Source organism: Gracilimonas qinghaiensis (assembly GCF_046602855.1).
Classification (GTDB): Bacteria; Bacteroidota; Rhodothermia; order Balneolales; family Balneolaceae; genus Gracilimonas.
This window is the reverse complement of record NZ_JBKINJ010000001.1, coordinates 1,667,689-1,783,031: the sequence shown is the minus strand read 5'-3', so window position 1 is coordinate 1,783,031 and position 115,343 is coordinate 1,667,689. Positions and strand designations below refer to the sequence as shown.

The window sequence follows — 115,343 nt, the reverse complement described above, 5'->3', positions numbered from 1 at the left end:
GCAGCGTTACGGCAAGTGCAAATTGAACAGCTACGGCTGCATCAACAGCGTTTCCCCCTTGTTTCAATATCTCATTACCGATCTCAGAGGCATACTTATCGGCGGAAACGACCATGCCATTTTCGAATGTCTTAGATTCAAAGACCTGAGCGGGAAGTGATGAGGTAAATATAAACAGGGTTACAAAAAGGGATAAACAGCGGCTGATGTTCATAGGTAGATGATTTTTTATTCGTGGCTAAAATAGCAGATGTTTAGACCTTTTGCAGAACGAAAGTAGAAAGCTTTTATTTAGTCAGGGTTAAGCCCGGGGGTGAAATTCTTTGTGAACCTGATGTAAAAAAGATCGGTCAATGTGCGTGTAGATCTCAGTTGTCAGGATGGATGAATGTCCAAGCATTTCCTGAACGGCCCTAAGGTCAGCGCCACCTTCAAGTAAATGAGTGGCAAAGGAGTGCCGAAAAATATGGGGATAAACATTCTTTTCAATTTTGGCTTTTTTAGCGGCTTTCTGAACGATGTTCCAAATGCTCATTCGGGAGAGGGCACTTCCCCTTACACTTAAAAAGACCTTATTTTTGGCTTTATGAGCTTTTTCAGGATTGAAGAACTGAGGACGAACATGTTCGGTATAAAGTGAAATGGCATCCTGAGCAATTTCACCAACCGGCACTAATCGTTCTTTATTGCCTTTACCGATCACCCTGATGAAGCCGATCTCAAAAATTAGCCGGTCTTGTTCGAGACCAGTAAGTTCACTGACCCGCATTCCGGTTCCATAAAGTGTTTCCAGAATGGCCTTGTCGCGAATACCGGCAGGAGTGGAAAGATCAGGTGTTTCAAGGATGGCTTCGATTTCATCACGATCCAGTATCTCGGGTAGTTTTGAAGCTTTTTTTGGCAATTCCACCAATTCAGCAGGATTAGCCTTGGTAATACCTTCAACAACCGCAAATTCGTGGAAGCTTCTTATGCTTGAAATATTCCGGGCTAAAGAACTTGCGGATAGTAATTCCTCATCCACCAAAAAATTGAGAAAGTCCTCAATATGGCTAAGTGTTACGCCAGATAGATCCTGCATCTTTTTTTCACTGGCAAGGAATATGAAATATCTTTCAAGATCATTTTTGTAGGAAACCACGGAATTCTCGCTCAAACCCTTCTCAAGTTTAATGAACTGCAAGTACAGATCAAGTTCCTGTTTAAACGCCAAAACTACTCTTCTTTGGGTTCGTTCTGCTGAACCGGTTCAGTTGATGTATCCAGTGAAGCTTTGCTCTTGATGTCATCTTGTTGTTTATCGCTATCTTCAGGATACTCAACTCTGCTGTGGTAAACTCCTACCAATATATTCAGAAAGGTTTCCTTGATAACCTGCAAGTGCCTGAAAGTTAACGGACAGTGGCTCAACTGACCTTCAGAAACCCGGTCATCGACCATTCGGTTTACAAGATTCTCCAGTTTGCTGTAAGTTGGGTTTTTCATGGCTCGGGAGGCGGCTTCAATACCGTCAGCCAGGAGAAGGATTCCCGTTTCTTTGGTCGAAGGCAATGGGCCTTCATACCGGAACTGATCTTCCTGAAGCATACTCTTCATGTTTTCATCTTCCTTTGCTTTTTCATAGAAATACCGAATAACAGAGGTGCCGTGATGGGTTTTAATAAAGTCAATGATATTGCCGGGCAGATCGTGTTCCTCAGCCATCTTGACACCTTCACTAACGTGAGCCTTGATCACCATGGCACTCATTTGAGGCTTTAGTTTATCATGGTCGTTCGTGCCTTTGGTCTGATTTTCAATAAAATAATCAGGCTTGATCATTTTACCGATATCGTGATACAGGGACCCAACACGACAAAGCAGTGAATTTGCCCCAATTGCTGAGGCTGCAGATTCAGACAGATTGGCAACCTGAAGACTATGATGGAAGGTGCCCGGCGCTTTATTCATAAGGTCTTTCAGAAGAGGCTGATTTGTGTCGCCTAACTCAATTAGTGTAAAGTCTGTGGTTATACCAAAGATCTTTTCAAAGATAAGAATAACGGGATAGGTGAATAATATGAAAACAGCACTGATGGCGATATACATCAGGTCTGACAGAAACATATCCCAGCCACTTAGTGCAGCTACATTAAATGAACCGACCACGATAACATAGGTTATGAAAACAATACCCGGTGTAGTAAAGAAAAACTGTGAACGGTCTTTGATATCGCGCACGGAAAATACGCCAAGGCTACAAGCGGTAAATGTGGCTACAATGTATTCAAAGCTGTTGCCGTGTATAAGGCCAAGCAAACTCGCCAGCATAATAGAAGAAACCAATCCTACTCTGGAATCAAAAATAATAGTAAGAACAATAGGAGCGATGGCCACCGGTATTATGTATGGATCGGCAATGTCAAGATAGTTTATTAAACCGGCTGCAAATGAAACGAGCCCGAGGGTGAGAAAAACAAGAAAGAATAAGCTATTGTCTGATGTGATTTTTCTTCTATACAAATAGATGTACATGAAGAATACCAGTGTCACTGCAATAATGATGACGAGCTGACCGGCAAAGCGGACCCATTTTTCAATATTGGTGGCATTTTCTGACCGGGCTTCAGCAAGGCTTCTTAAAATATTGGCACGTTCTGAGTTTACAAGATCACCACGACGAATGATCACCTGCCCCTGAGTAACAGCCCCTTTGGTCTCAGAGATCTCAGATAGTGCCTCTTGAAGTCGGGCCTCTGTATCTTCCTCACTAAATTTTAGGTTCGGTCTGATTACCTTATTATAGATCTCCATTGCAAGGCGTGCCTGATCTTCGGTAAACATTCGGTTTAGCCTGAATTGTACAAATTCATTTGCCTCCCTCAGATCTCTGATGCGTGCAAGATCAATTGATTGTTCTGTACTTTCACGCGGGTTTCTGATCGTTATCTTATCAGTGTTAAGAGTGTTTTTATTTCGGTCAATAATACCTTGATCGATTAATTGATCGATCAGCAATTCAAGCTGTTGCTTTACAGAAATACCGACAAACTGAGATGGTACAAGATTATTTGCCTGCACATTATGGTAACTTTCCAATAAGATCTGCCAGGAATTTCCAGTCAGACCTAGATCAGCCTCTTCAAGGAGTTCTGCAAAAATTGTACTGTCCACATCTGCTGTTGCAGGGGTTGTTTCTTTTGAGATCTGCCAGCTATGATAAGCATCCAATACAGGCTGCATTTGACGGTAAATAGAATCAAGTTGGGTTTGTATTGAAATTGGTGTGCTAGAATCGAGTCGAAAAATTGGTGCTGTATTTTCTCTGATCTCTGCACGTTCCTCTTCAAGTTCAGCAGCCGTTTTCTGAATGGAAAAAGTGAATGGGGCAGTCAGATCTGCATTACGCCAGGGTTGATTTACTGTGTAGTTTAACCCGGAGTTTACCGGGTTTTTGGGCAGAGAGAATGCAGTTATAGCGATAAAAAACAGAATAATAAGAGCCCTTAAATAGGGATTTCTCTTTAGGGAGTACTTTTCCTGTTCTTTCTTCTTTTTTTCACCTATAAGAGGAGCCATTTCTTTTCTCTTCTGACCCAATCCAAGTTTTTCAAGTAAGCTCATTAAACGGCTTGTTTTAAAATTCAATCAAAGGTTAATAACCAAACCCTAATTTACAAATCTTTTTGCAGTAAACAGTTATCAGTGTTCAGTTAAAAGAACCGTGATCATAAATAAATAGTGTTTGATAGTTGAAAGAAATACCACCATGTTTGCTAACTGCTAACTGCTAACTGCTAACTGCTAACTGCTAACTGCTAACTGCTAACTGCTAACAATTCAAAAAGTATGTCATTCAAGACAAAGAAAAGTTTAGGCCAACACTTCCTCACTGACAATAATGTCATATTTAAAATTCTGAAATCCGTTGATGCGGAAGAGGGAGACAGGGTCATTGAGATCGGTCCCGGTACTGGAGCACTCACTAAATGGATAGCAAAAAGTATATCTGATCTTCACGTGATCGAGTTGGATAAAAGAGCGGTCGAGGTTTTAAAGAATGAGATCGAAAACATTACCATCCATCAAAAGGATGTGCTTAAGGTGGATTGGAATGAGATCGTTGATCCCAATAAGAGAAACGTAATAATTGGTAACCTGCCATATTATATAACCTCACCAATATTATTCGATCTGCTTGAAAACAGGAAACAATTTACAGAAGCTGTTTTAATGATGCAGAAGGAGGTTGCTGAACGCTTAGTAGCAGATCCGTCATCAAAAGAGTATGGGATTATGAGTGTTCAAACTCAGTTGTTTTGCACTCCGGAGATTCTGTTTGATGTTGCTCCGGGTTCTTTTTCTCCACCGCCTAAGGTCAATAGCTCGGTCATCAAATTAAGATTTGACAAACCGGATCTTCCTTTTACCGACAGTACTTTAAAAGCTGTGGTTAGGACTGCTTTTAATCAGCGCAGAAAAAAACTTAGTAATTCACTGAAGCCGATTTTAGGTGATGAACTACCGGATGGTTTCAACTATGACGATAGGGCAGATCATTGGTCTCCGGAAACCTATGCAAAGTTGTCAGAGCATTTGGAACAGACTGACAGGCTTTCCTGACTCTCTTCGCTCAAAAGAGAGAAAGAAGTCATTTCTACTTTATTAGGCATTTATTCAGAACATTATTTTGGTTTGGTACGGAAGTTGCAATACCTATTGCGAAACAAATAAGGGCATAGCCCAAAAAAATTAAACCAAAAATCAAAACTAACAGGAGTCATAAAAATGGCTAAGATTCAACCTTTAGGCGACCGTGTGTTGGTCCAGGCAGAACCTGCTGAAGAAAAAACCAGCTCCGGAATTATCATTCCAGATACGGCTAAAGAAAAACCGCAACAAGGTACTGTGATAGCGGTTGGTGCCGGTAAAGTAGAAAATGGCAATAAAATTGAGATGAGCGTAAATAAAGGAGATAAAGTTCTCTACGGAAAATATGCAGGTACTGAAGTTACTCTTGACGGAGAAGAATACCTGATCATGCGCGAATCTGATATCATGGGTATTGTTTCGTAAACCCACCTTTTCAAGAAATTAAATCACAAACTTTAAAATTATAGATAATTATGTCTGCTAAGTTAGTTCATTATGACGTTGAAGCACGCGACGCCCTAAAGAAAGGTGTCGATAAGTTGGCCAATGCGGTTAAAGTAACCCTGGGCCCTCGTGGACGCAATGTTGTTATAGAAAAATCATTCGGCTCACCTACAGTAACCAAAGACGGTGTGACCGTAGCAAAAGAAATTGAATTATCTGATAAAGTCCAGAATATGGGCGCTCAGATGGTAAAGGAAGTTGCTTCCAGAACCAGCGATAATGCCGGTGACGGAACAACAACTGCTACCGTTTTGGCTCAAGCTATTCTAAGTGAAGGCCTCAAGAATGTTACAGCCGGTGCCAATCCAATGGATCTGAAGTCCGGTATCGAGAAAGCAGTAAATGTTATTATTGATGAACTGAAATCAATGAGCCGTGATATTGATGATCGCAAAGAGATCGCACAGATCGGTACGATTTCAGCAAATAATGACGAAACCATTGGTAACCTGATCGCTGATGCGATGGAAAAAGTAGGTAAAGATGGTGTAATTACTGTTGAAGAAGCCAAGGGAACTGAAACTTACCTCGAGACAGTAGAAGGTATGCAGTTTGATCGTGGTTACCTCTCTCCATATTTCGTGACCGATTCTGAGAAGATGATCACCGAAATGGAAGATCCTTACATTCTGATCTTTGACAAGAAGATCTCGAACATGAAGGACCTTCTGCCAATTCTAGAGAAAGTAGTTCAAAGTGGAAACCCACTGCTGATCATTGCTGAAGACATTGAAGGCGAAGCATTAGCCACATTGGTTGTTAACAAACTACGTGGTTCACTTAAGATTGCTGCTGTTAAAGCACCCGGTTTTGGTGACAGAAGAAAAGCAATGCTTGAAGATATAGGCATTCTGACTGGCGGGACTGTGATCTCTGAAGAGCGCGGTTACAAGCTCGAGAATGCTACACTCGATTTCCTAGGACGTGCATCACGCGTAACTATCGACAAAGACAACACTACTGTTGTTGATGGTAACGGCGAAGATAAAGATATTCAGGCACGGGTAAATCAGATCAAATCTCAGATAGAGAATACAACTTCTGATTATGATCGTGAAAAACTTCAGGAACGTCTCGCTAAATTAAGCGGCGGCGTTGCAGTTCTGTATATTGGTGCTGCTTCTGAAATTGAAATGAAAGAGAAGAAAGCCCGTGTTGAAGATGCATTGCACGCAACCCGAGCTGCCGTAGAAGAAGGAATTGTACCCGGCGGTGGCGTTGCCCTGCTTCGTACCATTAAATCTCTTGATAAGATAAAGGGTGATAATGATGACGAAAATGTTGGTGTACAAATCATCCGCAGAGCATTAGAAGCTCCTCTTCGTACTATTGCAAACAATGCCGGTGCCGAAGGTGCTATCGTTGTTCAGAAAGTACTGGAAGGTAAAGATGCTTACGGTTACAACGCACGTACCGAAGTGTATGAAGACCTGATCAAAGCCGGTGTGATCGATCCTACTAAAGTTACAAGAACAGCCTTGCAAAACGCTGCTTCTGTATCCGGATTGATGCTTACCACTGAAGCTGTTATCTCTGAGAAGCCTTCTAAAGGTGACGATGATGACAATGGCGGAGGCGGCATGCCAGGTGGCATGGGCGGAGGAATGCCAGGAATGGGAGGTATGGGCGGAATGATGTAATTCATCCCTCATAAATCTCTGATAAGATTTAAACCCCGCACAATAAGTTGTGTGGGGTTTTTTTATGGCTTTAGATTTTTGTGCTCATAGTCCATTGCTGATTAACTCATTGAAATATTTTTTATGTGATGGTGCTGAATCTATTGGAGTTGCCGGTTATATTCGGATTCATTAGTATGGGAAAAGACATTTATAAGTTATTCTCAAGTCAAGCAATCTGTAAAATGGTATCTATCTTGATAGATAGGTTTACTTTATGCGATATAAAAAACTAAGTATCTGTTCATACATATTCATCAGTTCATTTGTCGCGATTGAAAGTTATGGGCAAGTAGAGGTTATAAATAATCCAGAGAAAGAACGCTTGCAAGATCAGCTAGAATCTCCTCTATCTTTTGAATTAGTACAGATATTTGGTTCTGATTTTCCTGATGACAGTGCGGTGTTGTCAGGGGTAAATAGTATAAATGGAGTGAAAACGGATTCTTCCGGTAACTTGTATATATTGGACTATGGGGCAAAGATGTTAGTGAAACTTAGTCCTAATGGGGAGGTTCTTTGGAAGATGGACAAGCGGGGCAGGGGACCTGGGGATATAGAAACTCCATTAGGGATCGCGGTTAATGATGAAATGATTGTAATTGCTAATATCTATGGTACCAGGTTGGATGTAATAAGTACTGAAGGGGATTATTTAGAAAGCATTTCTACAGAAGAAATACATGGTTATGGAATGGTGTTAAAAGGCTTTTTGGATAACAGATATCTTGTTATGGTAGATGGGATAAGAGGGAAGGCTGGTTACAGAATAGTTGTATTAGATGCCCTGAAATCATTTAAGTTGGTTTCAGATTTTCATAGTGAAGTAGATAATGATATTTCCATTCCTGAGGATGAAACACTTGTTTCATCTGCGACTATAACTGGAGATAAAATAGTGGTAGGAGGAGTTTGGTCCTATAGCTACTTATATTTTGATATGTTTGGAAACCTGGAAAAAAAAATTAATCGTGAATTTTCCAGATACATGAAGCCAGGTATTTATGAATCCGGTTCAGGGAATCATATAACATTTTATGGCGAAGCTCAGGGGCTTTATTCTGTTGGTGGAACGTATTTATTAGGATACATAAATTGGTCTACCACAATTGATGATACTGATAAGCTAGCAAAACAGCATTATAACAGAAATTTTCAAAAATTGGGGTTGAATACTGTTCTCGACTTATTTTCTGAAAATGGAGAGTTACTGTATACATTAGAAAACGAAAGTATCATTCCGGAGATTGGCATGTTAATGCATTCTGATCAAGAAGGTTATCTCTACACAGCAGTTAACAGACCTTATACTATGATTAAAAAGTATAAAATTCATTTTGTTGAATAGTGACAAATACCCTTATTTCAACGCTATGCGTAGGAGCGAATGTTACGACGCTAAGCGTCATAACAAGAATTTAAAACCCTGTACATTAAGTTATGCAGGGTTTTTTGTTTTGACGAGACAGGTGTGAGACTGTTCTGATAGGGATAACATCATTGTAAAAGAAAACTATGAGCCGAGGCCTGCGCTCCTATGGAGCCGATCTGGTTCATACGCTTTATGATGAAATATTAGCGTTTAAACTGCACTTGAATTTCACTATAATCCACAGACCCTCAAACAATTTCACTTTATCTCTATGAGACCTTTAACAAGAAATATAATCGCTCTCATTACCGGGCTTGTTGTTGGTGGATTTGTGAACATGGGCATTATCTTGATATCTGGTTCAGTAATACCTCCACCTGAGGGAGCAGATATAACAACCATGGAAGGATTGCAAGAGTCAATGCATCTGTTTCAGCCCAAACATTTCTTGATGCCTTTTTTAGCACATGCAATGGGTACGTTAGTTGGTGGCTTTCTGACTGCTCTGATCGCTGCAAAAAATTATTTTAAATGGGGGTTGATTGTCGGAATATTCTTTCTTTTGGGAGGTATTGCTAACGTTGTTGCACTGCCGTCGCCAATCTGGTTCAATGTTCTGGATCTATTGGTCGCCTACATGCCTATGGCATATATAGGTATTAAACTAACGGAATACATCAGAAGTAAACAATCATGAGGTTATCAGGAAAATTCGATGTCGAGCTCATTTAAAGTTTAAGCAGAGATAATTTTTAACCCTGGAATGAAGGGCATTGAATAAAATATTCAACGGTAAAACTTTATATTATTTTAGGTTGATCTGATCAGGACTTTCAACTTCAATTTGTGGAGTTCCTTCATGAGATTTTATGCTCCCGAGCACACAAACTTCATTCCCGGAATAGATATTTTCAGGAGGCTGGTTCCATTTCGATCGGTTTATACCCCAAATGACAGCAGTGAAATCCTGATTGGGGTCCGGAAGACCAAAATTAATGAAAGTAGGCTGACCTTCAATATTTGAAATGAATCGCGCATTGGCCACATCACCACAAACTTCTGCAGCTTTGCCAATATGATCCTTTGCTTCGTTTGCACTGATCCTCATCTCAGGTTCAGGAATGCCGGTTTCAGGTTGGTATACTCTTGAAAATACCAATCCTATAACTATGATCAGGATCATGATAGGTAATATAAATTTAAAATATTTACGGAAGGAGGAGATCATTCAGTTTAAGGTCATTATTTCAAATACTTTTTATTTAATCCAACTTCATTTTTATCCTTGGGTTGTTCCTTTTTGACCTGAGTGGTTTGGTGGCCACCTATTTAACAGTAGCGATACGATCTGATTCTTGTTTCAGGCTTATCTTATCTTCTTTTGGGTCTAAATGATTTCTGACCATCTGAAAAATAAAATCTTCAACAGCTTTGATATCGTTTTTCTGATGAAGTAAACATAGTCTGCCTAAAGCTTTTGTCTTACCATCATGAGTATTGATCAGGTGATTATTAAATTCACCTTGTAATGCGCATATGAAAAACCATAGACCAAAGTGGTCATGCTTTAGTTATGCACCGCTATTAAAATTATTAGGATTGTTTAGACAGTCGCTGAGCATTTATCAAAATCGCTTCGGGATACGTGGAACCCCAACCTCTGACTGTTTCATTGCCGGTAATGACGATATCAGTTCTGATATTTACTGTATTAGTGTTGTCAGGAAATAGGTAAGAATGATCAGACTTGTCACCTGGTATGCCATAAATAGTATCACCGGATTCAAGCAGAAGACCGGTACCGTCAACTGCAGGACTGCCTCCCCAGCTTAAGATTCCTGTATGATCTTCAAGGACCTCTAAATCATCACTTCCTGAATTGGAGCAGCTCCCTATAAAACCAAGTACTAAGAATACTAAAATTAAGGCCGGTTTTGAGGCTGACATAGCTTGGATGTTAATGGTTACACTTTCATAGCTTCTTCAACCAGTCTGTTTTGCTCCGCTTCGTGAATTTTTTTCTGCCCGGCAGCCGGTGAAGCCGAAGCCTGGCGACCCACGTAACGTAGTTTTTGACCATTTTGAAGCTGATCCATAAATCGGGGAGCTACAAACGTCCATGCCCCCATATTTTTAGGTTCTTCCTGACACCAGACTATATCCTTAATGGAAGTGAAATCCTTGAGTTGTTCTTCGATCTCTTCATCTGCAAAAGGATAGAACTGCTCAAGACGAGCAATGGCTACGTCATTGATCTCGTTTTCTTGCCTGTACTTCAGAAGATCGTAGTAAACCTTACCTGAACAGATGACCAATCGTTTTAGATCTTTTGGATCACTGAAGTCTTTGTCAATTATGAAAGGTTGAAATTTTCCTTCAGCCAACTCATCGCGGCTAGAGGTTGCCATTGGGTGCCGTAACAGACTTTTTGGTGTCATCAAGATAGCTGGCCGTTTTACATCAGAAAGGGCCTGACGACGCAACATGTGATAGTACTGAGCCGGAGTAGTAACATTCAATACTTGCATGTTATCTTCTGCACAAAGTTGAAGGTATCTTTCAAGCCTGGCAGATGAGTGCTCAGGTCCCTGACCTTCATAACCGTGCGGCAGATTCATGACTAAGTTCGAACGCTGTCCCCACTTGGCCTCGCTTGAACTTATAAACTGATCGATGATAACTTGTGCTCCATTGGCAAAGTCACCGAACTGAGCCTCCCAGATAACCAACGCATCCAACTTTTCGGCGCTGTATCCAAACTCAAAACCGAGTGCTGCAAATTCACTGAGTAAACTATTATATACATGGAATTTTGCTTGGTCTTCGGAAAGATTATTAAGAGGTATGAACTTTTGATTGGTTTCTGTACCGTGAAGTACGGAATGTCGGTGAGAAAAAGTACCTCTTTCTACATCTTGGCCTGTGAGTCGTATGGATGTTCCGGTTTTGAGGAGTGATCCGAAAGCAAGAAGCTCTGCAAAGCCCCAGTCGATCTTTTTCTCATTATTATTAACGATTTCAGCACGTTTAGCAAGCTGCTTAAGCAGTTTTGGGTTCGCATCAAAATCTTTTGGAACGGTATTCAATTTGACTGCAATTTCCTTGAGGTCCTCTGCAGAATGGGTGGTATCAGGGTAGTCTTTCCATTCATCTTGAGGTGTCTCTGTCCGATCGATAAGATTATCAGTAACCTCAATATTTGGAGCCTGTTTCGCATCTTCAAATGCTTCCTGCAACAGCTGATCAAATTCATCAAATATCTGTTGTGTTTCTTCTTTTGTGAGCTCACCATTTTTGACCAAATGCTCAGTATATACATCACGAACAGGGGAATGGTCATTGATCTCTTTGTACATGCCCGGCTGGGTAAAGGCAGGTTCATCACCTTCGTTATGACCGTGTTTGCGGTAACCGATGAGGTCAATAACTACATCTTTCCCGAATTTCTGACGATAATCCAGAGCCATTTGAATAGAATGGACCGCTGCTTCAGGGGTATCTCCGTTTACGTGGAAGATAGGAGCAAGTATAGTCTTGGCAATATCGGATGCGTATTCAGTGGAACGTCCATCTTTAGGAAGGGTTGTAAATCCTATCTGATTATTAATAATAATATGAACGGTTCCGCCTGTACTATAACCTTCAAGCTGAGACATATTCAGCGTTTCAGTAACAACACCTTGTCCTGCAAAAGCTGCATCACCATGCATTAGTACGGGTACCACTCTTTTACGTGGCTCATCTTTTTCGTGATGGTCCTGCATAGCACGTACGGCACCTTCAACAACCGGATTAACGGCCTCAAGGTGAGATGGATTAGGCATCAACTGGAGTTCAATTTCAGAACCATTCGCTGTTTTATGAATACCTTTGGCACCCAGGTGATATTTAACATCACCGGATCCCTGAATAGAATCAGGGTCGATATTTCCTTCAAATTCAGCAAATACCTTGTGGTAAGGCTTATTCATGATATTTACCAGCATGTTCAAACGGCCACGGTGCGCCATTCCCATAAAGAATTTCTCGATTCCGTGTTCACCGGCTTTTTCAAGCATAAAGTGGATCATCGGAATAAAAGTGTCAGCTCCCTCCAATGAAAAACGTTTGTGACCAATGTATTTCTTATGCAGGAACTCCTCAAAGGCCATAGCCTGATTGAGTTTATGCAAGATCTCTCGCTTATCATCCTTGGAAAGCTGTGCATTGTTACCGGTAGATTCCATTGCTTCGCGCAGCCACTTACGCTCCTCAAGATCCAGGAGGTGCATGTATTCTACACCAATATTACCACAATAGGTATCACGAAGCAGATTCAGAATCTCACGTAAGGTAGCGCGTTCTTTGCCACCTAAACCCCCACAATAAAATTCGCGGTCAAGATCCCATAAAGACAATCCGTAGTATTCTAGATCGAGTTCCGGATTCTTGCCGGGTTCTTTTCCGAGTGGGTCGAGATCTGCAAGCACATGGCCTCGCATACGGTACATATTGATGAGTCTGTACACGCCAACCACACGTTGATCATGTTCAAGTGTATTTTGACTATTTGAAAACGGTCCGCTGTAATTATCTTGTCCGTAAGGAAGCGGCTCATAGGGTATGTCAAGATCAGCAAAGATCTGATCATAAAAATCTTCCTGCCCGCTTAACAGATCGTCAATTTTCTTAAGGAACATACCTGACTCAGCACCCTGAATAATGCGGTGGTCGTAGGTAGAGGTCACTGTCATCACTTTGCTGACACCCAGCTGATTCAAGATCTCTTTAGACATAGCCCTGTATTCAGCAGGGTAATCAATGGCACCGGTGGCAATAATAGCACCCTGAGTTTTCATAAGCCGCGGCACAGAAGATACAGTTCCGATAGTCCCCGGATTGGTAATGCTGATGGTGGTTCGCTGAAAATCTTCGATCTGAAGGTCACCGTTTCGGGCTTTCTCGATGAGTTTAGCATATGCATGCAAAAACTCCTTAAAATTCATCTTGTCGACGCCCTTGATGTTTGGTACAACAAGGTTTCTTGAGCCGTCTTTACTTTTGAGGTCAACAGCCACACCCAGGTTTACAGAATCCGGTATTACTCGATAGTGATTGTCATCCTTATATAGATAGGAGCTATTAAGATTAGGAAAGTCTTTGAGGGCCCGAATAATTGCCCATGCAATAAAGTGAGTGAAGGATGCTTTTGGCTCGTTACGTTGTAAGAGATGTCGGTTGATAATTGCACGGTCTTCAACCATCATTTTCACAGGAAGTACCCGAAGAGAGGTGGCGGTAGGTACCTCGATCGATTCGTTCATATTCTCGACGATCTTTGTGGCCACTCCTTTGATCTTCTCAAGTTCAGCATTTTTTGGAGCTTCAGGCTCTTCTTTTGCCGCTTTCTGCTTCGTTTGTTTTTTAGAACTATCTTTCTTTTTCTGGGTTGGCTCAGTGGGAACTTGAGTTTCAGTTGGCTGAAGCTCTTCAGATTCAGCTTGATCAACCGGTTTACCTTCCAGCTCATCAAAATAACGTTTCCAGTGCGCAGGAACCGAGGATGGATCCTGTTGGTATTGGTCGTATAGTTCTTCTACTAGGGCGGAATTAGGGCCGAAGACGGCTTCAAGTGATTTCAATGGTTTGATTAACCTCGTGCGGTATTTTTACAGCGATTTAAAGTACTAATGTAAATTCCTGGAATATGATTCATTCTTATCCGATAACCGGTATTAGAATTTAACCCTAAAATTAAGGATTACATATTTAAAATACGATAAAACTTAGAGCCTTTGATATCTCTTTAAGATTCTTTGTCACGACCTGTATCAATACATGCAGCTGCTGATTTGAAGCTTAAATTATCATATTGTAAAACACTATAATTCCATAAGTTTTTTAAAGTACCTGGTGTTAAATTCAAAAATATAATCGGGATTTTAATTGCTTAAATTATTTCATTAAATACCCAAAAATTATAGAGAAATGTCATGAGAAAATTTACAGCTAATTTAAGAGTGATCGCCTTGCTGCTGACTTTTATTTTGAGTGCTTTCCCGGTATTCGCTCAGCAAATCAGTTTAAAAAGCACAGACTATGAAAAGTCTCAGCATTACATTGAAATGCGGGATGGCGTAAAACTATACACCACTGTTTACGCACCAAATGATAATTCGCGGCAATTTCCCATCTTAATGACTAGAACACCGTATAGTTGTGCACCATACGGTGAAAATGAAATTCCTGAACGGGTCATAAGAAATCCGGATCTGCAAGCTGCAGGTTTTATCATCGTGTGCCAGGATGTGAGAGGGCGGTGGATGTCGGAAGGCCAATACACGACTATGACACCAAATAGATCAGATGAAAGCCAGATTGACGAAAGTTCTGATACGTATGATACGGTTGAATGGCTGATAAATAACATTCCCAATAACAACGGAAAGGTTGGACAGTGGGGTATTTCTTATCCGGGCTTTTACACCACAGCTGCACTGCCTGACGCACATCCTGCAATGGCAGCCTCTTCACCTCAGGCTCCGATCGCTGATTTTTTCTTTGATGATTTCCACCACCATGGAGCCTACACACTCGGATATTGGTATGTGACTAATTTGTTCGGCATTCAGCACGATGGACCCACAGATACGTCCTGGTACGATTTTCCCCAAGTGTTTACTAACGATATGTACCTATTATATAATGAGTTGACGCCATTGAGCAAATCAGATGAATACTATGACGATGATAATTTTTTCTGGAAGGAATTATCAGAGCATCCGAACTATGATGAATTCTGGCAGAGCCGGAACATTCTTCCCCATCTCAAAAATATTGATCATCCCGTTATGACTGTTGGCGGCTGGTTTGATGCTGAAGATCTTTATGGACCATTAAATACATACAGATCCATAGAGGAGAAGAATCCGGATACTAAGAATATTCTGATCATGGGACCCTGGAGTCACGGCCAATGGGCTAGCCCAAACCGACATCAAAGTGTAGGTGATATCTATTTTGGAGAAGGTATCTCAGAGTTTTACAGAAAGCAGATTGAATATCCATTCTTCATGAAATATCTTAAAGATACGGAGCATGAAGAATTGCCTGAAGCATACATGTACGATACCGGCTCAGGCGAGTGGAGCACCTTTGCAGAATGGCCTCCCAAAAATTCACAAAAAGCATCATGGTATTTTAATGGTGATGGATCTCTGAGTGATATTAAACCTGAACCAGCCACAGGCGGTTATACCGAATACGTGAGTGATCCTGATAATCCCATTCCTTACACAGAGGAGGATGAATTAGTATTTATTCCCAGAGCCTACATGACTTCCGATCAGCGATTTGCTGCAAGGAGACCTGATGTGATAACGTTTGAAACTGAAGTTCTAAAAGAGGACGTAACCCTGGCAGGTGATATGTTGGCAAACCTTTATGTTTCAACAACAGGTACAGCTTCAGATTTCTTTGTAAAACTGATCGATATTTATCCGCCCAGCGTAGAGGAAGGTGAACACACACCGGATGGGGTTGAACTGGATAACTATCACCAACTCGTGCGAAGTGAAGCTATTCGTGGAAGATTCAGGAATAGTTACGAAACTCCCGAACCGTTTGAACCGAATAAAGTAACTTATGTGAATCTACCCCTACAGGATGTATACCATACATTTAAGAAAGGTCATAAGATCCAGGTTCAAATTCAAAGTACATGGTTTCCTTTATTTGATCTGAATCCTCAAAATTACGTACCTAATATCTTTGAAGCTTCTGAAGATGATTTCATTAAAGTGACACAGAGAGTATTCCATAATGAGAAATATCCGAGCAACATTGAAATAAAAATACTAGGTAAATAAACTGTCATTTGCGAAGCCTGCAGAATAGAATATATCTGCAGGTTTTGAATTGAATAGGCTATTCTTTGGCCTAAAATTAGCTTTTTTAAGCACTATATTCATTCAGTAATAGTTAAATCCGCTTTGAAAATATAATATGCCTGACGAAGATAAGCGATCATTTAAAACTGAATATATACATTCCCGCAAAGTTGAGGATGTATTAAATCAATTTGATACTGACCCTGATCGGGGGCTTTCTGAAAAAGAAGTTGAAAAAAGGCTTTCAAGGTACGGCCTTAATGTTCTGAAAGAACAGGACGAAAAGAGCTTGTTTCAGATTTTACTTGATCAGATCAATAACCCTGTAGTCTATTTATTAAGTGCGGCCACCGTGCTGGCTTTCTTTTTCGGAGATTATCCGGAGGCCATCGCAATTCTTATCGTTTTAGTACTGAATGCTATTATTGGCTTTTGGATGGAATTCCAAGCCCGGGAAAGCATGAAGACACTCAAGGAAATAGATAAAGTCAAAATACATGTACTGAGAGGCGGAGAAGAAATAGAAATAGATGCTGAACACCTTTCACCCGGCGACATCATCCATCTCAAAACGGGCAATGTAGTACCCGCTGATGGTCGGCTTCTCGAAGTTTCAGAATTTTCTGTAGATGAAGCAGCGCTAACAGGCGAATCTGTTCCCGTAACCAAGACCACAGATACACTTAAAGAAGAAACATCCTTGCCTGACCGCTCTAATATGGTATACAAGGGCACAGCGGTTACAAATGGTGATGCCAAAGCCGTAGTTGTTGGCACAGGTATGGATACTGAAATTGGGTCTATTTCAGAATTGGTGAGCTCTGCCAAGCAGGAACAGGATCCCTTAAATGTTAAACTTGAAGGCCTGACCAAAAACTTGATATGGGCTACTCTAGGACTTGCTACTGCCTTTTTTGTGTTAGGATGGATTTCGGGTAAAGATGTCTATCAACTTGTGCAAACGTCTATTGCCTGGACTATAGCAGCTATTCCTGAAGGACTACCCATTGTGGCTAGTATTGCTCTTGCCAGAGGCATGCTGCGTTTGGCCGATCGTAATGTTGTTGTAAAGCGCCTTTCTTCAGTAGAGACACTGGGAGAGACAACGGTTATTTTTACCGATAAAACGGGGACACTTACAGAAAATAACCTGACTCTGAAAGCGATGGAATTCAGTGGGGGCAAGATGAATGTAGAGTGGGAAGAAGGCAAAAAAGCAGTAAATGTTAATATAGAGGAAGGTACAGGAGAAATTTCAACTTCTGATGACCGGTTTAAGCGCTTTTTTGAAATTTCCGTTCTTTGCAATGATGCGCAAATTGAAGAAGGTGATAATAACGGAGAAGAAAACGGTAAGGGAGACCCACTTGATTTAGCTTTGATTCAATTTGGACGAGCCTTTGCAAACCAGCAGTTTGAGGAACTTCGAAGTAAAAAAAGCATAGCTAAAGAGCCTTTTGATTCGGAAGATATGGTCATGGGTACCGTATACGAGATTGATGATAAAGTGATGCTTTTGTGTAAAGGAGCTCCGGAAGCAATTATTAGCCGTACATCGAATATTCAAAGTGCTGATGGGGTTGAAAGTTTTTCAGAGGATGAAAAAAGGAGATGGAGAAAGCGAAATGAAGAACTTTCAGAGGATGGGCTGCGTGTAATTGCTTTTGCTTTCAAGGAAATGGAACGGTCAGTTTCCGATGATGAGGATGTAGAAGGCGAGTTAATGCATGACCTAACATTTTTAAGTCTTACCGGCTTTATTGACCCTCCCCGGGAAAAAGTAATCGATGCAGTGGATACCTGTCAGAAAGCCGGCATTCAAGTACAAATGGTAACCGGCGACCATCCCGGAACTGCCCGTAATATTGCCAGGCAAGTGCACATAGCCGACGAGGAGAATGACCGGGCTTTGCATGGAAGTGACCTAAAAGAAATGGTGGAAAAAGAGGATCGGCAGAAAATTCTTAACACTCGTATTTTTGCCAGAGTTGACCCCAGTCAAAAGCTTGACCTCATCAAATACTATCAGGAAAATGGGGATATTGTAGCTATGACCGGTGATGGGGTAAATGACGCGCCTGCTTTGAAGAAAGCAGATATCGGTATTGCTATGGGGAGAAAAGGCACACAGGTTGCTCAGGAAGTTTCTGATATGGTTTTGAAGAATGATGCCTTTTCCTCCATCGTTATGGCTGTGCGAGAAGGACGTATTATTTTTGAAAATATTAGAAGGTTTATAATGTATCAGCTTTCATATCACCTGTCGGAGATCGTGGTGATTGCAGCCGTTAGTTTTTCTGTATTTTCCTTACCATTGCTACCCCTTCAGCTTCTATTTCTGAATCTTTTATCAGATGTATTTCCTGCACTTGCCCTGGGTATTGGAAAGGGCAACCCAAACATCATGGAACATGATCCCAAAGATCCAAAGGAGCCTATTATTAATAACCAAAATTGGTTTATGATCGTCATGCATGGTTTGGTGCTCAGTATCTTTATAGTGGGAGCTTACTTTTTTACCTCTTTGGTTTGGGGGCTATCGGATGCTATAAGTAATAATGTGGCTTTTTTCAGCTTGGCTTTTGCTCAACTCTGGCACGTATTTGACATGCGAGAAGCTGAAGAGCCTATCTTTAACAATCAGGTTACTCGTAACAAATACGTTTGGTGGGCGCTGCTACTTTGTATCGTTGTGCTTATTATCGCTTATATGGTGCCAGTGATAAGCAATGCCTTATCTTTCCAGGACCTATCTCTTAGAATTTGGTTGCTGATCGCCATAACCAGCGTGTTACCGATGGTTACCATTCAGCTTTTAAAGCAGCTTACAAAGAACATGAAACTAAGATTTTAAAATATTTCTTGGCTCCACTTTATTAGGTATCAGGGCGCATGATTTTTCATAAAAACACAAAGGGTTTTCATTAAAATAAAGGCTTCTTTAGGCTTTAATTCGCCTTCGGCAAGCCCTATATTCAGAATTCAAAAATCAGATTAAAAGCAGAGTATATATTCAAAGAAATGACAGATAAATCAGCCAATAATAAAACCGGCGCAGAAGATATTAGTTGGGACTTATCAGACCTCTATTCATCCAATGAAGACCCTCAACTGGTCAAAGACAAAAAAAAGGTACTTGAGGAAGCAGAAGCTTTTGCTAAGAAGTACAGAGGCAAGATCAGTGAGCTTCCTGCAGCTAAGTTTAAAATAATGCTTGACGAGTATGAGGAGATCTTAGATACGTCCGGAAAAATTGGCTCATTTGCATATCTACAGTGGTCAACAGATACCGGAAATTCCGAATATGGAAAACTGGTGGCTGAGACAAATGAACTTTCCTCTGAAATTTCTCAAAAATTGGTGTTTCTCGACGTTGAATGGTTAAAGGTCTCGGAAGAAGAAGCTCAAAAACTTATTGAGAGTGATGAGCTGAAAAATTACAAACATTACCTCGAAAGTTCACGCCGTTACAAAGATCACGTTCTTGAAGAAGGGCAGGAAAAGATCATGTCTGCCAAGTCTGTTACCGGACGAAGTGCCTGGGTTCGGTTTTTTGATGAAACACTTGGCGCCGCTAAATTTGAATTGGATGGTGAGGAGCTAAGTGAACAGGAGGTGCTAAGTAAGCTGCACGAAAGTGACCGAGATCTTCGAGTCAGAGCCCACGCTTCGCTGACCAAAAAATTCAAAGACCTGAGCCGTCAACTTACTTTTATATTCAATACCATATTGGCAGATAAGTCTACCAACGATAAGCTCCGCAAATATGAAAGCTGGATAGATTCCAGGAATCTTGCCAATCAGACCGATCGTGAAACCGTTGATGCACTTGTTGAATCAGTAACCGGTCAGTATGAATTGGTGCAGCGCTATTATAAGCTTAAGAAAAAGCTTCTTGGTTTGGATGAGATGAAGGATTACGATCGGTATGCTCCAATGCTTCAGAACGAAGCCACTATCAAGTGGAATTCTGCCCGTGAAATGGTAATGGATTCGTACTCGAAATTTCATCCTAAAATGGGTGAGATAACAAATGAATTTTTTGAGAAGAATTGGATAGATGCTGCTATAAAACCGGGGAAACGAGGTGGTGCGTATTCTGCAGGAACTGTTCCCTCTGTTCACCCCTTTGTTTTTATGAATTTTGATGGCAGGATCCGTGATGTGCAAACCCTTGCCCATGAGCTTGGTCACGGCGTGCATCAGTATTTATCACGTCAGCAGGGTGTTTTGCAGTCCTCTACACCACTTACAACTGCTGAAACAGCCTCAGTTTTTGGGGAAATGCTGGTCTTCCAAAAACTGATGAAAGAATTGGATGATCCAAAAGAAAAACTTGCTCTTTTGGTTGGTAAAATTGATGATACCATTGCTACGGTATTTCGTCAGATATCAATGAACCGATTTGAATATGCCATTCATACAGCACGTCGTGAAGAAGGTGAGCTCACCACCGAGCGGTTTTCGGAACTATGGATGGAACAGCAAAAGGCTTTATATGGTGATTCAGTTACATTGACTGAAGAGTATGGGATTTGGTGGAGCTACATTCCTCACTTTCTACATACTCCGGGATATGTGTACGCTTATGCCTTTGGTGAACTATTGGTTTTGGCACTCTATGAAGAATACACTCAGCGGCCTGATGGTTTTTCGGATAAGTATCTGGAGTTATTGAGTGCTGGAGGATCCGAATGGCCGGAGGATCTAGTGGCAAAAATGGGGCTTGATATCACAGAGCCAGATTTCTGGGATAAAGGCCTGAATTCCTTCAGGAAGATGGTTGAAGAGGCCGAGAAAATGGCAAAGAAGATATAAAAACCTTCCCGGTGGTAACGAATAAGGAAGTGTGGATAGAATTTCCTAAACTAAATCAGAATAGTACATTTAGAAATAAATTTAAAAAATGTCATTAGATCGACAGGATAAAGCGCTCAGAGAGTTCAAGCAGATCATACAGGATTTGGTGCATTTGCTAAGAACCTCAACCGGAGTGGAGCTGGCTCATATGTGTTGGGTTAACCGTTCAAGAGAGCAATTTGTATGGGAAACCAATAGCACACGTCTTCCAAACGTAATGTTTAAAGACCGAGTAAATTTCGAAAATCATTTTCTAAATGAATTTCAGGATGCCGAAGATATTATTCAGTTGGTAGTTGGAGAGGATATTTCTAAAGCCAAACTGATGCATTATTTTGATTTTGTTCAAGCTAAAAGCATTCTCATTATACCATTTATAAACAAGGGGGAAACGGTTGCTCTAACGGTCCTTGAAAGTGAAAAGGATATCGATCAGGAATTGATCCATGACAGGATCCTTTCTTACAATAACGCTTTGGTGAATGTTTTGGATACCTACCTTGAAGTAGTAGATCTGCATGAAGGTCAGGAGCAATGGGAAAAATACGAGAAATCAGTAACAAAAATTGATTTCAGGCAGCATAGGGTAGAGATACTTGAAAATATGCTGAATGAGATTCAAAGTAACTTGCCGGGTGGTGGTGCTGTATTTTTAGCACCCGGGATGGAATCCTGGAATCTTATACTAAGAGCTGTTAAAGCTAAGAATCCACCAAAATTGGGTTTGCAGTTGCAGGAAAAAAGCGTTGCCTATGATGCCCTTGAAAAGGGTGAGCCTGTCTTTACGATGCATTTTAACAATAATCCACGGCGGATCTCATCTTCTGAAACAAGAACAGATGGAGCTTCGCTTGCCATACCGATCATGATCAACGACCGGAGGCAGGGTGTGGTAGTATGTTACGACAATGACCCTTTGACTTTTAAAGATTCCACTAAGCATAAACTGATCAACCTGGTGCGGATAGCTTCTCTAAGTATTCAAACATCAATCAAAAAACCAGAGGCTGCTTCTGAATTATTCACACAGAATTTTGGAGCTTATATGCCAGAATTGTGGGAGCTGAGTTTGACGTGCGAACTTGAGCGATTAAAAAAGGGAGGATCAGACAATACGTGGATAGGTTTTATTTCCCCTGATGACGTTTCGGGATTGAGAACAAAATACCGACTTGAGGATCTGCAAAAAATTCAGACAGATTTTGTTTCAGCTCTTAATCCATCTGTTCATGGGATTCCCGGTTATATGGGTTATAATTCAGATTACGTGTATATGTTCATTATTCAGAGCGATGATGAAGAGGCTGTAACTACCTGGATAGACAAGGTAAGATCAAGAATGGAATATGGTCTGGAGCTGTCTATTGGGGGATCGATACGGGCAGAATTTAAAGCTGGATACACAAAACTAACCGCTGATACAGTAAATAATTATCAAGCCGTTGATCGTGCGAAAAAGGCACTGAATAATGTAATGAATGACAGTGAAGCTGAGGTAGTGGAAGCGTAATGGGGAATGTGTATTTGATCGTAATTGATGGCCTTGGGGTAGGAGCACAGGAAGATTCTGCTGAATACGGCGATTCTGATATGAACACACTTGGTCATGTTTGTGAGGAAACAGGTGTTAAGCTGCCAAATCTGCAAAAAATGGGAATTGGAAATATTATTCCACTTGCTTCAGTTTCTGAAAATGATGATCCACTGGCCGCTTATGGAAAACTCAGAGAGGTATCTGCCGGTAAAGACTCGACCACCGGTCACTGGGAAATTTCCGGTATACATTTAGATCGAGCCTTTCCAACCTATCCTGATGGTTTTCCGGAAGAAGTTATAGAGATTTTTTGTGCTGAAATTGGGGTCCAGGGGGTTTTGTGTAACAAACCTTATTCAGGAACCGATGTAATTCGTGATTATGGTAAAGAACATCTGAAAACTGGATATCCGATCGTTTATACTTCAGCAGACAGTGTCTTTCAGGTGGCTTGCCATAAAGATATAATTCCTGTTAAAAATCTTTACGAATGGTGTGATATCGCAAGGCATAAAGTTTGTATAGATGAACATGAGGTTGGGCGAGTCATAGCCCGGCCCTTCAAGGGAAAACCAGGTAATTTTGAACGCATCTCCGATCAAAGGCATGATTATTCTTCCATTCCCCCAGAAAATAATTTGGTGAAAAAGTTACAGGATGCTGGGTTTGAAACTCATTCTGTAGGGAAAGTCGCCGATCTTTTTGCAGGTGTAGGCTTCACTGAATCTCACCCCACAAAAAGTAATGCTCAGGGAATAACTGAATTACTCAGTCTGATGTCTGATCTGGATAATAGTTTGGTATTTGTAAACCTGATCGATACGGATCAGTTATTTGGGCACCGCCTGGATCCGGAGGGATTTGCAGGAAGTCTTGAAGAATTTGATAAGGCAATACCTGCTATTGTTTCAATGATTAGCGAAGATGATCTTCTAATTATTACAGGAGATCATGGAAACGATCCTTGTTCAGAAAGCACGGATCACTCAAGAGAGTTTGTACCACTGCTGGTATTTCCAAAAGGTATGGCAATTAAGGAAAACCTGGGAACAGGTGATACCTTCTCAAATATTGCAAAAAGTATAGCGTCTTTTTTTACACTACCGAATAATTTTCCGGGAAAATCTTTTATAAAATAGGATAGTGGCCTATCCGATGATCTATAAAAAGCTGACAATGCGTATTTAAAATTGAAGCAATAATTGCTTATATTGGCTAATTGTAAATTTCATTAAGATGTAGGCGCAATATTTATGCTTAAGATACGTGACTATCTAATATAAGATTATATTAAAATTGTCTGCGCACCTGCTTACTCTAACATTCATTAAACCATATATACACAGTGGCAAAAAGTTCTGGAATCTCTACTCGTGAGTCAGAGTCATTAGATCGCTATCTGCACGAAATTGGAAAAGAGAAATTAATTACACCGGATGATGAAGTTCGTCTGGCCAAAGAAATTCAGAAAGGGAGTCAGAGAGCACTTGAAGATCTTACGAAAGCTAACCTCCGTTTCGTTGTTTCTGTAGCTAAACAGTATCAAAACCAAGGTCTTTCTCTGGGCGACTTGATCAACGAGGGAAATCTTGGTTTGATCAAAGCAGCCAAACGTTTCGATGAAACCCGTGGATTTAAGTTTATTTCATATGCGGTTTGGTGGATTCGCCAATCTATACTGCAGGCTTTGGCTGAGCAATCTCGTATTGTTCGTTTACCTCTTAACAGGGTAGGTGCTTTAAACAAGATAGGTAAGGAACTTTCGAAGCTGGAGCAGGAGTATGAACGAGTGCCTTCAGCTCATGAACTTGCTGAAAGTCTTGAAATGACTGTTGGTGAAGTTGCAGATACACTCAAGATCTCCGGCCGTCACCTATCTATGGATGCACCTTTTGCACAAGGTGAAGACAACAGGCTTCTTGACGTTTTAGAAAACGAGGAGATCCCAAATCCGGATTTTGATCTAATGGGGGAATCTTTGAAAGTTGAGATCGAAAGAGCACTTTCAAAACTGACTACCCGTGAAGCTGAAGTGATCCGGCTTTATTTTGGTATAGGTCGTGAACATTCTCTTACTTTAGAAGAAATTGGAGAACGTTTTGACCTGACACGTGAGCGTGTACGTCAGATCAAAGAAAAAGCACTTAGAAAATTAAGACATCACAATAGAAGTGCTGCACTGAGAGCCTACTTAGGTTAATTAAAATTAATTTATCGTGAGATAAGCCCTGTATCTGATATCAGATGCAGGGCTTTTTAATTTATATCATTTTAAGGCCTACTAATGCTGATTTGTTTGCGTTACATTTACTGACATGAAACAGACCATACTCATAATCACGCTATTTTTTAGCCTAATAGAATTAGCTCAGGCTCAACGTTACCCTTTCAGAGCGTTTTCTATTGAACAAGGCTTAAGTGAATCAGTAGTCTATGATATTGCCCAAGATGATAATGGCTACATTTGGCTGGCTACCGGGTTTGGGCTGAACCGATATGATGGAGTCAATTTTCGTAATTATTTTGAAGAGCAGGGATTGAACAGCAGTCGTTTGCGGTCACTATTGAAAGATGACCGGGGAATTATCTGGATTGGCTCAGAGGCTGGGGTAAATTTTATAAAGGATGACAGTATCCATACTGATCCTGACTACAGTGCTTTGAATAACAGTACAGTCATAAGTATTTATCAGGATATGCTTGGTGACATGTGGTTTGGTACTGATGGGAATGGGGTGTGGCATTATTCTGATGGAATTCAAATTGCTCAATACACTACTTCAAATGGTCTTGGTGATAATAGGGTAAGGGCAGTTGCTGAAAGCGAGAATGGCACCTTATGGTTTGCAACTAGAGATGGTCTTACAGTACTTGAAAACGGTAATTTCAGAACTTATGGTACAGATGAAGGTCTGCCGGCCAATCGGATCCGGGATGTAAAAGTAGATCAGAGTGGGACTGTATGGATTGGGACTCGGAGTGGTCTGGTAAAATATGATGGAAAGGAATTTAAAGTTTTTGATGTACAGGATGGACTCATTAATGATCTCATCAGGACCGTTTCGATCACTGAGAAAGGTGAATTATGGATCGGGACGGAAGGAGGGATAAGTCATTTTGATGGTGAGGATTTCAAGAATTTTGATGCCGGATCCGGTATTTCAAATGAGATCATTTACTCCAGCTTAATTGATAGTGAAAGAAATGTATGGTTTGGAACCTTTGGGGGCGGCGTGAATTTCTTCATTGGCGATTACTTCGCGAATTATGATACTGAACTTGGTTTGACGAATAATCTTGTGACCTCTTTCACAGAAGATCAAAACGGCAGGATATGGATAGCCACTTATGGTGGCGGTATTACCATTTATGAAGATGGAAACTTAACACCATATCAAGAAAATTCGTCTCTACCGGACAATCAGGTCTATACACTTTTCAAGGATTCAAATGGGGATATTTGGATTGGAATGAGAGAAGGACTGGCCAGGGTATCAAACGGTTATTTGAAGGTATTCCAGGATAAAGAATTTCCATTCCGAAAGGTTCGAAACGTAATGGAAGCCTCTGATGGCAGCTTTTGGATAAGTACCTATGATGATGGAATTGTTCACTATAGAGATGGTAAATTTGAGCAAATTACAACAGAAGAGGGTATCATTAGTAATCGTGTTTTGGATTCAGTAGAAGGGGATGACGGCTCAATATGGATCGCTACTTATGGTGGCATCACCAGATACCTTGACGGTGAGTTTCAAAGTTTTGCTATACAGGAAGGGTTGCCTAATAATGCAGTCATGAACCTGATGCATGATGATGACGGGACTATTTGGGCTGCTACTTTTGGTGGTTTAGCTTGGTTTGACGGACTGAAATTTCAAAGTATTACCGTGGAAGACGGTCTGCCAGATGATGTGGCTTATTTCATATATAAGAATTCAGAAGGGTTTTATTGGATCGGTTCAACTGAAGGAGTCATACGATTTGATAAAGATGCCTATTTTAGTTCAAATGATAGAAACAGAAACCTTAGCTTTAAGATCCTGAATAAAGAACTCGGTTTGATCACAAACGAGTTAAACCTTGGCGCTGTGTATGAAGATAGTAGTGGTGTTTTATGGTTTGGTACGGTGGAAGGATTGAGCCGGTTTGACCCAAATCGATACTCGGTCAGTCAGGTTCCTCCAAAGGTGCATATTACAGCTGTTAATGCCTCGGGAAGGGATTATGAACCCGACAGAGAATTTAAACTTTCTCATCGGGAGAATTATGTTGAGATCAGTTATACCGGAATTAATTTTTCGGCACCAAATCAGATCCTATATGAATACCAATTGAGCGGTATAGATCCTGAATGGCAAAGAACAAATTCGAGAAGTGTTAAATATCCTTCCTTGCCACCAGGGGAATACACATTTAAAATTCATGGACGAAATATCAACGGTGCATGGAGTCCTGAGGTTGAGGAGCTCAAGTTCGTGATCTCAGCTCCGTTTTGGATGCAATGGTGGTTTTGGATACTGATCGGATCGATAATCGTAGGTATCATCTATTTGTTCTATAACTACTACAGGGTAAGAAAAATGATCGATATAGAGCGAATGCGTGTTCGTATTGCCAGTGACCTTCATGACGATGTAGGTGCCAGTTTAACAGAGATCGCTCTTCAGTCAGATTTTTTATTGGCCGGAGATATTCAGGGAGAGATCAAGAAATCATTGGCTCAGATCGGTGATAATTGTCGGAAAATTGTATCAAGCTTGGATGATATTGTTTGGTCGATCGATGCAAGAAACGACACTCTGGGCGACCTGACAGACCGAATGCAGGATTATGTTTTAAATACACTCGAAAAGAAGAACATGGATGTTTGGTATGATTTCGAAAACCTGAATATGGATAATAAACTGCCAGTTTCAGTAAAAGAGAATGTATACCTGATATTTAAAGAAGCTGTAAACAACATAGCTAAATACTCTAACGGTGATCGAGTTGTCATTAAAATGGAAAATCAAAATGGAAGCTTCGAATTCAATATATTAGACAATGGTACCACCGGAAGAGGAACTAAGAAAACCGGGCATGGGCTCCGTAATATGGAAATGCGAGCGAAGAGAATTGGCGCAGATATTAGTATTAATACAGAAAATGGTTTTTCCATCACAGTTAAGGGAAAGCTAAAGCCTAATCAAAGGTGACATTATGGCCATTATTGGAATAGTTGAAGACAATAAAAAGATCAGAGATTTGATCCAAAGGTATCTTGATATGCAGAAAGATATGGAATGTCCGGTTGCGGTAGATTCTGTAGAAGAAATGCTTGACTATTTAGAAGAGCACAAGCATCCTGATGTGATATTAATGGATATACAACTACCCGGAATGTCCGGCATCAAAGGAATGGAAGTGATTAAGGGTAAATACCCTGAAATTGAGATCATCATGCTTACTGTATATCATGATTCACACAAGATCTTTGATTCACTTAAAGCAGGTGCCTCAGGTTATTTATTGAAGCATACTTCACTGCCGGAAATTAAAGAGTCCATCCAAAACTTATTGAAGGGTGGGGCACCAATGTCACCTCAGATCGCCAGAAAGGTGATCTCTCATTTCAACGAAGAGGCACCCAAAAAGAATGAGGACAGTATGCTCACAAATCGTGAACAGGATATAGTGAACGGTTTAGTAGATGGACTCAGTTATAAACTTATAGCTGACAGATATGATATCTCTATAGACACGGTAAGAGCACATATTCGCAATATTTACAAGAAACTACACGTTAATTCCAAGGCAGAGGTCATAGCCAAATCACTGAGAGGTGAAATTTAGACTAACATTATCATGTGACTTTTTTTTTCCGTGGGATGAGACATATTCAGTTAAGAAATTAATAATCACTTAGAAGGTGAGACCCATGAAAGCTTCAAAAATATTCAGTCGATTATCCTTACTGATCATTCCATTAATATTCTCAGGCTGTTACACACAGTTCCAGGCTTATGAAAAATCCTTTCCTGAGCACGATCGCTACTCAGATTATTATGCTTGGGATGGCTTTGAAGATGGTCGTGAAAACCCTGATGCTGTCAGGTCTAACAGATATGATGAATATAGAGAGAATCAGGGGCGACAGGCCTACAGTGCTGATTACTATGATGAAGATTATGCTGCACTAGAAGAAGCTGGAATATACTATAAAGACTATAAGACCGAGAACTGGTATAAAGAAAATTATGCCGACAATGTCTATTGGAAAGGGTATGAAGATGGATATGGAAATGGTTATGACGACGGCTTCGATGGTGGGTATGAAAGAGCAGCGCAGAAATATGCCAGAAATTCATACTTTTACGGCTACAAACCATGGGCTTACAACAGCTGGCATTTGAATAGCCACAGATTCCACCGACATTATATGTGGGGAGCAGGATTTGGTCTGCATTTTAGTGGATTTAGTGGCCTTTGGGTTTCAAACTGGCGATATGACCTTTATAGTCCAACCGGTTACTGGTATTACACTAGCTCAGGTTTTCCAATGTATATGTACCATCCTTATCAATACTATGGATATTATTCTAATTACGGATATGGTGGATTTTATGGAAATCCTTACTACAATACCCTTGTGATCTACAACAGCTATAACAAAACAAATCGCTACAGAAGAAGTGCGGAATTATACCGAAAAGGTCCAAGAAACAGTGGGTTAGTCAATAGAGATTCATACAGAAGCAGATCAAAATCTGATTACACTCCAAGAACCAGAGGATCTTCGATCAGGACTCGAGGAATAAACAGTGGTTCTCGTGTTAGAAGTACAGGCCGATCCGGTTCAGTTGGCAGAAGCTCAGGAAACGTAACGCGATCAAGAGGAACAGCCGGTAGTGGTTCAAATCGATCAAGAGGTTCAGGAAGCAATATTAACAGATCAAGCTCTAGTAATAATGGGTCAGGTGCCTCGGTTGGGAGATCAAGGTCTAACAACCGTTCAGGAAGTAGCGTAAAAAGATCACGCTCCTCATCAGGGAATAGTTCTTCACGAAGCAGGGGATCCGATAATCTGAGTTCAAGCAACAAGAGGAGTGATATTGAAAGATCGTCAATATCACGGGTTAGCCGTTCTGTATATTCTGTTCCTGTTAAAAGGGTAGAAACTAACAGAAGAGTTAATACCAGCAGAAGCTCATTCTTAGATAAAAGAAATGTTTTTAGGTCAATTCAGAATAGAAATACTTCTGACCGGAAACTTGGAAATAGAAATGTCAGAAATAACAAAAGTTCCTCAGTGTTTGGACGAACTATCCGTAAAGCGATCAATAACTCTTCAACAAGAAGCAGTAGTGTTAGCCGAAGCTCAAAAACACGAAGCGTAAGCCGAAGTACCAACACTCGCAGCAGTTCAAAAAGTACTTCCAGGAACTCCGGTTCTAGTAAACGGTCACGTGGCGGAAACTAAGCTGATCAAGTAAAAAAGACGGTATTAATAAATCAGGCTAATCAATGAAGAGATTATATCTAATCTTAATAACTTTGATATTTTTAAGTGGTTCTGTGCTAGCTCAAAACGGATTGAGTCCAGCAAGCTATCCAAACCTGGCACTGGAATTCAGCAATCAAAACATGAATGGAAATCCTTCATCCTTTATGCCTTCAGTAGCAAATGGATATGGGTTTGGCAGTTATCTCGATAATCCGGCAGCAATGGCTTTATTGGGAGGTAGTCAATTTTCATTCAGCTTATACAACCAGAATACCAAGACCGAGAATTTCTATTTAGGTAATGATATTGAAGCTGAGCAGTCTGTTACTAAACTTGGTGATCTAGGGTTCGTGTATAATTTTCCAACAAAGCAAGGTAGTTTTATTATAGGCGGGGGTTATAATCGCACTTCTTCAGCCAATAATGCTTTTCGTGTTTCCGGCAGAAACAATGATAACACTATCACGGACTCTTTTCTGGACCCTGACAGTGAATACAATGAATTGGCTTTTCAAACCTACGCCATTGATTGGGGTGATGTGGACTCGACCTATTTGGAGTCAATTTTTAGGATCGGTTTTCCACCGGGCACTTTTCCGGGTATCGATCAGGAAGCTGATATAAAATACAGTACCTATATGGGGGAGTATTCTTTCTTTGCAGCCACAGAATTCAGAAAGGATCTTTTTCTTGGATTCTCTGCCAGCTATTTTACCGGAGAGTATACCTACAGACGTGATTTCCTGGAATACGATTCACAAAATGACTATGACGGAACATTCATCGAAGGCAGCGATATTGATAATATTCTGGTACATGATGAGGTTGATGTTGATGTTCAAGGGGGTAAGTACCGCGCGGGACTTGTGTATAAGTTATTTTCAGGGTTGAATATTGGTGCAAGTTACATGCTGCCGGCTACTATCAGGATATCTGAAGACTATTATTCTTCTATAGAAACTACATTAGATGATGGATCGGAACCGTTCTTTTATGATATAGCGAGTGATGGCAGCTTCAGATACAGAATTGAACAACCGGGAAAGCTCAAGATAGGTGCTGCACTGCTGGACTTTGCAGGTTTTTCAGTTTCAGCTTCTGCTGAGTATATAGACTATCAGGATACGGAGATCGACTTTGTTACCGATAGTGATCTCAGGCTCGTTGATGAAGTGGATATCAGAGCTCAACAGGAAAGCCTGAATAATTTCATGGAAGATAATTACGAATCGGTTACAAATTTTAAGATCGGTGTAGGAAAAAAATTGGACGATAGAACCGGGATCAGGGCTGCTTATTCTTATAGACCGGCCATCAGTAAATTAACTCCCGAAGACACCAAAACCTATTCCGTAGGTTTTGACCTGAAAGTCAGTGATGGATTTCTGATCGATGTGTCAGGCCATTATCTGAAGAAAGATGACCGATCTGAATTGTACAATTACATCGATTTTAACGGTCAACCTCAGTCCACAACATTTGAATTCACTAAACAAGTCCTGAAAATACAGGTTGGGCTGAAAATTCTTTTCTAGTACTCTTTATATTAGAGCCATTTCTTTTTTCTAAAATAGATGAGCATTCCAATTGTAGTCAATATCATGATAACCCAAATTGCGGGATAAGCCCATTTTACTGAAAGTTCAGGCATATACTCAAAGTTCATTCCGTAAATACCGGCGAGAAAGGTAAGTGGGATGAAAATAGTGGCAATGATCGTTAATACCTTCATCACTTCATTCATCTTATTACTAACCTGAGACATATACATATCCAACATCCCAATTATCATGTCTCGGTAATTTTCAATCCCGTCAATGATCTGAACCAAGTGGTCGTGAACATCACGGAAGTATATTTTATTTTCTTCATTAATTAAGGGCGATTCCTCGCGAAGCAGATTATTCAAGCTATCTCTGAGTGGCCAAATTGCTTTTCGTAGGTAAAGAACTTTTCGCCTTAGAGCATGTATCTGTTCAGGAATGTCATCATCTGCACTGGAAATTATGTGATCTTCAAGTATCTCGATCTCATCGCCTAGTTTTTCCATTACTTTAAAGTAATGATCCACTATGGTATCAATTAGCGCGTAGGCAAGATAATCAGGGCCTTCTTTACGCAAACGTGGAGCTTTATTTCGCAAGCGGTGTAGTACCGGTTCAAAAATCGGGTAATCATCTTCCTGAAAGGAAAGAACACTGTCTTCATATAACACTATACTCACTTGTTCTACATTCAGTTCTCCTGTTTCCTCCATGATACTCATCATACGGAGAACGAAAAATACCTGATCCGGATATTCTTCGATCTTAGCCCTTTGATTGGTATTGAGGATATCTTCCTGTATTAGTGGGTGAAGCCCAAAATAGCTCCAGATATGTTTTAGTTTTTCAACATCGTGAAGCCCGAGTACATTGACCCATGTTTTAGAAGGTGATTCCAGATAAGGTTTACTTTCTTCAATTTCGGTGATGTCATATTCACCAAGTTGCTCAACATCATAGTCTAAAAGGTTGAGCTGTACATTCTCAATTCTCTTTTCACCAGTAAATTGTAAGGTTCCCGGAGCCTGACCAGGTTCTTTGGAATGCTTTTTATGACGAAGAAAGTGAGGTACGGGAATCCTTTTGGAAATCTTTTTTACCATAATATTTGATATCTGGTGACTTTGTTATAAAGTAAGTATAAATAAAAAAAGTCCTGCATGATATCATACAGGACTTTGAAAAGATTATAAAACTAAATTAGTTGCCTATTCGGCCTTCTTCAGCAGCTTTTTTCAGTTCATCATTGGCCCAGATAGCGATCTCAACCCGTCGATTTTGCTGTCGCCCGGCTTCGGTATCGTTTGTGGCAACAGGTTGTTCTTCTCCATAACCTACAATGGTCATTCTCTCAGCATCTACACCGGTAAAGGCGGCATATTCTGCTACGGAACGAGCACGTTTTTCTGATAGCTCCTGATTGTATTCTTCTGAACCACGGCTGTCAGTATGTCCTCCAAACATAATGTTTGTATCCTCATACTTATTTAAGATCTCAGCAAGATCGGCAATGTTTTCTTTTGACTGATCTTTTAAAGCAAAAGAGTCAAAATCAAACAGGATTCCGGAATCAAAAGTGATCTTGATACCTTCACCGACGCGTTCAACAGTAGCGTTTTCGAGGTCTTGTTCCAATTCTCTCGCCTGACGATCCATATAGTTTCCAATTGCGGCACCTGTTGCACCACCTACAGCGGCACCTACAATAGCACCAGTAGTTGTATTACCTGCCGCTTTACCTATCACAGCTCCTGCCAATGCCCCGGCACCCGCTCCAATAGTTGTTCCTTTGGCTGTTTTACTCCAGTTTTGACAAGCAGTAAATGGAAGGGCAAGTATTAAGCCGAATAAAATAAATTTTAAACTTTTAGTTTTCATGTAGATCCTCTCTTTTGTTGGTATTCATTGTTATTAAACAACATAAGATAAAAATGTTCCGTTAAATAGGGCTCTTTTTTATTCTACTTCAGCTCTAAGAACTTCTAATGGCGGTTTGTTATGAATGCCACGCGTATTCAGTAGACCTATCAGTAAGACCAATGTAGTAAGAATGATTATTTCTACCCCTATAATAAAGAAATCCGGGACAAAATTGATCTCAAAGTAAAAATAACCGATCAGATAACTTGCACCCAATGAGAGTATCAAACCGGTCATAGATGCCATGATTCCAAGTAGGGCATATTCGATGATCTGTATCTTGATGACCTGTTTTTTTGAGGCCCCAAGTGTTCTTAATAGTACAGCTTCTCGAATTCTTTGAAAGCGTGAAGTGGCTGCTGATCCGGCCAGTACGATCAAGCCGGTTATGATACTGAACAAACCGATGAACTGAATAACAAAGGTTACTTTGCCCAGAAAATTTTGAACCGTCTCGAAAACAAGTCCCACATCTATTGCTGAAACATTTGGATAAGCTTGCACCAGTTTCTGCTGAAGTTCAAGTGATGAATCACGCCCGTCAGTTTTGATTGTGGTGGCAAAGAATTGAGGGGCATTATCAAGTACCCCTGCAGGGAAGACTACAAAGAAGTTTGGTGAAGGCTGATCCCATTTAACGGTTCTGGTGCTTGCAATATAAGTCTGTATTGGAATACCCTGCACATCCCAGGTCAATGTATCACCAATGGAAGCATCCAGATCTTCCATCTGATCAACCTCAACTGATATAGGCACGACCTGATCAAATCCTTCAGCTCTGCCGATCCATTCGCCATCAACAATGGATTCGGTAGGCAATAACGAATCACGATAGGTAGAACGATATTCTCGGTTTAAAGCCCAGCCTCGAGGGTTGGCAGTGGTGTCTTCTCTTAATTCTGCAGGGGTCATTCCGTTGATGGATTGTATCCTCATCGTCACTATGGGTACATTTTGGAGAATTTCATGTCCGTTTGACCTTATAATATCATTCACTCCATCATTTTGATCATACTGGATGTCATATAAGGCAAGGTTTGGCAGGTCTTCCTGTCCACCAAAATCGATTTGATCTAGTAACATATCCTGTGTCAGATAAAGGGAACTGATCATAGTTACTCCCAGACCGAAAGTGAGTAAAAGGGTAGTTGTTTGATTATTAGGTCGGTATAGGTTAGCTAATCCTTGTCTGAGTTCATATGAAAAACCGGCACGCAAAAACTTTCGTGAGCCCTTCATGATCAACTTTGCAAAACCGGTTAATAACAGCAAACATGCTACCAATCCACCAGTGAATGCCAGGGAAGGTATTATCTCACCGATCATGATCCAGGCATAGGTGGTTACAAATAACAATAGTACAGCTGACAGAGTAATCTTTGTGTTATTCGAGAGTAATTGAGCCAGGTTGATCTGAATGCTTCTGATAGAATATAGTGGGGAGATCTTTTTAACGGCTAAAAGTGGAAATAAGGCAAAGAGAACGGATATAACCAATCCAGTTCCAATTCCAATGGCCACTGAGGTCCAGGAGATGTAAAGTTCAATATCTACCGGAAGGAAATCCTGAACAAGAACGGGTAAGAACATCTGAATGCCTGATCCTATCATAGCTCCTAATGCAGAACCCACAAACCCCATCGAGGCAGCTTGGATCAGGTAGATCAATAAAGCCTGATTCGATGATACTCCCACGCAGCGGAGTACAGCTACGGTATTGATCTTTTGCCTGATGTACACAAAAATAGAGCTTGCCACTCCTATTCCACCAAGCAGCAGAGCGATAAAACCAATAAGATTTAAAAAGTTGGATAAATATAAAATTGCTTCACCTACTTCTTCCTCTCGTTCTTCAACTGTATCATAGCCGAAACGCAGACCTTGTTCGTCACGCAGATCATCGAGTCTATCATCCACATAGTTCATATCTGTACCATCGGGAAACTTATGCCAGGATACATATTCAAGTCTGCTTCCCCTTTGGAGAAGGCCGGTTGCTTCCACATTTTCTTTTGGTATGAAGATCCTGGGTCCAAAAAAAGAAGCAGCAACGGGTTGTCCGGGTATCTCTATCAATGTTCCCTCGATCTCGTAAGTAACCTGTCCTATTTTTACAGAATCACCGGGTTGCAGGTCAAATAATCTCATGACGGGTTCATCTACCAGTGCTCCCCCATTAGTTTGAAAAGTTTCGGCTGCTGATGAGGGTTCAGTGATCAAGTCTCCATAAAATGGAAAGTTACCTTCTATAGCTGTGATCTGTGAAAGCCGCGTATTCCCGTTTTCCGGGAAAAATGCCATAGAATTAAACTCAAGGGCAGTAGAGACATCGCCACCCAGCGAATCAAGTACGGTCTGCAGTTCTTCCTGGAATGGAGCATTGCGTTCTACCTCAAGGTCTGCTCCAAGCAATTCCTTGGCTTGACTCTCAATGCTACTGTTTAGGTTTGACCTGAATGAAGTGATCGCAACCTGAGCTGCAACTCCGACAATAATAGCAGCCATAAAAAGAAACAGCTTGGATCGATGAGATCTTGAATCACGCCACGCCATTTTGACTGTCCAAAGCAAAGAGTTTTTATTACTCATATGATCTATTTAGGCGCGCTTTCTGTTTCAACTTCAGCGTGAGAGTCTTCATTTACCCGCCCGTTTTTGAGGCTTATGATCCGGTCACACTTTTTAGCCAGTTCCAGATCATGGGTAACCAATACAAGGGTCGTACCCTGCTTTTCATTCAGATCAAAGATCAGGTTTTCAATATACTCTCCGGTCTCAGTATCCAGATTACCGGTCGGTTCATCGGCAAACAGGATCTTAGGGTCGTTGATAAATGCACGCGCTATAGCCACACGTTGTTGTTCACCGCCTGAAAGTTGAGTAGGATAATGGTGTGTACGGTCACCGAGTCCAACACTCTCCAGTAGTTCTCCAGCCCTTTCGCGGACTTCCTTGGTGCCTTCTCCCCGCAGTTCCAAGGGAACCATTACATTCTCTATGGCTGTCAAAGTGGGTACAAGCTGAAAAGTTTGAAATACAAAACCCACATGTTGGTTACGAACCTTAGCTCTTTCATCCTCATTTAAAGGATTGAGTGGAATTTCATTTAGTGTAACAGTGCCGGATGAGGGGCGATCCAGGCCGGCACACAAACCTAGCAGGGTTGTTTTGCCGGACCCAGATGGTCCTACTACGGCACATGAGATGCCTTCAGGAATTGAAAAATTAATATTGTTTACAACCGTTAAGGTCTTGGTTCCACTTTGGAATTTTCGGTATAGCTGATGAACTTCGAGTATATTTGACACGTCTCTTATTTTTTGAATCATACCGACTCAAACAACGGTTTATTGGGGAAACATTCCTTTAAAGTTTCAAAAAATAAACGACCCTTAAACCTAAATTTATATCAAATCAATTACATGAGATCATTATTTATCTTTCTCATTGCATTTACATTTGTTCAGGCTCAAAGTCCAGAACAAAAGAGTATTTTATTTTTCGGTGACAGTATTACAGCAGGGCTTGGGGTGGATAAAAGCCAAGCCTTTCCGGCACTAATACAGCAAAAAGTTGATTCTGCGGGATTAAATTATGAAGTGATTAATGGAGGTCTTAGTGGAGAAACCTCAGCCGGAGGATTAAGGCGAATCGACTGGGTATTGCAAAGAAAGATCGATGTATTTGTGCTTGAATTGGGAGGCAACGATGGGTTGAGGGGTATAGAGCTTAGTTCCACAAAAGATAATCTACAGCAGATCATTGATAAAGTTAAGTCAAAATATCCGGATGTGCAGATCATACTTGCCGGAATGCAGGTCCCGCCGAATCTTGGACAAGAATACACGAGGCAATTCGAGAGCATGTATCCTGAGCTGGCTGAAGAAAACGGACTCCCACTTATCCCCATGATACTTGACAAAATTGGCGGAAATGAGGACTTAATGCAGAGTGATGGAATACATCCTACACCAAAAGGTCATAGGGTGATCGCTGAGACAATATGGGAAAAACTGGAACCTTTGCTATAAAAAATTACTGTTTTAAGCTTGTTATCTCAACCTTTTTAAAACAAATTTTCAATCGTACATTACATCAATATTGAATTGAAAAACAAGATCTTATGATGAAGAGATACTTAATTCTGATGGTTTTTCTCCTTTCCGGACCGACCATTATTGCACAAGATTCGCTGCTAAATTACCAACCCAAAGTATTGTTGGTCACGGCACATCCTGACGATGATGCCTTATTTTCCGCTACCATTTTTAAAACAACAAAGCTGTTGGGAGGTAAGGTGGACCTGGCACTTATGACCAATGGTGAAGGAGGGTATACCTATTCCACACTAGGGAATTATATCTATAATAAAGAGCTGGATAAAGAAGAGGTTGGCCGGCAATATTTGCCCGGAATCCGTAAGCAGGAACTAATGGCAGGTGGAGACATTGTTGGAATCCGGAACTATTTTTTCTTCGACCAACCTGATTTTTACTATACTGAAGACGTACACGAAACCTTAGAAAAGTGGAATACAGACTGGGTGCATGAAAGGCTGGTTCAGATCCTGAAAGATGGAGATTATGATTTTCTGTTCTTGATGTTACCCTTCGAAGAATTCCACGGGCATCATAAAGCCTCTGCTGTATTGGGTCTGCAAGCAATGAAACAATTACCTGTTGATGAACGTCCGATTGCGCTACAGGCTTTTATCAGAAGAGGGGAGAATCCGGGTGTAGGTTTTACACAAATGGAAGGATTTCCGGATACAAAAGTGAAAGAAGGCGTTCTCTTTGAATTTGACCGCAGTCAGACGTTTGGTGTCAACGACCGCCTGAACTATAACATTATTTCCAATTGGGTGATCGCTGAACACAAGTCGCAGGGAACCATGCAACTGCTTATGCAAACCGGCGCTAAAGTGGTCGAACAATACTGGTATAATGAGTTGAACGGAGATGATAAACTTCTGAAAACGACCGAATACTTTGAAGCTGTTAATGCAGCTCGGCCTTAACTGGGTATATCGTTAATGGTGTAAAGGGTGTTTTTATTCTAACTCACCATTACACCGGCTGGAAATATTATTCAATGAAATAGCTGATATTGATATTAGATCGAACTTCTACGGTTTGAGCGAAATCCATCATAGATGCATCGGCTGACAGTGACATCATTTCCATGGTATTCCCTCTACGTGGAACACTGACCTGATGATCGGAATAATTAATGGTATATATATCTCCAACTTGGGTTCCCGAAGTCTTGGCTATCAGGTCCGCTCGTTCTTTTGATGCCTCAATAGCAGAGATAAGTGCATTTTCTTTTCCTTCAGCAATTTTTGTGGAGGAAAACTGTCCGTTGAAGGTATCAAAATTATTTTTGATCAGTGTAAGCTGTATACGCTCATACATGTCGAAATCGTTGAAGGTTATACTTACAGATTGATTTGTGCTGGTTATATACTGCGGCTCTTGATTATTGTAGCGATTAGCGTTGACCTGTCGTCGGTTCATTCGTATCGGTTCGAAGTCAATATTTTTTTCTGTTATGTTTAATTCATTAAGTAACCCTGCTAACACGGATTCTTTATCTTTGTGCAATTCGTAGGCTTCCTGAGGTGTTTCGGCTTCAGCGTTTATGGTTACGTTAAATATGATGAGATCCGCAGGCAGTAATTCTGATGCGCTCATATTTATTGTGATAGTTCGTTCCGAAACAGGTTGTTGGGCTAATGTTGTGCAGCTTATTCCGAAAAAAAGCAAACTTATCGTCAATGTGATCTTGCCCAGTTTACTTCCATTCCAATCCATATTCCTGTTTGATCTTTTGTACGTCTTCATAATTTTTTCCTTCATTTAGTTTAAAAACCCGACTTCCGAGCTGGTCAAATTCATTTATGTTGAAACCTGCCTTGTACCAACTTTCAAGTACGTCATAATATTGTTGATGTTTTTGTTTGTTTTTGAGGAGCATCCCGAAATCAGATACTCTGTTTCCATTGATCACCTGAAAATGTAGTAAGGTCCTTTGCATGCCAAACTGAATCGACTTCATCAGGTAAATGTTGATCTCAGTTTCCTCATTAACATAAATAGGAGAAGATGGATATTTTTCAGGATTCTTTTTTGGCTTCAATGCAATTCTATGTGGAGAAATGATCACCTTTCCTGCATTGCGACTTAAAAACAGAGATATAAATGCAAAGCCATACCCCACTATCATTATAAATCCCAATAGGAGTTCACCCCAGGAAGGAAGGTTTAGGTCAAAGTAATCGAGGGTATAAATGCTAAGCAGTACAGCGATTGTAACGCTAATTCCAACCCTGTATTCGATAGCTTCAGGATAATAAGGTTTATGGGAAGGTTCATTTTTCCTGAAAGATGGCTTTAAAAGATCGAATTGATTCATGATCTGCTAAAATTTAGTTAAAGATGAAGTTTGATCAGGAAAAGCTGGTATGCGGTAAATTCATTTCAATATATCATTCGGTTTACTGCCATTCTATTCCGTATTCCTGTTTGATCCTTTGTATGTCTGCATAATTTCTACCTTCATTCAGTTTGAATACCCGTTGTCCCAGATGATACTCCTTGACAGGGCACTCCGATTTATACCACCTCTCCAGAACCTTCAAATATCGTTTTTCCTCTCCACGATTTTTTATGGTCAAACCAAAACTAGCTTCATCGTTCTCTTGCTTAACTATAAATTGCATGATCACATAAGAAGACCACTAACGAAAGGACTGAATGATGTTGATCTCAAGTTCTGAAAATATCAGTTAAATCGATAGGAGAGTCAGGAAAGTCGTTTTCATCCATTATGGGCTGAAGTATTATCTCATCCTCCTTAAGGATAACCTTACCAAAATTCCTACTATAGGAAAATGGAAAATACGCCAACCCGAATGTGATAAAAGCCAAGATAAAGCCCGGAACAACAAACCAACCCTGGTCAAGATCGCCAGCAAAAGTCGCCCCCATATAAAAAATAAAGTAGATGTTCATCCCGATTTTAAATTCCCTGGTCTGTGTAAAGGTCAGTGTTCCCGTCAAAGAGTCTTTTGAACCCTTAATTTTGTTAAGTGTAAACTCATTCATGATCCTGTACAATTTTGTTTACTGTTGGCAGTATTCTTTGCACCCACATTGCATACATTTGTGCTGAGGGGTGAAGACCATCGGTGGCTAATAGGCTTGGATCATTTTCAACCAATTCAGATAACTCTGTTATATTAATAAAAGGAATCCCGAAATCTGCAGCAAACTGTTTGGCTATACTATTATAGATTTCAATTTCCTGCCGAATCACCACCGGGTTTCGTGATTGTCCAAAAGGAGTGACACCATAGTTTGGTATAGAAATGACAATGATATTTGAAGTATCCCCTTTTGCAAACGTGATTGCCTTATCCAGTAATTCTTTGAATTCGTTTCTATATAATTCAATATCCAGTCCCTGATATTGGTTATTAACTCCGATCAGTAGTGTAACGAGGTCAAAGTTAGGTTCAGGTTGGGCTTCATCTATCCCATTCTTCAGGTCCGTGGTTGTCCATCCGTTGGTTGCTATAACGGCGGTAGTGTCTAAAGTGTAACCTCTTGCAGTCAGGGAATCTGAGAGCTGATGCGGGTAATTATTTTCTTCATTGATTCCTGTTCCAATTGTGTATGAATCTCCCAGTGCCAAATAGCGTATGGGCTCAGAAACGTTAGTTTCCGTGGTATCTATTTTTGAGTTACAAGCAGTTAAAAGTAACAAAAGCAGTAAGAATGGAAATATTTTGAGCGAATAATATGCGTTTTGAGACATTAGAATATGATTTAGGCGTTTTTAATAGGAATATTGAAGAATTAGGCAAGCAAAGGATTCTACCCTAAATAAAATAAGTGGAAGCGCTTGCATTTATGCTATAAACAGACTTTTATTTGGACTATGATACGTAATACGGCCAAAAATCAAAATTATGTAGCCGGAACTGCATAAAGAAACTGATTGATATTCTACATATCAAAGGCCTTTCTTAATTATAACTTTAAGGATCAATACTATGAGCAACATGATTCAGCGAGTACTAACCGTTTGTGTAGTACTAATTCTATGCCTGGGTACCATAAACGGGCAAGCAGAAAATGTAGAAGATGAAACAGTAATATCAGGTCTTGTAACAGATGTTGAAGGTGAGCCTTTAGCAGGCGTGAATATAAGGGTTGAGGGTAAGGTGATCGGAACGGCAACTAATCCTGACGGAACGTTTAGTCTAACCGTTCGGCAGGACCCGCCACTTACACTGATTGTTTCTATTGTTGGTTTTCAATCTAAAAGGGTTGATATAACTGAATCAGTTGTTGATGATCTGGAGATCGTATTAGAGGAAGAGACGATCTCAGGAGGTGATGTGGTTATTTCCGCATCAAGAGTTGAAGAAAGCATCCTGAAATCACCTGTATCCATTGAGAAGATGGATGTCTTGGATATTCAAACTGCAGCTTCACCCTCTTTTTATGATGCGATCTCAAATTTACAGGGAGTTGATTTCAGTTCACAAAGTATGACGTTTAAATCCATCAACACTCGTGGTTTTGGGGCCAACGGTAATACACGTTTTGTACAGCTGATAGATGGAATTGATAATCAGGCTCCCGGCCTTAATTTTGCTGTGGGTAACATTGTCGGTATTTCGGAACTTGATCTGGAAAGCGTTGAACTTATTCCGGGAGCAGCATCTGCCCTTTATGGGCCCAATGCCTTAAATGGTATTCTTTTAATGAACAGTAAGAGTCCATTCGAATACCAGGGACTTTCTTTCAGCGTAAAACAAGGTGTTAACCACCTTGACAGTGAAGTTGAAGATGCGTCCTTGTATCAGAGCTATGATTTTAGATATGCGAACGTGTATGATAACAAACTCGCGTTTAAAGTCACTGCTTCCTATTTAAAGGCCCAGGATTTTGTTGCTCAGGATTATCGTGACCAAAGCGGTATTGTAGAAAGAGGTGATTATCCCAGAAATGACCGTAGAGTTTTCAATGGCGTGAATATTTATGGTGATGATGTGTTGAATCTTGGTTCCATTGCTGATGGCGTTATTGCCGGAGGCGGAGCTCAAGGCGCACAGATCGCAGCTATTAGAACGTTGATACCGGATGGTCCTGATGGTAACTTTTCAGCTCCCGGTTTCCGCGAATCTGAGTTTGTGGACAACACAACAGAAAGCTTGAAACTTGGTACCGCTCTTCATTATCGTATCAATGATAGCTACGAGATACTAGGTCAGTATAATATTGGTTTTGGTAGCACAGTCTATACTGCAAACGACCGCTTTGTACTAGATGATTTCAATATCTGGACAGCCAAACTTGAACTTCGAAATCCAAACTTTTTCTTAAGAGGCTATACCACACAGGAAGATGCCGGTGATACATATGCTGCTAATACTGTGGCAACACGTGTAAACCAAATAGCCTACATCACTCCCTATTTTCAAACTTTTGCCGGTGCGAGAACCCAAGGTGCCACAATAGATCAGGCTCATGCTCAGGCAGATGCGGTAGCAAGTGCCAATCAGCAAAACTTTCTACCTGGCACACCCGGATTCAATCAGGCAGTGGATTCTTTGAGAGCTTTGTCTATTGCGGGAGGTGGAGCACTGTTTCTGGATAAATCAGATCTCTATCACGTTGAAGGGATGTATAACTTCTCAGAACAGCTTAATGTAGAGGGCTTGAGTGTGCTTGCCGGTGGTAACTACCGTATGTATGATCTTAATTCAGAAGGCACCTTGTTTGCCTATAAAGACCCTGCAGCACAGGAAGAATTCAACATCAATGAGTTTGGTGCCTACGTTCAGGCGAATAAATCATTTTTAGATGACAACCTGAATCTGCAGGCCTCACTTCGATATGATAAGAATGAATATTTTGAAGGGCAGTTTTCACCCCGTATTTCAACTACTGTAACCCTAGCCGACAGACATAATTTCAGGGCTTCCTATCAAACAGGTTTTCGGGTTCCTACCACGCAGGATCAATTCATTAACCTGGATGTTGTAAGTCGTTTGCTGATCGGTAGTAATCAGGCTCTTGTTGACCGTTACAGATTCAATAGCAATACGGTTTATTCGGCTCAAAGTGTCAGAGAAGCACAAGGTATAGTTAATTCAGGGGGCAGCTTAGCTGATGCTCGTGCTGCGCTTGAAGTTCCTGAAATTGAAGCGATCGAAACTGAGAAGATCTCAACTTTCGAAGTTGGTTATAAGGCATTCTTGACGGATAACATGTTAGTGGATGCCTATTACTACTACAGCTACTATACTGACTTCATTGCAGAGATTCAGTTTATTCAAGGTGTCCCGAATGGGATGACTAACGATCCTGCACCATTCGATCCTGACAGCGAAGCAGGACAGGACGCTATTATTAATGGTGGTGTAGCCACTCAAGAGTACGGTTTTGATGTTAATGCCGACGGTAACGTTGAATCACATGGCTGGGGGCTTAATATGGAGTATTCACTGCCGAAAGGATTTACTGCTGGCGGTAATGTTTCCTATAACAAACTTTTAAGTCAGGAAGATTTAATCAATCAGGGATTCCGTGCTAGCTATAACACTCCGGAATGGAAGTATAATGTTAAATTAGAGAACAGAGGCTTTGTTGAAAATGCCGGCTTTAACTTTACATACAGATGGCAGGATGCCTTTTTCTGGGAATCTTCCTTCGGCGCTGGTGTGGTACCGGCATTTGGCACATTGGATGCACAGCTTAACTACAAGTTTTCTGATCTGAACACGATCGTGAAGATTGGTGGAAGCAACGTACTGAACGAACGATATACTACCTCGTTCGGTAATCCAAAAATGGGCGCGATCTACTATATATCGCTGACATTCGATCAATTCCTGAACTAATTAAAAAGAGATCTTATTATGAAACGCTTTAAAAATATATCAAAATTACTGTTAGTTGCGGCCTTGCTCTTCACTGGGTGTGAAGGTCAGGAAAGCAGTCTGATCGAGGATCGTCTGAATGATAATCCACTTCCAAGTGATCCTAACGTAAATTATACAGCCGGAGATGCTGATTTTAGTAATTACATTTCTATCGGCAACTCTTTAACCGCTGGTTATATGGATGGAGCCTTGTATGATGCAGGGCAACAAAATTCACTGCCGGCATTAATAGCTTCGCAATTAGCTGTTGTTGGTAATGAATCGTTTAATCAGCCAAATATTAATTCAATAAATGGATTTAATACTACTGTTGAAAACCCACAAAATGGATTTATACTAGGTAGATATAAGCTGGATACAAGTATTCCGGGCCCCTCACCTGTAGTTGGAGGTGACCCTATTTCAAACTACACGGGAGCAACTTCTGAATTAAATAATTTTGGGGTTCCAGGTATTGTTGTTGGCCAGTTATTGACACCGGCCACTGGTGGTCCGAACTCAGAACAGAATCCTGCTTTCAATCCGTTTTATCAACGTTTTGCTAGTAACCCAAGTCAGGATGGGCAAACTGGTTCAACGATTATTAATGATGCTATTTCTGCCCAACCCACATTTTTTTCCCTTTGGATTGGGAATAACGACGTATTGGGATATGCTGCCGGAGGAGCCTCCAATGAAAATATTCTTACTGATGATGGAGATTTTCAAGCACAGTTTAATGGTGTAATTAATTCACTGATGGGTAATACTCAAGCTGATGGAGTAGTTGCTAACATACCACCTCTTTTGGGATTAGCGTACTTTCAAGCAGTGCCTTATGATGCTATACCTCTCGAAAGCCAGCAACAGGCTGAAGCTTTAAATAATGGGTATCAAGATTATAATAATGGCTTGTTACAGGCTGAAGGTGCAGGATTAATTGACGAAGATGAACGTCAAAGAAGAACTATTGAATTTGAAGTAGGGGCAAATCCATTTGTAATGGAAGATGAAACATTAACAGATTTATCTGCACTTGGGTTGCCAAATTACCGACAGTCAGAATCCACTGATCTTGTGATATTATCAGCGGCAACTGCTTTTGCCACAGGTGTTGGAACTCAATCAGCTGCAGGGGATGAGTTGGTTCTTATTCCTCAGGAACAACAGCAAATTGAAGTAAAAAGAGCAACTTTTAACAGCATGATAGCAAATGCCGTGTCAAATTACCCGGATCGCCTTGCGCTTTATGACACTAATGCTCCATCAGGTGTATTTGCAGATATCTTCGGCCTGAGTGATGGAACACCAGGTATCATAATTAACGGTGTAAATCTTCAACCTGATTTCAGTCCTAATGGAATCCTGTCTACAGATGCAGTTCATCCTAACCAAAGAGGAAATGCAATATTAGCAAATGAGTTTCTAAAAGTTATTGAGGAAAATTTCAATGCTACACTACCAGAGGTTGACGTACTCAATCTGCCAAGTGTTCAGATATGTGCGGGAGATTGCGCAAGTCAGATCGGTAGCTGATCAGATAGCATAATTACATAGTTTGGAAAAAGCCTCATATCTATAAGGTATGAGGCTTTTCTATGTCAGTCATTCGGCTGGTAAATTCAAAAGAGTAAGTTTGACATTAAGTGATTTGAATAGGGTGAATGGCATGCTATTTGCTCTCTTTTAACCAGAAAACGAAAAATTTTAATAATTGATGATCATCAATGAGTAAGAAAAAAGAAGCAGAACAACAGATAGCCGATCAAGAGGAGACTACTGATCAGGATACTGAAGACATTGAAACTCCTGAGGATATCGAGGATTCTACTGAGAATGAGTCAGACGAAGAACAAAGCAGGATCGAGGAACTTGAAGCTGAATTAGCACATACCAAAGACTCACTGCTTCGTAAAGCAGCTGAGCTCGATAATATCAGAAAGAGAGTACAACGCGAGCGTGTACAGTTGTTTGAAGAAGCCAAAGCTGGGGCATTAGAAGATTTTATGCCAATAGCTGATGATCTGTTACGTACGCTGAAAGCGGCTGAAGAATCTGAGATCGAAGACAGCTTTTTGGAAGGGGTTACCATGGTAGCTGAAAAATTCAAGAATGTACTTGAAAAGCATGGGGTAGAAAGGATCGATGAGACCGGCGTACCATTTGATGTGAATCTACATGATGCTATGATGAAGCAACCGGCTCCAGATGAAAAGACCGGGAGTGATGTCGTATTGCAGGTCCTGGAAAGTGGCTATAAGATCGGAAATAGAACCATTCGTCATGCTAAAGTAATTGTGAGCGAGTAAAATATGTCTACCAAAAGAGATTATTACGAAATACTTGGAGTTGATAAAAGTGCCTCGGATGCTGAGATAAAGAAGGCATACCGTAAAATGGCTATGAAGTTTCACCCGGATCGTAACAAGGGAGACGAAGAGGCTGAAAAAAAATTCAAGGAAGCTTCCGAAGCTTATGAGGTCCTCAAAGATAAAGAGAAGCGAGCCCAATACGATCAATTTGGTCATGCAGGAGTAAATGGTCAGGGTGGCTTTGGCGGTGGTGCCGGAGTGGATTTCGACAACATGGGCTTTGAAGATATCTTCAGCAGATTTGGTGATATCTTCGGAAGCGGATTTTTTGGTGAAGAAGCTTTTGGCGGAGGTGGGCGCAGAGGCCGCTCACGCGCCCGTAGAGAGCCCGGGCAGCCTGGGTCGGATATGAAGATCAGAATGCCATTAACCCTCGAGGAGATCGCATTTGGGGCTGAGAAAAAGCTTAAGATCAAAAAGCAGATCAAATGTGACTCCTGCGATGGAACCGGTGCTGAAACAAATTCTGATTTTGAAACGTGTTCAACCTGTAACGGAATGGGTGAAGTTAGGCAGGTAACTCGAACCATGCTGGGACAAATGGTGAATGTTCAGGCTTGCCCAACATGTAATGGAGAAGGCCGCATCATCAAGAACAAATGTAAAAAATGTTCAGGAGAGGGACGTATAAAGGGTGAAGAGACCATTAAGGTCAATATCCCATCCGGTGTGTCAAATGGCAATTATATTACCCTTCGAGGTCAAGGTAATGCCGGTAGAAGGGGTGGTTCTGCAGGTGATCTCATCGTTCTCATCGAAGAGAAAGAACATGAGCATTTTCAGAGAGAACGAAATAATATATATTACAATCTGACACTGAGTTTGCCTGATGCTATTTTAGGGACTGAAGTAGAAGTACCAACCTTGAAAGGAAAAGCTAAACTTAAGATCGATCCCGGTACTCAACCCGGTAAAATGCTCAGAATGAGAGGAAGAGGTATCAAAGGGTTGAATAATTCTGTGGAGGGAGATCAATATGTTCGCCTGAACGTATATATCCCGGAAAATATGTCAGATTCTGAAAAGAAGGCAATTGAATCACTAAGAGGATCAGAAAATTTTGATGCATCGAATGCTGATGGCAGTGGTAAAAACTTCTTTTCTAAGATGAAGGATATGTTTGGTTGATTTAGTTACAAGGTGCAAGGTGCAAGGTGCAAGGTGCAAGTTGCAAGGTGCATACTTACACCACACCTTAGCGTTTACTCTGCAAAAACAGCCGTACCACTAACGGTTACCATCAGCATGCTGCCGTTGGCACCAATAGTTTCATAGTCGATATCTATTCCTACTATGGCTGTTGCACCCACAGAGTTAGCTTTGAGTTCCATTTCCTGGAAGGCTAATTTGCGTGCAGACTGAAGTTCCTTTTCGTATGCACCGGAACGCCCACCCACAATGTCTCTGATTCCGGCAAAAAAGTCCTTGAAAATATTGGCACCAAGGATGGCTTCACCAGTTACAACTCCTAAATACTTTTTGATTTCCTTATGGTCCAGGCTATGAGTGGTTGTCATTATCATGTTCGATCTCCGGGTTATTTATGTTTATTATTTTACTTACTGAAAAAATAGCAAAATGTTACTCGAAAATTTCAGGATACAAAAAAAGCCCTTCTCATTTTAATAAATGGAAGGGCTAACGTTTAATACGAAAAGTAAGTATTAGTTACGAGGTTTTGCCTCGTTCACTTTAACAGGACGGCCGTCAATTTCTGCACCGTCCAATTGTTCTATAGCAGCTTCGGCCTCGGCTTTATTATCCATTTCCACGAAACCAAACCCTTTTGAACGGCCGGAATTTCGATCAGTAATTACTTTAGCAGAACTTACATCACCGTAAGCTTCAAATACTTCTTTGAGTTGATCACTGGAAACATCATAACTCAAGTTTCCGATATAAATATTCATAGTCTTTAAATATGTTTTAAAATTAAATTAGTAAGGATGATTCATGCTGAATCAAATTACACACTAAATAATGTACGCTATTTTAACTCTATCGCAAAGAAAACAGGGTAATTTTAAAGAATCAGTTGATAAATTATTTGAGATTCTCGGTCTTTTTTAACGATTCTTCGGCCATTTTTCGGTGATAGTCTGCCAGTTTTTTGGATAAACTCTTGTCAGTTATTCCCAGTATTCGAACAGCTAACAATCCGGCATTCTTGGCTTTGCCAATAGCTACGGTTGCAACGGGAATACCGTTAGGCATTTGAACGATCGAATAAAGACTGTCTACACCACCTAAGGCAGACGTTTTGATCGGTACTCCTATAACGGGAAGAGTAGTATGGCTGGCAAGCATACCGGGAAGGTGAGCGGCGCCACCTGCTCCGGCAATTATAACTTTCAGGTCCCGTTCACGTGCTTCCCGGCCATATTTTGCCATCAGATCAGGAGTTCTGTGGGCTGAGACCACTTGTTTTTCATATGGTATTTCAAATTGGTCAAGAATCTCTGCTGCTTCTTTCATTGTGGGCCAGTCACTATCACTGCCCATTACTACTCCAACTTTTGGTTCGCTCATGTTATTATTGCTGTGTTAATTATAGGTACTATTACAATGATATAATTCAAGCTAATGAAACCAGGATTCAGATCTCGATATTCCGGGTTACATGCATCGCTGTTTTATAGGTTTGCTCAAGGTTATCGCCCAATAAGGTATAGTGGGCCATTTTTCTGCCTACTTTACTTTGAAGTTTTCCGTAAACGTGAAGATGTCCGTCTTCTTCCTCAAAGGCTTTTAAGATCTCATCCGTTTGAGCAGGTCTTTGATGTGTTCCCAGTAAATTGATCATAGCAACAGCCGGAACTTTCATTTTTGAGGAACCGAGAGGTAACCCCAAAACAGCTCTTACGTGATTTTCAAACTGCGAGGTCACTGTTCCTTCAATGGTATAATGACCTGAGTTGTGAGGTCTGGGGGCGGATTCGTTTAACAAAATCTTACCATCTTTAGTAAGGAAGAATTCAAATGCGAAGATGCCTTTCCCATCAATAGCTTCAGTTGCTTTCACAGCTAGTTCCTGAGCCTTTTCACGATAGTGTTCATCAATTGGTGCGGGGGAAAGGACGGCCACACAAATGTGGTCCTTTTGAACGGTCTCACAACATGGATAAACCACAGTACCTGTTTCATTTCGAGCCACCTGAACGGCAATTTCATTCGTAAAGTCAACGAAGGCTTCAGCAACGATATCCCTGCCACTGTTTCCGCCAAGTTTGTCATAAGCTTGTTTCGCAGAGTCGATATTTTTTACGGTTTCATTTCCGTAGCCATCGTATCCGCCTTTGGACGACTTTAGGAGATATGGCCAGCCAAACTCTTCTCCAAAAGCCTTAAGATCGTCATTGGATTCAATAAGTTGATAGGGAGTGACCGGTATTCCGGCTGCTTCAAAGGTTTGTTTTTCTATCAGTTTGTTCTCGATCAAAGCAAAACTATCAGGAGATGGAAAGACCGGAGTTCCACTTTTCTCCTGAACTTCATTGAGTATCTCAGAGCTTATAAATTCGTTTTCAAGGGTGATCACATCACAATCTTTGGCGAATTCAATCATATCTTCTACAGAAGAAAAAGAACCGGAAGTTGAATACGGGGTCATGAATTGAACGGGTTCGTTTTCAGACCGGTCAGAAAAAACGGAGACCTGAATTCCGAACCTGAAAGCTTGTAAAGCACTCATGCGTGCAAGCTGACCGGCTCCTAAAAAACCTAATTTTAAATTTGCTGGAAGTGAGTTAGTTGCCATAAGAAGTTTTTCTTTTAAAGGTAAGGATATTTTGAGTTATGAGTTATGAGTTATGAGTTATGAGTTATGAGTTATGAGTTTATACAATCAGCATCTCAGGTGGATTCTAATTAAAGTATCAATACACTCATGAATTCCTTAATTTCGAATCCGAAAAAATCAGCCCACATATGGATATAGAAGAAAAATTAAAGCAGATAAAATCCCGGTTTGAAGAAGTTAATGCAGCTATGAGTGATCCTGCTGTGTTCGATGATCCGGATAAATACACGGCTCTCACCAAAGAAAGAAGTGATCTGGAAGAGTTGGTTGAAGATTATGATACCTGGATAGATCTCACCGGACGCCGAAAAGGCAATAAAGAACTCATAGAACAGAATGAAGATACTGAGATCACTGAAATGGCCCGCGAGGAGAATGAGGAGATCAAAGAAGAGCTAAATAAGCTTGAAGAGGAGATCAAAATGAAGTTGATCCCCAAAGATCCTGAGGATTCTAAAAATGCCATTGTCGAAGTCAGGGCAGGAACCGGAGGGGACGAGGCTGCAATTTTTGCCGGAGATCTGTTTGAAATGTATCGTCGCTATGCTGACAAAATGGGATGGAAGATGAGCATTCTTAGTATCAATCACTCTGAAAAAGGAGGTTATAAAGAGATCGTATTTTCTCTGGAGGGTGATGAGGTTTTTGGAAAGATGAAATATGAAAGTGGTGTTCACCGGGTGCAACGTGTGCCGGAAACTGAAAGTCAGGGAAGGGTTCACACTTCAGCTGCTACAGTTGCGGTTTTACCTGAGGTAGAAGAAGTAGATATAGACATTAACCCATCAGATATTCGCGTAGATACTTTTAGGGCAAGTGGGGCCGGAGGTCAGCATGTGAATAAGACTGATTCTGCCATTCGTTTGACTCACGAACCAACCGGAATCGTTGTAGAATGTCAGGAAGAGCGATCTCAGCACCAGAATAAGGAAAAAGCGATGACGATGCTTCGTGCCAAGATGTATGATATTGAGTTGGAGCAAAAACAGAAAGAGAGAGCCGCCGATCGTAAAAGCCAGATTTCAACAGGGGACAGATCGGCTAAGATACGCACCTATAACTTTCCACAAGGCCGTTTTACAGATCACAGGATAAATCTTACGCTGTATGATCTGGATAATATCATGAAAGGTGGTATTGATGATGCTATCAAAGCCCTTCGAGTGCAGGAAAATCTTGAAAAATTGAACGCTTTAGCTGAAGAATAATATCACATAAACAGAAAAAGCCCGCCTCCGAAGGAAGTGGGCTTTAAAGTTTTTAGATCCTGTAATCAGATCTTCGGTGCTGCGGCGAGCAGTTCTTCACTTGCTTCGTCTGTAAATTGTTCAAAATTATCTATGAACATTTTAGCGAGCTTTTTTGCTTTTGCGTCGTATGACCCAGCATCTTCCCAGGTACCACGAGGATTTAGAACGCTGTCAGGAACTCCTTCAACGTGCTGTGGAATTGAAAGCCCGAAGATTGGATCTTCTACATACTCAGCGTCATCAAGATTGCCTTCGAGGGCTTCTTTAAGCATTCGACGGGTGTGCGGAAGTTTCATGCGGTGACCGTCTCCATACTCACCACCGGTCCATCCGGTATTAACAAGCCAAACCGTCGCATTATGCTTACGGATCTTCTCTGCTAACAGTTCAGCATATACTGTTGGATGCAATGGCATAAACGGCGCGCCAAAACATGCAGAAAATGTTGCCTGAGGTTCAGTAACACCACGTTCAGTTCCTGCTACTTTTGCTGTATAACCACTTATAAAGTGATACATAGCTTGCTCCGGAGTCAGTTTAGAGATGGGAGGAAGCACACCAAAAGCATCAGCCGTTAAGAAGATTATATTCTCAGGATGTCCGCTCTTACCGGTATCACTTGCATTAGGAATAAAATCAAGCGGATAGGAGCAGCGTGTATTTTGTGTGAGGCTTACATCGTCAAAATCCGGTTCACGATTATCGTCCAAAACTACATTTTCCAGAATTGTGCCCGGTTTTTTAGTAGTGGCATAGATCAATGGTTCGTTCTCTTTCGACAGATTGATGGTTTTAGCATAGCAACCACCTTCAAAATTAAAAACGCCATCTTCACTCCATCCGTGTTCATCATCACCGATCAGGATCTTATCAGGGTCTGCAGATAATGTTGTTTTTCCGGTACCTGAAAGACCAAAGAATACAGCAGTCTTGCCGTGTTTGTCATGATTGGCGGAACAGTGCATGGCCATGACGCCTTTCTTTGGAAGCAGGTAATTCATTACTGAAAATATCCCTTTCTTCACTTCACCGGAGTACAAAGTACCGCCAATGATGATCAGTTTCTTCTCGAAGTTGCAAAGGATGAATGTGCTGGTTCGTGTGCCATCCTTTTCAGGGTCTGCCTTAAAATGAGGGGCCGCCATTACCGTAAATTCAGGCTCATGATTTTTGAGCTCATTTTCAGATGGCCTGATAAACATGTTGTGGGAAAATAATCCGTGGTAAGCCGCTTCACTGACAACTCGAACATTTAGCCTGTTTTTCTCATCAGCTCCACAAAAAAGATCTTTTACAAACAGGTCTTTATCTTTTAGATAGTCAACGGTCTTTTTATAAAGATTATCGAATACCTCTTCTGAAATGGGTTGATTGATCTCACCCCAGTCAATGTCATCGTGTATGGAAGGCTGATCGACAATATATTTGTCTTTTGGAGACCGGCCTGTATACTCACCAGTTAGAACTCTTAAGGCGTGATCTTTGGTAAGAATAGCTTCACCTCTGATAATGGCCTGTTCATAAAGTTCGGGGGGAGTCAGGTTCCAGTAAACATTTTCGTTTTCATTTAAACCCAGATAATCTAATCCGATGTGGCTTTTAGGATGTGATTTGTAATCTACACTCATGCTTTCGTTTTAATTGTTTTTAAGAGCTGATAAGGTAAGCATTTGAATTATGAATTTTAAGGTTAGAAAGCGGTTAAAACGAATTTTGAAGGCATTTATACAAATCTATGGAAGCGCTTTTATATCTTATGTCTGAAACATGTTTTACCTAAATATGAATGACTTTATTGGAATTGGGGTGAATACTTAAGGTGATATTGTTAGAATCTCGGAGAATATATTTCAAGATCGAAATTTTGTTTGCAGGCTTGCTTACATTTTCATTTATCAGTCAATAAAATTTTGAGATAATTCATCGATCAGAGAATCTTCAGAATTTTGATATCCCCACAGTTTAGCATCATTAAGATACTTGTCTATTGTATTTTTTACATCTGCATTGTCTTTTCCATAACTCGTGATAAATGCTATCAATGATTGTCGATATAAGGAATCAGCAGCTTCAAAACGATTTGTTTTGACCATAATATCAGCCAGGCTTCGTAAATTTTGAGCTATGTAAGGATGGTTTTCATTTTGATAAACGTTTCTTCTTATTTCCAGGGACTCTGAAAAATGTTTTTCAGCCTCAGAATATTTCTTTTGATTCTTAAGTAGTGAGCCAATACCCGTATGATCTGAGGCAACGTTAGGATGATATCTTCCAAAATATTCTATATCCATAGCTAGTACTCTTTTATAAATTTCTTCCGCTTCATGGTACTCTTTCATATCAATTTTTAGGTTTGCTCTATTATACAATGCAGAAGCTACACTTGGATGATCACTGCCTAATATATTTTCTAATACTTTGTAGGATCGCTCAAACAAAGTGTCTGCCTTTGAGTATTCCTGAGTATAGTAATATAATCCAGCAAGGTTATTTATAACGGTGGCCGTGTTCAAATGGTTTTCTCCGTGTAAACTGACAGCCATATCCACTGCTTTTACATAAAGTGATTCAGCTTCTGCAAATTCACTTAATTCTTTGTAAGAGGATGAAATTCCCATTAATCCGGATAGAATATCAGGGTGGGGGGGGTCAAAAAGATTAGTGCTGATATCCAAATGTTCATTCCAGATATCAACTGATTTACGGAATTCTCCCTTCTCTGACAGAATGGTTGCATACTCTTTTAATATGCTTAGGTAATCCCTGGTTTTTGTCTTACGAAGGCCTGTAAATATTTCACGAGCCGATTGTATGACTTGAAAAGCACTGTCAATATTACCCATATCCTTTAGTGTTTCAGCCTTGAGGCGTAAGCTGTTACCTAAGTCAATATGTGGTTTCTCAAAGATCTTACTTTGATACTCCAGAGCTGTATCAACCAAGGCAAGTGTCTTATCATAATCTCCTAATACGTGTTTTGTTTGTGCAAGAGAAAAGTATGCTTTCGCTAATTCAGGATCAGATACTGAGTACAAATCTTTTGATAACTCTACTGATTGATATTTCAGTGAGTCGGCTTTTTCAAGTTTATTCAATAGACTGTAAATAGAACCCAATACTTCCATCAATCGATTTTGGACCAAAGGTTGGCTTGATAGGTTACCAATCTTTTTTTCACCTGTATTCAGTAATTGAATAGCAGTGATTTCATTTCCCCGGCTGTTTACCGGCGCATTAGCTTCAAAAAGTTCAATCAGGAAGTCCGTTACCTCATTTGCAGTTTGTGCTTCAGTTTTTGCAATATTTCTTTCATGCCTCAATTGGTCAGTGTAATAAAGAGCGGTTGATATAAGTATTATTAAAGTAACTACAGTGTAGGCTAATGGCTGTTTGTTTCTCTTTATAAATTTTTGGGATTTGTATTTGAAGCTCCCCTCATGTGCACTTACGGGGAGTCCTGTTTCATAATGTTTTAGATCTTCCAGAAATTCACTGGCCACACGATACCGCCTGTCGTATTCTTTGCGCATAGACTTCAAAAGAATAGCATCCAGGTCGCCTTTCAGTAATTTCTTTAACTGTGGGTTGTTGATTACTTCACTAGGTTTACAAGGCTCATCCTGAATAATGGTCTGTTCCACTTCGTAGCGTGTTTTATTATCCAGTGGGTAGGGGTCTGTGCCGGTCAATAACTTATAAAATACAACCCCCAGGGAATACATATCGGTTGCTGTGGTGATACGCTGTCCTTTGATCTGTTCAGGAGCTGCGTAGCGTGGCGTAAGTATTTTTGAACCGGTTTGTGTCAGCATTAGGTTATCTATATCCTCCAGCAACTTTGAGATGCCGAAATCCAGGATCTTGACATTTCCGGAACCGTCGATCAATATATTATCGGGTTTTAGATCACGATGTACGGTCAGATTTTCATGTGCATTTTGAACAGCTTTAAGAACCTGTTCAATGAGTCGTACCTTTTCGCTTACCGTGCACTGTTGTTTATCACAATATTCAGTGATGGGAAGCCCGTCTACATATTCCATGATGATATAAGGAAATCCTTCATCCGTCACACCACCATCATAGAGCTGGGCAATTCCGGGATGATTTAGTCTGGCAAGAATCTGCTGTTCACGCTTAAAACGCTGAATATTCTCTTGTGTGGCCCTACCATTGCGGATGATTTTGATGGCTACCTGATGGTTGAAGCTGGCATCGGTGCGTTCGGCAAGGAAAATAACCCCCATGCCACCTTCCCCTATCTTTTCGATAATGGTATATGAGCCAAACTGAGTTCCTATCAGGGTATCGCTGGAAAGGGAGTTTACTGAATCAAAGTTTTCATCAAATACCTTCTGACGGTAGCCTCTAAGGCCTTCCAGCCATCCCTCAGAATCAGTGATGGATTGCAGCATTTCAAGAACTTCAGCTTTAAGGTCCTTATCTGTGCAGGTTTTTTCCAGGTAAGGGATGCGTTGGTCTTTAGGCAGATCCAAGACCTTATCAATGATTTCTTCAACTTTTTTCCACCTCGATTCACCCATGCCAATTACTTTTATGCTACTCTGTTCGGTTTAATATTTACATACGAAACTGAGTCCGGTACTAGGTCAGAAATGGTCAACTTAGTTCAAATCGCCCCTTTAATTCCTTATAAAGCCAACCGCGGGCTTTCATCCAATCTCTTTTAACGGTGCTGTTAGATACTCCGAGTGCTTCGGCAGTATCTTCTATACTCATATCACCAAAGAAACGCATTTCAACAACCTGAGAAAGTCTTTCGTTGAGTTTTTCAAGCTTATTCAAGGCTTCATCAATATTTATCAGATCTTGTGCTTCCTGTTCATGTTTTCTGAATATTTCATCAATAAATGTGAGGTCTTTATCTTTTCCGCCTCGTTTGAGAGCATATTTCTTTCTTGCATGATCAATGAGGATCTGACGCATACATTTCGAAGCAATGGCCAAAAAATGACTTTTATCCGTAAAATTGATACAAGTTTGGTCGATCATCTTGAGGTAAGCTTCATGAACCAAGTCAGTTTTTGAAAGTGTATGGTCATCTTCCTGACGATTCATATGACCATATGCCATTTGACGTAGCTCGCCATATATAACGGGATATAGTTTATCGAATGCTCCTTGTTCTCCTGACTTCAATTGCTTTAGCAATTGAGTTACTTCTTTTTTTTCCATCTGCACATTAATTAAACTGTGTCCTCAATATTTTTAACCCGTTTGTACTTAGATTACAGCAAACACTTGCTTTAAGGACAGTACGTATATAAACATTCTTTTCAATATTATCAAAGGTCTGGAAAAGTGGCAGTAAATCGAAATAAGATCCATAACTTCGGTAAATTAATGTCAGGATACTGAAATTAAAAAAAGGTTATAGATGCACTCCGGTAAAAAAATATATATGCCGGCTGAGTGGGAGCAACATTCAGCAACTCAGTTACAATGGCCCTCAAATTTAAAACTATGGCCCGGTGAGATATTAAAAAAGCTTGAAGAAATGTATTGCAAGATAATTGAGGAGCTTCATTTCTTCGAGGTTATACATTTGTTCGTGGAGGATCTGAGTGTCCGCAACAGGGTCATGAACAAGCTATCCTTAAAAGCTGTGGACCTCGATCGAATTGTTATTCACCAAAAGAAAATAAATGATATCTGGGCCAGAGATTGCGGACCTATTTTTGCAAAGAATGAACAGGGCGATCAAGTTATAATTGACTGGGGCTTTAATGCTTGGGGGAAAAAATATATGCCCTGGAGTGATGATGACTCGATTCCTTCATTTGTTGCACATAAGTATAATAAAAAGTGTTTATATCCTGGAATGATCCTTGAGGGAGGTTCAATAGAAGTAAATGGCAAGGGTGATATTTTGACTACGGAATCGGTTTTACTGAATGAAAATCGCAACCCGGACCGGTCAAAAAATGACATCGAAAAGAAGCTTCGGGAATACCTTGGAGCGGAACAAGTTATATGGCTGAAGGAAGGTTTATCAGATGATGGGCGGGACGGGCAGATACAAAATGTCACCAGATGGTTGAATAAAGACACGGTCTTAACAGTGGTAACTACCGACGAGTCACATCCCGATCATGACACACTGCAGGAGAATCTTGAAACACTTAAAACCGTGATTTTGACAAATGACAAGCCTTTAAATGTAGAAATATTAGAGCTACCTGAATGCAGTTCTGACAATGCAGATAGCAGTTATATGAAAAATAAGGGCTTGAGTTATTCCGGTTTCTATATTGCAAACGGTGCTGTGTTAGTGCCTCAATTTGGTCAGAGTAGGGATAGAGAAGTAAGAGGTCTGCTGAAGAGATATTTTCCGGGCAGAAAAATTATTCCAATTGATTGCACCTCAATTGCTTACAGAGCAGGAAATATTCACAGTATAACCCAACAGTGGCAGGGAATTACCTATTGAACTATTTATTAACTGATTTAACAGGTAACCGGGTAGGGGTTGCTTCACCTGAGACAAGCAATTCTGAGACCTGAGCAATGGCCCGGATCGTATTGGTTGTATGAGTAATGTTGATGGTACTGAATTCATCTGATACCTGATGATAATCCTGATCCACGTCTATGGGTGTGGTACTTATAGTATGAGCCGGGACGCCTTTTTCAGCTAAAGTAGCATTATCAGATCTATAAAATAGATTTTGATTTGGATATGGGTCGGCGTAGAATTTGAAATTATCAGGTGAATGTTTTCTGAAAATTTGCCCGAAAGAAGTTAGATCAAATCCTGTAATCCAGGCTGTGTTTTCACCCTCAACGGCCGGTTTACCGATCATTTCAATATTAATCATGGCTGTGATCCTGTCTGGTTCAATGTGTTCTGAAAAATAGCGGGAACCAAATCCGCCTGTTTCCTCAGCCGTAAATCCAACAAAGTATAATGTACGCTCAGGTGTTTGCCCGTTAGAAAAATAACGAGCCAGTTCTATGACACCTGCCACCCCAGATGCATTATCATTAGCTCCATTAACCACTGAATCTTCTTCTACCGGATTAACAATACCGAGATGATCATAATGGGCGGAAAATAGAATGATCTCGTCTTCATTTTTACCCGGAATCTTGCCTACAATATTTTCAAGATGCATTGTATCCAGATTATTTACGATCTCAACTTTTGCACTATTTATTGGGGCATCAGATATAACAAAGAGGTCGTTAGGCTTCTGATCGATCTCCATAGTGCGATTTGCACGACTAAAGTATGAGCGATACCTGTTAAACCAGTCAATATGATCTTTAGATACGGCTATGATAGAAGACTCATTATCATGTCTGTATGAATTAAAGGACTCCCTAAAGTCATCTGTTTCGCTAATTTCTTTCAAAGAAACATCACTTAATGAAAAGCTTAAAGAGTCGGTGTTGGTAATGCTAAAGTATCTGTGCTCTTCAATGTTTTGACCATTTAAGGTTACCGAAGAACGGGCAGGGGTGATAGAGTATAAAGTGAATGTTTGCCGGAAATCATCATAGACCGGTGTTAATCCGATTTCAGTAAATTCCTTAGCAATAAAATTAGCCGCCTTTTTGATGTCAGGACTCATGGCATGCCGACCCTTCATGTCATCAGAGCTTAGCGTACTTATGATACGTGCAACATTATGCTGGGTTATCTCTTGTCTGTTATTACAGGAAGTTAGAAATAAAACAAGTGTTGCCAGAATGAGCAGCAATACTGAATTAGTATTCATTGATCGAGAGCTAGTCTAAAAAAATTTTTCAAGACAATGTTAAGAAACCAAATCAATTGTATTTGAAAAAAGATGCTACACGGGCGTAAAGCTCTGTAAAAGCGTTCTTTATAATTGTTTTTAACTGACTGAAATGTTCAATCCACGATCCCTTAATCGTTCAATGAAATCAGGCCCTAAAGCTGAAACTGTGGTTAAAAATCCCATTCTACCCAAATAGGAATTGTTGTTCTCAGCCAGGAATAGTGCAGATTCGCATAAGAAAAAGATAGTTGACTTATTTCCCGGGTCACCGGGGTAAAACATGTTTAGCTTTTTGGAGCTCCTATTTTTATCAAAAGCATAGGCAGTAAGTTTGAAGAAGCCATTTTCAATACTTTTTTCAGATGGTCCTTCACCGGGAGCCGGCATGATCTTTCTAATGAAGGCCTGGAACCAGCTGAAAGGGCCTAACATAGTGAGGGATAATATAAAGACAGAAATAAACAAAAAGGGGAATGGGTTGTACCAGCGTCCGAGAGCAGAATGCTCACTATAGCCAATACTTTCAGCATATTCTTTTTTTTCTTCACTGAATAATGCTGCTGATTTATAGACCACTTTAGAATTAATGCCCCCCATGATAAATGGAACTGACCATTTATTTATCATGCTATCGTATCCAAAAAATTGAGCACCGTCCGTTTTGTGAACTTTCTGATTTTGATCTTTAATGAGTAATTGCGGGTCGCCCATTTTTTTATATTCACCGGTTTCAAACTTATTTAACATAGTGGCAATGGTTCCACCGTTGAAGCCACCGCTTATACGGTAATAAGATTTGATCGATAACTTTTCAGGATCATTGAATTCGCTGCTTAGCAGATAAGCAGTGATATCGGCGGGAACACTATCAAATCCGGAAAAGGGGATCAGTATAGAGCCGCTTTCAATAGCTTCTTTTTCGTATTTTTTGATCATCTCACCAATGAATCCTACTTCACCGGTTATATCCAGATAATGAGTACCGCTTTCGGCGCACTGCTTTATCAGCTCTTCTCCATATAAAGAAAATGGACCGGCTGTAGTGACAATTATTCGTGTTGCTTGAATTATATGCTCCACGTCTTCAGGGTTGGTTATGTCAACTCTGAAGCAGCGTTTGGATTCAATTCCATTTTCGCCGGCAACTTTTGAAAGTTTTTCAGGATTTCTGGCAGCGATCCCCCATTTCAGCGCTTCGGGGGCATGGTCATTGAAGTATTTAACAGCCCGGCGTCCGGTAAATCCGGTGGCTCCCACTAATATTATATCAAAGGTTTCAGAAGTCATGATCTTATTATTATTAAAAATTCACAGGCATAAAAAAACCCCGCACATAATTTACGTGCGGGGTTTGAATTTCTCTAGGCGAGAATTAGCCAACGCGTGATACTTCTACTGCGCTTAAGCCTTTAGGTGTTTCTTCAACATCATATTCTACTTCTTCACCGTCTGCAAGCCCCTCTTCAAATCCAAGGTTTTGAATGTTGTTGCGGTGAACAAAGATATCTTTTCCACCATTGTCCGGCTCGATGAATCCAAATCCTTTTTGTGCATCAAACCATTTAATTTTACCGTATTCCATAATTGTGTTGTGTTGTATTGAGTGCATCTGAAGGAATATCAAAAGATAATCCGCTTAAACAGATGCTTATTTTTTGTTAGTTGTACAAACTAGAGGGGAAACAAATACTATACTAAATACTAATACTGATTCTTACCATACATTTGCATTACCCTTAATATCTTCTTTATTACAATTAATACCAAATATGTACGTATAAATTGTGATTTTTCACTTACACAGGAAATATTTGACTCGTCATAACTTTTTTTTCGAATTAGCGAATAGAAATATTGGTTCTAAAAACACAAATAATGATCAGATATCAGGCAGTGAGTAGATGAGGTTGATCCCCAGAAATATAAGGTTTGCAGTTATGGGCGTTGCCATGGTTCTACTGCCTCTACTAGGTGTGTTGCCCGCAACAGCTCAGTCGGAAGAAAAACCTACCTTCTGGCTGATGGGGGACCGAAGTGAGAGACTTGTAATGCCTTTTGAATTGATCAACAATCTTGTGGTTATTGAAGCAAGAATTAACGGATCTGAACCTATGAAATTCATTGTAGACTCAGGGGCCGGTAGAAATATTATTACATCTCTCTATAACAAAGAGATCTATTTAAATAACACTGAAACGGTCCTGCTTGCAGGATTGGGCGAGGGTGAAAGGCTTGAAGCCTTTCGGTCAACAGGAAATCAGGTGCAAATAGAGCGCATCGCAAGCAATGACGTAGAGGTGTTGATCCTGAAAGAAGATGTCTTTCGGCTTGCTTCTTTTATGGGTACAGAAGTACATGGAATTTTAGGCTTCGATCTGTTCGATAGTTTTGCGGTCGAGATAGATTATCGGGCCAAGCTTTTGAAAATATATGATCCGGTCAAAGCTGAGGAAAAGTTTGAAAAACTGCCAAGGCACAGAAAATGGTTTACCATTCCTATCAGTGTAGAGAATGAGAAGCCTTATGTAACCATTTCTTTTAAAAATAACAGGAATGACGACTACTCAGATCTGAAATTGTTACTTGATACCGGTGCCAGTAATTCTCTTTCATTTTATGACCCCACCAGTGATGAGATTGTGCTGCCTGATAATACTATCAGTACTTTGTTAGGTATAGGGCTGAGTGGAAATGTGAGTGGTGAACTGGGAAGGATAAAAAAAGTGAAATTCGGACCATTTGAGTTCGAAGAACCGGTGGTTTCATTTCCGGACAGTTTGTCGGTCAGAAGAGCTTTTGGGTTTGATGACAGGAACGGAAGTATTGGAGGAGATCTGCTTCGCCGATTCAAGGTGATCTTCAATTACCATGAAGGGCTTCTATATCTGAGGAAAAATAAAAACTACAACGATGACTTTACCTATAATGTGAGTGGAATTGAGGTTACAACCCCGTATCCGAACCTGCCATATTATGAAATTTCATATTTACGTAAAAATTCACCGGCTAAAAAGGCTGGTCTCAAGGAAGGAGATATCATCAGAAAGGTGAATGGTAAAAAAGCAGAAGAACTAACACTAAATGATCTTTTAAATATATTTCAGAAAAGAGAAGGAGACAGGGTAAGAATGACAGTCAAGAGGGATACGGTTTCAGTCTCTCTTCGTTTTGATCTTAAAGATGAGCTGCAACTCAACTGAAAATGCTTAAGGTCAGTTAATTACTTTTACTGAATTTGACTAACTATTGATTCTGTAATTTGCTAAATACAGAAACAGACCAATTTTTAATCAATTATCAGAATCATGTATAAAAAGTATTTATTGGCTGCGACCACAGCTTTTATTTTAACGCTTTTTTCAGTCACCGCTACGTTTGCTCAGGATGCAGACTCTTCCAACAAGCGTACTCCTAAAATTGACTGGAGTAACACTACCGCGCACGAAGTTGAGATCAAGGGAGATAAAGTTCCCTATACCACTACAGTTGGTAATCTTCCTGTTTATAATGAAGATGGTGAGATAATAGCCTCTCTTTTTTACACTTATTACCAACGATCTGATGTACGTGACAATACACGCCGACCACTTGTGTTTTCCTTTAATGGTGGGCCGGGATCAGCATCTGTATGGATGCACATCGGATACACGGGACCTAAGCAACTTAAGATCGATGATGAAGGTTTTCCAATTCAGCCTTATGGTGTTGAAGATAATCCGCATTCCATCCTTGACGAGGCCGATATCGTTTTTGTGAATCCGGTGAATGTAGCTTTCTCCCGAATGGTTCATGAAGATGCAGAAAGGGAAACATTTTTTGGGGTGAATGCTGATATTGCCTATCTGGCTCAGTGGATCGATACTTTTGTTTCAAGAGAAGACAGGTGGCCATCACCCAAATACCTGATCGGTGAAAGCTATGGAACCACACGTGTTGCAGGCTTGGCTGACAGGCTGCAATCATCACACTGGATGTATCTTAACGGAGTGATACTGGTTTCTCCAACAGGTCTTGGAGTTGATCGTGATGGTCCGGTGGGTGATGCCACTCCCTTGCCATATTTTGCTGCCACAGCATGGTATCACAATGCATTAACACCGGCACTGCAAAACAAAGATCTGGATGATATACTGCCGGAAGTAGAAGAGTTTACTATCAATGAGTATATACCTGCTCTTGCAAAGGGCGGTTTCATCAGTGATGCTGAAAAGAACAGAATTGCAGAGAGGGTTTCCTATTATTCAGGTATTTCGAAGCAAGCTGTTTTGGATTGGAACCTGAGAATTTCCACATCCTTTTTTTGGAAGGAACTGCTTCGTGATGAAGGCTTGACGGTGGGTCGCCTTGATTCCAGATATAGAGGCATCGATCGCGAAACCGGTGGAGAGCGGTATGACTTCGATCCTGCTTTAACTGCATGGAATCATGCTTTTACGCCCGCAATCAACCACTATCTGAGAGATGTACTTGGCTATGAAACCGATCTACAGTACTGGACATTCGGTCCGGTTCACCCTTGGGATAGAAGTGGTGATTACACCGGTGAGAATCTGAGATCTGCTATGGCAGAAAATCCATTCTTACATGTCATGGTGCAATCAGGGTACTACGATGGAGGTACCAATTACTTTGATGCCAAATATACGATGTGGAATATGGATCCCAGCGGTCGACTTCAAGACAGGTTATCATTTAAAGGATACCGTTCCGGTCACATGATGTACTTGAGGGCAGAAGACTTGGCTACATCAAATGAGGATATTCGTGAATTCATTCAAAATTCAATTCCTGAAGAGGGTATGCCTGCAAAATACTAATTTCAGTCTGGTATTAATTCTAAACTATATATGGCCACTCTGTTGAGTGGCCTTTTTATATGCTTTTAATTTTGAAGGAAGGTGAAGTAAGGCAGAAAATCAGGTAAGTGTGCATTCACCCGCTTCTAGTGATTGAAGGGATATTAATACATAAAAAAAGCCCCAAACAATTTAATGTTTGGGGCTTCAAATGTTTTTCGAACGTTAAATTATTCGAGAATGTAAACTTCAGTGGCGCTAAGGCCTTTATCAGTTTCTTCTACTGCAAATTCAACTTCTTCGCCATCATTGATGCCTTCGTTAAAACCAAGGTTCTCAATGTTGTTGCGGTGTACAAAGATGTCTTTGTCACCATTGTCCGGCTTGATAAATCCAAAACCTTTTTGAGTATCAAACCATTTTACTTTACCGTATTCCATAATATATATGTAGTGTTGTTTCGCAGGCACAGTGTACTGAAAGCTCAATATGAGCAGACTTCATTTCTTAAAATCGGCTGCGAGAAAATTAAATGTTAGTTATACAAACCAGAGAAGGGAAATTTTACTGTACTAAATAAATAAATACCGATGTTGCCTTTAATTAATTTGCACTCCTAAGTTCTCCTTTATTCTACACAATACCAAACTTTATTATTTATGAATAGTGGAAGTTTGATGCCATAGGCGGCTAGGTCAATGTGGGAATAAAATATCTCTTATCTTTATTATTTACAGATGATTAAAATGCAATTTCAGAGTGCAAGCATCCTGTTTGATTTTCCCTTGATGTCTATGCTCAATTAAGTTAACCGTAGATATCATTGATAATTCCTGCCATGCGGATACCGGCTTTGAGAAGCCTTAATTCAACAGTACTCCAATTCTTATATGCATATTCGTAGCTGAGTTCTTTGTTTTCGGGGATGTCATAAACCTGTGGCAGCGTAGATCGTGATTCACTGGCCCAATCCAGAATTGTAGCACTTTGCCATTCCCTGATCTGATCAGCCGATGCATAATTAATGAAATCTGACAGCTCAGTAAAGCTGAGTTGCTTGTCATCGATCATTTCACTGTCCCAAACACGGTGCAGATTTGAGTTATCCCAGAACCATTGTAGTTTTACATCATTACCACCCCGATCAGTTCCGTTACCAACATGCAGCGGTTGATGAATATCCCCAACAAGGTGAACCAAGATCTTCAGGTTTTCGGCCTCTTGTTTTGGAGTTAATCCTCCTTCTTTTAATTCTCTGATTGCCTTTCTGAGAGCCCAGATAATGTCACCGGCTTCCTCTTTTTCTACGGTCTCATAAGTTTTTCCTTCGGGAATAGTCACATAATGCCACGTGTTCATGTAGTCATACGAATCGTCTGAGCGAACTTCATCCATCCAGGTGCTTACCTGCGCCAGGCTTTCATGGCCTAATATTCTCTTGACTTCTTTGGCAGCTTGCGGAGTCAGGTATTGTTGGGCAATGTCACCGGTTGTTCTGTGGCCAATTTGCCCCCAGCGAAGGGCTTCATCAGCCGAGCTTGAAAATCCAAAAATGAAAATGAATACTAGAGTGGTGAGTTTTAGCATGATAATATCTTTTATTTGTTTTACTCAAAGATAACAGGCTATATATTATGATTCAGTAAATTATTTTTTTCAATTTATTTAAAAGGTTATCAACGTCCAGTAGACGATTGAACATCTCAATATTACCATCTGAATTAATAGGCCATTGATCTTTTGGGCGATCCCTGTACAACTCTACACCATTGGTGCTCCCGACATATAGCTTCGGAAACACTATGGCCTTGTGAAATAAACCGACACCTTATTTAGGAACCGTTACAGCTACATTGACTTGGTGTGTGTCGAATCTAATTTAGTGAGTTGTGTTAGAATATTATTCTAGAAACAGTGGCGGATGTTTTTTATGGTGATCCGTGGCTTCCTGGTAAGCTTTAGCAACTGACAGTAATGTGGCCTCATCAAAAAGACCGCCGACAAAAGTAATGCTGGTTGGTGAACCATTGTCTGCAAAGCCATTAGGCAGCACCACGCTAGGATGTCCGGTTAGATTGGTAACCAGAAGATTTCCACCGCCAAAAGAAGGAGATATATATACATCTAAATCCTGCATTACGGAATCCATTTTTTGTACAAGTTCGTAGCGTGCACGGCTAGCATTGATGTATTCCACAGCCGGTATAAAGCGAGCTGCCCTAAAGGTGTTTGGCCAGGCATTAGGCGTTTGCCACTGCATCAGGTCATCCTGATCAGTTAATGTGAGTTCATCAAATGCAGCAGCGCCCTCGGCTGTTAGAATGATGCGAAGTGGTCCAGCTTCATAATTAGGAAGCTCAATTGGGATCAGTTCAACGCCCATCTCACGCATGGTTTCAAGTACAAGACTGTCCCTGCCTTTGTTCCAGTAATCCTGTTCAAAAGCTGATTTCAGGTATCCGATCCTGATATCGGTGACATCGATAGTCGCATCGTAATTAAACGGCAGATCGACAATCGTTTGATCCTTTCCATCGGGTCCGTAAATAGCATTGAATACCAAAGCGGCATCTTCCACACTTCGTGTGATAGGTCCGATCTTATCCATGGTCCAGCTTAAAGCCATGGCTCCGGTTCGACTAACGCGACCATAGGAGGGTCGTAAGCCCGTTGTCCCGTTTCTTGTTGAAGGCGATACAATGGAGCCAAGAGTTTCAGTACCAATAGCAAAAGGGAATAACCCGGCGGCAGTTCCTGATGCCGATCCGGCTGAAGATCCGCTGGAACCTTGTTCAAGATTCCAAGGGTTATTTGTCCTGCCTCCAAACCAGATATCTCCGTAAGCTAAAGCACCAAGAGTGGTTTTAGCGATCAGTACAGCACCAGCTTGATCAAGCTTCTGCACAACTGTGGCCGTTTCATTGATCTGCTGATCTTTATATGGAGTGGCCCCCCAGGTAGTCTTATAACCTTCTACAGCAAGAAGGTCCTTGGCTCCGTATGGGATCCCATGTAGAGGCCCCCGGTAAATTCCTTGCTCCAATTCTGCATCCACTCGTTCAGCTTGTTCCAAAGCGCGTTCTCTCGTTACCGTAATAACAGCTTCAAGTTTTTCATCATACTTTTCGATACGACCAAGAAAAAAATTCGTCAACTCTACTGATGTGATCTTGCGATCCTTTATAAGAGAAGCAAGCTGCCCGACGGTATAGAAAGCCAATTCATTCATTTCATCAGGAAGATCGACGTTCTGAGGCATATCCCATTTTTGAGCACGCTGCTGGAAATCGAATCTTTTGCCGACAGGGATCGGATTAAAATTTATTGATGGAGGTATATCGTTGTTGAGCTTCATATCTCGAATGGACTGAAGGTCTTTACGGGTATCAGAAAGGGCTTCGATCATAGTATCACGTTCAGTATCAGTAAACTCCAAACCAATGATTGAGGCACCATCTTTGATCATCTCAGAAGTGATGGGTGCGTTTTTATCCTGTATGAGTGTGAAGGCAAACAGAAAACCAACCAATATGCCTGCCGTGAAGAGCATGATTTTATTGAGCTTTTTCATAATGATGAGATGATATGTATTGAAAAGAGGTAACTAAGTTTTGCAGATAGAATTATTGGCAGAATAGGGCAGTAAGTCAATGCATAATATGTAATATTTTTTTCGCTTTGATGATCAACTGAATTTATGATTTGAATTTTAGATGGGGATGCCTACTTTCAGAACAACTTAATGTTTGGTCTCAGATCTGTTCTGAGTTAAAAGGGAATCTCGTGAAAAACGAGAGCTGTTCCCGCAACTGTAATCCGAGTTTGATGATCCCTGATCATCAGATCACCTGCAGCCTCACCTTTGCCACTGTTCTGAATGTTTTCGGAGCGGGAAGGCGCTGCCAACGGAAAGCCAGGAGACCTGCCGTCATTAAACCTTAGCACCTCTTTCGGGTAAAAAGACGTGCCGTATCAATTTTATGTTTTATTCACCTCTACAAGATAAGTTTATATTATTTGGACTTTCCGTCTATGGAAGGGCTATATCAAGTTGAGAGTTAAAACTATTTACCCGCCAAACACTAATCATAATTAACAAACATATATACATGAAGTACTTACTTACAACGGTATTACTACTATTGGCGGTATCACAAAAAATAAAGGCGCAAGTAGCTGACACACTGGATCTTGGTGAAGTGGTGATAACTGCCTCCAAAACACCAACTTCAGAAAGAGAAACGACGAAACCGGTGACGACCATCACACACGCAGAGATTCAAAAGGCGCCAGGACTGTCTGTTTCGGAATTGCTGAACAGACAAACGGGAATCATGATAAACGGAGCTGTTTCAAGTCCCGGAAAAGATAAATCTGTTTATTTGCGGGGTGCTGCCACACAATACACGCTAATTCTTATTGATGGTTTTCCTGTTACGGATCCATCAAGCGAGGGTGGGGCTTTCGACTTACGCTTATTATCGCTTGAAAACGTAGAGCGAATTGAGATCGTGAAGGGAAGTATGAGTACACTCTATGGCTCTGACGCCATTGCAGGAGTTATCAACATCATTACCAAAAAACCTGATGAAGGCTTGGTGAACGCCAATGCAAAAATGGCCATCGGTTCGTATAACACCAACGAATTGTCGCTGGGGTTCAACGGAACAGGAAAGGTGGCATCATATAATGTGAACCTGTCAAGGACATTTACGAAAGGGATATCAGAAGCGGAAGGAGAAGATTTTAACAGGGATGGCTATGAGCGCTATGTCGGATCCACTGAAATTAACTTTGACCTGACTGAGGAACTGACCGTAACGCCATTCCTGAATTATTCGAACTACGCCGGTGACTATGATGCGGGTGCATTTGCTGATGCTGAGAATACTTATGAGGCAGATCTGATCAATTCCGGAATACGTTTCAATTACAAAAGAAATAATTTTGAGTTGAGAGCAGCCGGCACGTTTACTGACACGGAACGCAAATTCATTGACGATTTTGGTGTGTTCAACCCAAAAGCAAATCTTTGGAACAATGACATATATGGTGTGTATTCATTTGCGGAAAATGTGAGACTACTGGCTGGCTTTAACTACCAGGACCTAAATTTTGAACTTGATGGCATCGATGAAGGCAGTAATATCGTGAGTCCTTATACTACTTTATATCTCGGTTCAAGTTATGGGTTAAATACTGAATTTGGTATTCGCCTGAATAAACATTCCGAATACGGAACAAACTGGAGTTTCAATATTTCACCGGTTTATAATATCACTGAAGAGTTAAAAGTATTAACCTCTTTGAGTTCGGGTTTCAAAGCACCGACTCTCAATGAGTTGTTTGGTCCTTTTGGCGCTAATCCTGATCTGGAGCCACAAACCAGTCTGACCTTTGATGCCGGACTGGAGTACAGATCCTCATCATCAGGTTTTAGTGCAGGAGTAAATTATTTCATTAGAACCGTGGAGGATCTCATTTCCTACGACAGTTCGATTGGTTATGTGAATGTGAATGAACAGAATGATTCAGGAGTGGAAGTCACAAGCTCATATACCTGGCCCGAAACAAGGGTTAATGTGTATTATAATTATCTGGATGGTGCGATCACTCGCGAAGGTGAAGAGTTTGATAATCTTATCCGCAGGCCTGATCATAGCTTTGGTTGGGGTATTCAACAAAATCTAAGTCCAGATCTGATCGCCGATCTGAATGGAAGATTTATCGGTGAGAGGGAAGATCTTTTCTTCAATATGTCAACCTTTCAAAACGAAACGGTGGAGCTTGGTAGTTATATTCTTTTGAACGTATCGCTGAATTATGAACTACCTGAATACAATGCCAGTTTGTTCGCATCTTTGAATAATTTACTTGATGCTGATTATCAGGAAGTATATGGGTTCAATACACCCGGCGTTAACTTCAAAGCAGGTTTTAGACTCAGTCTCTGATCATTTTATGCTAACTTAAAAATAGTTATAATATCGATATTATTGAAATATATGAGTTTAGTACAATCTAAATAGTAATGATCGATATCATGTACAAAAAACGATTAATTAAAATTATAAAACAGTGTTCTGCTATTAGGTTTTAAAATAAAGGTGTGGATAACTTTTACACCTATAATTAAATGATCAAAGTTTTAAAAAAGCCTCTTTAGAATTTTAAAGAGGCTTTTTTTAATGTAAGCTGACTACAATACATAAGTTTAAAAGGTGAAATTATAATAAAATATATATTATAAAATATTGTGAGCGGTCTTTTTGGCAGTTAATAATTTGCAATGTGGATAAGTCCCCAATATTGTGGAAAAGTAATCGTTTTTTTTCTTGCTGTGTGTTGGTCTCACGTCTATATTATTTCGTACTTCTTCAGGAGATAAGAATCGGGAAGCACTAAAGAAATTGTCTCTCATCTACGAAGGTATAAATGATATAATTGTAACATCTAAGTAACGAAGTACCCAATGAAATTTACTCGCTTCTACACGCAGTCGGAATGGAAAACGCCATTTGATGAAATAAAATTTGCAACAAGAACCTCTGAGATCAAAAATCCTGACGGATCGCAGGTATTCCATATGGAAAATGTGGTAGTACCTGAAAGTTGGAGTCAGGTTGCTACTGATGTTATTGCTCAGAAATATTTTCGTAAAGCAGGTGTGCCTGCGAAACTGAAGAAAATAAAAGAAAAGGGAGTGCCGAAATGGCTGCAAAGATCTGAAGCGGATGAGAAAGCTCTAAAAGAACTGCCTGAAGAAGAACGCTTTACTCATGAAATTGACAGTAAGCAGGTCTTTCACCGGTTGGCGGGTTGTTGGACTTATTGGGGATGGAAACATGACTATTTTGACGATGAAGAAAACGCAAAAGTTTTCTATGATGAATTAGCTTATATGCTGGCCAATCAGATGGCCGCACCAAATAGTCCTCAGTGGTTCAATACAGGACTGCATTGGGCGTATGGAATCAATGGGCCTGCTCAGGGACATCATTATGTAGATGGTAAAACCGGAGAGCTAAAACGATCTGAAGATGCCTATACCCATCCGCAACCGCATGCCTGCTTTATTCAAAGTGTGGATGACGATCTTGTAAATGAAGGCGGGATCATGGACTTATGGGTTCGTGAAGCACGTCTTTTTAAATATGGATCAGGGACAGGAAGTAACTTCTCGCAGATCCGTGGGGCAGATGAGCCATTGAGCGGTGGCGGAAGAAGTTCAGGCTTGATGAGTTTCCTGAAGATCGGAGATCGTGCTGCCGGAGCCATTAAATCAGGTGGTACAACACGTCGTGCCGCTAAAATGGTGACCCTTGATCTGGACCATCCTGATATCGAAGAGTACATCAACTGGAAAGTGAGGGAAGAGCAGAAAGTAGCTGCCCTTGTTGCCGGTTCAAAAAGTGTGCAAAAGCATCTGAAGAATATCATCAAACTTTGCCACACCCCGGTAGAAATTGAAGGACGTACTTTCAACGGTGCCATGAGCCGTGATCCCCTGAAGAATAAAGCGCTTGCTGATGAGATCCGTAAGGCTAAGAGAAATCAGGTTCCCCTTAACTATATAGAGCGTGTGATTCAGCTTGCCGCTCAGGGATTCACCGATCTTGAATTTGATACCTACGACACCGATTGGAATTCCGAGGCTTACTCAACCGTAAGCGGTCAGAATTCAAACAACTCCGTTCGTGTGCCAAACTCATTTATGAAGGCTGTAAAGGAAGACAAGGACTGGCATTTATATGGACGGGTTGAATTGGAAGATGCTGAAGAAGAAGGGCGTGATCCGGAACCAATGAAAACCCTAAGAGCCCGTGAGCTTTGGGATGACATTGCCTATGCAGCCTGGTCTTGTGCCGATCCCGGAACTCAGTACCATGATACCATCAACGAATGGCATACATGCCCTGAAGATGGCCCGATCAAAGCAAGTAACCCTTGCTCAGAATACATGTTTCTCGATAATACAGCCTGTAACCTGGCATCCCTGAACCTGATGAAATATTTCAAAGGGGATGGCGAGTACAAAGAATTCGATATGGAGTCGCTGGAATATGCCTCCCGTATCTGGACGGTGGTTCTCGAGATCGCCGTATTGATGGCTCAGTTCCCATCCAAAGAAATTGCAGAGCTTTCGTATGAATTCCGTACGCTCGGTCTCGGCTACGCAAATATCGGTGCTGCACTTATGGTGCAAGGTTTACCATACGACAGTGAAGAAGGTGCTGCTGTTGCCGGCGCGGTTACAGCTACCATGCACATGACCTCGTATGCAACTTCTGCTGAAATGGCGAAAGAGTTAGGTTCCTTCAACGGCTATGAGCGAAACAAAGAGCACATGCTCAAAGTGATCCGCAATCACCGAAGAGCAGCTTATAATGTTGATCCGGAAGAATATGAAGGATTGACCGTGAAGCCTATGGGTATTGATGCTTCCATTTGTCCTGATTATCTGGTAAAAGCAGCTAAAAAGGCTTCTGACAAAGCACTTAAGCTTGGAGAAAAACATGGATATCGAAATGCCCAGGTAACGGTACTTGCACCAACCGGAACCATCGGTTTGGTAATGGATTGTGACACCACCGGTATAGAACCTGACTTCGCATTGGTTAAATTCAAGAAGCTGGCCGGTGGCGGATACTTTAAGATCATCAATCAGGCTGTACCAAAAGCGCTGGAGAATCTTGGTTATTCCAAGAAGGAATCTCAGGAGATCATCGACTATGCTAAAGGCACAGGTTCTCTGGAAGGTTGTCCTCACATCAACGCTGAGACATTGATGGAGAAAGGATTTACCAAAGAAAAACTGGATGCTATTAACGAAGCACTTCCCGGAAGTTTCGACATCAAGTTTGCTTTCAATCAGTGGACACTCGGCGAAGATTTCTGCAAAGATGTTCTGGAGATCCCGGAAGAGCAGCTTAATGATATGAACTTTGATATGCTGCGATTCCTTGGATTCAGCAGAGAACAAATTCAGGATGCCAACGATTATGTTTGTGGAACCATGACGGTTGAAGGCGCACCGCATCTCAAAGAAGAAGATTACGCAGTATTTGATTGTGCCAATCGCTGCGGAAGGATCGGTACCCGATTCATTTCGGCCAAAGGCCATATCCGAATGATGGCTGCAGCGCAGCCATTCCTTTCTGGAGCTATTTCCAAGACCATCAACCTTCCGAATGAAGCTACTATCGAAGACATGAAGGATGCCTACATGGATTCATGGGAAATGATGCTTAAGGCAAATGCCTTATATCGTGACGGTTCCAAGTTAAGTCAGCCACTGAACTCTATGGCCGATGTACTGGAAGAGATCGAAGATGAAGATGAAACAGAAGCAGTAGATGCTGAAACCACCATGGCACAAGATAAAGTGCTTGAAGTGGCAGAGCGTATCATCCATAAATATGTAGCTCGCCGACAAAGGCTGCCGTTCCGCCGCGAAGGTTACACACAGAAAGTTAAGATCGGTGGACAAAGTGTTTATCTGAGAACCGGTGAGTATGAAAATGGGCAACTTGGTGAGATCTTTATTGATATGCACCGTGAAGGGGCTGCATTCAGAAGCTTGTTGAACTGCTTTGCGATTTCCATATCTCTGGGGCTGCAACATGGTGTACCGCTTGAAGAATTCGTAGATGCCTTTGTATTCACGAAATTCGAGCCAAGCGGAATGGTTAATGGTAACCCACACGTGAAGATGAGTACATCCGTTATCGATTACATCTTCCGTGAGCTGGCTGTAACATATCTTGGTCGTGAAGATCTGGCACACGTGCCGGCCGATCAGATCGAATCACGCAACTTGCGGCCAACTGCAGATGCCAATCCGGATGTTGACAGTGCTGAGTTTGAGCGCACTACCGGAACCAGCTCTTCTGCTGATGCCGTGGCCAAAGCACCCGAATCTGATCCAGAAACCGATCCTGTTCCTGAAAAGATAAGCGTTGACAGCAGTCAGACAGCTATAGAAGGACAGCACAAAGCGGTTCAGTCAGACAGCTACGAAAGCGAATATGACAAAGCAAAACAGATGGGCTATACCGGCGAAGCCTGCCCTGAATGTGGCAGTATGACCATGGTGAGAAATGGCACATGTATGAAGTGTATCACCTGTGGGTCTACCACCGGTTGTAGTTAATCGTTATTGGTTAAATCATTAATGCGGAAAGCAGTTCCCATTAACGAATAACCGTTACTCCAATAAAGAACTTTACATGGAGAACAGGATAACCCTGATCGGTGAGTAGCCGGTCAGGGTTTTTATTTGGTGCATTAGGTCTTATCAAGCTATAGGGGTATCCGGAAAAACATCCTTAAAGAATGGTTACGACCTTGATCTCAATTCAATAAGTTTAACCTCATGGGAAAAAATGCAACAGAAATAATTTTTGATATTTAAGTGATTTCTGGTCTGGAAACTACACAAGCCATTATTTTATACAAATTTGATCCTCAGTCCGATGATACCTTTTTCCGGTAATAATAAAACTGAATGTTCCTGCCTAAGATGTGTTTGTGGTACTGAACGGATTTGAAAATTAACTGCAAAGGTTCTAATTCAGACACATATTGATTTAGAAGCGTCAAAATTTATAATCAGAGCATAAAGACAATTACGGAAAAATGAATAACGAGAATATAGAAGAAAAAGTAGTCGTCATAACGGGTGCAAGCAGTGGGTTTGGAAAAGTCGCCGCTGAGTATTTATCGGAACGTGGTGCTACCGTTGTTTTAGGAGCACGCCGGACAGATAAAATTGAAACATTAGCAAAATCCATCAGTGAAAATGGAGGAAAAGCCTTAGCCGTGACTACTAATGTGACTGAGAGGGATCAGGTTAAAAATCTTGTAGACAGTGCCGTTGATGAATACGATCGGATTGATGTGATGATAAACAACGCAGGTATCATGCCACTCGCTCCGCTCGAAAAACTGAGAGTTGATGAGTGGGACCAAATGATAGATGTAAATATCAAAGGTGTGATGTATGGAATTGCAGCTGCTCTGCCACATATGAAAGAGCAGAAAAGTGGTCATTTTATTAATGTCTCATCTGTTGCCGGGCATAAAATTGGACCGGGCGGTACAGTATATTCAGCCACCAAACATGCGGTACGAACAATTTCGGAAGGTCTTCGAAAAGAAGTGAAGCCATACAATTTGCGAACAACCATTATCTCACCAGGTGCTGTAGATACGGAGTTGCCATCCAGCACCGAAGATCCGGAGACGGCTGAGGGTATCAAGGATTTCTATGATGATAAGGCCATTCCAGCTGATTCATTCGCACGAGCCGTTATCTTTGCAATGGAACAGCCTGAAGATATGGATGTAAACGAAATACTTTACCGCCCAACTGCTCAGGAGCTTTAAAATAACGTTTGATATAGTCAATCTAGGCCAAAGAGAAACCCTTTCAATAGGCAGGCTAAACAATGATCAAAAGACAAGTCGCCTGAACCACTTAGTTAGTATCTTGGGGCTTTTACTTTTAATAATCACCGGACAGAACTGTGGCTTATTGAATAAGAATTGATCAATTCATAAAGCAAAATCTTCCCTGTTCAATTGTTTAAGTTTTGAGCTTACCAAAACGGCATACTGAACCAAAGGATGAACTTGGAAGGGTATTTCAAACGTGCATTTAAGACCGTAAAGCAGCTTTCTGCTAATTTCGGATGATGTTTGTGGTATGCTAAGAATTATTGAGTCAATTTTCTACAGCATACAGATTTCTTGCTAACTGTTTTAAAACTTGTGATAACACCAAGGATTCTATGAATCTGTATCAAAAAAACCATCTAACGAAACAGCTAATAACTTTAAATTGACTTTTCCAATCGGATGCGGTGTATCAGGTAGTACTGTTAATTCTCCATTTTGAAGTTCATTGTAAACCTCTATGCTTTGTTGAAGTCCGGCGGTGGAATCACTGTCCCCAACATGAATTCTGATGTTGTGGGTTATTTCTGACCACTCTCTGTCTTTAATACGCGGATTTTTACCCAGGTCTAACAATAGGTCTTTTGTCTTTAGTGTGACTTTTTGCCAACCGGCAGGGTGGCGTTTATTTAATTCTTCGGCAAATTTTGGGACTTTCAACTTGATCTTATCGGGATTCAGAAATTTCACTTCTCTTTCCGCTATACTGGAATTCCACTTCAAGACAGTGCCAAGTGTTGATATTTTCTCTACGCGTTCAGGATAATACCTGGCCAGGTACATGGCTACATATCCCCCCATGCTGTAACCGAACAGGTGTACTTTTTCTAAGTTTCTCTCATCCATGTATTTCAACACATTCTCGGTGAAGTTCTCCATTCTGAAGGGTCGATCAGGTATAGATGCTGTACCGTGTGCCTCGAAATTCATCAGATGTATAGGTTGATCTGTTTCTAATATATCCGCCAATGGTTTCAATTGATCGGATGTACCTAAAGCGCCATGAAGTAGAATTACTGGATTCATTTTGATTTTATTGGATTGATCTTCTCCTGCAAGTTTAGAAAATATATCAAAAAATTAGTAGGCAGCATCTATTTTTGGAGTTAGTGTAATTGTTGGCAGAGAGCCATTTGTATTTTACTAAGAATCGGTACGATTTAACAACTTTGTAGAATAGGGTCTTATAAACTGATACCAGCTATCATGGTTTTGCCGGGTAGATCCATGTTTTGCGTTTCCAACGGGTAAGCAGGGAAGCAATGTTATCGATATCCAGATAAAGTATAGTCCTGAATTTCTGGAGTCATTTGAGCATTTGCAATTCCTGATATAACAGTGCGTAAAGTCTGTCGAAAAATCACTATCCAACATTTGTAAGACATATTTGCAGATCCGTGGCCTGCTTTTGGAATATGTAGTACAGATACAGCTGTAAATGACCTGATTTTGTATAAGGTCTCGTATGTATAAGTGAAATGATAAGTCAAGAGCCCTGTAAAGATGGTAAAATTAACTTTTGCTCTTGAATTCAAAAAAATTTGAGGAAACATATGCTTAATAAGATTACAATATTTGGATTATTTTTATCACTGACAGTACTTTTTTCCTGCAGTGAAAGTGGAACCGGATCGGATACCGGGAGTGATGGTGGCGGAGATAATAGTCCCACTCCATTTGTAACAGCAGATGCCGGAAATGCTGCTGATGCAGTTGTGGGCTTCGAGGCTTCTGTAGATGCCTCCGGTTCTACCGGTAGTTCAACTGTCAGTTATAGCTGGGAGATCAGCAGTCGTCCTGAAAATAGCAGTACAAGTTTGGGTAATAGTTCATCAGAATCCCCTTCTTTTATTCCTGATTTACCGGGAGAATATGAACTTACTTTAACAGCCAGTTCCGACGGTGAAAGTGATACGGATCAGGTAGTTATTTCTGCCATAGCAAAACGTTTGTTTGTAGATGCCAACAGCGGTGCTGACGGAGATTATGAAGGCTACATGCCGGATAGTCCTTTAAAAACAATTACGAAGGCATTATCTGTCTACGGTCAAAACGATGAAAACGCATTTTTAGATATCGATAGCATTCGTGTTGCAGAAGGACTTTATGATGAGGCCAATGGGGAAAGTTTTCCTATGGGTTTTGCAGGAGATCTCATCGTAAAAGGTGATCAAAATGTGAATCGTGATAATATCCATATCCTGAGTCCGGATGTTGATAGAGATCCTGCGATCCGAATTGGTGAAGGTGTTACCTTACGGCACATCCATGTTGAAAATGGCTACACAGGCGGCTCCTATAATGCTGATCCGGATGCAGTTTATATTTGGAGCGGTACCGATATGAGCACGTCAACCGTAGTGTTAGAGGACATAACAATAACGATGAATGCCGAGGAGGGAGTAAGCATATCAACAGGATCAAATATGACAGTTGATATCCGGAGTTATAACGGGAACCGAAGCTTAATTGACGGTAATAATATCGGCCGGGCCTATGAGAACCGATTTAACACCTCTAATATCACATTAAACATTGAAGATACTGATATCTCAACTATGGGAGATAATGGTGCCTTTCAGGTTGATGATATCAATAACCTAACTATAAATGTAAATAACGCCGTATTTGAGGCCGGTGTTGGACATGTAAATCCCTCAGCTTTCGAATTATCAGATGCTGTAGATCTGACACTGGAAAACTCAACTATTACCAGTAGCGATGGCACAGAATCAGGGGATCGCTTCAAATATGGAATTGTAATGACAAACGCACAGCCCAATTCTAATATTGAGATACTTAACTCAACAATTCAGTATACACAGTGGTCAGCAATTCTGATGCGGGAAGCTGTTGTCAAAGTCACCGATAGTATAATCGAAGGAGTACTTACACAACAGTCTGGTGTTAACTTAGCATATGATGCTATCAGACAGCTGGACGGTACGTTGGTAGTACGTGGTACCACTTTTAAAGATATCAACACTAGTGCAATAGACATTGGCGGACCGGATTTACCCAACGACAATAACTTTTATGTGGATTTGGGTACAGACCAGGACCCGGGGAATAATACATTTCAAAATGTTATGGGCTGGGATATACAGGTATCACGCAGTGGTGAAGTAGAGACCGAAATACCGGCCTGGGGTAATAGTTGGTCTAATGGAGGTACACCCAGATGCCGACAAAGTATAAGTGATTATGACCTCGGTGAGATCTATGTAAATGATCAGGGAGGTAGCCTGCGCTATAGTGCATCCGGAGTATGCAACTAGGCACTTCATCTTTTTGAATATGACCTGACCGCATCGGATTGAAATTCGATGCGGTTTTATTTTGACCTGATTCTCTGCCCAGCTAGAATTTCATAATGAATCAGAAGAAGACCACCTTCTTTACTAGCAAACATTACAATTCACCGTCTTAAAATTACTCATTCTATCCTGCAAAAGTGATAACAGAAGTCCTGAAACCGAGCTGTTTTCAGTGCTAACAGTAGCAGCCTTTATTCAGGATATATTGCATATGGTATTAAATATTATGAGGTTTTTATGCACACTCGAGAGAGAATATTCTTCACTCATATATAAATATAGAGCGTTTATTGAAAAATGAGTATAAATATAAGCTAAACTGATTTATGGGTAAGGTGAACAAATGAAATGTTTTCTTATCAATTATTTCGTCGGACTGTTTGGCTGTATCTGATAAATCCGGCGAGGAACAAACGGATATATATGATAGTCTTATATAATAACATTCAAATATTACTTTGAATGTTATTATGTAAGACTTAACTTTCAAAGCGTCCAAATTAACAAATCAATTTACTATGAGCGCCCGGGAGTTTAAAGATAACATTTATGGTGAAATTGCATCCGTATCAAAAGCCTTGGCCAATCCGCATAGGCTGGAGATCGTAGAGCTTCTGGCACAAGGAGCTTCATCTGTTGAGTACGTTGCGGATCAGATCAATCTTTCGGTAGCATCAGCCTCTCATCACCTGCAAACACTAAAAAAAGCGAGACTTGTTTCAACGAAGAAAAAAGGTAAATACCGGTATTACTCGCTTTCAAACCAACATGTGTTTAAAGTTTGGAAGGCGATGAGAGAATTGGCCTTCTCTCAAAATGCAGAGATCAATAAACTTATTGCTGACTACAGAGCATCTCAAAATAACCTCGAGCCTATCACCACTGAAGAACTTAAAAAAAGACTTAATGAAGGAAATGCACTGTTAATTGATGTCCGCCCCGGTCAGGAATATGATGCTGGTCACATCACTTCCTCCTTATCAGTGCCTAAAGATGAATTACACCGGCGTATCAAGGATCTGCCTAAGGATAAAGAGATCGTTGCTTATTGCAGAGGACCATTATGTACTATGGCAGATGAAGCGGTAGCAGAACTAAGGCAGAGGGGGTACAAGGCTACAAAGTTGGATGTCGGTTATCCAGAGTGGAAAATAGCAAAAGCTTAACTTGAGTAACTTTTAAATAAAGAAAAACGTAGTAAAAATGAATTCTACACCTGGTCTAAGACAAAATTGGAAACAGTTTTCCCTGCTGGTTTTGATCAATGCCTTTGTTGGCGGGATGGTCGGTCTTGAAAGAACTATTCTACCTGAAATTGCAGAAACGGATTTCGGAATTGCTGCTAAAACAGCCATTTTTTCCTTCATAGTTGTATTTGGTATCACGAAAGCTCTGGCAAACTACTTTGCCGGTAGATTTGCCCAAAAATTTGGCCGTAAAAAAATGCTTATCGTTGGCTGGCTATTTGGAATTCCGGTACCGTTCGTTTTAATGTTTGCTCCTGATTGGAACTGGATCGTATTTGCTAATATTCTTCTTGGTATTAATCAAGGCCTCTCATGGTCGGCTAATGTGATCATGAAAATTGATCTTGCCGGAGAAAAAGACCGGGGCTTAGCAATGGGCCTCAATGAGTTTTCCGGCTATCTTGCAGTTGCTATTGTCGCCTTCCTTACCGGCTGGATTGCCTCCGAATATGGCTTAAGACCATATCCATTTTATGTTGGGGTGATTATGGCGGGTTTAGGTTTATTGATGTCAATATTTCTTGTTAAGGACACAGCACCTTTTGTAGAACATGAATCTAAGGGTAGTAAGGACACCCGGATAAAAAAGAATTTGTTTTGGGAAGTTAGTTTTCGTGACTCAAATTTAAGAGCTATTTCACAAGGGGGGATGATCACTAACTTTACCGATGGTCTGGCATGGGGAGCGTTTCCAATTTTTCTCGCTTCAGCAGGATTAAAGCTGACAGAGATAGGAATAGTTGTGGCAATCTATCCGGCTTTCTGGGGAATACTGCAAATTGCTACCGGAAAACTATCTGATTATACCGGTCGTAAGAAAATGCTTTGGTCGGGTATGCTGGTTCAGGCATTAAGTCTTATCGCTTTTCCAATGGTCGATAATTTCTTTGCTTTTGCGATCATCTCTGCGCTTTTGGGAACTGGTACTGCTATGGTATATCCAACGTTTCTTGCGGCTGTTGCTGATCTTACCCACCCCGAAGACCGAGCAGAAAGCATAGGTATATATCGCTTGTGGCGTGACGCCGGTTACGCTTTTGGGGCCATTTTCTCAGGGGTAATTGCTGATATGTTTGATATCAGCTTGGCTATCACGCTAACAGGGTATCTGACATTGTTATCTACCTTATGGCTTTATGTGGGCTTAAAGAAATTAAATACACCAGTCAATGGATCTAAAAACAGTTCCAAAAAAATATAGATAATATTGTCATGAAAACTTTGATCATCATTAATGATGGTACCTTGAAAGCATATAATGCACTAAGAGTTACCAATCAGCTTGGTAGAGATTATAAAGATACTGAGTTATGTACCATGGCTGAATTATCCGAGTGGATTGCAAATAGTGAAAAAGTATTAACGTTTTAGATCAACCCCGAGAAAAATAATATGGACCCTATACTTGCCGCTTTACAAGAAACACAGATCATTGTCTTGGCAGGAGTCCTCATACTGTTGTTCCTATGGGAATCCGTTCATCCCTTTTATGCTCATTTTACCGGTTCATTTAAAAGCAGAGGTAAACATGCGTTGAGGAATCTCACTATTGGGGCTCTCAACGGTCTTTTGGTAAGCGTGGTGTTTGTGGGTTTGTGGCTGGCGGCTTCAGTATGGGCGGATGAACTCCGCTTCGGTATCATGCACTTGCTGCAGGACGCTACCTCCTTACCGGTTTGGGCACATGCTGTAGGAGCAATTCTTTTACTCGATGCGTGGACTTATACCTGGCACCGGCTGAATCATGAGATCCCGTTCTTTTGGCGCTTCCATAGCGTACATCATTCCGACAATAAAATGGATGTAACAACGGCAAATCGGTTTCATCTGGGAGAGATCTTTTTCTCCTCACTATTTCGGATACCGCTAATAGCTCTTTTTGGAGTCTATCTTTGGGAGTTGGTATTGTATGAAATCGTCATGTTTGCCGTGGTTCAGTTTCATCACGCCAATGTGGGTCTTCCCGAAAAATATGACCGGATATTACGAGCAATCATTGTAACCCCCAACATGCATCGGGTTCATCATTCACGTTGGCAGCCTGAAACGGATTCTAATTACAGCTCTCTTTTCTCATTTTGGGATCGTATTGCAAGAACCTTTCGGTTCAATCCTAAACCTGAAACCATAAATCTTGGATTAGAAGAGTTCGATAGCGATGAAGACCAAACTTTAAAAGGAATGATGAAAACGCCGATTAAAAATCCAAAGGCAATTAATCTTAACTGACCGTAATCGTTTACATATATAATTATGAATAAAGTAGAAGTATTCGACCAAAACAGCCAAGAGTACGACCAATGGTTTGATAGCCATCCCGTCTGGTTTCAATCGGAGCTGAATGCTCTTGATAAGGTGGTACCTTATACAGGATACGGACTTGAAATCGGTATAGGTACCGGACGTTTTGCCGAAAAGTGCGCCATCAATCGCGGTATAGATCCTTCGGAGAATATGGCTCGGATTGCCGAACAGAGAGGAACAAAAACATTTCTTGCAAAAGCTGAGAATTTGCCCTTCTTAAGTGAGACGTTTGATTTCGCTGTTATGATAACCACGGTTTGCTTCCTTGATGATATCCAACAGGCATTCCGAGAAACGGCACGCGTTCTTAAAAAAAATGGTAAGTTTATCATTGGAATGATCGATAAAGGTAGCCCGCTTGGACAGAAGTACCAGCAAAATAAAGAGGATAACCCGTTTTATAGAGATGCTCACTTTCACTCAGTACGCGAAATCACTGAATATCTTGGAAATATGGGCTTTGGAGATCTTGAATATTGGCAGACCTTAGTTACTGCCTCCGAAAAAGAACCGGAAGAGCCTCAACACGGTTACGGAGAAGGTGGGTTTGTGGTTATTAAGGCCGTATTACAGTAAAATTGATCAATAGCTAATCTGCTTGCTTACGAATCAAGTACAAAGGATCCATAAAAATTCAGCATATAGTGAGTTTGAAAAAGATCTGTTATTACTCTTGAAATGATATTTCTGATATGGACGAGAACTTCTTGAAGTGGGTAATAAAGTGCATTTAAGTTGAAAATACTTTCTACATGCTAGCCAAGGACACTTGTTAAAAAAACGTACCTGAAGAACTTGAACTCTACCTCTAATACTGTTGTCTCATTTGGTAACAATTGGTTAATGCGAATAGCGAGATTTTTCCTACTCAATTATTTAAGTTTTTGTACAAACTGGAATCAACCTTTTTAATATGACTCTTCGATCTTTTCTTTTCCTCCTATGCGTTAGCTCATTAGTTTTTTCCCAAACCGTATATGCTCAGCTTACAGCAAGCGGGATAGTGTTTGAGGATAAAAATCGAAATGGATCACTGGACCGTGATGAATTACCACTGTCAAATGTTTCGGTTTCAAATGGATCCGAAGTTGTACTAACTAGTAAGGGTGGACGATATACGCTCACCATAGATGAAGAAGATGCCACTGTGTTCGTTATCAAACCGTCAGGATATGAATTTCCGTTGAACCGATTGAATCAGCCTCAATTCTTTTATATCCATAAACCAAATGGTTCGCCAGATCTGAGATACGAAGGGGTTGAACCAACGGGTCCATTACCGGCAAAACTGAACTTTCCGCTACACAAAAGTGTGTTAAAAGACGATTTTAAAGTACTCTTATTTGGCGATCCACAGCCGTATACCCGTCAGGAGGTGGATTTCTTTGATCGCGATATCGTGGCGGAATTAGAAGGAGCAGAGGGCTATGAGTTTGGTATCACACTTGGTGATATCGTTGGGGATGATCTGGATCTGTTTGAGCCTTACAATGAGTCAATTTCAAAAATAGGAACTCCGTGGCTTAACGTATATGGCAATCATGACATGAATTTTGATGCTGAGACCGATCAATATGCAGACGAAACCTTTGAAGCAACATTCGGTCCGGCTACTTATTCGTTCAATCATGGAGAAGCTCACTTCATCATCCTGGATGATGTGATATATCCTAGACCCGACGGTGGTTCCGGTTATATTGGAGGACTCACTGATCAGCAACTCACTTTTATTGAAAATGATCTGAAATATGTATCTGAGGATAAGCTGGTCGTGATAGCTTTTCACATTCCTATATTCACTCCAAACACTCCAAATCAAACATTCCGTATTCAGGACAGAAGTCGGTTGTTTGAATTATTGAAAGATTACCCAAACACCCTCTCGTTATCCGCTCATACCCACCTGCAGCGCTTTCATTTCTTTGATGTTGAGGATGGATGGCAGCGTCTTGAACCTCACGTGCATTATAATGTTGGCACCACCGGTGGCGATTGGTGGTCTGGTGAGTTTGATGAGCGCGGTATTCCCGAAACAAAGATGCGGGATGGTACACCGAATGGATATGCGATATTGAACATCAGTGGTAATGACTACACTATTGATTATAGGGTTGCTAATTCTAACGAAAGTGATCATATGAGTATATGGGGTCCCAAAGTAGTACCACAGAACCGGTGGCACGGGGCTCAGCTTTACGTCAATTACTATTTGGGCAACGAATACACAAAAGTAGAGTACAAACTACAAGGAAGTGATGACATGTGGAGGCCCATGAACCGTGTAGCTGAACAGGATCCATATGTGGCCAAGCTGCGTCAAAAGTGGGATACCATGGATCAACTTCCTGAGCAGGGCAGAAGACCTTCCAATCCCGTTGAATCGGATCATCTATGGAAAGTGAATGTACCAAATAATATTCCAGTTGGCACTCAGATGATCGATATCAGAGTCACTGATATGTTTGGACGAATTTTTGAAGGTCATTATACCTACGAAGTAGTAGAACCAACTTATGCGAGATAATTAAGTTGCAAATCACCCTTAAGCGAAAGCAATTCTCCGCCAATACTTTTACCTTGTATGATCTAAAAAGTTAAATCAGAACATATCATTATGGCAAATTTCCCCAATCCTTTCTTTCGTTGGAGACCCCACCCCTGGCACGGACTGGAAGTTGGTTCCAATCCACCCGAGATCGTAAACGCCTTTATTGAGCTTACTCCATTCGATACTATCAAATATGAGGTGGATAAGAAGACCGGCTATATGCGGGTAGATCGTCCACAGAGGAGTTCATCGCTTCCTCCATCTTTGTATGGATTTATTCCAAGAACCTATTGCGGTGATGAAGTTGGTAAGCTTTCCAAGCAAGAGGTGAAAGGTGATGGCGACCCTTTGGATATTTGTGTTCTTAGCGAGCGCCCGATTGATAGGAATGAGGTGATCCTAAGCGCCAGGGTCATCGGAGGTTTGCATATGGTAGATCAGGGTGAAGCTGATGACAAGATCATTTCTGTACTGGACAATGACACGTACTATGCAGATGTAACTGACGTGAATGATCTGCCTCCGGTGCTGATAGAAAGGCTGAGACACTACTTTGGTACGTATAAACTGATTCCGGGTCGCGAGACTAAAGATGTATTTGTAGAGGGTATTTATGATGTTGAACATGCCAGTCAGGTTATCAAAGCATCAATTGAAGACTATGAGAGCATGTTTGGGGAATAGAACAAAGAGTATTTGGAATGCCAATGAAGAGCAGGTCATTTGGATAATACATCGATAAATAAGGGGAAGGAGAATATACGAGTCCAGAAGTTCATCGTGTTGGTGGCGGTAGTTCTCTTTGTTCTAAAAATGGCAGCATGGTACTTGACCGGGTCAGTAGCGGTACTTACTGACGGCCTCGAAAGTATTGTCAATGTGATCAGTGGCTTTATCGGGTTATACAGCTTATATCTTTCCGCTAAACCGAAGGACTCCAATCACCCTTATGGCCATGGAAAGGTCGAATTTATATCAGCAGGCATAGAGGGAGCACTCATTACAGTAGCCGGTTTGCTGATCATTATGGAGGCTATACGAAGTTTTATTGAACCTGAGCCTTTACGCAGTCTGGATCTGGGAATTGTGCTTGTAGCAGTATCGGCGGTTATCAACTATGCCTTTGGTTACTGGGCCTATGAGACCGGAAAACGTAATGATTCTCTGGCTCTTCAGGCCAGCGGAAAACATCTGCAAACGGATACTTACACAACCATTGGTATTATAGCCGGATTGGTTTTTATTAGGTTCTCCGGAATTGAATGGATCGATGGGATAGTGGCCATTATTTTTGCTCTACTGATTATGCGAATGGGGGTGAGGATACTAAGACAAGCTGTAGCAGGTATCATGGATGAGTCGGACGAAGATCTTCTGGAAGAAATGATCAACTTTTTGCAGGAAAACCGCGACCCAAAATGGATCGATCTCCATAATTTGCGAATTATAAAATATGGGAGAATCCTGCATGTGGATTGTCACCTTACCCTTCCGTGGTATCTGACGGTAAAGCAGGCTCACGCTGAATTGGATAAGATCGAGGAGTTGATCGCTAAGAAATTTGGAAATCGCATAGAGATCTTCATTCATACCGATTATTGCATGGAGTTTTCGTGCCGGCTATGTCAGGTTGAGAATTGTGATGTAAGGCAACATCAATTTGAGGAAGCTATTAAGTGGACGGTTGAAAATGTAGCTTCAGATGGAAAACATCAGTTAGACAAGCATTGATGCTATCATAAAAAGTCACTTATATCCAGCTGCAACTCATTTGAATATTTTCTCAATAAATTGATCTTGTAGTCGGGCATTAGCTCTGTTTTCCCGGCTATTATCTCTTTGGCAAGTCGGTTTGGAAGTATGAATGATTTGGCGTGCGTTCCAAAGTCTTCTGCAATCTTATTTTGAATAGGCTTCATCAGCTTATCCTTAAGGTTATTGATCCTGTTCTGCTCCCGGCGCATTGCAAGATAATCTTCTTTACTCATGGAGTAAGAGGCCTTTTTATTTTTAGATAGATTCTCTTCTTCGGCTTCACTAATCGCCTCCTTGATCACTTTCAAGAGATCAGATTTAAAGGATGCATTTTTAATGCCTCCAAAAATTCCTTTTGTGTTTTCCCAGTTTTCAGCCTTTCCCGGGTCTGTTGCCAGGTCCTGAATCAATTTCTTATTTGCTAAATGATATACCGGCTTATTGAATGACTTGGCGACCTCATCAAAGAATTCCATCAGTTTTCGGTATAGGTGCCATTCAAAAACGGTCAGGTTGTTTTTATCCTTGTCTTTAATAAGGTTATTGTGATCTTCATCGCTATAGTCTAAGTGATTGAATATCCGGTTTTCCTGATGGATCCACTCCAGTACCCCCTGTTCATCAGCTATCTTGCTCAGTTCCTTTTTGAAATCCAGAAGATATAGAACGTCGTCTGCCGCATAATGAAGCTGATCTTCTGATAAGGGCCGCCGGAACCAGTTGCTTTGCTGAGAGCTGCTGTTAACCTCAATTTCCAAGACTTGCTTGATCAGTTTTGTGAGTGATGCCGGCTGAAAATTTAAAAGACTTGTGGCAGCATCAAGGTCGTAAAGATTTTTTGGAAAACAGCCCATAGAGTGAAATAGTCTAAGGTCTTCTCCAAAGGCGAAAACCACTTTTTGGATCTCAGGGTCTTCTATAACAGGAAATATGCCCTGAATATCAATATCGCTGCTTAAAGGATCGATCACGTAGCACTCGTTGCCATCGTAGACCTGCATCAAACACATATTGAAGCCATAGCGGTAACGGTTGCGGTCAAATTCGAGGTCAATAGCAAACTCATCAGCTTTGCTGATCTCGCTCGCCACATCCTGTAGAGCTTTATTGTCTGCAATGTATTGAATATCCATAATGTGGAATCTGATTTTTCCTAAAGATATAAGATTTCAGGAATAACTGTAGTTTACCTGTGTTTTTCGTAGATATTTGGTTCTAATACACCGGCTAATTGTTCTAGCTTTGCATCAGATACGGATTCTTGTTGTGAATCAAGTATCTCATTCAGTTGAGATTCTGTTCTGATCCCTAATATGGCTGATGCAACTGCAGAATGTTGAAGCACGTAATCAACAGAAGCTTTGATTGGTGAACCAGTTTCATTTACTGCTTCTTTCATCTTTTCAACCTGTTCAGCCGAGTATCTCAGATAATTCTGACCGGCTTTATCGATCAGCATTCCTTTTGCAATGGTACCACGGGTTATCACGCTGATATCATTTTCAGCAAGCAGATCTAAAACTTCTTCCTCAGGCCTGCGGTCGAGCAGGCTGTATTGCATCATAACTACATCCATATTAGATCGATCTGTCCACTCGCGAATGGTATTCGGACGTATGGAGGAGATACCATAAGCTTTGATCTTACCCTGCTTTTTCAGGGATTCAAATGCTTCTATAGCTTCATCAATGGGGTCATCAATGGTTCCGCCATGCAGCATATATAGATCAATGTGATCTGTTTGTAGTCTGCGCAGACTTTCATTCACTCCATTCAGAATGTGCTCTTTAGTAGGATCCCAATCCCAGCCGGAACCATCTTCTCGCCATACATTACCGACTTTTGTGGATATAAATACATTATCACGGACAGGACTCAAAGCGGTTCCAACCATCTCCTCGTTCAGACCTTTATCGTAGAGATCAGCCGTATCGAAAAAATTGATACCACCATCATATGATTTTCTAATAAGGCTGTTGACATACTGTTGTCCTTTTTGCAATTCAAGGGACATACATCCGAAGCCGATCTCACTGACTTCGAAATTTGTTTTGCCTAACTGTCTATGCTTCATAATCTTTATCTGTTTGTTTTCAGTAATATAAACATAAGTTTTCTGGTTGTAGATTAGATGAATAAAAAACGGGTGAATAAAAGCTACTCAAATCAAGGATCGCTGTTTTTTAAGTAAACAAAAAAAGCTCCTGAGCAGAACACAAGAGCTTAGGATATAGACACAAATATAGGTCTTAGAACCAGCCGGTATTCAAGCCGCGGAATGGCCATGGGATGGACGCGATCATGATCAGCAGTCCAATGCCATATGTAATAGCCACTCTTTTATGTTTAGCGAGCGAGGCCTCAAGTCTTTTGGCAGAACTGAAACCAAAGGTGATCAAAGCGATAGCAATGATCATCATGGTGATATGTTCAACGGTATAAAACCGAAGCAAGGTGCTTTCCATTACACCAGATTCAAAAGAGACTTTAGGACTGATAAAATACAAGACCAATCCTATGAGCAGTTGAATATGGGTGACGATAAGGGCAAGAAGAGCAGCTATCCGATCTGATTTTTGATATTCTTTCTGTCCCATCCATCCGGAAATGGCTTTAATGATCGCCCAAACGATCAGTACCAATAAGATCCAACGAAGTCCTGAGTGAGCATGTAATAAACCGGTGTACATATTTGCGTGATTGAATTAGAATTTTTGCTGAATATAGCGAAGTATTAGATCTTAATCTCTTTCTTGAGTTTCTTAAAGATCTTCCGAACTCTGCGTTTGTTAACACCCAGGTCATACTCTCCAAGCCTACTTGCACTTCTGATGTAGACAATGGTTTCTCCGTTCTTTTCCTCAAGTATCACATTCACATCATCTTTAAAACCAAATATGGGGATTCTGTAAACAGCATGTAGTTCTATTCGCTTAGGATCCTCAATTTCGAACTCATGGGCATCTTCCTCGAAAATCTGTGAGATATACTCAAACACTACTTCTACGCCGGTGTTAAATACTTCATGGGTGCGAACACAGTTCGGCGAACCTGGACATTCAGGAAGTGGGTTTTCAATTGAGAGTTCAGCCATGGTCGCAAAAACTTATAAATAATCGGTTGTTGGCTAGGAAATCAATCTAACTCGAAAAATCGTTCCATCTGACCCATAAAGTCATCCACATCTTCACAAACGGTGAACAGGGATAAGCTTTCTTTATGGATGAAATCGTGGCTGACCGCCTTTTCCGTGAACTGTAGCAATCCGTCAAAATAGCCATCGGTGTTGATGATGAAGATCGGCTTGTTATGAATACCGAGTTGCCGCCAGGTTAGTATCTCAAAGAACTCATCGAGGGTTCCAAATCCTCCCGGGAGAACAAGAAAGGCATCGGACAAAGATTCCATAAGAGCTTTTCGGGTGTGCATATCCTGAGTTTCGTGGAGATCGGTGAGCCCTTTGTGAGCAGCCTCTCTTTCCTTAAGTTGAGTCGGGATGACTCCGATAACGTCTCCGCCTTCTGTCAAAGCAGCATTTGCCACTTCGCCCATAATTCCAACACGTCCGCCACCATAAATAATGCCCCAGTCTCGCCGGGCTATTTCGCGACCGGCGTCCTTGGCAATTTCAGGAAACTTTGGATAGTTTCCTTTTCGTGACCCGCAGTAAATACAAATATGCTTTTTCATTAGGCTATATTGAACATTCGGCTTAGAACAGCATTCAGTTTTTCAACAAAATAGAAGATGTCTTCTTCTGTATTTTGTTTACCAAGGCTGACACGGATGCTTGAGTTAGCAAGGTTTGGCTCTATTCCAATTCCGGCCAGCACGTGTGATGGCTCTACCGCACCGGATGTACAGGCTGAGCCGTTTGAAACACAAATACCCTCGATATCCAGGTTCAGCAATAACATTTCTCCATCGATGTGTTTGTCGTCGTCATTGCTAAAAGATAGATTAATTATGTGGGGGACGCCATCTTTCTGTGGCCCGTTTACGGTAACATCGACTGATAATTTATCTTTTAGCTGATCTAAAAGAAGTGAACGTAATTTTTTAAATTGCGCTATATGGGCTTCCATTTCATCAACAGCCAATTCGAGTGCCTTTGTAAATCCTACGATGCCCGGAACATTCAGGGTTCCGCCGCGTCTGCGTCTTTCCTGAGATCCGCCTATCATCCATGGTACCCAACGGGCTCCATTTTTTACATACATGATACCGGTACCTTTCGGTCCGTATATCTTATGGGCACTACCACATAAAAAATCGACTCCAAGGTCCTTTACATTGACAGGAAGCTTACCCAGGCTTTGTACAGTGTCAGAATGAAAGGGTACATCAAACTCATTGCAAACCTCTGCAATTTCTTTTAGCGGGTTGATGGAACCAATTTCATTATTGACGTGCATAAGGCTAACTAAAGCTGTCTTTTCGGTAATAGTTTCACGAACGGCACTGGCGGTGATCATTCCTGTTTCATCAGGACGTGCAAACACCGGTTTGATCCCCCGCATCTTTTCCATCTCAACAGTATGAAGAACCGCATGATGTTCGATCTCAGAGGTTACCACTTCGTTCTTATCACCTGAAACTGCAAGTACGCCTTTGATGACTGCATTGTCACTTTCAGTACCACCGCTGGTGAATACGATCTCAGATGGCTCGGCTCCGATCATTGCAGCTACTTTTTCGCGAGCATCTTCGACCACTACCTTTGTTTTTTGTCCAAGGTGGTGAGCAGAATTAGCGTTTCCGTAATTATCTTTCAGGTAAGGCATCATGGCCTCTAAAACGCGCTCGTCCATTGGGGTAGTGGCAGCGTGATCGAAGTAAACCGTTCTCATCAATTCCCGATATTTTCAGATTAGAATTCAGTGCGCTAAAAATATTCAAATTGTCGATGAAAAGCAGGATGGAATCCGGGTTCATGAAAACTTCATTTCATGATGAGATCTTGGTACATTACGGTGATATTTAAATTATAAATGATCAATTGACTCATGGCTAAACTCACTCTCAACGATGTCGAAGTAAAAGGTAAAAAAGTACTGATGCGCGTGGATTTCAACGTTCCGATTGAAAACGGAAAGATCTCGGATGATAACCGTATCGTTCAGGCATTACCATCCATTAAGCATGTAATTGAAAATGGGGGACTGTTGATACTGACAAGTCACTTGGGTCGCCCGGCCGGAGAATCGGATCCGGAATTCTCCTTGAAACCAACCGCTGATCACCTCTCAACGCTGATTGATGCAAAAGTATATTTTGCGGAAGATTGCATCGGTGAAAAAGCCGAATCAGTGATCAATAAAGCTGAGTTCGGTGAGGTGGTTGTTCTTGAGAACGTAAGATTCCATCCAGAAGAGAAAAAAAATAACGAGCAATTCAGCAAAAAGCTGGCGGCTCACGGTGATTTGTTTGTGAATGACGCATTTGGAAGCTCACACAGAGCTCATGCTTCGGTTGCAGGCGTAACAAGATATTTGCAACCTTCTGTTTCTGGTTACCTGCTCGAGAAGGAGATCAAGTACCTGGAGGAGAGTATCAATGATCCTGAGCGACCATTTGTGGCGATCCTTGGCGGTGCTAAGGTATCTGATAAGATCGGTGTTATTGAGAACCTGCTTTCTAAAGTAGATACCATCATTGTGGGTGGAGGAATGACCTATACTTTTTATGAAGCTAAGGACTGGCCGATCGGCGATTCGCTTGTGGAAGAAGACAAAGTAGGTTTGGCCAAAGAGTTGCTTGAAAAAGCTAAAAGGGCAGGCGTTAAATTCATGTTACCTATGGATAACGTGATTGCTAAAGAATTCAAAAACGATGCCGAGCACAAAGTTGTGGATGAAGATGGGATCGAGGATGGTTGGATGGCCCTTGATATTGGTCCACAGTCATCCATCGCGTTTGGCAATCAGATCAAAGCAGCCAAGACAGTAGTTTGGAATGGGCCAATGGGCGTGTTCGAGATGGAGAATTTTGCAGACGGCACATTTGCCGTAGCTGAAGCTCTTGCGGAAGCTACTGAATTCGGAGCAACTACCATCATTGGTGGCGGTGATTCAGCTGCAGCTATCAAAGAGGCCGGACTGATGGAGAAAGTGTCACATGTATCAACCGGGGGAGGAGCCAGTCTTGAATATCTTGAAGGCAAGGAATTGCCCGGTGTCGCCTCGCTGACGGATAAGTGATTCATCAATATTAATTTTTGATAGAGGGCTGATTCTTAGAATCGGCCTTTTTCATTTTTTTAGACAGTTAAATTGATTTCAGAAATTCACCATCACAAATTATATTCTTGGTTAAAAAAATGAATCAGTACCCACTCTTATTGAGAAGTACCATACGGTTGGCTTTTGCCTTTCTGCTTATCGCAGCTTTGATATTAACCCGTCAGCTGTTGGTACCACTGTTCCTTAGCGTGATGCTGGCCTATCTATTATTTCCCTATGCTGAGTGGCTCGAGAGAAAAAGTGTGCCACGTATTGCTACAAATCTGATCGTGATCATTGGATTTGGGATATTTTTAGGAGTGGTAGGTAGTGCGGTGGGAGTGCTTACCTCCAATTTCACCAATGATTTTCCGCAAATACGAATTCAGTTTGAACAGAACCTGCAAAATATTTTGGGTTCTATCACAGGCTATACCGGGATATCTGAAGAAAGCATTAATGCAGTGGTCCGTAGCTTAGGTGAAACGGGACAATACTTTACTGAATTTTTTACAACTACAACCAATACCCTTTTAACATTGGGTCTGCTACCGGTTTATACTTTTTTACTGCTTTTCTATAGGAATAAATTCAGAGACTTTGTGTCTATGCTTATCAGGGATAAACATGAGGGTGTTTTAGAAAACATCATTGATCAGGCATCAAAAGTAGTTCCAAAATATCTTAAAGGTCTTCTCATAGTTTGTTTTTTGCTTATGGGGTTGAATTCACTTGGCTTTTATTTGATCGGTTTGGAATATGCACTTCTCTTTGGGGTCATAGCGGCCCTGTTCAATCTGATCCCCTATCTTGGTACCATATTGGGCTATGGTGTGGTTTTGCTATTTGTGCTTGGAACACAAACTCCAACGCTGGCCCTGGCAGTGATCGTACAGTTTGCGATCGTTCAGTTTCTGGAAAACAATATTTTGACACCCAATATCACAGGTTCATATGTGGAAATAAATCCACTGGTTATAATTTTTTCACTTATAGCTGCAGGGATGATCTGGGGGTTGCCCGGAATGCTGATCATCATTCCATATCTTGGTCTGTTCAAGATTGTGTGTGAGAATGTAGAGAGTTTGAGACCTGTCGGGTTTTTGTTGGGTACAAAAGGCACTGAGAGACATTCATTAACCATCAAATCTATTCAAAGGCGGTTCGGCTGGATAAATGGTGATTCAGATTGACTGGAATTAGATACATAAATTTTCTTTACGATACGGTTTCCGCTTTTCGTTTCAGATACGTTTTAATCCCTAATCTTTGTTCGACAATCAAAATGAAAGATACGGTGTAGATTCTAACCGTGTTTCGTATCAGGGTACGAATGGGACATACAGTCCTCTTGCGGCAACTCGGCATTTCGGGTGAACCGTATTCAAAAGTAGGTGCTTTAGGCTACGTTATCTTTCAGGAGGGATCTGATCATTTATCAGCTGGCGATCAGATATTTGAATTCCGGATACATTTCGTTTAAGTCCAGTGAACCGATTAGTTCTTCAATTCCGTGTTTATTTAGCAATTTATGTGTAAGAAAATGACCATCCATAAAGACACCAAAGGTTCCGTATGGTGAACCCGACTCCCTTGCTTCCTCAGGTGTATGCACTCTTTGTAGTTCTACATTGAACCCCATGTCCTCAAATATGACCTTCATCTCGTGGATGTAATAGTTCACAAAGGCACTTTGATCCGCATAACTTATCGTAATGCCATGAGGATTTAGTGGGTTTGTTTTCTCTGCTATTGGCAAGGCGAATGAGGGAACTGGCACTTCCATCTTGAACTTTTTGACCAGCATAGTAAATCCAGGAATATGAGCATGCTCAAGGTATCCGCGCTGAAGGTAGAAATCTCTGTCTTGGTTGAAATCCTCATTCTCCAATACAATTACCATGCCGTAACTTGTGCTGTTGTCAGTTTCAGCTATTTGCAGTAACTCTGATTTTAGCCATTGCTCAGGTTCATCATCTGCCACATAAACATGATTGATGAATGTATAGCCCGGAGCATAAATAGGTTTCCATGCAAATTCAGCAGGCACGTACTCTATGAAGGCATCTTTAGGAGTATCCAGCTTTATGATGACCATTCCTTCCTCAAATCGGTCAAGTAACCAATCCCGATTGTATGTAAACAACTCAGGACTATTTGGGTTTTTGAGATCTATGCAGGGCAGGGTTCCCTGACCTATGGTATCAGTGGTAAGTTTGATGAGTGTCATGATGCCTCCGGAGTTTTTCGGATGCTACTCAAAAATCTTAAAGAATATATGAAGAATGGAAACTCTCAGACCTTTTTTACACCGTCTTTCCACTGCAATTCAAACGACTCTTTCTCCTTAAAAGAATCGGATTGCCGTATCCATTTTTCATTTTGCCAAACTCGCACAAAGCCTTTTTCGAGGGGCTCATTGGGATTTTGTTTGTCCAATGCGTGGGACAGCGAGATCAATATCTTCTGCCGCTTCCTGATCTGCGATTCAGCTTTATGAGCAAGTTTTTCTCGTAAATTTTGAATATTAACGTGCGCTGAATCCATTTTCTGTTTCACAACTTGAAGGGCGTGGGATTTTGCCAGATTAGAGACTTTGTCTTTGTATAACTGAATAGCACCAGTGGTGTGTATTTCAAGTTTTTTGGTTTTGTCTTCCACTAGAAATCGGATCTCATTGATATCGGGTACTGCAAGCACCGCGGCCTGCGTTGGAGTGGCTGCTCTGGCATCAGCTACAAAATCTGAAATGGAAAAATCAACTTCATGTCCCACGGCACTTATGACCGGAACTTCACTTTTGAAGACAGCCCTTGCCACAGTTTCTTCGTTAAAAGGCCAGAGGTCCTCAAGAGAACCTCCGCCGCGCCCAATGATCATCACCTCGACATTCTTGCTTGAAGAGAAATACTCTATCCCTCGAACTATCTCGCCTGCTGCATTGACTCCCTGTACTGAAGCATGATGTAATTTAACGGTCGCAAGCGGCCATCGCTTTTCAAATGTAGATCTTATATCCTGAAAAGCAGCACCGGTGGCTGATGTCACCACCCCGATGGTTTGGGGAAATTTGGGAAGTGGTTTCTTGTGATGCTCCTCAAATAACCCTTCTGCCTTCAGTTTGGCCTTCAGTTTCTCAAAAGCCTGCTGTAATTTCCCAATTCCGGCCTGTTGAACCAAGCTTACGATCATTTGGTATCGTCCATGCGGGGCATAAACCTGAATATCGCCCCCAACCACTATTTGTTGTCCGTCACTAAGATTTAGGTCAAGACGCTGAGCCGTACTTCTCCATATTACACAGGGAAGGGATGCATTCGAATCCTTGAGAGTGAAATAATAATGCCCGTTTCTGCTTTGATTCACATTGCTTGTTTCCCCTTCAACCAATATATCGATGAAGTTCTTTTCCAGAACATTCTTGATCTTATCGGTGAGTTGCGATACGCTGGGAATATCAAATAAGAACGGGATCTGATTCTCTGACATAGGATTTTTCGTTTCAAAATTATGGCTTAAGGTAAGAAGGATTGAATTCCTTCGCATGGACAAAGAGAAATCCAAAAGTCATCATGATTATTTGGGTTTTACAGTAATCTCAAAAGATCTCCCAATGATCAGAAATTATATTTATAATCAGAAAACGCAACTTTCTCAAAAAGACATATTCCCAATAACATTAAATATTATTCAGTGCTGAGGAACTAAACCTTTACGCAAGCAAAGACCTTTATTACTTCAGCATGTAAAGAATATCATGACCAAAACCCAGATCGAACAATATCTCTATAAGCACATCCCTATCACCAGGGCGTTGGGTGTGAAAGCCGTTTCATTTTCAGAGAGTGAGGTGAAATTGAAGGCGCCTCTGTTCAATAATATCAATCATCAGTCAACAGCATTTGGCGGGAGTATCAGCAGTTTATTGATCACCACCGGGTGGTCTTATCTGCGGTTGTTGTTTGATGATGAGGGCCCCGTTCCTGCTATTGTGATTGGCAGAAGTTCTACAGAATACCTGAAGCCGATCAATCAGAATTTTGTAGCTGAACTGTTGATTCCTGAGGAGGAAGATTTATCGAGATTTAGAGAAATGTATGAACGGTTCGGAAAATCCCGGATCACGCTAAAAGCTCAAATTAAAATCGTCGAACAGATTCACGCTTCCTTCGAGGGTGATTTTGTTGTGATGAAAGATCGCAGTCAATGAAACTGCCCAAGGCTATTTGTGCATTGACCGTTAAAGGCGGTATATTTGCAGGCAAAATAAAAAAGCCAAAATTCAGATCTATGCTCCTTAAAAATTTAAAACCTGTAAGCAGCTCCCATAACGGTAAAGATACCATTGATATCCGCATTGAGAGGGGTGTGATCAAAGAGATCGCACCAGGATTAAAAGCTGGAAAAGTTGAAGAAGTCCATGATCTGAAAGGGGCATATGTTTCCCCGGGTTGGATGGATATGCATGTTCATTTACGCGAACCTGGCTTTGAGCACAAGGAAACGATCAAAACAGGTTGTGATGCAGCGGCCTTCGGTGGGTTTACAGCAGTTGCCTGTATGCCGAATACTAAACCTGCCACACACACTCGTGATGTGGTCGAGTACATTATCAAAAAAGCAGAGAACCTGCCGGTAGATGTTCACCCAATTGCCTGTGTAACTAAAGACCGTGCCGGTAAGTCCATAGCCGAAATGGCTGATATGAAAGAAGGTGGCGCAGTGGCATTCAGTGATGACGGTGATCCGGTCTATGATTCACAGGTGATGCGTGTGGCGTTGGAGTATTCATCTATGCTTGGAATGCCCATCATCAATCATGAGGAAGATCTTGCACTTTCCCGGCCGGGACATATGAATGAAGGGAAAGTGGCTACCCGACTCGGCCTTGATGGAACACCCGGTATTGCTGAGGAAGTGATGATCGCGCGGGATATCCTTTTGGCAGAATACACCGGTGGGCATGTTCATGTTGCTCACATAAGTACCAAGGAAGGGGTAGACTTGGTAAGGAAAGCTAAGAAAAAAGGGATCCATGTAACTACGGAAGTTTGTGCGCATCATTTTGATCTTACTGATGAGGAAATCGAGCGGACCAATTTTAACACGAATTTTAAAATGCATCCGCCGCTTAGAACGCAGGAGGATGTAAATGCCATGGTAGAAGGCTTGGTAGACGGAACGATCGATGCGATCTGCACTGATCATGCTCCTCATGCCATTGAGGAAAAAGAAGTTGAGTTCATTTATGCTCCGAACGGAATAATTGGCCTTGAAACAGCCTGGTCTATCACCAACAAGAGGCTGTTTCAAACAAAGAAAATGGATCTGAAGCAGTTGATCGATAAATTATGCTATAAACCAAGGGAGATCCTAAATCTTGAAGTACCCGAGATCAAAAAAGGGGCTAAAGCCAATTTAACTTTCTTCAATACCGATGAAGAGTGGACCTTCACTCCTAAGAATGTACGATCCAAGTCTAAGAATTCACCCTACCTGAATGAGAAACTGGAAGGCCGGGCGGTGGGTATTTTTAATAAAGGTCAGTTGGTATTGAATGAACTCAGATAAGATACTTGCCATAGAAACAGCTACCGAGATCTGTTCTGTGTGCTATCAGGATGAGAACGGTGAAGTGCATGAAAAAAGGACAGAAAGGAAGGGCTCGCATTCAGAACTGATCTTTATTTTTATCAGGGAAATGATGCGAGAACAAAAGCTTAACATCAAAGAGTTGGATGCTGTGCTGGTAAGCACCGGTCCGGGTTCTTACACAGGGTTAAGGATAGCAGCCAGTGCGGTAAAAGGTTTGTTATTCGGGCTCGAGATTTCCGTTTATGCAGGAAATACCCTGGCGGGCTTTGCACAAAAGGCTGGGGCCGGTAAGATACATGCTGTGATCAATGCCAGAAGAAAGCATCTCTACCATCAGTCATTTAGAAAGAATGGAGATGTAAAAGCAATATCAGAATCATTAATTATGGAATTAAAAGAGATCGAGAGTAAACTACAGCAAGGTGATCTGATCATTGGCACGGGAATCGACCGGCTGAACGAGGAATCCCTGAAAAATATAAATATTATAGACTCCACTACAATTTCAGCCAAAGGTCTGATCAACCTGTTTAATAGTGGGGCAAAAGATGAATTCTTTAGCAAAACAACACCGGAAGAGCTGGAATCAAATTATTTAACGAGTGTTCAAGTGAATAACTCAAATTTGAACAAAGCTAATTCTAACTAAATCAGATTCAGAATTAAGCGGTAGAATCTTTATTTTTACAGCTTCAGAATCATAAAAAACTGCATATGTCCTGGTTTAAAAGAAAAGACGAAAACATTCAAACCGATACCCGAAAGGAAATGCCTGAAGGCGTTTGGATCAAAGTGCCCACTACAGGCGAAACCATTCACAAGCGAGAGCTTGAGGATAATCTTTGGGTTGATCCACTGAGTGGATACCATTTTAGAATAGGTAGTGAGAAGTATTTTGAGATCATTTTTGATAAAGGAAAGTTCAAAGAACTGGGACAGGAAATTCAGCCCACTGATCCTTTGAACTTCGAGGACCGAAAGAAATACAAGGACCGACTGGAAGAATATCAGAATAAAACAGGTCTATCTGACGCCGCTCGTGTTGGTGTAGGTAAAATGAACAAACTTGACCTGGTTGTGGCCTGTATGGACTTCTCTTTTATTGGTGGCAGTATGGGTTCAGTGGTAGGTGAAAGACTTGGTATGGCCATCGACCATGCCCGCGAGAATAAGATTCCACTGATCATTATATCACAAACCGGCGGTGCTCGTATGATGGAAAGCGTACTTAGCCTGATGCAAATGGCTAAAACATCAGCCAAGCTGGCTCAACTTGATGAAGCTAAAGTGCCTTACATCTCATACATGACCGATCCAACGACCGGTGGTGTAACTGCAAGTTATGCTATGCTTGGTGATTTCAATATTGCTGAACCGGGAGCTTTGATCGGTTTTGCAGGTCCGCGCGTGATCAGGCAAACTATTGGTCGAGATCTTCCTGAAGGGTTTCAAACAGCAGAATATTTGTTGGAACATGGTTTTCTCGATTTCATCGTACCACGTACAAAGATGAAAGCAAAGCTTACAAAACTACTTAAGGTAGTTCTGCAAAAATACTAAACTTCATTATTTTACTGTAACACACCGAAAAGAATGCTCTCAGCGTTCTTTTCTTGTTTTAACCCAATACGACACTCATATGACTAAATTCAGGTTATCATTTCTTTTTGTAATGATATTCGCAGCAACTGCGGTGGCACAGGACAAAAAGCCGATAGAATTTGAACATTTACTTGATGGCACGTTCTCACCCCAAACGGTTCAAAATGTCCGATGGATGAATGACGGACAATTCTATTCGGCTACCCGGGATAATAAAGTGATCAAATATGATATTATTGATGGAACCGAAACCGTTTTGTTTGATGGTAATGAATATAGCCTGAGTAATGGAAGTACACCATTCCCAGTTCAGGGCTATCAGTTTTCTGCTGATGAGTCTAAGCTTTTACTTAAAACTGAAGTAGAGCAGATCTGGAGAAGAAGTACCCGCGAAAACTACTATGTCTATGACATTGAAACCGGTACTCTAACCAAGTTAACGGCTACGGATGAGAAACAGCAGTACGCAGAACTTTCCCCACAGGGCGATAAGGCAGCCTATGTAAGAAATAATAACCTTTTCTGGGTTGATCTTACATCCGGAGAAGAGGTTCAGATCACTGATGATGGTGAATTCAATAAGATCATCAATGGTGCGGCAGATTGGGTGTATGAGGAAGAATTCGGGTTTGCTAAAGCATGGTTTTGGTCACCTCAGGGAGATCAAATTGCATTCTACAGGTTTAATGAGGAACGTGTTAAGGAATTTTTTATGACAGATTGGGATGGACTATATCCTGAACCGATCCGCTTCAAATATCCAAAAGCAGGTGAGAAGAATTCAGTTGTGAGTATTCACGTTTATGACCTGGATAATGGTGACATCATTACTATTGATGTGGGCGATGAGACCGATCAATATATCCCAAGAATCAATTGGACAAGGGATAATGAATTACTTGCGATCCGAAGAATGAACCGCCTGCAAAATAGGCAGGACCTGTTGTTCGCGAATGTTCGAACCGGTTCGACGGATCTGATACTGACTGAACAAAGTGATACATGGTTGGATGTGCATGATGATCTTTACTTTTTGGAAAACGGTGTTCAGTTTATAACTACCAGCGATCGCGACGGATACAACCATATTTATTTATATAGTATGGAAGGTGAGCTTGTGAAACAGGTAACTTCAGGGGAGTGGGATGTAACGAATTTTATAGGGCATGATGACCGCAATTATCGGTTATATTATATCAGTTCTGAGTCCTCACCACTGGAAAGAAATCTCTATAGTGTTCGTGTTGATGGCCGCCGGAAAGAAATGCTTACTAATGGGAAGGGATGGCATAGCATTAATATGAGTCGTGATTTTAAATACTATATTGATACGTCTTCAGACTACAATCAGCCTCCAAGAATTTCATTGCACCGACAGGACGGGCGCCAGATCCGGGTTTTGGAATCTAATGAAACACTGGCCGCCCGGTTAAACGAGTTTAGTTTCATTGAAAAAGAGTTCATGACCGTTGATGTAAATGGGGTCTCTTTAAATACTTATATGCTCAAGCCGGTAAATTTTGATTCAACCCAAACCTATCCTATGCTGATGTATGTATATGGCGGCCCGGGAAGTCAGACGGTAACAAAGGCATTTGAGAGTGGTATTCGTCCGATGTGGCATCAGTACCTGACCAATCAGGGATACATTGTGGTTTCTGTTGACAACCGTGGAACAGGAGGCAGAGGACGGGATTTTAAGAAGCAGATATATAAGAAATTGGGACAGTATGAAACTGAAGATCAAATAGCAGTAGCTGAATCTCTGGCAGACTTACCTTATGTAGATGAGGATAGGATAGGTATTTGGGGTTGGAGTTACGGAGGTTATATGTCATCGCTTTCGCTTGCAGATGGGGCTGATGTATTCAAAGCTGCCATAGCCGTAGCACCTGTAACCGACTGGAAGTTCTATGATACCATCTATACAGAGCGGTTCATGCAAACACCGCAACTGAACCCCAAAGGCTACAGAAATGGTTCTCCTCTCGTAAAAGCAGGGCAGATCAAAGGAAATTATTTGTTGATTCACGGAACCGGAGACGATAATGTTCACTTTCAAAATACTGTTGAAATGATCGATGCTTTGGTTGAATCTGATGTTGACTTTGAAACCATGATCTATCCGAACAGAAATCATGGTATTTATGGTGGTAATACAAGACGTCATCTGTATCTACTGATGAATAAATTCATCCTGGAAAACCTTTGATCGACTAAAGTAGTTTTTTATTTAAACTCTATAATACAAGACAAACATGCGCTTTGCCGATTACGCCAAAATTTATGTAACTGCCGGAAGAGGAGGGGATGGATCCCTTCATTTTCGTAGAGAAAAGTATGTTCCCAAAGGAGGTCCTGACGGTGGTGATGGCGGCAAGGGAGGTGATGTGGTGCTTGTGGGAAATGAGCAACTCAATACCATACTTGACCTTCGCTATCGAAAGTATATCAAAGCAGCCGCCGGAGAAGATGGTTCAAAACAGCGAAGCTCAGGAGGTGACGGAAAGGATGAGATCCTTGAAGTGCCGCTAGGCACGGTTGTCTTTGATGCCGAGACCAAAGAACGTCTTGGTGAGATCACCGAGCATGAAGAAAAACTTGTAATAGCTAAAGGAGGTAAAGGCGGACTTGGTAACTGGCATTTTAAGAGTTCTACGAATCAGACGCCTCAATATGCGCAAGAAGGAAAACCCGGTGAAGAACGTGTAGTTGAACTGGAATTGAAACTTATTGCCGATGTGGGATTGGTTGGCTTTCCAAATGCGGGTAAAAGCACCTTGCTTTCAGCTTTATCTCATGCTAAGCCTAAAATAGCTGATTATCCCTTCACTACGCTGGAACCCAATCTGGGTGTTGTGAAATTTTCAGATTACCGCAGTTTTGTAATGGCGGATATTCCGGGAATCATAGAGGAAGCTCATGAAGGAAAAGGACTCGGTATTCAATTTCTGAGACATATTGAACGCAATAATGTTTTGCTATTTATGGTGAGTGCCATCACCGATATTGAATATGAATACAAAGCTCTTTTAAATGAATTAAAGTCTTTTCGTAAAGACCTTCTTGATAAACCACGGGTACTTGCCATCACTAAGATGGATCTAAAGGAGGGCTATGAGTTGGATCAGGAACTTCACTTTGATGATGAAATTCCCGTTATTCCTATTTCCTCGGCTACCGGTCACGGTATCGATGAACTTAGAGAGAAACTGTGGGAATTGATTCAAGATGTTAAAAAATAAGAAGAAACTTAGGGTACTACTAGCGCTCAGTATTATACCGGGGTTTGGTTGCCGGCGCGTTTTTAATTTGATCAAGCATACTAATGATCCGGAAAAGATCTTTCATTTGGGTAAACGCGAACTTCGTTCTGTAGAGGGAATTGGAGAAGCTTCCGCGTTATCTGTGCTTTCCTTTGATGATTGGGATAAGGTGAATGATATTCTAACACATACAGTCCGAAATGGGTCAGAAATTGTCACACTGGCTGATCCTGAATATCCTGACCTGTTAAAGCAGATCTATGACCCACCCATTCTGTTTTGGATCAAAGGAAATGCAGAAATTTTAAAGCATCCGGGAGTTGCGGTGGTGGGTACCCGAAATACCTCACCTTATGGCAGGAAAATGGCAAAGAAGTTCACCGGTAATCTGGCTGATAAAGACCTTTGTATTTTTAGTGGACTCGCAAGCGGGATCGATTCTATTGCTCATCGGACAGCGTTGGAACATAATGGGAAGACAGTGGCCGTACTTGGCTCAGGTATAGACAATTTGTATCCGCGGGAAAATGCGTCTTTGGCCAATGATATTGTAAAATCGGGCGGCGCCGTTATTACGGAATATCCACTTGGGACGAAACCTGATGCCGGTAATTTCCCGGTTCGTAACAGGATCGTAAGTGGTATGAGTCTGGGGGTTTTGGTTATAGAATCCGGGATAAAAGGTGGCAGCATGATCACCGCGGACATTGGGTTGGACCAAAACAGGGAGGTATTTGCATTACCTCACCCAGTACTGAGTCCCTCAGGAACAGGCTGTAACTATCTGATCAAGAGAGGGGCAGCTAAGCTTGTCCAGACGGTAGATGACATTCTGGAGGAATTGCCGGTTGGTAACGATTCAGATAGAAATGGATCAATCGTTCAGGAAAAGAAAAAGAAAGACTGGCGTAAAGAAATTCTTGATGAAAGAGCAAAAAAAATTTGTGAGATCCTTGAAGAAAAAGCTCATCAGGTGGATGACCTTAGCGATAAAGTAGGAATGGATACCAGTCAGTTATTGGTGACCTTACTTCAACTTGAAATGGAAGATATCGTTAGCCAGAAAGCGGGTAAGATCTTCGAACTGAAATAATTATCACAAATATACCTGTATTACGCAGATTTTGATCTGCAATGTAGGTATAAGCCAAAGATTTTGTTTAGGTAATGAGTTTTAAATGCGGCTTGTTATATCATTAATATAATTTAATATTAGATTATATTAATGATAATCCAATGAGGCGCATTATGGAAACCAATGTACTGAATCCGATTCCTGAAAAGGAATTTGAAAGGCTAATGGAGCTTTCTGAATTAGACCTTGATTATTCCGACCTGGATGATCAGTTCAAAGACCTGACAAAATTGGCTGCAAAAATTGCAGGTACCGCTATCTCACTTATCAACCTGATCGATACCTTTACCCAATGGTCTATTGCACACTACGGATTACCCATTGATCAAATGCCAAGAGAGAAATCAGTTTGCCAGTATACTATCGTAGGTGATGATCCTTTGGAGGTCGAAGACCTCAGTGCAGATGAAAGGTTCAATAAATTTGACTACGTAACCGAAGACCCAAACCTTCGCTACTATTATGGTATTCCATTAACCACTAAAGATGGAAATAACATAGGTGCGCTTTGTGTACTTGATGATGATCAAAAGAACCTGACTCCTGAAAAAATTGAAATGCTCAAGATCATAGCCACTGAAATTGTAGGCAGGCTCTCTGCATATAAAGCATTGAATACTCTTAAAGATGAACTGGAGGAGGCCAAAGAATCACAGCGGAAATTAAGTCATGATATACGTGGTCCACTGGGCGGCATAATAGGAGTGGCTGATCTTATCAAAGAACAGGGTGAGAAAAAAGATGTTGATGATATCCTGGAACTGATTAATCTTATAAAACAAGGGGGGCAATCATTACTTGAACTCGCTGATGATGTTTTATCAAGTAGTAACACGGAAGAAATGCGGTCTCCAAAATCCAACGAATTTAACCTATATACTCTCAAAGATAAACTTGAGCAACTTTATATACCTCAGGCTAAAGCTAAATACATTGATCTGACCATCGTTAACGAATCAGAAAATGCAGAGATCCCATTTCCCAAAAATAAGATATTACAGATACTGGGAAATATAATTTCGAATGCTATAAAATTTACTCCGGATGGTGGTATGGTGATGGTTCGTCAGGAATTTAACCTGAATAAGGAATCTGATACCGCAAAGCTGCTTTTTTCAATAAAAGATACAGGTGTGGGAATAAGTTCTGGAAAAATTGAAGAGATCTTGAATGAAAATGCTCAAAGCACATCGGGCACTAAAGGGGAGTCTGGATATGGGTTTGGGCTACCGTTAGTTAAACATCTAATAGATAAGTTAGATGGAAATCTGCATATCAATTCCATAGAAGGTGAAGGAACTTTGTTCAAGGTCACCCTGCCTATTAAATAAGAAATTAGAATTCCGGTTCCGTTAGGCGATTGGTCCATGGGTTATATTATTTCATGGTCTTCAGCCTTGGTTTCCACGGAACCGGTTATCTAATTATGTCTTATATCTGTAAATGGCCGCTAACCCGGAGTTTTCAGGCACTTCTTCCTGAGGTAATCCGTACAAAGTACTTCCATTTCTGATCGCTGAGATAGCAGCAAAGTTGATCAGGTCAATGGTCTTGCCATTCATTTTATCGGAGATCTCTACCTTATTTTTTTCAGGATCGAAAATACCGTATTGATGAAAGCCCATAGGAACAAAGAGAGTATCCACTTTACCAAAATAGGCTCCTTTGATCACATCACTGATATCAGTAGATATGAGTTCACTGCCTTTCAGATTATTAAAGCGTTCAATATCACTTTCGATCTCTTCACGGAAATATGATTCAGCGATATCCCACGATTCATCCACAATTTCTTTAATGGACTTGGTATCAAAGTTTCCTATCATCGTTTCATCTAAAACATTGAAATACTTATTCGCTTTTTTGTAGTAAGAAATCAGTTTTCCGGGACCGGCAAGTATAAGCGGTCCGTATTGTTTCTTCATATATTTGGTCACTTTATTCTCAATGTGTTTCAGGAACAACTCTAGCTCCTTATTATCTTCATCCACATCAGTACCATGGCCATGAAATACAGCATCACTTCTTGTAGTTCCTACATGATGTTGAAGGGAACGGTCATGGATATGAAATTTCAAATGCTCTTCCATGCTTGTAGGCACACTTTCGAATGTTACCTGGCTAGTCTCATCGGGTGCGACTTTCAACATTTTTGTTTCATTCTGGCTCAGCACCAACACATGATAATCATTGTGGTGATTTTGAAGCTCAAGTAACGGAGTGATCAAAAAATTCTCGGAGATGTAATAATTTTCTTTGGGGCTTACCGGTATTTTAAAAATATCGTAATATTCTTCGTTTGCATATATCGCTAAGCCTTTATCCTGATGTAACCAAAATTGATTTTCTTCGGTCTTATCGATCACCGGCTTGAAAAGGTCATCGACCCTGTTTTCTTTCCACCCTAGATCTATCAGGTCCGTTTTGGCTTTTTGTACCAAATTCTTAAGCCGTATAGAGTCTTGCTTTCCCTCTTCTCCTGTTTTGTGGGTTGGCAGAAAGATGGTTACGTTTAGGTCTTGGGTCTGTCCAAGCAATTTTTCAATGGTTTCTCTTCTAACTACACTCATTTATAAATCCTTTTTTTATTAAGCTGTATTAATATATCTATATATCACAACATATTTAGAGGCTCAGTGTTCCCTGAAAAGGCTGTGAATTTCTACTCCAATTAAGAGGGTTTGACAATTAAAGTAAAGAACTATCAAGAGTCTTATGATAATTTGTTGTGTTATGAACTGAGAGCTTCGATCATTACATCAATTTTTTTATCTAATGTTGCCACCGCAGGGCTATAATCATCAGCACTCATAAGATTTACGTTGACACTGCAGTAGAATTTGATCTTGGGTTCGGTTCCTGATGGCCGAACAGAAACAATGCTTCCGTCTTCAGTTATGAATTGCAACACGTTAGATTTCGGCAGGTCGATATCGGTAACCTCCCCGGTAGCAATATTCTTCTCCTTTGAGCTTTGATAATCCTTAATGATAACAACCTGAGAACCAGCCAATTTCTCTGGTGGATTTGCCCTGAAGTTCATCATCATTTTCTTGATCTCTTCGGCACCTGATTTTCCTTTTTTGTAAACAGATTTTAGATCTTCACGAAAAAGGCCGTATTCAACGTACATATCAAGCAAAGCTTCGTACAAGCTGCTCCCTTGGTCTTTATAAAAAGCTGCCATTTCAGCTATCATGGCACACGAGATCACTGCATCTTTATCTCGCACATGGTCTCCAACCAAATATCCGTAGCTTTCCTCACCGCCGGCAATAAATTGCTTTTTGCCTTCAAGTTTGGTCATTAACTCACCGATATATTTGAAACCTGTTAGGGTATTGAAACACTCTACACCTTTTTTATCTGCAATACGATCGATGATGTAAGAGGTGACGACTGTTTTAACAATATATTCATTTCCGGTGATCTTGCCGGCTTTTTCCCAAGCTTCGAGCATGTAGTTGATAAGGAGTGATCCGGTTTGGTTTCCGTTTAGAAGAACCAATTCTCCTTCTGTATTTCGAACGGCTATTCCTACGCGATCGGCATCTGGGTCGGTAGCCATTACCAGGTCCGCACCCGTGTCTCTGGCCTTTTCCAATGCCATATTCAGAGCTTCTTTTTCTTCAGGATTAGGATAAACCACTGTAGGGAAGTCACCGTCGGCTGTCATTTGCTCTTCCACCAATATTAAATTCTCAAACCCAAATCTTTCAAGTACATCGGGAACCAATTTCCGGGAGGTCCCGTGGATAGGTGAGAAGACGATCTTCATATCCTTTTGACGTTTAATGGCATCTTTCGATACAGACAAACTTACCAATTCATTCAAATACTTTTCATCCATATCAGCACCGATCATTTCAATGAGGTCATTGTTACGCTCAAATTTTACCTCATCAACCGAGGCGATGCTTTGCACTTCCTCCATCACCATTTTATCCTGTGGGGCCACCAATTGACCTCCATCAGCACCGTACGCTTTGTAGCCATTATATTCTTTAGGGTTGTGAGAGGCCGTAAGCATCACTCCGCTTTTACAGCCGAGTTCGCGAATGGCGTAGGACAGTTCAGGAGTTGGACGGAGGGCATCAAAAAAATATACCTTTATCCCGTTAGCGGAAAAAACGTTTGCCACCACATTGGCTAGTTGCACTGAATTATTTCGACAGTCGTGTGCAATTACAACGCTAATCTCTTCATCCTGATATTGTTTTTTCAGAAAGTTGGATAGTCCCTGAGTGGCCATTCCAAAAGTATATTTGTTTACACGATTTGAGCCGACACCCATGATTCCCCGTAATCCACCGGTTCCAAATTCGAGATCTTTGTAAAATGCATCGGTTAGTTCATCAAATTTCTCTGCATCTAATTTCTCCTGGATCTCAGCTTTAGTATCGTCATCATAGCTGCCGGAAAGCCATTGGTTGATTTTATTTTGTACAGCCGAATCTAATGGGTCCATGAGTGAATTATTTTTGAAATTGATGTTATTGAATAACTGCTTTTCAGAATATTAAATATAAATAAATGTGAAGGTTGTTTCAGAAAAACCTTGGGCACCCATGCTGACTTTACCGCGATTATCAGGGAGGCAGACGCTTATACAAATTATGATGTTGCTTTCGAACCAAGCCAATAAAAAAGGCTGTAACAGCCAAATTTCTCACCACGACGTGCCCTTGCCCTACGCCCGTGAAAAAAGTATTGTAATGCGGTTCTACTTGCCGCAGCGATAGAGACAGGGTTAGGAGCCTGCATGGAATGTTTAGTAACCCGATCTGACAGATAATCCGTCAGGCTGAGCATCAGCTACTCCTCCTTCCCCTTATTCTCATCCAGATCTTTTAGAGAAAGCCCCTCCATCAAAGCTTCATAATTCGAGATATCCTTAGGCAATATTACGCTGTTTTCAGTACGACCTAATCCGGATAATACGTCGAGGTATTTCTCTGAAAGCTGCAGTTTCATAGCTTCGGCCCCTTTAGGCTGGGCGAGGGCATCAGCTACTTCTTCGATGGATTTGGCAGTGGCCTCGGCAATGGACAAGATCTCTTCAGCATATCCTTCTGCTTCGTTGATCCTGCGCTGCATTTCAGCTTCCGAAATGTTGATGATCTCAGTTCTGACACCTTCAGCATCATTCACTTTAGAGCCTTTTACACCTTCAGATTTGGCTATAATTGCTCGCCGATCACGTTCGGCAGTCATTTGCCGCTCCATTGCTTTTTGAACGGTGCGCGGTGTCATGATATTCTTGATCTCATATCTGTGGACTTTGATCCCCCATAGTTGTTCAACCTCACTCAGTACTTTGACCACTTCACGACTCATAGAGGCTCGTTCTTCAAAAGTTTGATCCAACTCCATATTTCCCAGTACCGAACGTGTAGTGGTCTGTGCAAGCTGAACTGCGGCATAACGGTAGTCAGTGATGCCATAACTGGCGTTTACAGGATCCATTACACTGAGATAGATCACTCCGTCAACTTCAACCTTAACATTGTCTTTAGTGAAGCACTCCTGTGGTTCCACTTCAATGGTTTCTTCCCTAAGATCCTGCTTATAAACTACTTTGTCGATGAAGGGGATGAGAGCGTGAAATCCGGGTCCCAATGTTTTGTGATAATTACCAAGTCGTTCCACTATAAAGGCAAACTGATTGGGCACAAGGCGCAGGGAGCGGACAAATTGATACATCACGTAGATGGAGAATATTCCCAATAATACTTTACTGATAGTCTCAAAAATTTCCATGGTGATGATCCTTAATTACTCGATTTAATTTTATTTGATGAGCCTGAATCTTTGGTGTGATCGCTGATGGTACTTACACCCTCAAAAAAGGTTTTCAGGTTGGCAGTTTCAGTTGGAAGCACGGATACATTGGACTTTTTGATAATATTCCCGAACTGCTTGATGTATTGCTCAACTAATTTCGTTTTCACGGCAAGCTCTCCGGCGGGACGTTCAATGGCCTCAGCCACTCTTCGTAATCCCTTAGCAGTTGCCGTTGCTATTAGCTCTATCTCTTTTGCCCGTCCTTTAGCTTCGTTGATGCGCTTTTGCCTGTTCGCCTCAGATACCAAAACCTGACTTTGCTGTTCTCCTTCAGATTCATAAATACGGGCCTGACGATGTCCTTCGGAGTTGGTGATCTCAGCACGTTTCTCACGCTCGGCTTCCATCTGTCTTTCCATTGTATCAATGATCTCCCCGGAAGGCCGAATATTTTTGAGCTCATATCGCATCACTTTGATCCCCCACGGATCAGCCGCCTTGTCAATTTCCCGGACGATATTCTCATTCATTTTTTCCCGCTCAGAAAAAGTATCATCAAGCGTCATTTTACCGATCTCGCTCCGCATGGTTGTTTGAGCCAGATTTACTGCTGCTGCCTGATAATCGGAAATACCGTAACTGGCTTTATGAGAATTCATAACTTTTAGATAGACAAGTCCGTCAACGGCTACCTCAATGTTATCTTTGGTGATACAGGTTTGGCTAGGAACATCCAATACTTGCTCCCGCATTTCTTGACTATAGGCCGGGCGATCGACAAAAGGGATCAAAAAATGAAAACCTGGTTTAAGGGTTTTCTTGTACTTGCCAAGACGTTCCTGAATAACCTCTTCTCGAAACTCCACGATCTGAAATAACCTCGTGAGTACGAAATAGGATAAAACGATGATGACTAAAAAAGTGGTCCACATATTAGTTTTTGTTTGAGTCTTTAAGTTGGTCCTTAGGGGATTCTATGATATCTACCGGTTCAACGATCCAGGTGGTGTTATCCCGGTATTTGATCCTGACCTGCACTCCCTCTGGTATTTTTCCATCCATTGAGCGGGCTTGCCATGAAATTCCCTGAAAGCGAATTCGTCCCTCATTGCTGAGTTCATTGATCGGTTCAACTACTTCTGCGATCTGATCCATGGCTTCGAAATCCTCATCGGCTAATTTATAGGAGCTTTCACCTTTGAAATATTTGTTGATGAAAGGTCTAATAGCTATCGTTAATATGGTAGATGAGAACAACCAGATAAAGGTGGCAGTCAGCGGATCCTCTAAAAAGCCAAAATATCGCAGAATACCTACACCTAAGCCACTTAACCCAAGTAATATGGCGACACCGCCGGGTAGTATTGCCTCAAGAAAGATCAAAAGTATTCCTCCGACAAGGAATATCCACGTCAGTATTTCACTATCCATTTGTAACACCTTTGAATTTATATGATAGATAGGGATTTGAGACCAAAAATACATGTCATATTTTGATTTATTTTGAGTAAAAACAGCTTGTAGTGGTAAATTGTGAATAAATACTAAAAAGATATAAGTGCAAAAAAAGAATAAATCTATAAAATCGCTTTGGCTGACACTGAAACAGATCTTTGCTTTAAGTGAGCCCTATCGGTTGCGGTTTTACATGGCAACAGTTGCGGCATTGGCAGCCTCAGCGATTTGGCTGACAGTGCCTCTAGGACTTCGAGAATTACTGGATGCTGTCTTTGAATCCGGTAATAATGAGCTTTTGAATTGGCTAGCGATAGCTTTGTTTGTTCTGTTTGTGTTACAAGCTGCATTTTCCTTTTTCGGGAATTACCATTTAGAATGGGTAGGTGAACGCGTTATCACTGACCTGCGCAAAAAAGTGTATGAGCATCTTCACCGGCTTGGTTTCAAGTTCTTTGCTGAAAGACGGTTGGGAGAGATCACCTCGCGGCTTACCAATGATGTTGGGTCGATACGTACAGCACTGACTGATTCACTTCCGCAGCTTCTTACCATTACATTTTCGTTGATCGGTTCCATATCTCTAATGGTAATCTTAAACTGGCGATTGAGTATGGTGATCTTTCTGACGGTACCATTTGTGACTTTGGCCACCAGATATTTTGGCCAAAAGATCCGACATCTCTCTAAGGATATTCAAGATGAACTGGCAGATTCTACTGCCGTAGCTGAAGATGCACTAGGAGCCGTGCGTTTGGTAAAAGCTTTTGTTAGGGAAGATTACGAAGTAAGCCGCTACAAAGACGCTGTTGAAAAGTTGTTCACGACCGCTCGTAGGAAAGTGGTACTCACCCAGTTTTTTTGGTCAGGTGTGGGAATAATGTTTATGAGTACATTGATCATCATCTTTTGGTATGGAGGCAAGGAAGTCTTAGCTGATAGGCTTACTGCAGGAGACTTGGTAGCTTTTATAATCTATGCGTTAAATATTTCAAGATCTATTAGTCAAACATCGAGGCTTTATACAGCTGTTAATACCGCAGCAGGCGCTTCAGAACGTATCTTTGAGTTACTTGAGGAAACTCCTGAGATAGAAAACGACCCAAATGCAGTAGAATTAAATTCAGTAACAGGGGAGGTAACGGTTCAAGACCTTTGGTTTAGTTATGAAGGAGGAAAAGATGTTTTGAAGGGAATTGATTTCAAAGCTGAGGCGGGAAAGACAGTAGCTCTCGTGGGCCCGAGCGGAGCAGGGAAGACTACTTTTCTGAATTTGATCCCAAGATTCTACGATCCTCAGAAGGGATCTATCTATGTGGATGGAATCAATATTCAGGATGTGAAGTTTAAGTCTCTTAGAGCACATATTTCCATCGTACCACAGGAGGTGCATTTGTTTGGAACAACCATTCGTGAGAACATCATGTATGGAAAGTTGGATGCAAGTGAAGAAGAAATGATTCAGGCTGCTAAAGATGCAAACGCACATGATTTTATCCTGGAAACTGAACAAGGATATGAGTCACTAGTTGGAGAGAAGGGAGTAAAACTCAGCGGCGGTCAGCGGCAAAGACTGGCTATAGCCCGTGCAATTCTAAAAAATCCGGCTATACTTTTGTTGGATGAAGCTACTTCATCACTGGATTCCGAATCTGAGGCTCAGGTTCAGGAAGCCTTAAATCGCCTTATGGAGAACCGAACAACGTTTGTGATCGCACATAGATTGTCAACGGTTCAGCATGCAGATAAAATTTTGGTCATGGATGAAGGGAGGATAGTAGAAGAGGGGACTCACCTTGAACTTATACAACTGAACGGATTATATAGTCATCTATATGAGTTGCAATTCCGGGATCTGGATGAGTCGAAAAACGTGTTTTGATAGATCAAGACAGCTTAGTTATCAGATTTATAAGCATTTACTACTTCGGGGTAGTTCATTCCTTGTAATAAATCATTTTCATTTAGCTGATCCAAATATTCAACGGTTACGCCACTTTCGAAATAGGCAATCACTGCAGGGAAGGAAAGGTTTGTCAGATATCCGGATTCCTTCAATAGAAAAAGATATTCCATTGTTACACCACTTTCGTGATATGCTATGACTGCGGGAAAGGACTGATCAGTAATGCCGGCAGCCACAAGCTGTTTGAGATATTCCATCGTAACGCCAGATTCATACATAGTTTGCAGGGCGATATTACTGTAAAACCGTGCTGCTCCGTTTGATTGTGCAGCTGCCAGAAATTCTGTGAATTCCTGTGAGTTAACTTCACCGGGTGCCATTGGGTTAACGGGAATGGAAGGTATTGTTGGGATGTCAACAGAAGGAACTTCAGAAGATGAAACGAAGGCAGCCTCATCACTGCCAAATATACTGTTCCAGGTCTGACTCATATTCCAGTCATTGATCCATAAATATGAAGCTGCAAAAACTATAAATATGAGAATAGCATTTTTGAATTGTGATCTGTCATCCTCTTCTTCCTCATATTGCTGAGAGGTTAACATTTGTTCCTCGCCGCTCATTTTGCGGATGTACTCGTCTAGATCAAAGTTCGGATCGTGGTCAGCATATCCATCTATTTCTGATTCGAAGGAGTAATTATTGTATTTATTTTTTTGTCCCATGATCAAATATTTTCATTAAAGACGTAAAATGAGGGCAAAAGTTTCAAATTGCTAAAATTTCACCAAGGTAAATTATCGAGATCCACATTTCCACCTGTGATGATGATACCAACTTTTTTCCCATCGATTTCAATTTTTTTATCAAATACAGCCGCCACGGGTACCGCACAAGAAGCTTCAATGATCATGTTCATACGCTCCCATATAAACCGCATTGATTCAATTATAGAATCTTCACTGACCGTGGCTATGTCATCTACATTATTTGTGATGATGGAAAAAGGCAATTGTCCCAACGACGTTCTTAATCCATCAGCGACCGTGTTAGGATCTTTGACAGGAATAAGTCTACCTGCTTTAAACGATCGATAGGCATCGTCTGCCATTTCCGGTTCGGCTCCAATCACTTTTATATTGGGCTTAATGGCCTTTGCCGAAATGGATGTGCCGCTCAGGAGTCCACCGCCGCCCACCGGGGTGATGATCAAGTCAAGGTCTGGTTTGTCTTCGAGTAATTCGATAGCTGCTGTTCCTTGCCCCGCAATTACACGGGCATCATCATAAGGATGAATGAATGTAGCCCCGGTTTTTTGTACAACTTCCTCAAGCGTTGTTTCTCGTGCTTCCAGTGTGGACTCACAAAAAGTAACCTTAGCTCTATAACCCTTAACAGCCTTAACTTTTACTTTGGGGGCATTTTCAGGCATT

At 41.1% G+C, this 115,343-nt stretch carries 91 protein-coding genes and 1 riboswitch (2 of these 92 only partly in view); of the genes, 47 read left to right on the top strand and 44 right to left on the bottom strand.

The annotated features are described in order from the left end of the window. The 3 genes from ggt to ACKGJO_RS07920 all read right to left on the bottom strand — a co-directional run. A protein-coding gene (ggt, locus tag ACKGJO_RS07930) for a gamma-glutamyltransferase (protein WP_411322877.1) crosses the window boundary here: on the bottom strand, nucleotides 1–214 show its beginning. It extends 1,481 nt beyond the left edge of the window; the window shows 214 of its 1,695 coding nt (coding positions 1–214); it begins with the start codon at nucleotides 212–214; the stop codon falls past the left edge of the window. 87 nt (nucleotides 215–301) lie between these two features. Continuing rightward, a complete protein-coding gene (gene xerD / locus ACKGJO_RS07925; RefSeq protein WP_411322876.1) occupies nucleotides 302–1,213 on the bottom strand; it encodes a site-specific tyrosine recombinase XerD in 912 nt (303 codons plus the stop codon). A gap of 2 nt (nucleotides 1,214–1,215) precedes the next feature. Next, nucleotides 1,216–3,603 carry an HD family phosphohydrolase gene (locus ACKGJO_RS07920; RefSeq protein ID WP_411322875.1) on the bottom strand — a complete coding sequence of 796 codons (2,388 nt, stop codon included), beginning with the start codon at nucleotides 3,601–3,603 and terminating at the stop codon, nucleotides 1,216–1,218. A gap of 225 nt (nucleotides 3,604–3,828) precedes the next feature. Between ACKGJO_RS07920 and rsmA the strand changes: the two genes are divergently transcribed. The 5 genes from rsmA to ACKGJO_RS07895 all read left to right on the top strand — a co-directional run bounded on the left by rsmA (nucleotide 3,829) and on the right by ACKGJO_RS07895 (nucleotide 8,884). Next, nucleotides 3,829–4,602, top strand: a complete 774-nt coding sequence (rsmA, locus tag ACKGJO_RS07915) for a 16S rRNA (adenine(1518)-N(6)/adenine(1519)-N(6))-dimethyltransferase RsmA (RefSeq protein ID WP_411322874.1) — start codon at nucleotides 3,829–3,831, stop codon at nucleotides 4,600–4,602. Between the two features lie 165 nt (nucleotides 4,603–4,767). Next, nucleotides 4,768–5,055 (top strand): co-chaperone GroES, encoded by a 288-nt coding sequence (gene groES / locus ACKGJO_RS07910; RefSeq protein ID WP_411322873.1) that lies wholly within the window; start codon nucleotides 4,768–4,770, stop codon nucleotides 5,053–5,055. A 50-nt stretch (nucleotides 5,056–5,105) separates the two neighbouring features. Beyond that, on the top strand, nucleotides 5,106–6,776 hold the full coding sequence (groL, locus tag ACKGJO_RS07905) for a chaperonin GroEL (protein ID WP_411322872.1): 1,671 nt from the start codon (nucleotides 5,106–5,108) through the stop codon (nucleotides 6,774–6,776). Between the two features lie 256 nt (nucleotides 6,777–7,032). Then, complete coding sequence (locus ACKGJO_RS07900; protein ID WP_411322871.1) at nucleotides 7,033–8,163, top strand: NHL repeat-containing protein; 1,131 nt, start codon at nucleotides 7,033–7,035, stop codon at nucleotides 8,161–8,163. Between the two features lie 295 nt (nucleotides 8,164–8,458). Further along, on the top strand, nucleotides 8,459–8,884 hold the full coding sequence (locus ACKGJO_RS07895) for a hypothetical protein (protein WP_411322870.1): 426 nt from the start codon (nucleotides 8,459–8,461) through the stop codon (nucleotides 8,882–8,884). Between the two features lie 108 nt (nucleotides 8,885–8,992). On the opposite strand, the gene ACKGJO_RS07890 is transcribed toward ACKGJO_RS07895, so the two are convergent. From ACKGJO_RS07890 to ACKGJO_RS07880, 3 genes are all read right to left on the bottom strand, one after another. Continuing rightward, nucleotides 8,993–9,415, bottom strand: coding sequence for a DNA-binding protein (locus tag ACKGJO_RS07890; RefSeq protein WP_411322869.1), 423 nt, complete (start codon nucleotides 9,413–9,415; stop codon nucleotides 8,993–8,995). A 365-nt stretch (nucleotides 9,416–9,780) separates the two neighbouring features. After that, nucleotides 9,781–10,134 carry a hypothetical protein gene (locus ACKGJO_RS07885; RefSeq protein WP_411322868.1) on the bottom strand — a complete coding sequence of 118 codons (354 nt, stop codon included), beginning with the start codon at nucleotides 10,132–10,134 and terminating at the stop codon, nucleotides 9,781–9,783. 17 nt (nucleotides 10,135–10,151) lie between these two features. Then, a complete protein-coding gene (locus ACKGJO_RS07880) occupies nucleotides 10,152–13,808 on the bottom strand; it encodes a multifunctional oxoglutarate decarboxylase/oxoglutarate dehydrogenase thiamine pyrophosphate-binding subunit/dihydrolipoyllysine-residue succinyltransferase subunit (RefSeq protein WP_411322867.1) in 3,657 nt (1,218 codons plus the stop codon). A 351-nt stretch (nucleotides 13,809–14,159) separates the two neighbouring features. On the opposite strand from ACKGJO_RS07880, the gene ACKGJO_RS07875 reads away from it, so the two are divergent. The 10 genes from ACKGJO_RS07875 (at nucleotide 14,160) to ACKGJO_RS07830 (ending at nucleotide 31,470) form a co-directional block, all read left to right on the top strand. Continuing rightward, nucleotides 14,160–16,034, top strand: coding sequence for a CocE/NonD family hydrolase (locus ACKGJO_RS07875; RefSeq protein WP_411322866.1), 1,875 nt, complete (start codon nucleotides 14,160–14,162; stop codon nucleotides 16,032–16,034). A gap of 136 nt (nucleotides 16,035–16,170) precedes the next feature. Next, a complete protein-coding gene (locus ACKGJO_RS07870) occupies nucleotides 16,171–18,909 on the top strand; it encodes a cation-translocating P-type ATPase (protein WP_411322865.1) in 2,739 nt (912 codons plus the stop codon). A gap of 167 nt (nucleotides 18,910–19,076) precedes the next feature. Continuing rightward, nucleotides 19,077–20,873 (top strand): M3 family oligoendopeptidase, encoded by a 1,797-nt coding sequence (locus ACKGJO_RS07865; protein WP_411322864.1) that lies wholly within the window; start codon nucleotides 19,077–19,079, stop codon nucleotides 20,871–20,873. Between the two features lie 88 nt (nucleotides 20,874–20,961). Continuing rightward, nucleotides 20,962–22,425 (top strand): GAF domain-containing protein, encoded by a 1,464-nt coding sequence (locus ACKGJO_RS07860; RefSeq protein WP_411322863.1) that lies wholly within the window; start codon nucleotides 20,962–20,964, stop codon nucleotides 22,423–22,425. Further along, nucleotides 22,425–23,588 carry a phosphopentomutase gene (locus ACKGJO_RS07855; protein WP_411322862.1) on the top strand — a complete coding sequence of 388 codons (1,164 nt, stop codon included), beginning with the start codon at nucleotides 22,425–22,427 and terminating at the stop codon, nucleotides 23,586–23,588. The genes ACKGJO_RS07860 and ACKGJO_RS07855 overlap by 1 nt, the downstream gene beginning before the upstream one ends. A gap of 206 nt (nucleotides 23,589–23,794) precedes the next feature. Then, nucleotides 23,795–24,649 carry a sigma-70 family RNA polymerase sigma factor gene (locus ACKGJO_RS07850; RefSeq protein WP_255132498.1) on the top strand — a complete coding sequence of 285 codons (855 nt, stop codon included), beginning with the start codon at nucleotides 23,795–23,797 and terminating at the stop codon, nucleotides 24,647–24,649. A 115-nt stretch (nucleotides 24,650–24,764) separates the two neighbouring features. Beyond that, nucleotides 24,765–27,647 (top strand): sensor histidine kinase, encoded by a 2,883-nt coding sequence (locus tag ACKGJO_RS07845; protein ID WP_411322861.1) that lies wholly within the window; start codon nucleotides 24,765–24,767, stop codon nucleotides 27,645–27,647. Nucleotides 27,648–27,651: 4 nt separating this feature from the next. Further along, nucleotides 27,652–28,284, top strand: coding sequence for a response regulator (locus ACKGJO_RS07840; RefSeq protein ID WP_411322860.1), 633 nt, complete (start codon nucleotides 27,652–27,654; stop codon nucleotides 28,282–28,284). Between the two features lie 85 nt (nucleotides 28,285–28,369). Beyond that, a complete protein-coding gene (locus ACKGJO_RS07835; RefSeq protein WP_411322859.1) occupies nucleotides 28,370–29,911 on the top strand; it encodes a hypothetical protein in 1,542 nt (513 codons plus the stop codon). 113 nt (nucleotides 29,912–30,024) lie between these two features. Continuing rightward, nucleotides 30,025–31,470 (top strand): hypothetical protein, encoded by a 1,446-nt coding sequence (locus tag ACKGJO_RS07830; protein ID WP_411322858.1) that lies wholly within the window; start codon nucleotides 30,025–30,027, stop codon nucleotides 31,468–31,470. An 11-nt stretch (nucleotides 31,471–31,481) separates the two neighbouring features. Here ACKGJO_RS07830 and corA read toward each other — a convergent pair whose 3' ends face one another. From corA to ACKGJO_RS07810, 4 genes are all read right to left on the bottom strand, one after another. Then, nucleotides 31,482–32,582, bottom strand: a complete 1,101-nt coding sequence (gene corA / locus ACKGJO_RS07825; RefSeq protein WP_411322857.1) for a magnesium/cobalt transporter CorA — start codon at nucleotides 32,580–32,582, stop codon at nucleotides 31,482–31,484. A 97-nt stretch (nucleotides 32,583–32,679) separates the two neighbouring features. Further along, nucleotides 32,680–33,357, bottom strand: a complete 678-nt coding sequence (locus ACKGJO_RS07820) for an OmpA family protein (RefSeq protein WP_411322856.1) — start codon at nucleotides 33,355–33,357, stop codon at nucleotides 32,680–32,682. A 78-nt stretch (nucleotides 33,358–33,435) separates the two neighbouring features. Next, on the bottom strand, nucleotides 33,436–35,988 hold the full coding sequence (locus ACKGJO_RS07815) for an ABC transporter permease (RefSeq protein ID WP_411322855.1): 2,553 nt from the start codon (nucleotides 35,986–35,988) through the stop codon (nucleotides 33,436–33,438). A 5-nt stretch (nucleotides 35,989–35,993) separates the two neighbouring features. Beyond that, nucleotides 35,994–36,707 (bottom strand): ABC transporter ATP-binding protein, encoded by a 714-nt coding sequence (locus tag ACKGJO_RS07810; RefSeq protein ID WP_411322854.1) that lies wholly within the window; start codon nucleotides 36,705–36,707, stop codon nucleotides 35,994–35,996. A 114-nt stretch (nucleotides 36,708–36,821) separates the two neighbouring features. Here ACKGJO_RS07810 and ACKGJO_RS07805 point away from each other — a divergent pair, with 114 nt between their 5' ends. Both ACKGJO_RS07805 and ACKGJO_RS07800 read left to right on the top strand, forming a co-directional pair. After that, entirely contained in the window at nucleotides 36,822–37,430 is a 609-nt protein-coding gene (locus tag ACKGJO_RS07805; RefSeq protein ID WP_411322853.1) for an arylesterase, read from the top strand. 92 nt (nucleotides 37,431–37,522) lie between these two features. Next, nucleotides 37,523–38,416, top strand: a complete 894-nt coding sequence (locus ACKGJO_RS07800) for a PIG-L family deacetylase (RefSeq protein WP_411322852.1) — start codon at nucleotides 37,523–37,525, stop codon at nucleotides 38,414–38,416. A 67-nt stretch (nucleotides 38,417–38,483) separates the two neighbouring features. Here ACKGJO_RS07800 and ACKGJO_RS07795 read toward each other — a convergent pair whose 3' ends face one another. The 5 genes from ACKGJO_RS07795 to ACKGJO_RS07775 all read right to left on the bottom strand — a co-directional run bounded on the left by ACKGJO_RS07795 (nucleotide 38,484) and on the right by ACKGJO_RS07775 (nucleotide 41,217). After that, a complete protein-coding gene (locus ACKGJO_RS07795) occupies nucleotides 38,484–39,242 on the bottom strand; it encodes an SIMPL domain-containing protein (protein ID WP_411322851.1) in 759 nt (252 codons plus the stop codon). Continuing rightward, nucleotides 39,193–39,813 (bottom strand): hypothetical protein, encoded by a 621-nt coding sequence (locus ACKGJO_RS07790; RefSeq protein WP_411322850.1) that lies wholly within the window; start codon nucleotides 39,811–39,813, stop codon nucleotides 39,193–39,195. Before ACKGJO_RS07790 ends, ACKGJO_RS07795 begins: the two co-directional genes overlap by 50 nt. 82 nt (nucleotides 39,814–39,895) lie before the next feature. Beyond that, nucleotides 39,896–40,120 carry a hypothetical protein gene (locus tag ACKGJO_RS07785; protein WP_411322849.1) on the bottom strand — a complete coding sequence of 75 codons (225 nt, stop codon included), beginning with the start codon at nucleotides 40,118–40,120 and terminating at the stop codon, nucleotides 39,896–39,898. A 46-nt stretch (nucleotides 40,121–40,166) separates the two neighbouring features. Further along, a complete protein-coding gene (locus tag ACKGJO_RS07780) occupies nucleotides 40,167–40,505 on the bottom strand; it encodes a hypothetical protein (protein ID WP_411322848.1) in 339 nt (112 codons plus the stop codon). Next, the gene (locus ACKGJO_RS07775) at nucleotides 40,498–41,217 is read right to left on the bottom strand and encodes an SGNH/GDSL hydrolase family protein (RefSeq protein WP_411322847.1); all 720 of its coding nucleotides are present in this window, start codon (nucleotides 41,215–41,217) and stop codon (nucleotides 40,498–40,500) included. The genes ACKGJO_RS07780 and ACKGJO_RS07775 overlap by 8 nt, the downstream gene beginning before the upstream one ends. A gap of 238 nt (nucleotides 41,218–41,455) precedes the next feature. Here ACKGJO_RS07775 and ACKGJO_RS07770 point away from each other — a divergent pair, with 238 nt between their 5' ends. From ACKGJO_RS07770 to dnaJ, 4 genes are all read left to right on the top strand, one after another. Further along, nucleotides 41,456–44,314: a TonB-dependent receptor domain-containing protein gene (locus ACKGJO_RS07770; RefSeq protein ID WP_411322846.1), complete on the top strand. Its 2,859-nt coding sequence runs from the start codon at nucleotides 41,456–41,458 to the stop codon at nucleotides 44,312–44,314. 18 nt (nucleotides 44,315–44,332) lie between these two features. Then, complete coding sequence (locus ACKGJO_RS07765) at nucleotides 44,333–45,871, top strand: hypothetical protein (protein ID WP_411322845.1); 1,539 nt, start codon at nucleotides 44,333–44,335, stop codon at nucleotides 45,869–45,871. 191 nt (nucleotides 45,872–46,062) lie between these two features. Next, complete coding sequence (locus tag ACKGJO_RS07760; RefSeq protein ID WP_411322844.1) at nucleotides 46,063–46,644, top strand: nucleotide exchange factor GrpE; 582 nt, start codon at nucleotides 46,063–46,065, stop codon at nucleotides 46,642–46,644. Between the two features lie 3 nt (nucleotides 46,645–46,647). Beyond that, the gene (dnaJ, locus tag ACKGJO_RS07755; RefSeq protein ID WP_411322843.1) at nucleotides 46,648–47,835 is read left to right on the top strand and encodes a molecular chaperone DnaJ; all 1,188 of its coding nucleotides are present in this window, start codon (nucleotides 46,648–46,650) and stop codon (nucleotides 47,833–47,835) included. A gap of 74 nt (nucleotides 47,836–47,909) precedes the next feature. On the opposite strand, the gene ACKGJO_RS07750 is transcribed toward dnaJ, so the two are convergent. The 4 genes from ACKGJO_RS07750 to ACKGJO_RS07735 form a co-directional block, all read right to left on the bottom strand. Further along, entirely contained in the window at nucleotides 47,910–48,230 is a 321-nt protein-coding gene (locus ACKGJO_RS07750; protein WP_411322842.1) for a heavy metal-binding domain-containing protein, read from the bottom strand. A 141-nt stretch (nucleotides 48,231–48,371) separates the two neighbouring features. Beyond that, a complete protein-coding gene (locus tag ACKGJO_RS07745; protein WP_411322841.1) occupies nucleotides 48,372–48,617 on the bottom strand; it encodes an RNA recognition motif domain-containing protein in 246 nt (81 codons plus the stop codon). 133 nt (nucleotides 48,618–48,750) lie between these two features. Beyond that, entirely contained in the window at nucleotides 48,751–49,236 is a 486-nt protein-coding gene (gene purE, locus ACKGJO_RS07740; RefSeq protein ID WP_411322840.1) for a 5-(carboxyamino)imidazole ribonucleotide mutase, read from the bottom strand. 67 nt (nucleotides 49,237–49,303) lie between these two features. Next, on the bottom strand, nucleotides 49,304–50,464 hold the full coding sequence (locus tag ACKGJO_RS07735) for a 5-(carboxyamino)imidazole ribonucleotide synthase (protein ID WP_411322839.1): 1,161 nt from the start codon (nucleotides 50,462–50,464) through the stop codon (nucleotides 49,304–49,306). Between the two features lie 176 nt (nucleotides 50,465–50,640). Here ACKGJO_RS07735 and prfA point away from each other — a divergent pair, with 176 nt between their 5' ends. Further along, a complete protein-coding gene (gene prfA, locus ACKGJO_RS07730; protein WP_411323285.1) occupies nucleotides 50,641–51,714 on the top strand; it encodes a peptide chain release factor 1 in 1,074 nt (357 codons plus the stop codon). Nucleotides 51,715–51,779: 65 nt separating this feature from the next. On the opposite strand, the gene ACKGJO_RS07725 is transcribed toward prfA, so the two are convergent. From ACKGJO_RS07725 to ACKGJO_RS07715, 3 genes are all read right to left on the bottom strand, one after another. Next, complete coding sequence (locus ACKGJO_RS07725; RefSeq protein ID WP_411322838.1) at nucleotides 51,780–53,384, bottom strand: phosphoenolpyruvate carboxykinase; 1,605 nt, start codon at nucleotides 53,382–53,384, stop codon at nucleotides 51,780–51,782. A gap of 267 nt (nucleotides 53,385–53,651) precedes the next feature. After that, nucleotides 53,652–56,300, bottom strand: a complete 2,649-nt coding sequence (locus ACKGJO_RS07720; protein ID WP_411322837.1) for a tetratricopeptide repeat protein — start codon at nucleotides 56,298–56,300, stop codon at nucleotides 53,652–53,654. 76 nt (nucleotides 56,301–56,376) lie between these two features. Beyond that, on the bottom strand, nucleotides 56,377–56,952 hold the full coding sequence (locus tag ACKGJO_RS07715) for a sigma-70 family RNA polymerase sigma factor (protein ID WP_411322836.1): 576 nt from the start codon (nucleotides 56,950–56,952) through the stop codon (nucleotides 56,377–56,379). Between the two features lie 202 nt (nucleotides 56,953–57,154). Here ACKGJO_RS07715 and ACKGJO_RS07710 point away from each other — a divergent pair, with 202 nt between their 5' ends. Continuing rightward, nucleotides 57,155–58,207: an agmatine deiminase family protein gene (locus ACKGJO_RS07710; protein ID WP_411322835.1), complete on the top strand. Its 1,053-nt coding sequence runs from the start codon at nucleotides 57,155–57,157 to the stop codon at nucleotides 58,205–58,207. Between the two features lies 1 nt (nucleotide 58,208). On the opposite strand, the gene ACKGJO_RS07705 is transcribed toward ACKGJO_RS07710, so the two are convergent. The 3 genes from ACKGJO_RS07705 to ACKGJO_RS07695 all read right to left on the bottom strand — a co-directional run bounded on the left by ACKGJO_RS07705 (nucleotide 58,209) and on the right by ACKGJO_RS07695 (nucleotide 61,104). Continuing rightward, nucleotides 58,209–59,498, bottom strand: a complete 1,290-nt coding sequence (locus tag ACKGJO_RS07705) for a M20/M25/M40 family metallo-hydrolase (RefSeq protein ID WP_411322834.1) — start codon at nucleotides 59,496–59,498, stop codon at nucleotides 58,209–58,211. Nucleotides 59,499–59,618: 120 nt separating this feature from the next. Further along, nucleotides 59,619–60,809, bottom strand: coding sequence for a saccharopine dehydrogenase family protein (locus tag ACKGJO_RS07700; RefSeq protein WP_411322833.1), 1,191 nt, complete (start codon nucleotides 60,807–60,809; stop codon nucleotides 59,619–59,621). 85 nt (nucleotides 60,810–60,894) lie between these two features. Continuing rightward, nucleotides 60,895–61,104: a cold-shock protein gene (locus tag ACKGJO_RS07695; protein WP_395080239.1), complete on the bottom strand. Its 210-nt coding sequence runs from the start codon at nucleotides 61,102–61,104 to the stop codon at nucleotides 60,895–60,897. A 319-nt stretch (nucleotides 61,105–61,423) separates the two neighbouring features. On the opposite strand from ACKGJO_RS07695, the gene ACKGJO_RS07690 reads away from it, so the two are divergent. Next, nucleotides 61,424–62,722 (top strand): aspartyl protease family protein, encoded by a 1,299-nt coding sequence (locus tag ACKGJO_RS07690; RefSeq protein ID WP_411322832.1) that lies wholly within the window; start codon nucleotides 61,424–61,426, stop codon nucleotides 62,720–62,722. Nucleotides 62,723–62,827: 105 nt separating this feature from the next. After that, nucleotides 62,828–64,339 (top strand): S10 family peptidase, encoded by a 1,512-nt coding sequence (locus ACKGJO_RS07685; protein WP_411322831.1) that lies wholly within the window; start codon nucleotides 62,828–62,830, stop codon nucleotides 64,337–64,339. A 209-nt stretch (nucleotides 64,340–64,548) separates the two neighbouring features. Here the strand turns inward: ACKGJO_RS07685 and ACKGJO_RS07680 are convergent, their stop codons facing one another. From ACKGJO_RS07680 to ACKGJO_RS07670, 3 genes are all read right to left on the bottom strand, one after another. After that, nucleotides 64,549–64,758 carry a cold-shock protein gene (locus ACKGJO_RS07680; protein ID WP_411322830.1) on the bottom strand — a complete coding sequence of 70 codons (210 nt, stop codon included), beginning with the start codon at nucleotides 64,756–64,758 and terminating at the stop codon, nucleotides 64,549–64,551. 367 nt (nucleotides 64,759–65,125) lie between these two features. After that, nucleotides 65,126–65,905 (bottom strand): S1/P1 nuclease, encoded by a 780-nt coding sequence (locus ACKGJO_RS07675; RefSeq protein ID WP_411322829.1) that lies wholly within the window; start codon nucleotides 65,903–65,905, stop codon nucleotides 65,126–65,128. A gap of 313 nt (nucleotides 65,906–66,218) precedes the next feature. Beyond that, nucleotides 66,219–67,889: an amidase gene (locus ACKGJO_RS07670; protein ID WP_411322828.1), complete on the bottom strand. Its 1,671-nt coding sequence runs from the start codon at nucleotides 67,887–67,889 to the stop codon at nucleotides 66,219–66,221. 158 nt (nucleotides 67,890–68,047) lie between these two features. Beyond that, nucleotides 68,048–68,262, top strand: a riboswitch (cobalamin riboswitch). A gap of 165 nt (nucleotides 68,263–68,427) precedes the next feature. Here ACKGJO_RS07670 and ACKGJO_RS07665 point away from each other — a divergent pair. The 3 genes from ACKGJO_RS07665 (at nucleotide 68,428) to ACKGJO_RS07655 (ending at nucleotide 75,706) form a co-directional block, all read left to right on the top strand. Continuing rightward, nucleotides 68,428–70,272, top strand: a complete 1,845-nt coding sequence (locus ACKGJO_RS07665; protein ID WP_411322827.1) for a TonB-dependent receptor plug domain-containing protein — start codon at nucleotides 68,428–68,430, stop codon at nucleotides 70,270–70,272. Between the two features lie 518 nt (nucleotides 70,273–70,790). Beyond that, nucleotides 70,791–74,471: a vitamin B12-dependent ribonucleotide reductase gene (locus ACKGJO_RS07660; protein ID WP_411322826.1), complete on the top strand. Its 3,681-nt coding sequence runs from the start codon at nucleotides 70,791–70,793 to the stop codon at nucleotides 74,469–74,471. 485 nt (nucleotides 74,472–74,956) lie between these two features. Continuing rightward, nucleotides 74,957–75,706 (top strand): SDR family oxidoreductase, encoded by a 750-nt coding sequence (locus ACKGJO_RS07655; RefSeq protein WP_411322825.1) that lies wholly within the window; start codon nucleotides 74,957–74,959, stop codon nucleotides 75,704–75,706. 402 nt (nucleotides 75,707–76,108) lie between these two features. Here the strand turns inward: ACKGJO_RS07655 and ACKGJO_RS07650 are convergent, their stop codons facing one another. Next, nucleotides 76,109–76,801, bottom strand: coding sequence for an alpha/beta fold hydrolase (locus tag ACKGJO_RS07650; RefSeq protein ID WP_411322824.1), 693 nt, complete (start codon nucleotides 76,799–76,801; stop codon nucleotides 76,109–76,111). Between the two features lie 527 nt (nucleotides 76,802–77,328). Here ACKGJO_RS07650 and ACKGJO_RS07645 point away from each other — a divergent pair. The 8 genes from ACKGJO_RS07645 (at nucleotide 77,329) to ACKGJO_RS07610 (ending at nucleotide 86,922) form a co-directional block, all read left to right on the top strand. Further along, on the top strand, nucleotides 77,329–79,053 hold the full coding sequence (locus ACKGJO_RS07645; protein ID WP_411322823.1) for a DUF1565 domain-containing protein: 1,725 nt from the start codon (nucleotides 77,329–77,331) through the stop codon (nucleotides 79,051–79,053). Between the two features lie 557 nt (nucleotides 79,054–79,610). Then, the gene (locus tag ACKGJO_RS07640; protein WP_411322822.1) at nucleotides 79,611–80,258 is read left to right on the top strand and encodes an ArsR/SmtB family transcription factor; all 648 of its coding nucleotides are present in this window, start codon (nucleotides 79,611–79,613) and stop codon (nucleotides 80,256–80,258) included. Between the two features lie 37 nt (nucleotides 80,259–80,295). Next, on the top strand, nucleotides 80,296–81,540 hold the full coding sequence (locus ACKGJO_RS07635) for an MFS transporter (protein WP_411322821.1): 1,245 nt from the start codon (nucleotides 80,296–80,298) through the stop codon (nucleotides 81,538–81,540). Nucleotides 81,541–81,731: 191 nt separating this feature from the next. Continuing rightward, nucleotides 81,732–82,568 (top strand): sterol desaturase family protein, encoded by an 837-nt coding sequence (locus ACKGJO_RS07630; protein ID WP_411322820.1) that lies wholly within the window; start codon nucleotides 81,732–81,734, stop codon nucleotides 82,566–82,568. 24 nt (nucleotides 82,569–82,592) lie between these two features. Further along, nucleotides 82,593–83,219 (top strand): class I SAM-dependent methyltransferase, encoded by a 627-nt coding sequence (locus ACKGJO_RS07625; RefSeq protein ID WP_411322819.1) that lies wholly within the window; start codon nucleotides 82,593–82,595, stop codon nucleotides 83,217–83,219. Between the two features lie 337 nt (nucleotides 83,220–83,556). Next, nucleotides 83,557–85,167: a calcineurin-like phosphoesterase C-terminal domain-containing protein gene (locus ACKGJO_RS07620; protein WP_411322818.1), complete on the top strand. Its 1,611-nt coding sequence runs from the start codon at nucleotides 83,557–83,559 to the stop codon at nucleotides 85,165–85,167. A 90-nt stretch (nucleotides 85,168–85,257) separates the two neighbouring features. Further along, nucleotides 85,258–85,875 (top strand): inorganic pyrophosphatase, encoded by a 618-nt coding sequence (locus ACKGJO_RS07615; protein ID WP_411322817.1) that lies wholly within the window; start codon nucleotides 85,258–85,260, stop codon nucleotides 85,873–85,875. A 39-nt stretch (nucleotides 85,876–85,914) separates the two neighbouring features. Beyond that, nucleotides 85,915–86,922: a cation diffusion facilitator family transporter gene (locus tag ACKGJO_RS07610; RefSeq protein ID WP_411322816.1), complete on the top strand. Its 1,008-nt coding sequence runs from the start codon at nucleotides 85,915–85,917 to the stop codon at nucleotides 86,920–86,922. A gap of 5 nt (nucleotides 86,923–86,927) precedes the next feature. Here ACKGJO_RS07610 and ACKGJO_RS07605 read toward each other — a convergent pair whose 3' ends face one another. The 6 genes from ACKGJO_RS07605 to ACKGJO_RS07580 all read right to left on the bottom strand — a co-directional run bounded on the left by ACKGJO_RS07605 (nucleotide 86,928) and on the right by ACKGJO_RS07580 (nucleotide 91,796). Then, nucleotides 86,928–88,079: a ribonuclease D gene (locus tag ACKGJO_RS07605; protein ID WP_411322815.1), complete on the bottom strand. Its 1,152-nt coding sequence runs from the start codon at nucleotides 88,077–88,079 to the stop codon at nucleotides 86,928–86,930. A 53-nt stretch (nucleotides 88,080–88,132) separates the two neighbouring features. Next, nucleotides 88,133–89,020, bottom strand: a complete 888-nt coding sequence (locus ACKGJO_RS07600) for an aldo/keto reductase (RefSeq protein ID WP_411322814.1) — start codon at nucleotides 89,018–89,020, stop codon at nucleotides 88,133–88,135. A 175-nt stretch (nucleotides 89,021–89,195) separates the two neighbouring features. Further along, complete coding sequence (locus ACKGJO_RS07595; RefSeq protein ID WP_411322813.1) at nucleotides 89,196–89,636, bottom strand: cytochrome B; 441 nt, start codon at nucleotides 89,634–89,636, stop codon at nucleotides 89,196–89,198. 44 nt (nucleotides 89,637–89,680) lie between these two features. Then, complete coding sequence (locus ACKGJO_RS07590) at nucleotides 89,681–90,040, bottom strand: DUF1499 domain-containing protein (RefSeq protein ID WP_411322812.1); 360 nt, start codon at nucleotides 90,038–90,040, stop codon at nucleotides 89,681–89,683. 41 nt (nucleotides 90,041–90,081) lie between these two features. Then, the gene (locus ACKGJO_RS07585) at nucleotides 90,082–90,636 is read right to left on the bottom strand and encodes an LOG family protein (protein ID WP_411322811.1); all 555 of its coding nucleotides are present in this window, start codon (nucleotides 90,634–90,636) and stop codon (nucleotides 90,082–90,084) included. After that, nucleotides 90,636–91,796 (bottom strand): cysteine desulfurase family protein, encoded by a 1,161-nt coding sequence (locus ACKGJO_RS07580; RefSeq protein WP_411322810.1) that lies wholly within the window; start codon nucleotides 91,794–91,796, stop codon nucleotides 90,636–90,638. The genes ACKGJO_RS07585 and ACKGJO_RS07580 overlap by 1 nt, the downstream gene beginning before the upstream one ends. Before the next feature lie 156 nt (nucleotides 91,797–91,952). Here ACKGJO_RS07580 and ACKGJO_RS07575 point away from each other — a divergent pair, with 156 nt between their 5' ends. Together ACKGJO_RS07575 and ACKGJO_RS07570 are read left to right on the top strand one after the other, a co-directional pair. Next, nucleotides 91,953–93,146: a phosphoglycerate kinase gene (locus ACKGJO_RS07575; RefSeq protein WP_411322809.1), complete on the top strand. Its 1,194-nt coding sequence runs from the start codon at nucleotides 91,953–91,955 to the stop codon at nucleotides 93,144–93,146. 119 nt (nucleotides 93,147–93,265) lie between these two features. Continuing rightward, on the top strand, nucleotides 93,266–94,360 hold the full coding sequence (locus ACKGJO_RS07570; RefSeq protein WP_411322808.1) for an AI-2E family transporter: 1,095 nt from the start codon (nucleotides 93,266–93,268) through the stop codon (nucleotides 94,358–94,360). Between the two features lie 245 nt (nucleotides 94,361–94,605). On the opposite strand, the gene ACKGJO_RS07565 is transcribed toward ACKGJO_RS07570, so the two are convergent. Together ACKGJO_RS07565 and xseA are read right to left on the bottom strand one after the other, a co-directional pair. Then, complete coding sequence (locus tag ACKGJO_RS07565; RefSeq protein ID WP_411322807.1) at nucleotides 94,606–95,397, bottom strand: YoaP domain-containing protein; 792 nt, start codon at nucleotides 95,395–95,397, stop codon at nucleotides 94,606–94,608. Nucleotides 95,398–95,462: 65 nt separating this feature from the next. After that, nucleotides 95,463–96,656, bottom strand: a complete 1,194-nt coding sequence (gene xseA, locus ACKGJO_RS07560; RefSeq protein WP_411322806.1) for an exodeoxyribonuclease VII large subunit — start codon at nucleotides 96,654–96,656, stop codon at nucleotides 95,463–95,465. A 268-nt stretch (nucleotides 96,657–96,924) separates the two neighbouring features. On the opposite strand from xseA, the gene ACKGJO_RS07555 reads away from it, so the two are divergent. From ACKGJO_RS07555 to ACKGJO_RS07520, 8 genes are all read left to right on the top strand, one after another. Further along, nucleotides 96,925–97,377, top strand: coding sequence for a YiiD C-terminal domain-containing protein (locus ACKGJO_RS07555; RefSeq protein WP_411322805.1), 453 nt, complete (start codon nucleotides 96,925–96,927; stop codon nucleotides 97,375–97,377). After that, nucleotides 97,374–98,738 (top strand): dihydroorotase, encoded by a 1,365-nt coding sequence (locus ACKGJO_RS07550; protein WP_411322804.1) that lies wholly within the window; start codon nucleotides 97,374–97,376, stop codon nucleotides 98,736–98,738. The genes ACKGJO_RS07555 and ACKGJO_RS07550 overlap by 4 nt, the downstream gene beginning before the upstream one ends. Further along, complete coding sequence (tsaB, locus tag ACKGJO_RS07545; RefSeq protein ID WP_411322803.1) at nucleotides 98,725–99,411, top strand: tRNA (adenosine(37)-N6)-threonylcarbamoyltransferase complex dimerization subunit type 1 TsaB; 687 nt, start codon at nucleotides 98,725–98,727, stop codon at nucleotides 99,409–99,411. Before ACKGJO_RS07550 ends, tsaB begins: the two co-directional genes overlap by 14 nt. 65 nt (nucleotides 99,412–99,476) lie before the next feature. Then, on the top strand, nucleotides 99,477–100,322 hold the full coding sequence (gene accD, locus ACKGJO_RS07540; protein WP_411322802.1) for an acetyl-CoA carboxylase, carboxyltransferase subunit beta: 846 nt from the start codon (nucleotides 99,477–99,479) through the stop codon (nucleotides 100,320–100,322). 79 nt (nucleotides 100,323–100,401) lie between these two features. Further along, entirely contained in the window at nucleotides 100,402–102,576 is a 2,175-nt protein-coding gene (locus ACKGJO_RS07535) for a S9 family peptidase (protein ID WP_411322801.1), read from the top strand. A 46-nt stretch (nucleotides 102,577–102,622) separates the two neighbouring features. Beyond that, nucleotides 102,623–103,609 (top strand): GTPase ObgE, encoded by a 987-nt coding sequence (gene obgE / locus ACKGJO_RS07530; protein ID WP_411322800.1) that lies wholly within the window; start codon nucleotides 102,623–102,625, stop codon nucleotides 103,607–103,609. A gap of 67 nt (nucleotides 103,610–103,676) precedes the next feature. After that, nucleotides 103,677–104,723: a DNA-processing protein DprA gene (gene dprA, locus ACKGJO_RS07525; protein WP_411322799.1), complete on the top strand. Its 1,047-nt coding sequence runs from the start codon at nucleotides 103,677–103,679 to the stop codon at nucleotides 104,721–104,723. A gap of 155 nt (nucleotides 104,724–104,878) precedes the next feature. Further along, nucleotides 104,879–106,096 carry a GAF domain-containing sensor histidine kinase gene (locus tag ACKGJO_RS07520; protein WP_411322798.1) on the top strand — a complete coding sequence of 406 codons (1,218 nt, stop codon included), beginning with the start codon at nucleotides 104,879–104,881 and terminating at the stop codon, nucleotides 106,094–106,096. 93 nt (nucleotides 106,097–106,189) lie between these two features. On the opposite strand, the gene ACKGJO_RS07515 is transcribed toward ACKGJO_RS07520, so the two are convergent. The 5 genes from ACKGJO_RS07515 to ACKGJO_RS07495 form a co-directional block, all read right to left on the bottom strand. After that, a complete protein-coding gene (locus ACKGJO_RS07515; RefSeq protein ID WP_411322797.1) occupies nucleotides 106,190–107,335 on the bottom strand; it encodes a baeRF7 domain-containing protein in 1,146 nt (381 codons plus the stop codon). Between the two features lie 161 nt (nucleotides 107,336–107,496). Further along, complete coding sequence (locus ACKGJO_RS07510; protein ID WP_411322796.1) at nucleotides 107,497–109,233, bottom strand: phospho-sugar mutase; 1,737 nt, start codon at nucleotides 109,231–109,233, stop codon at nucleotides 107,497–107,499. A 347-nt stretch (nucleotides 109,234–109,580) separates the two neighbouring features. Then, a complete protein-coding gene (locus ACKGJO_RS07505) occupies nucleotides 109,581–110,525 on the bottom strand; it encodes an SPFH domain-containing protein (RefSeq protein WP_411322795.1) in 945 nt (314 codons plus the stop codon). An 11-nt stretch (nucleotides 110,526–110,536) separates the two neighbouring features. Beyond that, a complete protein-coding gene (locus ACKGJO_RS07500) occupies nucleotides 110,537–111,481 on the bottom strand; it encodes an SPFH domain-containing protein (protein WP_411322794.1) in 945 nt (314 codons plus the stop codon). Between the two features lies 1 nt (nucleotide 111,482). Continuing rightward, nucleotides 111,483–111,980, bottom strand: coding sequence for an NfeD family protein (locus ACKGJO_RS07495; protein WP_411322793.1), 498 nt, complete (start codon nucleotides 111,978–111,980; stop codon nucleotides 111,483–111,485). Nucleotides 111,981–112,107: 127 nt separating this feature from the next. On the opposite strand from ACKGJO_RS07495, the gene ACKGJO_RS07490 reads away from it, so the two are divergent. Then, the gene (locus ACKGJO_RS07490) at nucleotides 112,108–113,886 is read left to right on the top strand and encodes an ABC transporter ATP-binding protein (protein WP_411322792.1); all 1,779 of its coding nucleotides are present in this window, start codon (nucleotides 112,108–112,110) and stop codon (nucleotides 113,884–113,886) included. Nucleotides 113,887–113,900: 14 nt separating this feature from the next. Here the strand turns inward: ACKGJO_RS07490 and ACKGJO_RS07485 are convergent, their stop codons facing one another. Both ACKGJO_RS07485 and ACKGJO_RS07480 read right to left on the bottom strand, forming a co-directional pair. Continuing rightward, complete coding sequence (locus ACKGJO_RS07485; protein ID WP_411322791.1) at nucleotides 113,901–114,635, bottom strand: hypothetical protein; 735 nt, start codon at nucleotides 114,633–114,635, stop codon at nucleotides 113,901–113,903. Between the two features lie 59 nt (nucleotides 114,636–114,694). Then, nucleotides 114,695–115,343: the 3' portion of a pyridoxal-phosphate dependent enzyme gene (locus tag ACKGJO_RS07480; RefSeq protein WP_411322790.1), read on the bottom strand. 308 nt of this gene lie beyond the right edge of the window; only the last 649 of its 957 coding nucleotides appear in the window; the start codon falls outside the window, past its right edge; the stop codon is at nucleotides 114,695–114,697.

Bases quoted from the DNA above. Each gene is read 5' to 3' on its own strand.
- ACKGJO_RS07520 (WP_411322798.1), top strand. From the start codon at position 104,879: ATGGAAACCAATGTACTGAATCCGATTCCTGAAAAGGAATTTGAAAGG.
- ACKGJO_RS07760 (WP_411322844.1), top strand. From the start codon at position 46,063: ATGAGTAAGAAAAAAGAAGCAGAACAACAGATAGCCGATCAAGAGGAG.
- ACKGJO_RS07505 (WP_411322795.1), bottom strand. From the start codon at position 110,525: ATGGAAATTTTTGAGACTATCAGTAAAGTATTATTGGGAATATTCTCC.
- purE (WP_411322840.1), bottom strand. From the start codon at position 49,236: ATGAGCGAACCAAAAGTTGGAGTAGTAATGGGCAGTGATAGTGACTGG.
- ACKGJO_RS07695 (WP_395080239.1), bottom strand. From the start codon at position 61,104: ATGGAATACGGTAAAATTAAATGGTTTGATGCACAAAAAGGATTTGGA.
- ACKGJO_RS07660 (WP_411322826.1), top strand. From the start codon at position 70,791: ATGAAATTTACTCGCTTCTACACGCAGTCGGAATGGAAAACGCCATTT.
- ACKGJO_RS07555 (WP_411322805.1), top strand. From the start codon at position 96,925: ATGACCAAAACCCAGATCGAACAATATCTCTATAAGCACATCCCTATC.
- ACKGJO_RS07835 (WP_411322859.1), top strand. From the start codon at position 28,370: ATGAAAGCTTCAAAAATATTCAGTCGATTATCCTTACTGATCATTCCA.
- ACKGJO_RS07685 (WP_411322831.1), top strand. From the start codon at position 62,828: ATGTATAAAAAGTATTTATTGGCTGCGACCACAGCTTTTATTTTAACG.
- ACKGJO_RS07720 (WP_411322837.1), bottom strand. From the start codon at position 56,300: ATGGGTGAATCGAGGTGGAAAAAAGTTGAAGAAATCATTGATAAGGTC.
- accD (WP_411322802.1), top strand. From the start codon at position 99,477: ATGTCCTGGTTTAAAAGAAAAGACGAAAACATTCAAACCGATACCCGA.
- rsmA (WP_411322874.1), top strand. From the start codon at position 3,829: ATGTCATTCAAGACAAAGAAAAGTTTAGGCCAACACTTCCTCACTGAC.
- ACKGJO_RS07785 (WP_411322849.1), bottom strand. From the start codon at position 40,120: ATGCAATTTATAGTTAAGCAAGAGAACGATGAAGCTAGTTTTGGTTTG.
- ACKGJO_RS07780 (WP_411322848.1), bottom strand. From the start codon at position 40,505: ATGAATGAGTTTACACTTAACAAAATTAAGGGTTCAAAAGACTCTTTG.
- ACKGJO_RS07625 (WP_411322819.1), top strand. From the start codon at position 82,593: ATGAATAAAGTAGAAGTATTCGACCAAAACAGCCAAGAGTACGACCAA.
- ACKGJO_RS07495 (WP_411322793.1), bottom strand. From the start codon at position 111,980: ATGGATAGTGAAATACTGACGTGGATATTCCTTGTCGGAGGAATACTT.
- ACKGJO_RS07580 (WP_411322810.1), bottom strand. From the start codon at position 91,796: ATGAGAACGGTTTACTTCGATCACGCTGCCACTACCCCAATGGACGAG.
- ACKGJO_RS07775 (WP_411322847.1), bottom strand. From the start codon at position 41,217: ATGTCTCAAAACGCATATTATTCGCTCAAAATATTTCCATTCTTACTG.
- ACKGJO_RS07700 (WP_411322833.1), bottom strand. From the start codon at position 60,809: ATGACTTCTGAAACCTTTGATATAATATTAGTGGGAGCCACCGGATTT.
- ACKGJO_RS07920 (WP_411322875.1), bottom strand. From the start codon at position 3,603: ATGAGCTTACTTGAAAAACTTGGATTGGGTCAGAAGAGAAAAGAAATG.
- ACKGJO_RS07890 (WP_411322869.1), bottom strand. From the start codon at position 9,415: ATGATCTCCTCCTTCCGTAAATATTTTAAATTTATATTACCTATCATG.
- ACKGJO_RS07655 (WP_411322825.1), top strand. From the start codon at position 74,957: ATGAATAACGAGAATATAGAAGAAAAAGTAGTCGTCATAACGGGTGCA.
- ACKGJO_RS07620 (WP_411322818.1), top strand. From the start codon at position 83,557: ATGACTCTTCGATCTTTTCTTTTCCTCCTATGCGTTAGCTCATTAGTT.
- ACKGJO_RS07575 (WP_411322809.1), top strand. From the start codon at position 91,953: ATGGCTAAACTCACTCTCAACGATGTCGAAGTAAAAGGTAAAAAAGTA.
- ACKGJO_RS07800 (WP_411322852.1), top strand. From the start codon at position 37,523: ATGATGAAGAGATACTTAATTCTGATGGTTTTTCTCCTTTCCGGACCG.
- ACKGJO_RS07865 (WP_411322864.1), top strand. From the start codon at position 19,077: ATGACAGATAAATCAGCCAATAATAAAACCGGCGCAGAAGATATTAGT.
- ACKGJO_RS07820 (WP_411322856.1), bottom strand. From the start codon at position 33,357: ATGAAAACTAAAAGTTTAAAATTTATTTTATTCGGCTTAATACTTGCC.
- obgE (WP_411322800.1), top strand. From the start codon at position 102,623: ATGCGCTTTGCCGATTACGCCAAAATTTATGTAACTGCCGGAAGAGGA.
- ACKGJO_RS07640 (WP_411322822.1), top strand. From the start codon at position 79,611: ATGAGCGCCCGGGAGTTTAAAGATAACATTTATGGTGAAATTGCATCC.
- ACKGJO_RS07765 (WP_411322845.1), top strand. From the start codon at position 44,333: ATGAAACGCTTTAAAAATATATCAAAATTACTGTTAGTTGCGGCCTTG.
- ACKGJO_RS07750 (WP_411322842.1), bottom strand. From the start codon at position 48,230: ATGATAATGACAACCACTCATAGCCTGGACCATAAGGAAATCAAAAAG.
- ACKGJO_RS07875 (WP_411322866.1), top strand. From the start codon at position 14,160: ATGAGAAAATTTACAGCTAATTTAAGAGTGATCGCCTTGCTGCTGACT.
- ACKGJO_RS07510 (WP_411322796.1), bottom strand. From the start codon at position 109,233: ATGGACCCATTAGATTCGGCTGTACAAAATAAAATCAACCAATGGCTT.
- tsaB (WP_411322803.1), top strand. From the start codon at position 98,725: ATGAACTCAGATAAGATACTTGCCATAGAAACAGCTACCGAGATCTGT.
- ACKGJO_RS07500 (WP_411322794.1), bottom strand. From the start codon at position 111,481: ATGTGGACCACTTTTTTAGTCATCATCGTTTTATCCTATTTCGTACTC.
- ACKGJO_RS07565 (WP_411322807.1), bottom strand. From the start codon at position 95,397: ATGACACTCATCAAACTTACCACTGATACCATAGGTCAGGGAACCCTG.
- ACKGJO_RS07690 (WP_411322832.1), top strand. From the start codon at position 61,424: ATGAGGTTGATCCCCAGAAATATAAGGTTTGCAGTTATGGGCGTTGCC.
- ACKGJO_RS07845 (WP_411322861.1), top strand. From the start codon at position 24,765: ATGAAACAGACCATACTCATAATCACGCTATTTTTTAGCCTAATAGAA.
- ACKGJO_RS07630 (WP_411322820.1), top strand. From the start codon at position 81,732: ATGGACCCTATACTTGCCGCTTTACAAGAAACACAGATCATTGTCTTG.
- ACKGJO_RS07615 (WP_411322817.1), top strand. From the start codon at position 85,258: ATGGCAAATTTCCCCAATCCTTTCTTTCGTTGGAGACCCCACCCCTGG.
- ACKGJO_RS07485 (WP_411322791.1), bottom strand. From the start codon at position 114,635: ATGGGACAAAAAAATAAATACAATAATTACTCCTTCGAATCAGAAATA.
- ACKGJO_RS07595 (WP_411322813.1), bottom strand. From the start codon at position 89,636: ATGTACACCGGTTTATTACATGCTCACTCAGGACTTCGTTGGATCTTA.
- ACKGJO_RS07815 (WP_411322855.1), bottom strand. From the start codon at position 35,988: ATGAGTAATAAAAACTCTTTGCTTTGGACAGTCAAAATGGCGTGGCGT.
- ACKGJO_RS07805 (WP_411322853.1), top strand. From the start codon at position 36,822: ATGAGATCATTATTTATCTTTCTCATTGCATTTACATTTGTTCAGGCT.
- ACKGJO_RS07885 (WP_411322868.1), bottom strand. From the start codon at position 10,134: ATGTCAGCCTCAAAACCGGCCTTAATTTTAGTATTCTTAGTACTTGGT.
- ACKGJO_RS07635 (WP_411322821.1), top strand. From the start codon at position 80,296: ATGAATTCTACACCTGGTCTAAGACAAAATTGGAAACAGTTTTCCCTG.
- ACKGJO_RS07670 (WP_411322828.1), bottom strand. From the start codon at position 67,889: ATGAAAAAGCTCAATAAAATCATGCTCTTCACGGCAGGCATATTGGTT.
- ACKGJO_RS07705 (WP_411322834.1), bottom strand. From the start codon at position 59,498: ATGAATACTAATTCAGTATTGCTGCTCATTCTGGCAACACTTGTTTTA.
- ACKGJO_RS07795 (WP_411322851.1), bottom strand. From the start codon at position 39,242: ATGAAGACGTACAAAAGATCAAACAGGAATATGGATTGGAATGGAAGT.
- ACKGJO_RS07870 (WP_411322865.1), top strand. From the start codon at position 16,171: ATGCCTGACGAAGATAAGCGATCATTTAAAACTGAATATATACATTCC.
- ACKGJO_RS07570 (WP_411322808.1), top strand. From the start codon at position 93,266: ATGAATCAGTACCCACTCTTATTGAGAAGTACCATACGGTTGGCTTTT.
- ACKGJO_RS07590 (WP_411322812.1), bottom strand. From the start codon at position 90,040: ATGGCTGAACTCTCAATTGAAAACCCACTTCCTGAATGTCCAGGTTCG.
- ACKGJO_RS07725 (WP_411322838.1), bottom strand. From the start codon at position 53,384: ATGAGTGTAGATTACAAATCACATCCTAAAAGCCACATCGGATTAGAT.
- ACKGJO_RS07895 (WP_411322870.1), top strand. From the start codon at position 8,459: ATGAGACCTTTAACAAGAAATATAATCGCTCTCATTACCGGGCTTGTT.
- corA (WP_411322857.1), bottom strand. From the start codon at position 32,582: ATGGTAAAAAAGATTTCCAAAAGGATTCCCGTACCTCACTTTCTTCGT.
- groES (WP_411322873.1), top strand. From the start codon at position 4,768: ATGGCTAAGATTCAACCTTTAGGCGACCGTGTGTTGGTCCAGGCAGAA.
- ACKGJO_RS07860 (WP_411322863.1), top strand. From the start codon at position 20,962: ATGTCATTAGATCGACAGGATAAAGCGCTCAGAGAGTTCAAGCAGATC.
- ACKGJO_RS07650 (WP_411322824.1), bottom strand. From the start codon at position 76,801: ATGAATCCAGTAATTCTACTTCATGGCGCTTTAGGTACATCCGATCAA.
- ACKGJO_RS07675 (WP_411322829.1), bottom strand. From the start codon at position 65,905: ATGCTAAAACTCACCACTCTAGTATTCATTTTCATTTTTGGATTTTCA.
- ACKGJO_RS07715 (WP_411322836.1), bottom strand. From the start codon at position 56,952: ATGGAAAAAAAAGAAGTAACTCAATTGCTAAAGCAATTGAAGTCAGGA.
- ACKGJO_RS07790 (WP_411322850.1), bottom strand. From the start codon at position 39,813: ATGAATCAATTCGATCTTTTAAAGCCATCTTTCAGGAAAAATGAACCT.
- ACKGJO_RS07735 (WP_411322839.1), bottom strand. From the start codon at position 50,464: ATGGCAACTAACTCACTTCCAGCAAATTTAAAATTAGGTTTTTTAGGA.
- ACKGJO_RS07710 (WP_411322835.1), top strand. From the start codon at position 57,155: ATGCACTCCGGTAAAAAAATATATATGCCGGCTGAGTGGGAGCAACAT.
- ACKGJO_RS07535 (WP_411322801.1), top strand. From the start codon at position 100,402: ATGACTAAATTCAGGTTATCATTTCTTTTTGTAATGATATTCGCAGCA.
- ACKGJO_RS07770 (WP_411322846.1), top strand. From the start codon at position 41,456: ATGAGCAACATGATTCAGCGAGTACTAACCGTTTGTGTAGTACTAATT.
- ACKGJO_RS07605 (WP_411322815.1), bottom strand. From the start codon at position 88,079: ATGGATATTCAATACATTGCAGACAATAAAGCTCTACAGGATGTGGCG.
- dnaJ (WP_411322843.1), top strand. From the start codon at position 46,648: ATGTCTACCAAAAGAGATTATTACGAAATACTTGGAGTTGATAAAAGT.
- ACKGJO_RS07600 (WP_411322814.1), bottom strand. From the start codon at position 89,020: ATGAAGCATAGACAGTTAGGCAAAACAAATTTCGAAGTCAGTGAGATC.
- ACKGJO_RS07855 (WP_411322862.1), top strand. From the start codon at position 22,425: ATGGGGAATGTGTATTTGATCGTAATTGATGGCCTTGGGGTAGGAGCA.
- ACKGJO_RS07665 (WP_411322827.1), top strand. From the start codon at position 68,428: ATGAAGTACTTACTTACAACGGTATTACTACTATTGGCGGTATCACAA.
- ACKGJO_RS07585 (WP_411322811.1), bottom strand. From the start codon at position 90,636: ATGAAAAAGCATATTTGTATTTACTGCGGGTCACGAAAAGGAAACTAT.
- ACKGJO_RS07550 (WP_411322804.1), top strand. From the start codon at position 97,374: ATGAAACTGCCCAAGGCTATTTGTGCATTGACCGTTAAAGGCGGTATA.
- ACKGJO_RS07745 (WP_411322841.1), bottom strand. From the start codon at position 48,617: ATGAATATTTATATCGGAAACTTGAGTTATGATGTTTCCAGTGATCAA.
- ACKGJO_RS07645 (WP_411322823.1), top strand. From the start codon at position 77,329: ATGCTTAATAAGATTACAATATTTGGATTATTTTTATCACTGACAGTA.
- xseA (WP_411322806.1), bottom strand. From the start codon at position 96,656: ATGTCAGAGAATCAGATCCCGTTCTTATTTGATATTCCCAGCGTATCG.
- ACKGJO_RS07900 (WP_411322871.1), top strand. From the start codon at position 7,033: ATGCGATATAAAAAACTAAGTATCTGTTCATACATATTCATCAGTTCA.
- groL (WP_411322872.1), top strand. From the start codon at position 5,106: ATGTCTGCTAAGTTAGTTCATTATGACGTTGAAGCACGCGACGCCCTA.
- ACKGJO_RS07840 (WP_411322860.1), top strand. From the start codon at position 27,652: ATGGCCATTATTGGAATAGTTGAAGACAATAAAAAGATCAGAGATTTG.
- ACKGJO_RS07680 (WP_411322830.1), bottom strand. From the start codon at position 64,758: ATGGAATACGGTAAAGTAAAATGGTTTGATACTCAAAAAGGTTTTGGA.
- ACKGJO_RS07515 (WP_411322797.1), bottom strand. From the start codon at position 107,335: ATGAGTGTAGTTAGAAGAGAAACCATTGAAAAATTGCTTGGACAGACC.